The sequence below is a fragment of the Selenobaculum gibii genome (assembly GCF_030273445.1).
GTDB lineage: Bacteria > Bacillota > Negativicutes > ICN-92133 > ICN-92133 > Selenobaculum > Selenobaculum gibii.
The window spans coordinates 1,520,242-1,635,584 of record NZ_CP120678.1; the positions used below are offsets into that span (position 1 = coordinate 1,520,242).

The 115,343-nt window shown below is 36.4% G+C and carries 99 protein-coding genes, 1 tRNA gene, 3 riboswitches and 2 other annotated features (2 of these 105 only partly in view); of the genes, 14 read left to right on the forward strand and 86 right to left on the reverse strand.

Features of this window, described 5'->3' with window-relative positions:
* A protein-coding gene (locus P3F81_RS07315) for a Crp/Fnr family transcriptional regulator (RefSeq protein WP_147669949.1) crosses the window boundary here: on the forward strand, nucleotides 1-356 show its 3' portion. The gene continues 316 nt to the left of window position 1, outside the view; only the last 356 of its 672 coding nucleotides appear in the window; the start codon falls outside the window, past its left edge; the stop codon is at nucleotides 354-356.
* A 56-nt stretch (nucleotides 357-412) separates the two neighbouring features.
* On the opposite strand, the gene P3F81_RS07320 is transcribed toward P3F81_RS07315, so the two are convergent.
* The 5 genes from P3F81_RS07320 to P3F81_RS07340 form a co-directional block, all read right to left on the reverse strand.
* On the reverse strand, nucleotides 413-886 hold the full coding sequence (locus tag P3F81_RS07320; protein WP_147669948.1) for a nucleoside deaminase: 474 nt from the start codon (nucleotides 884-886) through the stop codon (nucleotides 413-415).
* A 164-nt stretch (nucleotides 887-1,050) separates the two neighbouring features.
* A complete protein-coding gene (locus tag P3F81_RS07325; RefSeq protein WP_147669947.1) occupies nucleotides 1,051-2,016 on the reverse strand; it encodes a type I phosphomannose isomerase catalytic subunit in 966 nt (321 codons plus the stop codon).
* Between the two features lie 581 nt (nucleotides 2,017-2,597).
* Nucleotides 2,598-3,047: a metallophosphoesterase family protein gene (locus P3F81_RS07330; RefSeq protein ID WP_309320230.1), complete on the reverse strand. Its 450-nt coding sequence runs from the start codon at nucleotides 3,045-3,047 to the stop codon at nucleotides 2,598-2,600.
* A gap of 155 nt (nucleotides 3,048-3,202) precedes the next feature.
* The gene (locus P3F81_RS07335; protein ID WP_309320788.1) at nucleotides 3,203-5,008 is read right to left on the reverse strand and encodes an oleate hydratase; all 1,806 of its coding nucleotides are present in this window, start codon (nucleotides 5,006-5,008) and stop codon (nucleotides 3,203-3,205) included.
* A 286-nt stretch (nucleotides 5,009-5,294) separates the two neighbouring features.
* Complete coding sequence (locus P3F81_RS07340; RefSeq protein ID WP_147669945.1) at nucleotides 5,295-5,789, reverse strand: hypothetical protein; 495 nt, start codon at nucleotides 5,787-5,789, stop codon at nucleotides 5,295-5,297.
* 573 nt (nucleotides 5,790-6,362) lie between these two features.
* Between P3F81_RS07340 and P3F81_RS07345 the strand changes: the two genes are divergently transcribed.
* The 3 genes from P3F81_RS07345 to P3F81_RS12915 are packed head-to-tail and all read left to right on the forward strand — an operon-like array spanning nucleotide 6,363 to nucleotide 7,392.
* Nucleotides 6,363-6,671 carry a transcriptional regulator gene (locus tag P3F81_RS07345; protein ID WP_309320232.1) on the forward strand — a complete coding sequence of 103 codons (309 nt, stop codon included), beginning with the start codon at nucleotides 6,363-6,365 and terminating at the stop codon, nucleotides 6,669-6,671.
* On the forward strand, nucleotides 6,661-7,227 hold the full coding sequence (locus P3F81_RS07350) for a cyclase family protein (protein WP_147669943.1): 567 nt from the start codon (nucleotides 6,661-6,663) through the stop codon (nucleotides 7,225-7,227). Before P3F81_RS07345 ends, P3F81_RS07350 begins: the two co-directional genes overlap by 11 nt.
* A 57-nt stretch (nucleotides 7,228-7,284) precedes the next feature.
* The gene (locus P3F81_RS12915; RefSeq protein WP_147669942.1) at nucleotides 7,285-7,392 is read left to right on the forward strand and encodes a cysteine-rich KTR domain-containing protein; all 108 of its coding nucleotides are present in this window, start codon (nucleotides 7,285-7,287) and stop codon (nucleotides 7,390-7,392) included.
* Nucleotides 7,393-7,581: 189 nt separating this feature from the next.
* Here the strand turns inward: P3F81_RS12915 and rlmD are convergent, their stop codons facing one another.
* The 3 genes from rlmD to P3F81_RS07370 form a co-directional block, all read right to left on the reverse strand.
* Nucleotides 7,582-8,952, reverse strand: coding sequence for a 23S rRNA (uracil(1939)-C(5))-methyltransferase RlmD (rlmD, locus tag P3F81_RS07360; RefSeq protein ID WP_309320234.1), 1,371 nt, complete (start codon nucleotides 8,950-8,952; stop codon nucleotides 7,582-7,584).
* Between the two features lie 104 nt (nucleotides 8,953-9,056).
* Nucleotides 9,057-9,941 (reverse strand): YegS/Rv2252/BmrU family lipid kinase, encoded by an 885-nt coding sequence (locus P3F81_RS07365; RefSeq protein ID WP_147669940.1) that lies wholly within the window; start codon nucleotides 9,939-9,941, stop codon nucleotides 9,057-9,059.
* A gap of 99 nt (nucleotides 9,942-10,040) precedes the next feature.
* Nucleotides 10,041-11,681 (reverse strand): putative polysaccharide biosynthesis protein, encoded by a 1,641-nt coding sequence (locus P3F81_RS07370; RefSeq protein ID WP_147669939.1) that lies wholly within the window; start codon nucleotides 11,679-11,681, stop codon nucleotides 10,041-10,043.
* Nucleotides 11,682-11,924: 243 nt separating this feature from the next.
* Here P3F81_RS07370 and P3F81_RS07375 point away from each other — a divergent pair, with 243 nt between their 5' ends.
* Nucleotides 11,925-12,692: a DUF4931 domain-containing protein gene (locus P3F81_RS07375; RefSeq protein ID WP_147669938.1), complete on the forward strand. Its 768-nt coding sequence runs from the start codon at nucleotides 11,925-11,927 to the stop codon at nucleotides 12,690-12,692.
* Nucleotides 12,693-12,747: 55 nt separating this feature from the next.
* Here P3F81_RS07375 and P3F81_RS07380 read toward each other — a convergent pair whose 3' ends face one another.
* The 11 genes from P3F81_RS07380 to leuS all read right to left on the reverse strand — a co-directional run bounded on the left by P3F81_RS07380 (nucleotide 12,748) and on the right by leuS (nucleotide 27,320).
* Nucleotides 12,748-14,364 carry a peptide chain release factor 3 gene (locus tag P3F81_RS07380; protein WP_147669937.1) on the reverse strand — a complete coding sequence of 539 codons (1,617 nt, stop codon included), beginning with the start codon at nucleotides 14,362-14,364 and terminating at the stop codon, nucleotides 12,748-12,750.
* Nucleotides 14,365-14,824: 460 nt separating this feature from the next.
* A complete protein-coding gene (locus P3F81_RS07385) occupies nucleotides 14,825-15,391 on the reverse strand; it encodes an anthranilate synthase component II (protein ID WP_147669936.1) in 567 nt (188 codons plus the stop codon).
* Nucleotides 15,375-16,874: an anthranilate synthase component I gene (gene trpE / locus P3F81_RS07390; RefSeq protein WP_147669935.1), complete on the reverse strand. Its 1,500-nt coding sequence runs from the start codon at nucleotides 16,872-16,874 to the stop codon at nucleotides 15,375-15,377. Before trpE ends, P3F81_RS07385 begins: the two co-directional genes overlap by 17 nt.
* A gap of 1 nt (nucleotide 16,875) precedes the next feature.
* Nucleotides 16,876-17,670, reverse strand: a complete 795-nt coding sequence (gene trpA, locus P3F81_RS07395; RefSeq protein WP_147669934.1) for a tryptophan synthase subunit alpha — start codon at nucleotides 17,668-17,670, stop codon at nucleotides 16,876-16,878.
* Entirely contained in the window at nucleotides 17,667-18,854 is a 1,188-nt protein-coding gene (gene trpB / locus P3F81_RS07400) for a tryptophan synthase subunit beta (protein WP_147669933.1), read from the reverse strand. The genes trpA and trpB overlap by 4 nt, the downstream gene beginning before the upstream one ends.
* Nucleotides 18,855-18,867: 13 nt before the next feature.
* On the reverse strand, nucleotides 18,868-19,638 hold the full coding sequence (gene trpC, locus P3F81_RS07405) for an indole-3-glycerol phosphate synthase TrpC (protein ID WP_147669932.1): 771 nt from the start codon (nucleotides 19,636-19,638) through the stop codon (nucleotides 18,868-18,870).
* Complete coding sequence (locus tag P3F81_RS07410) at nucleotides 19,598-20,257, reverse strand: phosphoribosylanthranilate isomerase (RefSeq protein ID WP_147669931.1); 660 nt, start codon at nucleotides 20,255-20,257, stop codon at nucleotides 19,598-19,600. The genes trpC and P3F81_RS07410 overlap by 41 nt, the downstream gene beginning before the upstream one ends.
* Nucleotides 20,247-21,272, reverse strand: a complete 1,026-nt coding sequence (trpD, locus tag P3F81_RS07415) for an anthranilate phosphoribosyltransferase (protein WP_147669930.1) — start codon at nucleotides 21,270-21,272, stop codon at nucleotides 20,247-20,249. Before trpD ends, P3F81_RS07410 begins: the two co-directional genes overlap by 11 nt.
* Nucleotides 21,273-21,406: 134 nt before the next feature.
* Nucleotides 21,407-21,679 (reverse strand) — a binding site (T-box leader).
* A 45-nt stretch (nucleotides 21,680-21,724) separates the two neighbouring features.
* Nucleotides 21,725-24,118 (reverse strand): DNA internalization-related competence protein ComEC/Rec2, encoded by a 2,394-nt coding sequence (locus P3F81_RS07420; protein WP_147669929.1) that lies wholly within the window; start codon nucleotides 24,116-24,118, stop codon nucleotides 21,725-21,727.
* Nucleotides 24,115-24,708 (reverse strand): ComEA family DNA-binding protein, encoded by a 594-nt coding sequence (locus P3F81_RS07425; protein ID WP_147669928.1) that lies wholly within the window; start codon nucleotides 24,706-24,708, stop codon nucleotides 24,115-24,117. Before P3F81_RS07425 ends, P3F81_RS07420 begins: the two co-directional genes overlap by 4 nt.
* Before the next feature lie 131 nt (nucleotides 24,709-24,839).
* The gene (gene leuS, locus P3F81_RS07430; RefSeq protein WP_147669927.1) at nucleotides 24,840-27,320 is read right to left on the reverse strand and encodes a leucine--tRNA ligase; all 2,481 of its coding nucleotides are present in this window, start codon (nucleotides 27,318-27,320) and stop codon (nucleotides 24,840-24,842) included.
* Nucleotides 27,321-27,432: 112 nt separating this feature from the next.
* Nucleotides 27,433-27,632: a binding site (T-box leader), on the reverse strand.
* A 157-nt stretch (nucleotides 27,633-27,789) separates the two neighbouring features.
* Between leuS and P3F81_RS07435 the strand changes: the two genes are divergently transcribed.
* Together P3F81_RS07435 and lgt are read left to right on the forward strand one after the other, a co-directional pair.
* Nucleotides 27,790-28,182: a hypothetical protein gene (locus tag P3F81_RS07435; RefSeq protein WP_147669926.1), complete on the forward strand. Its 393-nt coding sequence runs from the start codon at nucleotides 27,790-27,792 to the stop codon at nucleotides 28,180-28,182.
* A 175-nt stretch (nucleotides 28,183-28,357) separates the two neighbouring features.
* A complete protein-coding gene (lgt, locus tag P3F81_RS07440; protein ID WP_147669925.1) occupies nucleotides 28,358-29,143 on the forward strand; it encodes a prolipoprotein diacylglyceryl transferase in 786 nt (261 codons plus the stop codon).
* 45 nt (nucleotides 29,144-29,188) lie between these two features.
* Here lgt and P3F81_RS07445 read toward each other — a convergent pair whose 3' ends face one another.
* The 8 genes from P3F81_RS07445 to P3F81_RS07480 all read right to left on the reverse strand — a co-directional run bounded on the left by P3F81_RS07445 (nucleotide 29,189) and on the right by P3F81_RS07480 (nucleotide 37,560).
* A complete protein-coding gene (locus P3F81_RS07445; RefSeq protein ID WP_309320237.1) occupies nucleotides 29,189-29,800 on the reverse strand; it encodes a lytic transglycosylase domain-containing protein in 612 nt (203 codons plus the stop codon).
* A gap of 22 nt (nucleotides 29,801-29,822) precedes the next feature.
* The gene (coaE, locus tag P3F81_RS07450) at nucleotides 29,823-30,434 is read right to left on the reverse strand and encodes a dephospho-CoA kinase (RefSeq protein WP_147669924.1); all 612 of its coding nucleotides are present in this window, start codon (nucleotides 30,432-30,434) and stop codon (nucleotides 29,823-29,825) included.
* Between the two features lie 11 nt (nucleotides 30,435-30,445).
* Entirely contained in the window at nucleotides 30,446-31,270 is an 825-nt protein-coding gene (mutM, locus tag P3F81_RS07455; protein ID WP_147669923.1) for a DNA-formamidopyrimidine glycosylase, read from the reverse strand.
* Nucleotides 31,271-31,285: 15 nt separating this feature from the next.
* A complete protein-coding gene (polA, locus tag P3F81_RS07460) occupies nucleotides 31,286-33,910 on the reverse strand; it encodes a DNA polymerase I (RefSeq protein WP_147669922.1) in 2,625 nt (874 codons plus the stop codon).
* Nucleotides 33,911-34,054: 144 nt separating this feature from the next.
* Entirely contained in the window at nucleotides 34,055-35,035 is a 981-nt protein-coding gene (locus tag P3F81_RS07465; RefSeq protein WP_147669921.1) for a L,D-transpeptidase, read from the reverse strand.
* Between the two features lie 81 nt (nucleotides 35,036-35,116).
* Nucleotides 35,117-36,253 carry a two-component system sensor histidine kinase NtrB gene (locus tag P3F81_RS07470; protein ID WP_147669920.1) on the reverse strand — a complete coding sequence of 379 codons (1,137 nt, stop codon included), beginning with the start codon at nucleotides 36,251-36,253 and terminating at the stop codon, nucleotides 35,117-35,119.
* Between the two features lie 661 nt (nucleotides 36,254-36,914).
* Entirely contained in the window at nucleotides 36,915-37,151 is a 237-nt protein-coding gene (locus tag P3F81_RS07475) for a cyclase family protein (RefSeq protein ID WP_309320239.1), read from the reverse strand.
* Nucleotides 37,152-37,284: 133 nt separating this feature from the next.
* Nucleotides 37,285-37,560 carry a cyclase family protein gene (locus P3F81_RS07480; protein WP_147669918.1) on the reverse strand — a complete coding sequence of 92 codons (276 nt, stop codon included), beginning with the start codon at nucleotides 37,558-37,560 and terminating at the stop codon, nucleotides 37,285-37,287.
* A 193-nt stretch (nucleotides 37,561-37,753) separates the two neighbouring features.
* On the opposite strand from P3F81_RS07480, the gene nrdD reads away from it, so the two are divergent.
* The 3 genes from nrdD to P3F81_RS07495 all read left to right on the forward strand — a co-directional run bounded on the left by nrdD (nucleotide 37,754) and on the right by P3F81_RS07495 (nucleotide 39,034).
* The gene (gene nrdD, locus P3F81_RS07485; RefSeq protein ID WP_309320789.1) at nucleotides 37,754-38,032 is read left to right on the forward strand and encodes an anaerobic ribonucleoside-triphosphate reductase; all 279 of its coding nucleotides are present in this window, start codon (nucleotides 37,754-37,756) and stop codon (nucleotides 38,030-38,032) included.
* 140 nt (nucleotides 38,033-38,172) lie between these two features.
* A tRNA-Leu gene (locus P3F81_RS07490) sits at nucleotides 38,173-38,260 on the forward strand.
* A gap of 258 nt (nucleotides 38,261-38,518) precedes the next feature.
* A complete protein-coding gene (locus P3F81_RS07495) occupies nucleotides 38,519-39,034 on the forward strand; it encodes a hypothetical protein (RefSeq protein ID WP_147669916.1) in 516 nt (171 codons plus the stop codon).
* 45 nt (nucleotides 39,035-39,079) lie between these two features.
* Here the strand turns inward: P3F81_RS07495 and P3F81_RS07500 are convergent, their stop codons facing one another.
* From P3F81_RS07500 to gpr, 19 genes are all read right to left on the reverse strand, one after another.
* Nucleotides 39,080-39,523 carry a hypothetical protein gene (locus P3F81_RS07500; protein ID WP_147669915.1) on the reverse strand — a complete coding sequence of 148 codons (444 nt, stop codon included), beginning with the start codon at nucleotides 39,521-39,523 and terminating at the stop codon, nucleotides 39,080-39,082.
* A 5-nt stretch (nucleotides 39,524-39,528) separates the two neighbouring features.
* The gene (gene floA, locus P3F81_RS07505) at nucleotides 39,529-40,473 is read right to left on the reverse strand and encodes a flotillin-like protein FloA (RefSeq protein WP_434064770.1); all 945 of its coding nucleotides are present in this window, start codon (nucleotides 40,471-40,473) and stop codon (nucleotides 39,529-39,531) included.
* 79 nt (nucleotides 40,474-40,552) lie between these two features.
* Nucleotides 40,553-41,191, reverse strand: coding sequence for an NfeD family protein (locus tag P3F81_RS07510; protein ID WP_147669913.1), 639 nt, complete (start codon nucleotides 41,189-41,191; stop codon nucleotides 40,553-40,555).
* A 153-nt stretch (nucleotides 41,192-41,344) separates the two neighbouring features.
* Nucleotides 41,345-41,797 (reverse strand): GatB/YqeY domain-containing protein, encoded by a 453-nt coding sequence (locus P3F81_RS07515; RefSeq protein WP_147669912.1) that lies wholly within the window; start codon nucleotides 41,795-41,797, stop codon nucleotides 41,345-41,347.
* A gap of 23 nt (nucleotides 41,798-41,820) precedes the next feature.
* A complete protein-coding gene (rpsU, locus tag P3F81_RS07520) occupies nucleotides 41,821-42,000 on the reverse strand; it encodes a 30S ribosomal protein S21 (RefSeq protein ID WP_019553266.1) in 180 nt (59 codons plus the stop codon).
* A gap of 88 nt (nucleotides 42,001-42,088) precedes the next feature.
* Nucleotides 42,089-42,436 carry a histidine triad nucleotide-binding protein gene (locus P3F81_RS07525; protein ID WP_147669911.1) on the reverse strand — a complete coding sequence of 116 codons (348 nt, stop codon included), beginning with the start codon at nucleotides 42,434-42,436 and terminating at the stop codon, nucleotides 42,089-42,091.
* Between the two features lie 91 nt (nucleotides 42,437-42,527).
* Nucleotides 42,528-43,829 (reverse strand): tRNA (N(6)-L-threonylcarbamoyladenosine(37)-C(2))-methylthiotransferase MtaB, encoded by a 1,302-nt coding sequence (gene mtaB, locus P3F81_RS07530; RefSeq protein WP_147669910.1) that lies wholly within the window; start codon nucleotides 43,827-43,829, stop codon nucleotides 42,528-42,530.
* A 21-nt stretch (nucleotides 43,830-43,850) separates the two neighbouring features.
* Entirely contained in the window at nucleotides 43,851-44,597 is a 747-nt protein-coding gene (locus P3F81_RS07535) for a 16S rRNA (uracil(1498)-N(3))-methyltransferase (protein ID WP_147669909.1), read from the reverse strand.
* A gap of 2 nt (nucleotides 44,598-44,599) precedes the next feature.
* On the reverse strand, nucleotides 44,600-45,538 hold the full coding sequence (gene prmA, locus P3F81_RS07540; RefSeq protein ID WP_147669908.1) for a 50S ribosomal protein L11 methyltransferase: 939 nt from the start codon (nucleotides 45,536-45,538) through the stop codon (nucleotides 44,600-44,602).
* A gap of 71 nt (nucleotides 45,539-45,609) precedes the next feature.
* On the reverse strand, nucleotides 45,610-46,746 hold the full coding sequence (gene dnaJ, locus P3F81_RS07545; RefSeq protein ID WP_147669907.1) for a molecular chaperone DnaJ: 1,137 nt from the start codon (nucleotides 46,744-46,746) through the stop codon (nucleotides 45,610-45,612).
* 104 nt (nucleotides 46,747-46,850) lie between these two features.
* Nucleotides 46,851-48,692: a molecular chaperone DnaK gene (gene dnaK, locus P3F81_RS07550; RefSeq protein WP_147669906.1), complete on the reverse strand. Its 1,842-nt coding sequence runs from the start codon at nucleotides 48,690-48,692 to the stop codon at nucleotides 46,851-46,853.
* A gap of 46 nt (nucleotides 48,693-48,738) precedes the next feature.
* Entirely contained in the window at nucleotides 48,739-49,305 is a 567-nt protein-coding gene (gene grpE, locus P3F81_RS07555) for a nucleotide exchange factor GrpE (protein ID WP_147669905.1), read from the reverse strand.
* 25 nt (nucleotides 49,306-49,330) lie between these two features.
* The gene (locus P3F81_RS07560; protein ID WP_147669904.1) at nucleotides 49,331-50,887 is read right to left on the reverse strand and encodes a TCP-1/cpn60 chaperonin family protein; all 1,557 of its coding nucleotides are present in this window, start codon (nucleotides 50,885-50,887) and stop codon (nucleotides 49,331-49,333) included.
* A gap of 73 nt (nucleotides 50,888-50,960) precedes the next feature.
* A complete protein-coding gene (hrcA, locus tag P3F81_RS07565; RefSeq protein ID WP_147669903.1) occupies nucleotides 50,961-51,992 on the reverse strand; it encodes a heat-inducible transcriptional repressor HrcA in 1,032 nt (343 codons plus the stop codon).
* Between the two features lie 104 nt (nucleotides 51,993-52,096).
* Nucleotides 52,097-53,236, reverse strand: coding sequence for a radical SAM family heme chaperone HemW (gene hemW / locus P3F81_RS07570; protein WP_147669902.1), 1,140 nt, complete (start codon nucleotides 53,234-53,236; stop codon nucleotides 52,097-52,099).
* A 13-nt stretch (nucleotides 53,237-53,249) separates the two neighbouring features.
* Nucleotides 53,250-55,046 carry a translation elongation factor 4 gene (gene lepA / locus P3F81_RS07575; RefSeq protein ID WP_147669901.1) on the reverse strand — a complete coding sequence of 599 codons (1,797 nt, stop codon included), beginning with the start codon at nucleotides 55,044-55,046 and terminating at the stop codon, nucleotides 53,250-53,252.
* Between the two features lie 87 nt (nucleotides 55,047-55,133).
* Nucleotides 55,134-55,370 (reverse strand): hypothetical protein, encoded by a 237-nt coding sequence (locus P3F81_RS07580; protein ID WP_147669900.1) that lies wholly within the window; start codon nucleotides 55,368-55,370, stop codon nucleotides 55,134-55,136.
* A gap of 14 nt (nucleotides 55,371-55,384) precedes the next feature.
* On the reverse strand, nucleotides 55,385-56,404 hold the full coding sequence (gene spoIIP, locus P3F81_RS07585; RefSeq protein ID WP_309320790.1) for a stage II sporulation protein P: 1,020 nt from the start codon (nucleotides 56,402-56,404) through the stop codon (nucleotides 55,385-55,387).
* A gap of 211 nt (nucleotides 56,405-56,615) precedes the next feature.
* The gene (gene gpr / locus P3F81_RS07590) at nucleotides 56,616-57,587 is read right to left on the reverse strand and encodes a GPR endopeptidase (protein ID WP_147669898.1); all 972 of its coding nucleotides are present in this window, start codon (nucleotides 57,585-57,587) and stop codon (nucleotides 56,616-56,618) included.
* Nucleotides 57,588-57,762: 175 nt separating this feature from the next.
* Between gpr and rpsT the strand changes: the two genes are divergently transcribed.
* Nucleotides 57,763-58,029 (forward strand): 30S ribosomal protein S20, encoded by a 267-nt coding sequence (gene rpsT, locus P3F81_RS07595; protein WP_147669897.1) that lies wholly within the window; start codon nucleotides 57,763-57,765, stop codon nucleotides 58,027-58,029.
* Between the two features lie 126 nt (nucleotides 58,030-58,155).
* On the opposite strand, the gene holA is transcribed toward rpsT, so the two are convergent.
* The 24 genes from holA to P3F81_RS07715 all read right to left on the reverse strand — a co-directional run bounded on the left by holA (nucleotide 58,156) and on the right by P3F81_RS07715 (nucleotide 86,293).
* Entirely contained in the window at nucleotides 58,156-59,181 is a 1,026-nt protein-coding gene (gene holA, locus P3F81_RS07600; RefSeq protein WP_147669896.1) for a DNA polymerase III subunit delta, read from the reverse strand.
* A gap of 73 nt (nucleotides 59,182-59,254) precedes the next feature.
* A complete protein-coding gene (locus P3F81_RS07605; RefSeq protein ID WP_147669895.1) occupies nucleotides 59,255-59,659 on the reverse strand; it encodes a hypothetical protein in 405 nt (134 codons plus the stop codon).
* A 352-nt stretch (nucleotides 59,660-60,011) separates the two neighbouring features.
* Nucleotides 60,012-62,069: a glycine--tRNA ligase subunit beta gene (gene glyS, locus P3F81_RS07610; RefSeq protein ID WP_147669894.1), complete on the reverse strand. Its 2,058-nt coding sequence runs from the start codon at nucleotides 62,067-62,069 to the stop codon at nucleotides 60,012-60,014.
* Entirely contained in the window at nucleotides 62,062-62,946 is an 885-nt protein-coding gene (glyQ, locus tag P3F81_RS07615; RefSeq protein ID WP_147669893.1) for a glycine--tRNA ligase subunit alpha, read from the reverse strand. Before glyQ ends, glyS begins: the two co-directional genes overlap by 8 nt.
* A 343-nt stretch (nucleotides 62,947-63,289) precedes the next feature.
* Nucleotides 63,290-64,042, reverse strand: a complete 753-nt coding sequence (recO, locus tag P3F81_RS07620) for a DNA repair protein RecO (protein WP_147669892.1) — start codon at nucleotides 64,040-64,042, stop codon at nucleotides 63,290-63,292.
* 24 nt (nucleotides 64,043-64,066) lie between these two features.
* The gene (locus P3F81_RS07625) at nucleotides 64,067-64,210 is read right to left on the reverse strand and encodes a YqzL family protein (protein ID WP_147669891.1); all 144 of its coding nucleotides are present in this window, start codon (nucleotides 64,208-64,210) and stop codon (nucleotides 64,067-64,069) included.
* Between the two features lie 223 nt (nucleotides 64,211-64,433).
* Nucleotides 64,434-65,081, reverse strand: a complete 648-nt coding sequence (locus P3F81_RS07630) for a DUF502 domain-containing protein (RefSeq protein WP_147669890.1) — start codon at nucleotides 65,079-65,081, stop codon at nucleotides 64,434-64,436.
* A gap of 85 nt (nucleotides 65,082-65,166) precedes the next feature.
* On the reverse strand, nucleotides 65,167-66,057 hold the full coding sequence (gene era, locus P3F81_RS07635) for a GTPase Era (RefSeq protein WP_147669889.1): 891 nt from the start codon (nucleotides 66,055-66,057) through the stop codon (nucleotides 65,167-65,169).
* A 73-nt stretch (nucleotides 66,058-66,130) separates the two neighbouring features.
* Entirely contained in the window at nucleotides 66,131-66,598 is a 468-nt protein-coding gene (gene ybeY, locus P3F81_RS07640) for an rRNA maturation RNase YbeY (protein ID WP_147669888.1), read from the reverse strand.
* Entirely contained in the window at nucleotides 66,516-68,714 is a 2,199-nt protein-coding gene (locus P3F81_RS07645) for an HD family phosphohydrolase (RefSeq protein WP_309320243.1), read from the reverse strand. The genes ybeY and P3F81_RS07645 overlap by 83 nt, the downstream gene beginning before the upstream one ends.
* 27 nt (nucleotides 68,715-68,741) lie before the next feature.
* Nucleotides 68,742-69,704 (reverse strand): PhoH family protein, encoded by a 963-nt coding sequence (locus tag P3F81_RS07650; protein WP_309320245.1) that lies wholly within the window; start codon nucleotides 69,702-69,704, stop codon nucleotides 68,742-68,744.
* Nucleotides 69,705-69,719: 15 nt separating this feature from the next.
* Nucleotides 69,720-70,898 carry a sporulation protein YqfD gene (yqfD, locus tag P3F81_RS07655; RefSeq protein WP_147669887.1) on the reverse strand — a complete coding sequence of 393 codons (1,179 nt, stop codon included), beginning with the start codon at nucleotides 70,896-70,898 and terminating at the stop codon, nucleotides 69,720-69,722.
* Nucleotides 70,888-71,157 (reverse strand): sporulation protein YqfC, encoded by a 270-nt coding sequence (yqfC, locus tag P3F81_RS07660; RefSeq protein WP_147669886.1) that lies wholly within the window; start codon nucleotides 71,155-71,157, stop codon nucleotides 70,888-70,890. The genes yqfD and yqfC overlap by 11 nt, the downstream gene beginning before the upstream one ends.
* Nucleotides 71,158-71,273: 116 nt before the next feature.
* Entirely contained in the window at nucleotides 71,274-72,770 is a 1,497-nt protein-coding gene (locus tag P3F81_RS07665; protein ID WP_309320247.1) for an ATP-binding protein, read from the reverse strand.
* Between the two features lie 250 nt (nucleotides 72,771-73,020).
* The gene (locus P3F81_RS07670) at nucleotides 73,021-73,233 is read right to left on the reverse strand and encodes a cold-shock protein (protein WP_147669884.1); all 213 of its coding nucleotides are present in this window, start codon (nucleotides 73,231-73,233) and stop codon (nucleotides 73,021-73,023) included.
* A gap of 206 nt (nucleotides 73,234-73,439) precedes the next feature.
* Nucleotides 73,440-74,018, reverse strand: a complete 579-nt coding sequence (locus P3F81_RS07675; RefSeq protein ID WP_147669883.1) for a COG3650 family protein — start codon at nucleotides 74,016-74,018, stop codon at nucleotides 73,440-73,442.
* Between the two features lie 159 nt (nucleotides 74,019-74,177).
* Nucleotides 74,178-74,993, reverse strand: coding sequence for a nitrogenase iron protein (gene nifH / locus P3F81_RS07680; RefSeq protein ID WP_147669882.1), 816 nt, complete (start codon nucleotides 74,991-74,993; stop codon nucleotides 74,178-74,180).
* A 26-nt stretch (nucleotides 74,994-75,019) separates the two neighbouring features.
* Nucleotides 75,020-76,927 (reverse strand): VWA domain-containing protein, encoded by a 1,908-nt coding sequence (locus P3F81_RS07685; protein ID WP_147669881.1) that lies wholly within the window; start codon nucleotides 76,925-76,927, stop codon nucleotides 75,020-75,022.
* A gap of 24 nt (nucleotides 76,928-76,951) precedes the next feature.
* Nucleotides 76,952-77,977, reverse strand: coding sequence for a magnesium chelatase ATPase subunit I (locus tag P3F81_RS07690; protein ID WP_147669880.1), 1,026 nt, complete (start codon nucleotides 77,975-77,977; stop codon nucleotides 76,952-76,954).
* Nucleotides 77,978-78,126: 149 nt separating this feature from the next.
* Nucleotides 78,127-78,303: riboswitch (cobalamin riboswitch) on the reverse strand.
* Nucleotides 78,304-78,376: 73 nt separating this feature from the next.
* A complete protein-coding gene (locus P3F81_RS07695) occupies nucleotides 78,377-79,678 on the reverse strand; it encodes a nitrogenase component 1 (protein WP_309320250.1) in 1,302 nt (433 codons plus the stop codon).
* Entirely contained in the window at nucleotides 79,668-80,957 is a 1,290-nt protein-coding gene (locus P3F81_RS07700) for a nitrogenase component 1 (RefSeq protein ID WP_147669878.1), read from the reverse strand. The genes P3F81_RS07695 and P3F81_RS07700 overlap by 11 nt, the downstream gene beginning before the upstream one ends.
* 15 nt (nucleotides 80,958-80,972) lie before the next feature.
* The gene (gene cobN / locus P3F81_RS07705) at nucleotides 80,973-84,698 is read right to left on the reverse strand and encodes a cobaltochelatase subunit CobN (protein WP_147669877.1); all 3,726 of its coding nucleotides are present in this window, start codon (nucleotides 84,696-84,698) and stop codon (nucleotides 80,973-80,975) included.
* A complete protein-coding gene (locus tag P3F81_RS07710; RefSeq protein WP_147669876.1) occupies nucleotides 84,698-85,810 on the reverse strand; it encodes an adenosylcobinamide amidohydrolase in 1,113 nt (370 codons plus the stop codon). Before P3F81_RS07710 ends, cobN (P3F81_RS07705) begins: the two co-directional genes overlap by 1 nt.
* A 156-nt stretch (nucleotides 85,811-85,966) precedes the next feature.
* Nucleotides 85,967-86,293, reverse strand: coding sequence for a hypothetical protein (locus tag P3F81_RS07715; RefSeq protein WP_309320252.1), 327 nt, complete (start codon nucleotides 86,291-86,293; stop codon nucleotides 85,967-85,969).
* 203 nt (nucleotides 86,294-86,496) lie between these two features.
* Here P3F81_RS07715 and P3F81_RS07720 point away from each other — a divergent pair, with 203 nt between their 5' ends.
* The 3 genes from P3F81_RS07720 (at nucleotide 86,497) to P3F81_RS07730 (ending at nucleotide 89,255) form a co-directional block, all read left to right on the forward strand.
* A complete protein-coding gene (locus P3F81_RS07720) occupies nucleotides 86,497-87,333 on the forward strand; it encodes a MerR family transcriptional regulator (RefSeq protein ID WP_147669875.1) in 837 nt (278 codons plus the stop codon).
* Between the two features lie 91 nt (nucleotides 87,334-87,424).
* A riboswitch (cobalamin riboswitch) is annotated at nucleotides 87,425-87,604 on the forward strand.
* Nucleotides 87,605-87,748: 144 nt separating this feature from the next.
* Nucleotides 87,749-88,366, forward strand: a complete 618-nt coding sequence (locus P3F81_RS07725; RefSeq protein ID WP_309320253.1) for a tetratricopeptide repeat protein — start codon at nucleotides 87,749-87,751, stop codon at nucleotides 88,364-88,366.
* Nucleotides 88,367-88,493: 127 nt separating this feature from the next.
* Entirely contained in the window at nucleotides 88,494-89,255 is a 762-nt protein-coding gene (locus tag P3F81_RS07730) for an SDR family NAD(P)-dependent oxidoreductase (RefSeq protein ID WP_147669873.1), read from the forward strand.
* A gap of 74 nt (nucleotides 89,256-89,329) precedes the next feature.
* Here P3F81_RS07730 and P3F81_RS07735 read toward each other — a convergent pair whose 3' ends face one another.
* The 16 genes from P3F81_RS07735 to P3F81_RS07810 form a co-directional block, all read right to left on the reverse strand.
* Nucleotides 89,330-90,058 (reverse strand): TIGR03915 family putative DNA repair protein, encoded by a 729-nt coding sequence (locus P3F81_RS07735; RefSeq protein ID WP_147669872.1) that lies wholly within the window; start codon nucleotides 90,056-90,058, stop codon nucleotides 89,330-89,332.
* Nucleotides 90,055-91,374, reverse strand: coding sequence for a putative DNA modification/repair radical SAM protein (locus P3F81_RS07740; protein WP_147669871.1), 1,320 nt, complete (start codon nucleotides 91,372-91,374; stop codon nucleotides 90,055-90,057). Before P3F81_RS07740 ends, P3F81_RS07735 begins: the two co-directional genes overlap by 4 nt.
* A gap of 219 nt (nucleotides 91,375-91,593) precedes the next feature.
* On the reverse strand, nucleotides 91,594-92,340 hold the full coding sequence (locus P3F81_RS07745; protein WP_147669870.1) for a Sec1 family protein: 747 nt from the start codon (nucleotides 92,338-92,340) through the stop codon (nucleotides 91,594-91,596).
* Nucleotides 92,341-92,358: 18 nt separating this feature from the next.
* Entirely contained in the window at nucleotides 92,359-92,838 is a 480-nt protein-coding gene (locus P3F81_RS07750) for a hypothetical protein (RefSeq protein WP_147669869.1), read from the reverse strand.
* 448 nt (nucleotides 92,839-93,286) lie between these two features.
* On the reverse strand, nucleotides 93,287-94,030 hold the full coding sequence (locus P3F81_RS07755; protein WP_147669968.1) for an ABC transporter permease: 744 nt from the start codon (nucleotides 94,028-94,030) through the stop codon (nucleotides 93,287-93,289).
* Nucleotides 94,030-94,869 carry an ABC transporter ATP-binding protein gene (locus P3F81_RS07760; RefSeq protein ID WP_147669868.1) on the reverse strand — a complete coding sequence of 280 codons (840 nt, stop codon included), beginning with the start codon at nucleotides 94,867-94,869 and terminating at the stop codon, nucleotides 94,030-94,032. Before P3F81_RS07760 ends, P3F81_RS07755 begins: the two co-directional genes overlap by 1 nt.
* A gap of 93 nt (nucleotides 94,870-94,962) precedes the next feature.
* Nucleotides 94,963-98,094, reverse strand: coding sequence for an efflux RND transporter permease subunit (locus P3F81_RS07765; protein WP_147669867.1), 3,132 nt, complete (start codon nucleotides 98,092-98,094; stop codon nucleotides 94,963-94,965).
* Entirely contained in the window at nucleotides 98,094-99,347 is a 1,254-nt protein-coding gene (locus tag P3F81_RS07770; protein ID WP_309320256.1) for an efflux RND transporter periplasmic adaptor subunit, read from the reverse strand. Before P3F81_RS07770 ends, P3F81_RS07765 begins: the two co-directional genes overlap by 1 nt.
* Nucleotides 99,348-99,447: 100 nt before the next feature.
* Entirely contained in the window at nucleotides 99,448-101,436 is a 1,989-nt protein-coding gene (locus tag P3F81_RS07775; RefSeq protein WP_147669865.1) for a TonB-dependent receptor plug domain-containing protein, read from the reverse strand.
* A 237-nt stretch (nucleotides 101,437-101,673) separates the two neighbouring features.
* A riboswitch (cobalamin riboswitch) is annotated at nucleotides 101,674-101,850 on the reverse strand.
* Nucleotides 101,846-103,288 (reverse strand): outer membrane protein assembly factor BamB family protein, encoded by a 1,443-nt coding sequence (locus tag P3F81_RS07780; RefSeq protein ID WP_147669864.1) that lies wholly within the window; start codon nucleotides 103,286-103,288, stop codon nucleotides 101,846-101,848. It overlaps the preceding riboswitch by 5 nt.
* Nucleotides 103,289-103,298: 10 nt before the next feature.
* On the reverse strand, nucleotides 103,299-104,183 hold the full coding sequence (locus tag P3F81_RS07785) for an energy-coupling factor transporter transmembrane component T family protein (protein WP_147669863.1): 885 nt from the start codon (nucleotides 104,181-104,183) through the stop codon (nucleotides 103,299-103,301).
* Nucleotides 104,131-105,834, reverse strand: a complete 1,704-nt coding sequence (locus P3F81_RS07790) for an ABC transporter ATP-binding protein (protein WP_147669862.1) — start codon at nucleotides 105,832-105,834, stop codon at nucleotides 104,131-104,133. The genes P3F81_RS07785 and P3F81_RS07790 overlap by 53 nt, the downstream gene beginning before the upstream one ends.
* Nucleotides 105,834-107,495 (reverse strand): hypothetical protein, encoded by a 1,662-nt coding sequence (locus P3F81_RS07795; RefSeq protein ID WP_147669861.1) that lies wholly within the window; start codon nucleotides 107,493-107,495, stop codon nucleotides 105,834-105,836. The genes P3F81_RS07790 and P3F81_RS07795 overlap by 1 nt, the downstream gene beginning before the upstream one ends.
* Before the next feature lie 63 nt (nucleotides 107,496-107,558).
* Nucleotides 107,559-111,395: a cobaltochelatase subunit CobN gene (locus P3F81_RS07800; protein ID WP_147669860.1), complete on the reverse strand. Its 3,837-nt coding sequence runs from the start codon at nucleotides 111,393-111,395 to the stop codon at nucleotides 107,559-107,561.
* Nucleotides 111,396-111,413: 18 nt separating this feature from the next.
* On the reverse strand, nucleotides 111,414-115,127 hold the full coding sequence (gene cobN / locus P3F81_RS07805) for a cobaltochelatase subunit CobN (RefSeq protein ID WP_147669859.1): 3,714 nt from the start codon (nucleotides 115,125-115,127) through the stop codon (nucleotides 111,414-111,416).
* Nucleotides 115,128-115,160: 33 nt separating this feature from the next.
* Nucleotides 115,161-115,343 carry the 3' portion of a carbon-nitrogen hydrolase family protein gene (locus tag P3F81_RS07810; RefSeq protein WP_309320258.1) on the reverse strand. The gene runs 588 nt beyond the window's last position, so 183 of the gene's 771 nt are visible here — the last part of the coding sequence; the start codon falls outside the window, past its right edge; its stop codon occupies nucleotides 115,161-115,163.

The following is a 115,343-nucleotide window of genomic DNA, read 5'->3' on the forward strand; positions in this document are numbered from 1 at the left end:
CAGAAATCATGCTTATAGATTATAAGCGAATTATAAACACTTGTTCATCTTCCTGCCTTTTTCACTCATATCTCATTCAAAATATGCTAAAAATTATTGCAAATAAAAATATTTTACTTACACAAAAAATTGAACACATCACACAACGTACCACACGCGAAAAATTAATTTCTTATTTATCTGCTCAAGCAAAAATATCGAATCATCACACATTTACGATTCCTTTTAATCGTCAGGAATTAGCCGATTATTTATCGGTAGATCGCAGTGCTATGTCAAGTGAATTATCTAAATTACAAAAAGAAGGCCTCCTTAAATTCGAATGTAATACCTTCAAATTTATAGGAAGCCTATGATACATTTTCATATTTAGCAAAATTTTATAAAGTCATTTCAGATCAGATAAAACAAGTTAGTATATTGTTTTATCTGATTTTTTTTGAAATAATTCAAAAGCTTTAATTGTTTCACTTCGGGCTAACTGTTTCAACTCCAAAGTTGTAGAATCCTTGCATTTATCTTCAATGAAATTATATATAAAATCATCTCTAAATCCAATATTAGCAGCATCACTTGCGGTATTCCCATAATAAGCGATCTTTATATTTGCCCATATAATTGCACTCAGACACATTGGACAAGGGTAGCAAGAAGTATAGATGGTGCAGTCGCTAAGATCATGCGTCTTTAAATTTTCACACGCATTTCTTATTGCCTGAATTTCTGCATGACACGTAGGATCATGTTTTAGAAGCACTTGATTGTGTCCACATCCAACGACTTTATCTTTCTTAACAATAACAGCACCAAAAGGGCCGCCCTCATTCGTCAAAAGATTCTTTTGTGATTCATCTGCCGCCATTGCCATAAAACGTTCGCTACTCATCAGAAATCCTCCTTTGCCTACATCTGCATAAAATCTAAATGTTTCTTAGCTGTAAAGAATTAACTTAACAATTCATCCCCATTTATCTATCCATTGCATTCATCCTATTTTAAAATATACCCGATGAAAAACTGAATAGTTTCTTCAACTCTGATTTTATTACTTTATACCATACTTAAAATAAATTTACCTTTTCCGTTAATTTTATATTCCCCCATACTAGCCGGAATAAAAATACTGTCACCTTTACCTATTTTCATAGTTTTATCCCTATTTACCAATTCTACTCCACCATCTAGCACGAGAATGGATTGAAAAGAAGAATCATCAGCATAAAGATTGCATTGTTCTTTTACATCAAATAAATAAACTTTAAAATATTCACATTGAGCAAGTAACTTCATTGAAAAATCAGCAAAAAAGCTCATCGTGGCTTCCGCCGTACATGGTTTTGTTGGATGATTTAAATGAGTTACATCCAATGCCTTTTCTATATGTAATTGACGTGGCTTACCATCAGAACCAATCCGACCATAGTCATAAATGCGATATGTCGTATTAGAATTCTGCTGAATTTCAGCGATTACGATACCTTTGCCAATTGCATGGAGCGTTCCCGCATCAATAAAGAAAACATCGCCTTTTTTCACCGGTACACTGTTGCATACATCTAATAATGTATTATTTTCAATCTTCTTTTTAAACTCTTCTTTACTAATCTTTTCTTTAAAACCATAAAGTAAAGTTGCACCTGGCTCACAGTCAACAATATACCACATCTCTGTTTTCCCATATTCACCTTCAACTCGTAAAGCATATTCATTTTCAGGATGCACTTGTACAGATAAGTTGTCTGCAGCATCAATTAACTTGATTAAGATAGGAAAGTCAGTAAACTTTTCTGCATTTTTCCCTAATACCGCTTTACCCGCTTTTTCTATGTAATCTGAAAGTTTTAGTCCTGCATATTCACCATTGAGCACAACACTTTGCCCAGCTTTATGACAAGACAGTTCCCAGCTTTCCGCCACCTTTTCAAACTCAGTTCGCTTATGAAAATCAGTTTTAAGCTTCGTTCCTCCCCAAATATAATCTTTCATCATTGCTTGTAATTGTAATGGATATAGCAAATTCTCCGCCTCCATTTTCTAATAGAATCTCTTAAATCTCTTTATATTAAAAAGTAGTGAGCATTTATTTAGTCAAATTATTCTATATTAAAACTATTCAAACCAATCCTAAATATTAATTTACAAAATAATCTAATCAAGTCATTATATCACTTTTACTAATACCTCACAAATCTATATTCACCTTAGTTGGTATCTTACCTTTAGATAAAAATATTTCATAATCCGGTCAATTGCGATAATAAATTTACTCCATATTGCCCATCTCTCGGTACTTTCTATTACATCATAAGTCTCATCTAAATTTTCAAATTTATTTTGACCCATAATTGGCGTTGATTATAAATTAAAACCGTCCCAGCATTTAACACCATAACCATGGCTTGTGTTTCACCAAAATTATCAGCGATAACTTTCATTAATCTCACCTTATTTTTTATTTGTAAAGAAATAAAAATTTATAGCAATATCAATAAGTATATTCAAATTATACCTTGACATTGCTATGATTGTATACGCTATTTCATTTGTGTTATCCACTTGCTTAAATTAAAATTTAAGACCACAATCTATGGCTATATCTACTTTATAATAATCTTCTCATATTTGTAAGTTTCCCCACTAATCCACATTTCACACATACTAATTGGTAAATTAAATCGACGGTTTCCACAACTACCTGGATTTAGACACAATACTCCATCTATTATTTTATCATCGTATTTATGGGAATGACCATAAATAACCACATCAATATTTGTTAATTCTTTTGGTATATCTTCTTTATTATGAACAAGTAGAATCCGTACTCCTTCAATGGTTATTGCAAGGATTTTTGGTAAATTGCAAGCCCATTCTTTATCATTGTTCCCACGAATAATAAATAGTTCACTATGTTCATTTAAATATTGAAGAACCATTGGCGTATTAATATCACCAGCATGAATTACAAAATCCACAGTCGGCAGTTTCGCTTTAACTTCATCACGTAATAGTCCATGTGTATCTGATATAATCAAAACTTTCTTCAAAAGTGCCCTTCTCCCGTACATTATTTCAGCGACTTTCATTATATCATGCCTCTTTAAGCCTTGAACATCTAATTTTATTGTAAATTCCTTTAAATGAACGACACAACCCGAACACAAATTTATCCTGGAATGAATTTTGTTGTATAAAATAAGTTTTAAATTAAATGATACTCTCTAAGCAATTTTTCAATGTCAGTACCTTCAAGTTTTTTCAAAACACCTTTTAGAGCAACCTTTTGAGTAAGACTTAGTTTCATATCCGTAATTTTTTGACCATCACGAATCTTAACTGTAGCATCTAATAAATCTCGAATATCATACGTACTCCCCCATACTTCTGGAACTCCACGATCAATATTAAGAAGCGTATAAACCGCTTCCATACCCGTACGAATAGAATACTCCGTTGTAAAAATAGTATCACGTACAGTCTCTGCAAATTGACCAATGAATGCAAAATTAATACTGCCCTTTGGTACAACATCCGGTCGATCTCCAGCTGCACGCGGCATAAAGAAAGCTGTAATATACGGCATCATACATGGCACAGTATTCGCGCTATTTTCAGCCAACTCCTCAATTTCACTTTCTGGTACTCCCATATGATACAGCCATTCCATGCAAATTTCTTTCCCTGTACATTCACGCATAGGCTTTTTTACAAAATCTCCTTCTTTATCGCTAAACAGACCATAAATCCAACCAACAAGCTGATTCTTCGCTTGTTCACGAAACTGTGGCTGTCGATTAAAAGTCCAGCTTAAAAGCCAGCTCGAATCTTTCGCTGTAACAATGCCACCAGTGACTACTCCTCCACTAAAAGGATCACGCTTACATATTTTTTCAACATAAGGAGGTATACGGTCATCAAGTGTTGTTACAGTTGCAGACATCCAGTTGCTCCGCTCCGGATCATAACAAAACTTGTCGGGATTACCGAAGGATGGATCCTGTGCAGCAATTTTTCGCCACATATCCCATCCACCACCTTCCGTTGATTCCTTATTAAATGGAGCAGGATGCTCTTGATCTCCAATCGTAGAATTTTCTACACACCCCCCATTCGTAATAAAAATCAAATCATCTTCCGTTAAATCAATATTTTTTTCTTTTCCATCACAAACAGTAATTACGCGTTTTGCAATCTTCTTATCCTTTTGAATATCGAATTCAACATTGATAACCTTGATGCCATAATGAAACTGCACATTATGGGATTCTAAATATTTAATTAGCGGCAAAACCATAGATTCATACTGATTATATCTTGTAAAACGAAGTGCCCGAAAGTCTGGCAAACCACCAACATGATGGATAAACCGTTTAATATAAAGTTTCATTTCAAGTGCACTATGCCAATTTTGAAAAGCAAACATAGTGCGCCAATACATCCAAAAATTAGAATCTAATACTTCATTACTAAAAACCTCATCAATCCGTTTATCATACAGTTTCTCATCTGGAGTGAAAAATAGATGCATAATTTCCATTGCACCTTTATCACTTAAACCAAACTTACCTTCGGTTTGGGCATCTTCACCTTGATTAACTGTTGCACGCATCAATGAATAGTTAGGATCTCTCTTATTAAGCCAATAATACTCATCAAGCACACTAATCCCCTCGGTCTCAATCGAAGGAACAGAGCGATACAAATCCCACATACACTCAAAGTGATTGTCCATTTCACGTCCACCACGCATGACATAGCCAACATTTTCATAATGATAACCATCACATGCGCCCCCAGGTAAAGGTTCTTTTTCAAGAATATGAACGTTTTCACCCTTCATTTGTCCATCACGAACAAGGTAAAAAGCCGCCGCTAAAGCAGCAAGTCCTGAGCCTATGATATAAGCTGTCTTTCTATCTACGCCTTCTGGTTTTAACGGACGAGCAAAAGCTTCATAATTACCTCTAGAATAATAAATAATAAAAACTCCTTTGTTTCTAAATTTTATTTTACACCTCTATTTATATTTTCACAGATTATATAAACTATTCATCAATATACAAACATTACCTTAATTTACATTGATAAAAATTTCGTAATTGTATAATAAAAATTCGCCCAAACATAAGTCTAGGCGAATATAAAATGTATTGATTAAATTATTACATAATTGTTTCCAAAGATGCCTCGACTGATGACTTAACTCGCATTCTAACACCATTATGGTATTTTATCCTCACTAAAAAGCTGGCTGCCGCACTTTTCTCAGCACAGCAGCCTTTTTAACTTACTTTTTAAAATTTTACAGTTGCACCGACACCGAACTTGTCCTCATTTCGGCCATGATCAGGACTAAATGCATGGTAATTTACATTGAAATCAATATTAGATGCAATCGCAATGTTAGTTCCAATTTGAGTTTCTTTAAAATCGCCTCCGACCGCATAAGAAATATACCCAGTCATACTATCGCCAAGCGGCGCACTTGCAGCCAATCCGGCATAAAAATTCGAAGAATCATATGGTAAATCGCGGTTACCGACCATTGCCCGAAGATTTTCATTAATACGAAATTGTCCATAAATATCGTCCATATCACCATAATACCTGCGATCCGCATTTTGATACCCGATGGTAAACTTATCAGAAAGTTGATGTTCTACATAATATTCCGTAGTTCCGATTCCAATAGCAGTTTCCCCCTCCGAAAGATCATTTATCGGAGCAGCGAATACGGAAGTTACATTCAACGCTACTAATGCCGTTAATGCCAATAAACTTTTCTTCATTCTAGATATCCTCCTGTAAGTACTTTTCTCTAAAGCAGCAACTTTTTCAACCGCTTCAAAAAGTATCATACATGATATTGCTTTAAATGTCATTAAAAAGCGGGGTGGTAAATAACAGCAATTGTATTTCGATAAGGGCATCATTTATCCAATCATAGAATATGTTTTTACTTTGCTCAACTACACTTCCATTCCAGTTTATAATGAAGTTTGTACCCTGTTGATTTACCACGATAGTGTTCGTCTTTTGTGTAACGCTAAAATGATTTAATAGTAATCATATTCCACAATTGTCATAACTAAAAATATAATTGTTGACGTCGGAAACAATTTATTGTATAGTTTTTATTGTTTCCATCGTCAACAATAAATTTACCTTGCAATTACCCAATTAACAATCGTTAGATAGGAGGTCAAACAATTATAGAAACCGAGTTACTTAAAGAATTTGAAAAATTATATCAGCTGCAAGAAGCCATCGCAGAACTTTCAACAAAAGAACTTTATGATTCTCTTGGAACTACTGATACACACTGCATTAATTTTATTGGAAATATTCAAGAAGCTAATGGAGTGCAAATTTCTGTTAATCTAGGATTAACACGTAGTGCAATAAGCAAAATTACAACTCGTTTAGAAAAAAAAGGATATATCCAAGGTTGTAAAAAACCAAACAATAATAAGGAAATATTCTACAGTTTAACGGCAAAAGGTCAAGAAATTTATTTTAAACATGAAAAGGCTCATAATGCTTGGCTTTTACGAGATCAAGAGTTTTTAAAAACAGTTGGTGAATTAGAGAAAAAAACTGTGTTGCACTTTCTTAAAAGCTTTAACAATTATATATTAGAAAAAATGGAGATGACGAAAAATGATGATTGATTTAACGACAACTATAACCAAAGAATTTTTAGAATGGATGGAGAACTCCCCAAATAACAAACACGTAAACACTGGGCATGTTGGCACTCATTTGGACACCTATAAAAAAAGTAGTATTCCGCTTGAATACTTCAAGACAAAGGGAGTTGTAATAGATGTTGAAAAAATTGCCAATCTACGGGAGATTACGGTAAAAGATGTGATAGAAGTAGAAATTCCCCCAAATGGTTTTGTCCTTTTTTACACCGGAAGAATTAATGAATTTGAATATGGCAGTGAACAATATTTTGCAAACCACCCCCAACTGTCACATGAATTATTGGACTATTTATTAAAAAAGAAAATATGCTTTATCGGTATCGACTGTGCAGGTGTTCGCAGGGGTGAGGAACATCAAGCAGCAGATGAACTGTGTGAGTTAAATGGTTGCTATGTTATAGAAAACCTTTGTAATTTGCAGAAGCTAATTGATAAAAAATTTGAAATTTACACCATGTGGTTAGATAATCCAAGAGCTACAGGATTGCCTTGTAAAGTATTGGCGGAAATCATTTAACTTACAGAGCATTACTAATCTTTAAAACGATAAAAGTGCAGAAAAGGACTACAAAAATTGAAAACGGAATGGCTACTATGCCCAATTTGTAAAAGCAAAACTCGTATACAAACACGAGAAGACACAGGGTTAATCAACTTTCCACTGTTTTGCCCCAAATCTTAATCAATGTAAATGCATCAATTACAGACGCTAAGACGCAGAGCCAACAAATTCTATAGACAAGATGACAGTTCTTTTCATCTACAACCCTGCTCCAAATAATTCCCTATTTACTAAATTCCCCTTTTAAACAGAAAACTCCTAACAAATAACGTCATTATTTGTCAGGAGTTTTTATTTTCTCTCTATATTCTATTTCTTTTCTATCAACGCTACAGCCTCGACGTGACTTGTTGCGCCGAACATATCTACTGGTTGTATTTCTTTTGTTGTATATCCTAATTCTGCTAGGATTGCGATATCTCTTGCTAGGGAGGCTGGGTTGCAGGATACGTAGACGATTCTTGTTGGCTTCATGTTTGCGAAACTTTCTAGGACTTGTTTTTCACAACCGGCGCGTGGTGGGTCTACTACGATTACGTCGGGGCGGATGCCTTTTTCATAGAGGTTTGGCATTACCTCTACGGCATCACCGATGATAAATTCAGCATTTTTCACCTTATTATTTTCAGCATTTTTTATGGCATCCTTCACTGCTGGTTCTACGATTTCGATACCATAGACTTTTTTCGCTTTTTTCGCTAGAAATAAACTAATCGTACCGGTTCCACAATACGCATCAATGACTGTTTCTTTGCCTGTTAAATTTGCATATTCTACTGCTTTATTGTAAAGAACTTCTGCTTGTTTAGTATTAACTTGGAAGAATGATCTTGCGGATATATTAAATGAGAACTCTCCCATTTTATCAACAATCGTCGTTTTGCCCCAAAGTTTTAATGTCCGATTTCCCATGATGACATTTGTATGGTTTGGATTAATATTTTGGATAATGCTTACTACTCCAGGAATATTACGACGTAATTCTTCGACAACTTTCTCTTGCTTTGGTAAAATCTCTGTACTTGTTACCAAAACAACCATAATCTCGCCACTGGCAATACCAACACGTCCAATCACATGGCGAAGTACGCCTTGGCGTGTTTTTTCATCATATGTTGTTATATTTAATCTTCTTATTACACCGCGAACAGCATTGGCAACAAGATTATTCGCTTCATGTTGTATCACACAATTTTCTGTATTGACAATCGCATGTGTTCCTTGTGCATAACAGCCAATAATAACATCATTACCATTTCTGCCAATTGGAAATTGCATTTTATTGCGATAATGCCATGGATGATTTGCGCCAAGCGTTGGATGAATCACAACATCATTTTGCTTACCAATTCTTTGCACTGCATCTACCACTTGTTGACGCTTCACCTGTAACTGCCCTTCATAATCTAAATGCTGTAATTGGCAACCACCACACTTATAATAAATATCACATTGCGGCTTTGTACGATTTGGACTAGCCTTTATTACTTGACAAAGACGTCCTTTTGCATAATTTTTCTTTACTTCAGTAATTTGAACTTCTACCGTTTCCCCAATCAACGCATAAGGCACAAAAACCGTAAAGTCTTGATATTTTCCTACGCCTTCTCCACTGTGTCCCATGCTAACAATCTCTACATTATACTTTTTCCCTTTTATTACAGGTATTTGTACTTTCAAACTAAATCCACCTTTTCCATCTATTCTATATATTTTCATATCTTAAATAAATCATCGCAATATTATACTAAATGGGGCTGCATCAACAGCCCCATTTTCTATTGCTATTTTTCGTAAAACAATTTAATTTTCCCTGCTAAAGTCGTTATCTTTAGCGGTAATTTCGGCCCAAGCTCCCCATCTAAATCACTTTCAATTTCTTCTTCACATTCAATTTCAATATCTTTCGCCTGTAAATAAAGCACACTATTGTGACGAGTAATATTACCGCCCGCGAGCATTTCTAATGTTGATGTCATAAATTCGGGGATACTGCATTGTTTGATTAAAACCATATCCAATTTACCATCGTTAATCTTAGCATTAGCTACAACATTTTTCATACTTCCTACTGTGCCACTATTCACGATAACGAATAAAAATATTTTTTCTTCAATGATTCTTCCATCTGCTTTGATTTTCATCTTACGCGCATGGAACCCAGGAATTTCGCCTAGCCCTTTCAGATAATATGCCATTTTCCCCAATGCATTTTTTAATCCAGCATCTACTTTATGTGCAACGGAGGTAAGCACCCCTGCACTCGCAACGTTAATAAAATATTTATTGCCAATTTGCCCAATATCAATCGGCATAACCGAGCCTTTAGCAATCGTTTTAATATATCTATCTAAGTTTTTATTAATTCCTAAAAAAGATGCAAAATCATTCGACGTTCCGCTTGGAATTAAACCAATCGGTAAATCAATGTTTTCTGTAATCATTAAATTAATGATATCGTGGATGGTTCCATCTCCACCGGCAATAATTACACCATCTGCATTTAACGAACGCACAAATTTAGCAAATACGATTTCATTATTAGGTAATGTGCGATACGGAATAATAATGCAGTCATGTACACTAAATTTTTCAATAAGTTCATCTAGTTTGTATTTAAATAAAGCATCTCCAGAGACAGGATTATAGACTAAAATTAACTTTTTCATTTTCATCTCACCCCACAAATAAACGAGGCTGTTTCAGCAGACAAACTCCTACTGAAATCAGACAAGAAACAATAATATACGATGATAAACATTTTAGGTTTACGCTTTAAATGCACCTACACGTTGTAATAATTTAATAATAAATTTTCCTACCATAGGAATGCGCTCTATATCTCGTTCATTCATTCCACCAAGTAAAATCAATACTAAGAAGTATACAATAGAACCTGCAAGAATTGCGCCTAGAGTGGCCAGTGTATTACTTGCTAGGCTCGAAAAAATTTCTAAATAAGCAATATACATTATACCGCTCATTGCTGCAGTTGCTAAAATGTTTTTTGTAATCTGCTTAATATCTACGCCATATCCAACATATTTATGTAGAAAATACATATTGATTACTGCTGCAATTCCAATATCAGCAACTGTCGCCCAAGCCGCACCTAGAATACCAAAGTTAGGATTTGCAACCATAATCCAGTTTAAAGCAACTTTAGCTACAGCAGCAATAATCATATTAATCATCGGAATGGTTGTATGACCAAGCCCCTGTAATACTCCCGTAGTTACTTGATGAATGCCAAGCAGTACAATGCTCATTGATAAAACACTCACTGTAGGACCTGCATTTGCTGCATTGTAAATCAATTGAGAAATTGGTGTATCAAGCATAAATACAATTGCAAATGCGGGAAAACTAATTAAATAAGTAATCCGCATTGCAGCTGACGTCTGTTGGTAAACACGAAGTTTATCACCAAGTGCTTTCGCTTCCGAAATCGCTGGAACAATACTAATTGCCAAGGAAGCTGTAAGCAACGTAGCCAAGTTAATCAGCGGCACAGCCATACCCGTTAAATATCCAAATAATTCTGTCGCTTGTCCAACTGTATATCCAGCAACTTCAAGTCTAGCTGGAACAATCATTAAATCAAGATTCGCTACAATCGGCAACATAACGCTCGATGCCGATACAGGAAGCGCTAGCGCAAAAATCCGCTTCACAATCGTAAAACTGGATTCGCGCTTACCCTTCTCCTCGAGATGATCACCATACTCACGCCGAATATCCCGTTCTAACTGCCAATGATAATATACGAGTACAATCAATCCGGTCACCGCACCAGCAAATGCACCGAAACTAGCTCCTGCTGCTGCAAATTCTAGACCTCTCGGCAAAAATAAATTTGCGAATAATACCATAGTAATTACACGAAAAATCTGTTCAACTATCTGCGATACAGCCGTCGGTGTCATGCGCTGCCATCCTTGCAAGAAACCACGTGAACTTGCAAGAATAGTAACAAAGAAAATGGCTGGAGCTAACGCAGCAACGGAGTAATATGCCCGTGGATCACGAATAAATCTATATTCAATCAACCACCCTGCACCAAAATAAGTAGCCAAACTAAAAATAGCTCCGGTCACAGCCATAACTGCCATTGAAATACGAAAGATTCTCTTCGCTCCTAATATATCTTTCAATGCAACTTTTTCTGCCGTGATAATCGAAATCGCAACTGGTACACCAGCTGTTGAAACACTAAGTGCTAATAAATAGATAGGAAAAGCCATTTGATATAAGCCAATCCCTTCTCCTCCAAGTACCCTGGATACAAATATCCAATTTAGTGATCCAATAACTTTGACAACAATCCCTGCTATCGCTAAAATAAATGTCCCTTTTAAAAATGAATCACCATGATCATTCTTTTTTACTTCACTACTAATTGATAACACCTACCTCAAAGCAAATAATTGCTTTTCTTTTCAAATCTATTTATTATAATATAAGTATGTTCTTTTTTTATAAAACAACTCTACTTCATTTGATTTTGTAATTAATGAAGTAGATTTTCATTTGATAGATTTCCCCATATAGCTAAGTAAAATATTTTTACTTAAATTAATCTTAATCAAGCCTAAATTATATCATTTATTTCCTTACTATACCAGCATTAATTTTAAAGAAGGTGACTTTCCATGCCAAATAAATATCTCGAATTCAATATCAGCATTGGACAGCAAAAACCAGAAAGCATCGTCAATACTGGGACCAAATGTCCTTTTTGCGATCGCTCAGCCTTAACAAATGTTATCGCTCAAGATGGCGATATTATTTTAATAAAAAATAAATATCCTGTACTTAAAGATACTTTTCAAACTGTACTCATCGAAACGACCGAATGCAAAAGTGAATTATCTGAATACAATAAAGATCATTTGCATCGTCTATTTAAATTTGCAATACATCATTGGCTAGAAATGCAAACATCTAAAGAATATCAATCCGTCTTATTCTTCAAAAATCACGGGCCACTTTCAGGTGGAACTATCCGTCATCCCCATATGCAAATTGTTGGCTTAAAATACGTTGATTACCATGAATATTTTGATAATTCACATTTCAACGGGCTCATCATCGATGCTAGAAACGGTGTAGAATTAAACCTTTCAACTAAACCACGTGTTGGATTTTCTGAATTTAATGTTGTAATGCTTGAAACCAACAATAATATTGAACAACTTGCCGATTATGTGCAAACTACAGTACATTTTCTTTTAAATAACTTCAACAAAAAGTGTAAAAGCTACAATCTATTTTTTTATTTTATTGATGATTTAATCCGTGCAAAAATTATTCCGCGTTTTCCTACATCACCGATTTATATGGGCTATGGTATTCCACAAATTTCAGACCAATTAATCATTACTGCTAATAAAATTAAAAGCTTATATTTTTCAAAATAAAAAAGAAATTAGGGTGTTGCAAATGCAACGCCCTAATTTCTCTTTTTATATAAACTTATGCTTTCTTTTTATCTGGCGGAACTGGATAAAATTTAATATCTGGATTATTATCAGTAATCCACCCCAACGCCCATTCATTAGAAACGAGTAAAACTGGACGTTCTTTTATATCGTAAACAAACATTCCTCTATCCGCGCCACGCAATGAACTTGGCGTAATTTTTTCTTTCCCATTTTCCATCCAACGAGCAACCTCATACGGTTGCATTTGCATTAAAAGATCTACACCATATTCATTTTTTAAACGATATTCTAAAACTTCAAATTGTAAGCTTCCTACTGTACCAATAATATAGGATTCCGTACCTGCTCCAGCTTGTTGGAATAATTGAACTGCCCCCTCTTGCGTAAGCTCAGTAATCCCTTTAACAAATTGTTTTCGTTTCATTGTATCTTTCGCCTGAACACGCGCAAATTGCTCCGGTGGGAATACCGGAAAATCTGGGAAGTGGAACTTATGACCTTGACTACATAAAGTATCGCCCATACCAAAAATTCCTGGATCAAATAGACCAACAATATCCCCTGGATAGGCTTCATCAATAATCGTTCTATCTTGTGCTAAAAATTGTTGTGGTTGTGCAAGTTTAATCATTTTACCTGTACGGTCATGATATACTGACATTCCACGCGTAAATTTACCAGAACAAATTCTCATAAAAGATAAACGATCACGATGTGCTGGATTCATATTTGCTTGAATTTTAAAAATGAACGCAGAAAATTTTTCATCCTGCGGATCAATGATCCCATCTGATGATTCTCTTGCTGCCGGAGGTGGTGCAAGTCTTAAATATTCTTCGAGAAAATTTTGCACTCCAAAGTTTGTCATCGCGCTCCCAAAGAACATCGGTGTCAATTCGCCATGCTGCACTTTTTCATCATCGAATTGTTCCCCTGCCATATCGAGCAATTCAATATCTTCACAAAGTGCTTGATGATTTTCCTTGCCAATACGCTCGGCAAATACGGGATCTTCTACACTACCAACCTCAGAGGCAATGACATTTTGTCCATGCGTTCCATCTTCGGAGAATAATTCCACTTGGTTTTTCTGGCGGTTATATACCCCTTGATAATTGCCATCGATCCCAATTGGCCAGTTCATCGGATAAGCACGAATTCCTAGTACCTGTTCAATTTCTTCCATTAAATCAATTGGCGACTTACCAAAGCGATCGAGTTTGTTGACAAAAGTGAAAATCGGTATCCCACGTTGTCTACAAACTTTAAATAATTTTTTTGTTTGTGCTTCGACACCCTTAGCAACATCAATAATCATGACAGCACTATCTACTGCCATTAAAGTGCGATATGTATCCTCACTAAAGTCCTGATGCCCAGGTGTATCTAAAATATTAATTCTATAACCATTATAATCAAATTGTAACACACTGGATGTTACTGAAATTCCACGTTGTTTTTCAATCTCCATCCAATCAGATACTGCATGACGTTGCGTTTTCCTTGATTTTACTGAACCTGCTAAATGAATTGCACCACCATATAATAGCAATTTTTCCGTTAAAGTTGTCTTTCCGGCATCCGGATGAGAAATAATCGCAAACGTACGTCGACGATTAATTTCCTTATTAAGTTCTTCTGCTGACATCTAAATCCTCCAATATAAATAAATACATAATTAAAAAACGATAACTATCGCTTATTTAAAAAATTTCATGTTTTTTTCTAACCTTGTTATTTTACCACATTTGCGAAAAAAATCGTAATTATAATTAAGAAATTTTTTAAATTCACATTTTTAATTAATAATTCATAAACTACAAGTGACAAAACCATCTATTTTGTTTTATCCAATAAGTGACGTTGTCTAAATTTCAGCTAGAAAAAAGATAACATCAGGGCTTGGATTATTACATGTCTGCTTTACTTACTTTTCTATAGGAGGGAACTTATTATGGGTTATGGATGTTCAGGATTCGGCGGCGGTAGCGCTTGGATCATCATCATTATTATTATCTTATTATTTGCTTGCTGTTGTGGAAACAATAACTGCGATTGTTCCTCTGGCTTCTGGTAATAAAAATAGGACTGCTTTTGCAGTCCTATTTTTATATAAACCCTAAAAAACCCCCCAAAATTTTTTCTCCATCGGGTGTCAATATGGATTCAGGATGAAATTGAATACCTTCTACTTTATAATCACGATGTCTAATTCCCATAATCATACCATCTTCAAGTTCTGCCGTAATTTCTAAACAGTCTGGTAAAGATTCTCTTTCAACAATAAGAGAATGGTATCGTCCTACCAAAATATCTTGTGATAACCCTTGATATGCACCTGTACCTATATGTTTGACTGGTGAGGTCTTTCCATGAACAAGCTTCCCTGCCCGAATGACTTTGCCACCAAATACTTCACCAATTACTTGATGGCCTAAACAAATACCTAATATCGGGACTTTACCCGCAAAGACTCGAACAACATCTTTACAAACCCCCGCATCATCTGGAGTCCCGGGTCCTGGCGAAATCACAATAGCTTCATATTTTGCCGAATCAATTTCAACAGTAGTGATTTTATCATTGCGAATCACTTCAACTTCTCTTCCCATATTTGCAATCATTTGATATATGTTATACGTAAAAGAATCGTAGTTGTCAATTAATAAAATCATCGCCTTCAACCTCCTCTACCACTTGAAACATCACTTTCGCTTTTTGCAGGATTTCACCATATTCTTTCTCTGGCACAGAGTCCGCTACAATTCCCGCTCCAGCCCGAATTGTAGCACGCTCACCTTCGACTTGAATCGTGCGAATTGCGATACACATATCCATGTTTCCTTGAAAATCAATATAGCCTACAGAACCCGCATAAGATTCCCTCTTTACAGCTTCCAATTCATGAATGATTTCCATTGCTCTTACCTTTGGCGCACCACTTACTGTTCCAGCAGGAAAACAAGCTTTTAATGCATCAATTGTAGAATATTTTTGTTCTAATTGCCCTGAAACTTCCGAAACCATATGCATTACATGCGAAAACTTCTCTATTTCCATCAACTTATTTACTTTTACTGTGCCAGCTTTGCTGATTCTTCCAATATCATTTCGCCCTAAATCCACTAGCATCGCATGTTCAGCACACTCTTTTTCATCTGCCTTTAAATCTTGTGCAAGGAGTTCATCTTCTTGATTTGATACACCACGCGGTCTAGTCCCGGCAATAGGATAGGTATATACAGTATCGCCACTTACTTTTACAAGCATTTCCGGCGATGCACCCACTAATTTTAAGTTGCCAAAATTCATATAAAACATATAGGGCGAAGGATTAATTTGCCGTAGTCTCCGATATAAATAAAATGATGGCTTTTTTAAATCACAAGTGAACTGCTTGGATAAAACAATCTGAAAAATATCGCCTGAAGCAATATATTCTTTTGCTTTCAACACTTTTTGGAAAAATTCTCTTTCTTCCTTTCCATATCGTTCACTAAAGCCTAACTTATGCCCTGAATGATATCGCTTTTCTTTTACTTTTTCTTTTTTTATCTCATTTTTGATTTGTTGGTTAATATAATAAATCTTTTCTAGTGCCGTTTGATATAAAAATTCAGTATCAATATTACGTTTATTTGGCGTCAAATAAACGATTTTTGATGTGTGCTTCAAATGATCCATGACTAAAATCACATGACATAAGAGGAATTGTCCAAGCACCATATCCTCAGGACTTTCCATTTGCCTTATACGTTCAATCGTCTCAATCGTTTCATAAGAAAAGTATCCAACTGCCCCACCACCTAGTAATGGCATATGAAAACTTTGCCCCGCATCACTAAAATAGCTAAGATATTCTTTCACTGCCTGCATCGGACTTTTTTCGATTGTTTGACGACCATCAAATGCATCAATAACAAGCTTGTTTTTATAACAAGTTAACGTTGCAAAAGGTTCTGCACCAATAAAAGAAAATCGCCCAAAATTCGTATGCATATCCACGCTTTCTAAAATAAATCCTATATCATCGCCAACGATTTTATAATAAAGCGAAACCGGCGTCTCCATATCGGTTGAAAGCTCCGCAGTTACCGCAAGAACTTTTTCCGTTTCCGCACGTTGACAAAACTCTTTCAAGCTCGTTTCTATCCGCATATTATTCCTTCCTTTCGTCTAATGCTTGACGAATGGATTTAATTAAGCCAATTGCACCTGCAAAATCACTCTCTAAAATTCTCTTTACAACTGCGCTTCCAACAATCGCACCATCCGCAAATTTAGTTGCTTCAACAGCCGACGCGCCATCGCCAATCCCAAAACCAACGGCAAGCGGAATATCCGTTTGCTTACGTACCATCCGAATCACTTCATGAATCGGCGTATAATCAATTTTCCGTACACCGGTAACACCATTGACCGATACACAATAAATAAAGCCATCTGCACTTTTACAGGTTTCAGTAATTCTTTCTGACGTTGTATTTGGCGTTACAAATTCAGCTAAATGAAAATGATGCAAACGGCAAAACTCAGCAATTTCTTTTGATTCTTCATGTGGTAAATCCGGAATAATTAATCCATCTAAGCCAGCAGTTTGAAAATCAGTAATAAATTTTTCAATGCCTACATTCATCATCGTATTGATATATCCCATTCCGATTAAGGGAATCTGTGTATGCTCGCGCAATTTTTTTACTAGTTCTAATACCTGTTGCATCGTAGCTCCATTTTGCAAAGCTTTTACTCCGGCCTCTTGAATAACGTGTCCATCGGCAATCGGGTCGGAAAACGGAATGCCTAATTCAACAACATCAGCCCCAGCTTTTTCGGTAGCCAAGACAAGTTCAAACGTTTTTTCAAAATCAGGAACACCTGCCATAAGATAAATGACTAACGCTTTTTTCCCTTCTTGTTTTAACCTTGCAAAAGTACTGCTTAATCTAGACATCATTCTAATTCCTCCCCTAATGCTTTCGCTACCATTTGAACATCTTTATCGCCTCGTCCTGATAAACACACAACAACCGCCTGATCCTCCGTCGTCGTTGGCATCAGTGTTTCTAAATACGCCAGAGCATGTGAGCTTTCCATCGCCGGAATAATCCCTTCTGTCCTTGACAATAACTGAAAAGCGGCTAATGCTTGTTGATCATTTACCGAAGTATACTGCACGCGATTCGTATCTTTAAAATAAGAATGTTCGGGACCAACACCAGGATAATCAAGCCCCGCTGAAATAGAATACGCTTCAATCACTTGCCCATCATCATCTTGTAAAAGATAACTATATGCACCATGTAAAACACCAGGGCGTCCTTGGCTTAAAGATTCTGCATGATCACCATTTGCTTTTCCTCTACCTGCTGCCTCCACACCAATTTTGATAATATCTCTATCATCTTTAAATGGATAAAACATTCCCATTGCATTACTACCGCCACCAACACAAGCTAAAATATGCGTAACTTTTCCACCTGCTAATGATTTCATCTGCTCTTTTACTTCCTTGCCGATGCAAGATTGAAAATCTCTCACAATCATCGGATAGGGATGCGGGCCAACTACCGAGCCGATAATATAATGCGTATCTGTAATATTCGCAGCCCAGTAACGAATCGCTTCACTGGTAGCATCTTTTAGCGTCCCTGTTCCACTTGTTACCGGAATTACTTTTGCGCCAAGCAATTTCATTCGAAAAACATTTAATGATTGCCTTTCTATATCTTCTTTTCCCATAAAAACATGACATTCTAAGCCAAACAACGCAGCAACTGTAGCACTTGCGACACCATGCTGCCCCGCTCCAGTCTCAGCAACAATACGTTTTTTCCCCATCCTTTTTGCCAAGACGGCTTGACATAAGGCATTGTTAATTTTATGTGCACCTGTATGGAGTAAATCTTCACGTTTTAAATAAATTTTTGCTTTTCCATAATGATTTGTTAACCGCTCCGCATAATAAAGTTTTGTCGGACGTCCAGCATATTCTCTTAAATACGTCCTGATTTCCTCTTGAAATTCAGCATCATTTCTATATTTTTCATAAGCTTGCTGTAATTCCATTAATACTGGCATGACGATTTCCGGTACATATTGCCCCCCATAAATTCCAAAACGCCCTTTGCTATTTGGCATAATAAACTCCTCCTTAAAATCCTTTAACTAATGATAACTCTCTTGTTTTTGCTGCTATATTAGCGGCTTTCACTAATCCTTCGCCCACTAAAACCCCACGGATAAAGTGTTTTTTTACTCTTTCTATATCCTCTCGATTTTTTATTCCGCTCTCACTGATAATTGTTCGATTTCGATCACAATACTTTACTAAATCTAATGTATTTTGTACATCCGTTGTAAAGTTTTTTAAATTCCGATTATTAATTCCGATTAGCTCCGCCCTTGTATCATTTACCGCATTTATATCTTTTTCATCATGTACCTCAACGAGACAATCCACCCCAATCTCCCAAGCCATATGCAAATATTCTTTTAATTGCGCCGGAGATAAAATACGAGCAATTAATAAAATTGCATCAGCTCCGGCGCGCCTTGATTGATAAATTTGATATTCATCAATAATAAAATCTTTTCTCAACACCGGAAGTTTTGTAATCTCTTTTACTAAAGCAATATCCGCTAAATTCCCTAAAAAATGTTCATCCGTATGAATAGATAAAGCCATTGCCCCATTTTTTTCATAAATTTTTGCCAGCTCCAGCACTGTATAATTCGTGCATAAGCGCCCTTTAGACGGCGATTGCAATTTGCATTCGGCAATTAAACTCCACGGCGAATTACGCATAACTTTTGATAAAGCAAACTTGCCAAAGGAAATGTCTTTTTGTATCTCTTTTAACGATAAATACTTTTTTTCTTGCTCAACAGTAATTTTTTTCTTTGCGACAATTGCATCTAACATTTTTCACCCTCCGTTCCAACTCATGAACCCGCTTAATGAAGTCTATAATCTTCCCCTTTGACTTTATCCCATTACTTTCAACTCCCCCAGACACATCAACTCCTGCCGGATTTAAAACATTTATCATTTCTCCGACATTCATTTTACTAATTCCACCAGCAATGAATACCGGCAAATGAAGCTTACTTAATTTTTCCTTTGCAGTTTTCCAGTCAAAACATCTCCCCGTCCCCCCTGCACTACCGGCTTGATAAGTGTCTATTAGTATCATATCGACAGAATATTGATAAAGAATTTTCGGATCAAAATCTTCTTTATATCGAAATGCTTTAATAATTGGATATTTAATTTTCTTGCAATATTCAATTGTTTCATCTCCATGTAACTGTACATAATCAAGATGACAGAAATCAGCGATTTCATTTACCCTTGCTGGTTCTTCATTCATAAAGACGCCTACTTTTGCCACAGATTTTATTTCCGCACTTATCTTTGCCGCTGCTATCGGATTTATATAGCGCCTGCTGTCTGCAAAAATAAAGCCCATTAAATCAGCCTTATTTTCTTCTACTACCTTTGCAATTTCCAGAGATTGAATTCCACAAATCTTAACAAGCATTTTCTATCCCCTCACGACTAAATGCAATCAAAGCTTCCAATTTTACTAAAGCAGCACCACTGTCAATCGTTTTTTCTGCCAACCGAATACCTTCTGTAATACTTGGTGTCTTATTTGTGATATAGAATCCTGCAGCCGCATTTAATAACACAATATCTCGTTTCGGCCCTTTTTCACCATTTAAAATTGCGCGAATAATTTTTGCATTTTCTTCAGGATTTCCCCCTTGATAATCAGCTAAAGTTCCGCGTTTAAAACCATACCTTTGCGGATCAATATGATATGTCTTCACCTTTCCATTTCGCATTTCACTTACTTTCGTTGGAAAGTTTGTTGATATTTCATCCATTCCATCCTCACTATGGACAACCATCGCTTGCTTAACCCCTATTAGGTTTAATACTTCAGCAACTTTTTCGGTTAAGCTTTCTTCATACACACCAACCAATTGATAATCTAACTGCGCCGGATTAATGATTGGTCCCAAAAGATTAAATACTGTACGGAACCCTAATTCCTTACGTGGATTTGCAACCACGCGCATAGCTTTATTCAACGCAGGTGCAAATAAAAACCCTATATCTAAATGTTCAATTTCTTCACTAACTTTATCTGCCGATTTATCAACGATAACACCCAGCTGACTAAGCACATCAGCACTGCCACAAGCGCTAGAAACACTGCGATTTCCATGTTTTGCAACAGCAACACCACCACCTGCTAAAACAAAAGCCACTGTTGTCGATACATTAAATGTCCCTTTCGTATCTCCACCTGTTCCACAAGGACAAATCACCGGTTTGCTATGCTTTACGCGATCTGCATGTTGTAGCAAGGTATGGGCAAATCCGGAAATCTCCTCGCTTATTTCACCTTTTACTTTTAAGGCTGTTAAAAATGATCCGATCTGTGCATCTGTTGCGTTTCCATTCATAATAATTTGCATAGCTTGCCTTGACTCTTCCTGGGATAAATGTTCACCCTTTATCACTTTACTCAAATATTTTTTCAACATATAAATCCCTCCCCAATAAATAAATAAAAAAAGAACCATCTCACCCTTACAAGGGGCGAAATAGCTCGCTGTACCACCCTAAATTCAAGATTTTTTCTTAAAAAACTTTAGAAAATAAAAAACACCTCATCCCCTAAAGGGACGAAGTGTATTCGTTATACCACCCTAAAATTTTTCGAAAGAAAAACTCTCCTCTTTTTCAAGTACGGGAATATCTCTAGCAATATCCGATACTCTAGCCAAATAACGGTGGCAACCGTCCCAGCCTACTCACAAAAAGCTTTTGGTGGACTCTCACAGAACCATTCGATACGCACTTTAGATCGGTCATCACACCTCTGGAAATCCAGTCACCGACTCGCTGAACAAAAGTATACCTATCTACTTTTTCCGCTCACTGATTTACAATAATCTTTAATTATTTATTATAATACTGCTAATAATGTAAACTGTCAAGGATTTTTTCGAGAATTTTTACCGTTTTTTTGAAAAGAATCTACCGATAGTTGATTTCCATTTGTCTCCATTAAAATTGCCCCCGCCTGGTCGGTACGCAAAATCTTAATATTTTCTTTATTTAATCTATTTAACACTTGCGGATTTGGATGACCAAAGCTATTCTGAAAGCCAACAGAAATAATTGCATATTGTGGATTTACCGCTTGTAAAAACTCTTCACAAGAAGAGGTACGCGAGCCATGGTGGGCAACTTTTAACACCGAACTTTTCAATCTATGTTTTCTCATTAATTCTTTCTCCCCATTACTGTCTATATCCCCTGTAATGAGTAGACTAAAATCTCCATAACTCACACGAAATACATTAGAAATTTCATTCCCTGTTCGCGACTCACTCACTTCGCCCGCCGAAAAAATTTCAATTTTAACACCATCCAAAACAAAAAACTGGCCATCTTTTACCGTAACAAAATCTTGGCATTTTTCTAAGGAATAGCCTAATGTTTTTGCATATTCACTTCGGTCTTCCCGACCGACAATCACATTTTGCACTGAAAATTCTTTTAGTAAACTCCCTGCCCCACCTGCATGATCCTCGTGTGCGTGAGTTAAACATAAATAATCAATTTCTCGTATTCCATAATGATGCAAATATGGAATAACAATTCGTTTGCCAATATCAAAATCACTAATTTCGCGTCGCATGCCTCCGGTATCAAATAGCATCGTTCTACCATGTGGTGTCGTAATCAATATAGAATCCCCCTGCCCGACATCAATGAAATGTATCCTTAACGGTTGAGCAAAGATAAATTGACTGCTCCATAAAAAAATAATGGTGACAATTGCACTACAGATAAGCTTTTTCTTTTTCCGCCAGCACAGCAAAAAATTTGGAATTTTCGGTGATGCATAACCGCAGAGCCAAAATAGCAGCAAATAATATACAATGCCACAAAGTAAACCGCCTGACGGTAAATATAAAAGCCCATAAGGAATCATCGCCATAGCTCTTGCCATAAAATAAACTAACCCAATCGTCAAACTACAAAGAATAAATAGACCTTTTCCCACAACCGAAAAAACAAGACTTAATAAAACTGCACACAAGCCACCAATCATTGCCCATTCTATAAACGGCACAATAATAAGATTTGCCAATAGTGCACTAAGCGAAACATTATTAAAATACCAGGCAATAAAGGGAATGACTGCTAATTGTGCAGCAATCGTAATCGCTAAATTTTCCGCAATAAATAGAGGAACTCCCTTTAAAATATTTTTTATTTTAGGCGCGATATACAGTAATCCGGCTGTCGTCATAAATGAAAGTTGAAAACTAATGTCAAAAATTAATCTAGGGGAAATAGCTAAAATCCCCAACCCTGTCAAAGCTAAACTATAACGCGCATCTTTCTCCCGATTCAATGCCAATGCCGAAAACGCTAAAATCCCCATAATCGCCGATCTGACTACCGGCGAAGTAAAGCCTGAAAAAATCGCATAAAAAACAATTGCTAGAATAACAAGAATTGCTGATAGGCACGCTGGAAATCGTAACATTTTCCCAATAATATGTACGGTTCCTGCCAATAGAGAAATATGCGAACCGGACACCGATAAAATATGAACGATTCCTGTCACCGTAAATGCTAGCGCTAGTTCCTCTTTTATTCCATCATATCCGCCAAATAACATTGCAAATAATGCTGCCGCATCTTCTTTGGGCATTGCTTCTTCCATCATATTCTGAACTGCTGTTCTGGATTTTTCAATCCATTTAAGAAAAGCGTTTTGTCCTGATGAAAGAATTTCCACCGTATTTTTTTCGGCTTTACAATTTGCTCGAATCCCTTGTCGTTGCATCATCGCAACTATATCTAAACTTCCCGGATTATTATATCCATGTAATTCTCTAATTTCCCCTGAAAAACGAATACAATCGCTAATATGCGCAATCGTATGCGAGCTATCCTGCAACGCAAAGACTTTTAAGTTTCCGTTTACCTGTACTTTCTCCCCCGCAAATTCTACTGTATGAACCTCTACAATATAATGCATACTTCGCTTGTTCCCCGCAAGCGTTCTTTCTTGTGGAATCTCTATAACTTCACCTTGCACTTGCAGCGTTTTATCAACAAAATTGCTAATGTCATTCGGGGCAATGCTATCTGCCTGCGCACAACGAATCATTCCCGCAATAAAAAATAGCAACAATACAAAATAAAGAAGCAATTTTTTATTTTTCCAATATAAATAAATACAACCAAATAAAGCAATACAAAAGGAACTATACAGGATAAGAAAAGGGATTTTTACCTGAGTTACTGTAAAAATCCCTAAAATAAATCCACCAATAAGAGCGTTAGTAAAAGCTAAATAATTCATATTGTAATCCGATCCGCCAGCTTTTTAAATTTAGCTTCGCCAATTCCCCTTACTTTTTTCACCTCTTCAATGCTTTGAAAACTGCCAATTTGTTTGCGATATTCTAAAATTGCCGCCGCTGTAGACGGACCAACACCCGGCAATGAATCTAATTCCGCTTGATCTGCTGTATTAATATTAACCAGCCCATAATTATTAGTTTGGCTCGATTTATTATTTACTTTTTTTGTATGCTCTGCTGTTAAGTTTTGTTCAGAAAGTGCCTCTTCTTGTATTGGAACTTGTATTTGTTCACCGTCTTTAAGTAACTTTGCCATATTAATCTTTGTTACATCTGCATTGGGTAAAGCACCACCACAAGCATTCACTGCATCAATTACTCTTGCTCCTCCATCCAAAGAAACAACACCAGAACGTACGACACCACCACAAACATAGACAGCAATTTGTTCCTTCTTTTGAGTTTCTGATAAATCACCTTTGCTTAAAGGTATACTCTCCTCTTGCTTTGTGTAACCATACATTCCTCCACCGACCATGACCAATGCTAATAAAAGAAATACAACTATGGATTTCCGATAAATTGGCATATTTATCACCCCGATATTGTTATTATCAAGGTATTTCTACATAATTTAACATTTACCTGCACAATTTATCTAAATATCCTTAAAAATAAAATAGCGAATTGCAATAATTTTGCAATTCGCTATTTTTATTTTTATTTTACTACAATATTCACAATTTTATTTGGTATACAAATTACTTTAACAACTTTTTTCCCATCAATAGCAGCTTGTACTTTATCCTGTTGCATTGCTTTTTCTTCTAAAGCTTTTGCATCAAGACCAGCAGCTACAATAATTTTATCCCGAACCTTGCCATTTATTTGCAGAACTATTTCTACCTCATCTAAAACAGTAGCTGCTGCATCATATTCAGGCCATTTTTCTTTATGAACACTGCCTTCACTGATTACTTCATTCCATAATTCTTCTGTAATATGTGGAGCAAAAGGCGCAAGTAAACGAAGTAATGATGAAATAACTTCGCGCATCAAACTATCATTTAATGCTTCGCCTTTGTCTTTTGCTGTATAAATTGCATTGACTAATTCCATGATTGAGCTAATTGCGGTATTGAAGTTAAATCGATTTCCAACATCCTCAGTTACCTTTTTAATTGTTGTATGAAGAACACGGCGCAACTCTTTTTCAACTTTTGTCAGCGTAGTTACATCATATATAGCTTCGCCCTTCGTTACAGATGCTGCAAAATGATCAACAATACGCCATACTCTGCCTAAGAAACGATGCGCTCCTTCTACCCCTTGATCGCTCCATTCCAAATCGCGTTCCGGTGGAGCAGCAAACAACATAAATACACGTGCAGTATCCGCACCATATGTGCCGATAATTTCTTCCGGAGAAACAACGTTTCCTTTAGATTTCGACATTTTTGAACCATCTTTAATTACCATTCCCTGGGTAAGTAAGTTTTTGAAAGGTTCATTAAAGTTTACTAACCCTGCATCTTTTAACACTTTGGTAAAGAAGCGTGAATAGAGTAAATGTAAAATCGCATGTTCAATTCCACCGATATATTGATCTACCGGCATCCAGTAGTTTGCTTTTTCACTATCAAATGGCATTTTCTCATTTTTCGGGTCGGTGTAGCGCATATAATACCAGGAAGAACAAATAAACGTATCCATTGTATCCGTTTCACGACGTGCTTTCCCACCACATTTTGGACAAGTACAATGTACAAATTCTTCAACTTGTGCTAATGGAGACACTGCACCAGCTTCAAAATTCACATTAGCTGGAAGCATTACTGGCAAATCTTCTTTTGGTACAGGAACAACACCACAGTCTGGACAATAAATTACAGGAATCGGCGCGCCCCAATAACGTTGACGGGAAACTAACCAATCTCGAAGACGATAGTTTACGCGACGTTTCCCAATATTATTTTTTTCTAACCAATCTAAAATGGCAACTTTTGCTTTTTCTACTGTCATTCCAGTAAATTCACCAGAGTCAACTAAAACCCCATCTTCGGTATAAGCATTTGTCATCTCATCTAATACTAAAGTTTTTCCTTCTGGAACTACTACAATTTTCTTTTGCAAATTATATTTATTTGCAAATGCCCAATCGCGCTCATCATGCGTAGGTACACCCATAACTGCACCAGTACCATATTCATATAATACGTAATTTGCAATCCAGATTGGTACACGTTCACCAGTGAACGGATTTACTGCATATTCCCCTGTAAAAATGCCTTCTTTTTCAACATCAGTAGCAGTACGATCAAGTTCACTTTGGTTGCGTACCTTCTCCATAAAAGCCCTGATTTGTGCTTCGTTTTCTTTACCTGAAATCAACTTTTCAACCATTGGATGCTCTGCAGCCAAGACGACATAGCTTACGCCAAATACCGTATGTTGACAAGTTGTATAAACGGGTATTTTCTCTTGGATTGACGGAACATCAAAACTAAATTCTGCACCCTCACTGCGACCAATCCAATTTTCCTGCATCGTTTTTACTCGATCCGGCCAACCTTTTAACTCTTTTAAATCTTCAAGCAATACATCAGCATAATCAGTAATTTTAAAGAACCATTGTTCCAGCTCTTTTTTTACAACTTCTGAATCACAACGCCAGCATTGTCCATCGATAACTTGCTCATTTGCCAATACCGTATTACATTGATTGCACCAATTCACAGCCGCTTTCTTTTTATATGCTAATCCTTTTTCATAAAACAATAAGAATAACCACTGCGTCCAACGATAATATTCCGGCGTACAAGTCGCTACTTCACGATCCCAATCGTAAGAAAGTCCAATTTCACGTTGTTGCCGACGCATATTTTCAATATTTTTAAATGTCCATTCAGCAGGCTGTACACCATGTTTAATTGCCGCATTTTCCGCCGGCATTCCAAATGCATCCCACCCCATCGGATGAAGTACATTAAACCCTTGCATTGCTTTATATCTAGCAATAACATCACCGATAGAATAGTTACGAACATGCCCCATATGTAAATTTCCTGATGGGTAAGGGAACATTTCAAGTACATAATATTCTGGTTTCTGTCTATCAAGTTCTGTTTTGAATGCACTGTTTTCTAACCATTTTTCTTGCCATTTGCGCTCAATCTCTTGCGGAGAATATTTTTCGTTCACGTTTGTGCCTCCTTGAATATTTACAAAGTAAAGTAGACTTGATTCAGCGGAGCTTTTACTCCATTCGAATTTTAGTCGTCCCTGAATAAATAAAAAAATCCCTTGGCATATTGCCAGGGACGATTATATCGCGGTACCACCCTGATTGACACCTCTCTTAGATGTCCTCTCATTTATGCTTGTAACGCGAATCAGCGTCGGCCATTAGCCGAATCTCCATAGCGAGTTCAACTTTTTTACATATTGGCTCACATCACCCGCCAACTTTCTGTGCTGCAAATAAAGTTTACTACTCTATTTCATCGAATGATAAAAAATTTTAGTAAAATACTATACATTTGTTCATTATAGCTTTTCACCTGCAGAAAGTCAACTTTCATCAATAAATAAGCACTTTACTCCATATGTGTACATAGCCAGTTCTATTCAAAAGCAAGTTGCATAAACTTTAATATTGGGAGGTGCGTTTATGTACAAATTGATTATTGGTAATGTTAGAGTAAATGTTTTAGACGATAATATTTCTCACACACAAGCCGTAAATGCAGCGAGACAAGCAATTTTAGATGCAGGCAATCAAAATAAACTGCTTAGCAGTGTAGAAATTTCCCGTTTAGGGGATGAACTAGAAGTAAATACTATAGAAAGAACAGGTGCAAAACTATTACGAAAAAGCTTAAAACAAAGTATGCTTGACGGCATTCTTACTGCAGCCTGTGAAAAACTTTCACCGTCTGATGGATTTAGTTTAAAAGATGCTTGGTTTGACAACGATACAAGTCAAGAGTGGCATGGCAGCGATGTCATCAACATTCGCGAAGAACTAATTAACAAATTAGAAGAGTGGATCAAAAATGCTTAAACCCTAATACATATTTTTAAAGTAATCCTAATGGATAAAATCCTTGGATTACTTTTTATTTTACTAAAATTGATTATTGTTATAAATTCTTCTATAATATACTTCATAAATCATTATAGATTTGACGATAACATAATTTTAAAATTCGTTAAGTCATTGAATAAACGGAGGCACTATGCATCAATATCTTTTTTTTATTGGAGATTTTCCAATTCGCTCATACGGACTAGTATTAAGCATGAGCATCATTTTAGCAACAGGCGTTGCCTACTTTCTCGCTAAACAAGATGGACGCTGGCATAATCATATCATTGATATGGGAATTTATTGTGGGTTAGGCGGAATCTTAGGTGCTAGATTATGGGATGTTTTCTTCTTTGATTGGGGTTATTATCAACACCATTTAAATGAACTTTTCTATGTTTGGCAGGGCGGAATGGCAATTCAAGGTGGAGTTGTTCTCGGCTCAATTGTAGGCATCCTGTATACAAGATACTACAAAATTGACACTTGGGCACTCGCCGATATTATTGCCCCTGCAATTATTTTAGGACAAGCTTTAGGACGAATTGCAAACTTACTTAATGGAGATGCTTTCGGGCATCCAACGGGTAGCTCCTTTGGCATCATCTATCCAACAACGACTCTTGCTTACCAAACTTATGGAAATCAACCTTTATGGCCGGCAGAAATTTGGGAGGGACAAATCGACATCGTCATTTTTGCACTTCTTCTTATTTTCCGTTCTATCAGACATGCCAAAGGTCAAGTATTTATTCTTTATACGATGCTCTACTCATTAGCCCGTTTCTTTTTAGAATATTTACGTGGAGATTACAACAATCTTATTCTCGGACTAAAATCAGCGCAATGGACAAGCTTAATCGTGTTTTGTATTGGTTTTTGTTTGTTCATTTGGTGCGGTATTCGTGAAAAGCGAGCCAAAGAAAAGAATTCATAATAAAAGGCTGAAGAACACAGCTTACGCTGTAAATTCTTCAGCCTTTTATTCTTGATACAAACTTTTATATTTGTTTTTGCTTTTTAACACTTTCGTTACATATTCACGCGTTTCTTTAAACGGAATTTGTTTCACATCTTGAAACGACATATCCCATTGATATTTTTCCATCCACTCTTTTACATTGCCACGCCCCGCATTATATGCGGCAAGCATTAAAACTTCATTTCCTTCAAACTCTTTATGCAGTGATGATAAATACCAAGTACCAAATCGAATATTAATTTCCGGGTCCTCTAGCTCTGCCAAAGTGAAATCTTCATCTTCCATTTGCTGTGCTATCCACTTTGCTGTTTCCGGCATTAATTGCATTAAACCCATCGCACCCTTGTGCGAGCGCGCTTGAAAATTAAACTTACTTTCACTTAAAATGACTCCTGCAACTAAAAAAGGATCGAGTTTTTTTTCGACAGCATAATCAATAACCAATTCACGGTACGGATATGGATAAAACACTTTCTTTTGAAACCATGCACTTTGAAAAATAGCATAACAAATAAAACTAAAACATACTAAAATCCCCAAAAATGCCTGCCACTTTATTTTTTTATAAGATGACAAACGCATCACTCCGCTTTTCTCTTGATAACGTAACACCAAATGATTATCCATGAAAAATCTAATCGTTTCCTTTCAATCCATCCCTCAAATATCTCCAGCGATTTGAAACTTGTTTTTTAGTATAATCTATATCCTTATTATTATCAATAACGAAACTTGCTCTTTTTACTTTTTCTTTTAGCGACATTTGACTGTTAATTCTCGCTTTTGCTTCTTCTTTAGACCAGTTATTTCTCTGTATCAATCGATTCAATTGATTTTTTTCATCTGCATAAACAACCCATACTTCATCCGCCATTTTATCCCAACCAACCTCAAATAAAAGAGGAATATCAAGCACAATGACTTCTATCCGCTTCTCTTCTAATACGCTTAAACAATGCTCAATTTCTGATTTAATATACTTATGCGTAATTGATTCCAGGATCTTTTTCTCATTCTCATCATTAAAGATAATATTACCTAACCGAATTCGATCAATACTTTTATTTTTAGTCAATATTTCTTCACCAAAATGTGCAACAATTTCTTTCCAAGCATCTTTTTGTGGTTCTACAATATTTCTCGCTATCTTATCAGCATCAATAATGTCTGCGCCCAACTCTTTTAGTATACGGCTTACTGTACTTTTTCCACTTGCAATGCCACCTGTTAACCCCAGTATAAACATCTTACACATCCTCATTTTTGACATTGCGGACAAAAATGCGTACCCCGCCCGCCGACTTCAATTTTTTCGATAATACTTCCACAAAATCTACATGGCAGTCCATTCCTTCCATAAACAAACAAATTCTCTTGATGACTACCTTTTTCACCATTTCCATTTCGATAATCTCTAAATGTCGTTCCACCATCATTTATTCCAGCATCAATTACTTGATTAATCGCTGCATGTAGCTGGTTAATTTCATCCACAGCCAATGAATTACCTACTCTTTCCGGATGGATTTTGGAAAGAATTAAACACTCATCCACATATATATTTCCTAAGCCACCAATATATTTCTGATTCAATAAAAAAGATTTTATTTTCCCACGATTTGATTTTAAGGCTTCTTGCAAATAAGCAATCGTAAATTCAGCAGATAACGGTTCCGGCCCCATATTCGCAAGTCCGGAAATTCGCCATAATTCATCTTTCTTTATCGCATACAAAGTCCCTAAAGTACGCGTATCAGCATAGGTCAATACATCACCATTATTTAAGTGAAATACAATTCTTGTATATGCATCACGTTCATCGCCTTCACTTACGTAACATAATCTTCCTGTCATTCGCAAGTGAATAACAAGCATATCACTATTATCTAATTCCAATAATAGATACTTCCCTCTGCGTTTAAAATCTGCGATTGTTCTACCGATTATCATCGACTCAAAGTTTTCAACCGTAGGCCACTTTACTAACCTAGACAACAAAACTTCCACATTGGTAATCATTTTACCTTTTAATCTATCTACTAAGTTTCTACGAATAATTTCAACTTCAGGCATTTCAGGCATTTTACTCGCCTCCCATCACTTTGCTTGCGCCCAATTTTCCCCCATATGAATATCAATGGTAAGCGGTACGTTAAGCTTTGCTACACCTTGCATAGAATTACGCAAAATTTCAGATACAATTTTCATTTCATCCTTTACGGTTTCAATGACTAACTCATCGTGTACCTGTAGCAAAATTCGACTACGTAAATTTCTTTTCTTTAGTTCATGAAAAGCATCAATCATCGCTTTTTTTATAATATCCGCGGCTGTTCCTTGTATTGGGGTATTCATTGCTGTACGTTCAGCAAAAGAGCGTTGATTATAATTACTACTATTAATTTCCGGCAAATACCTTTTTCGTCCAAATAAAGTTGTGACATACCCTTGTGTATGGGCATCTTTCACCATTTGATCAATAAATTCTTTTACACCTTGGCACTTTGTAAAATAACTTTCGATATAAATACCGGCTTCTTTCCTCGTCACTCCCAAATCCTTTGATAAACCATAATCACTAATCCCATATACGATTCCAAAATTTACGGCTTTTGCCCGACTTCTCAATTCACTTGTCACTTCTTCCATTGGTACACCAAATACTTCTGATGCAGTACGCGTATGAATATCTTGATTTTGTGTAAACGCTTCAACAAAATTTTTATCACCTGACATATGCGCCAATACTCTAAGTTCAATTTGTGAATAGTCAGCAGATAATAAGTAATCATAACCGACGCCTGGCACAAAAAGTTCACGAATTCTCTTTCCTGCATCCGTCCTTACAGGAATGTTTTGCAGATTCGGATCAGAGCTACTCAAACGACCGGTAGCAGTTACCATTTGATTAAACTGAGTATAAATTCTACCTGTTTTTTCATGAATTAATACACTTAGTCCATCCAAATACGTTGATTTTAATTTTGTTAATGTACGATATTCTAGAAGTTTGCGTATAATTGGATGATGATGCACTAAAGACTCTAAAACTTCAACATCCGTAGAATAACCGCGTTTTGTTTTCTTTATGATTGGCAATTCTAATTTTTCAAAAAGAATTTCACCAAGCTGTTTTGTTGAATTTACATTAAACTCCTGCTCTGCTAATTCATAAATCTCTTTCAATAAAACTTTTATTTTTTCCGCTATTTCTAGCGCCATATCCTGTAAATTATCTGCATGTACACTTATTCCCGCCCCTTCCATGGCGGCTAAAACTTCTACCAAGGGAATTTCAATTTCGTCGTACAAGCTTTCTAAATCATTCTCTTGTAATTTACTATGCAAAACTGTAGATAAATCATGAATACACAACGCCGACCAAGTTGCATAAATACATTCATTCTCAAAATCTTCTGGTTGATTATATTCTCCCAAATAACGTTCCATTAGTCTTGCTAAATCATAATTGTTATTTGTCGGTTCTAATAAGTACGCAGCTAACATTGTATCAAATAAACTACCTGCAATTGTTATATTTAAAGGATGACAAGCATGATACATAGGTTTTAAATCATGCGTAATTTTACAAATCGTCGCATCCGACAACAGTGCAAGGATATCCATCCACCCTTCAATTTTACTATCAATATAAGCACTATCACCATTTTCTGTAACGACTGCTAGCCCTTTTAAACTCATTTCCGGAATGCGACCATCTAAAACTGGTGCAAAAACGAATTTTCTTTCTGCACGAACCAATCGAATTAATCTTTCTACTTCCTCTTTATTTTTCAAATATACTGGCTCCGGCAATTCACTAACCACTGTACCAAACCCAAAGTCATCCGTTTCTCCAGGAAATAAAGTATCTAATCGCGACAAAACACTCCGAAATTCATATTGATTGCAAAAATCTCTTATTTTTTTAGTGTCAGGCTGAATTTTATATGATTCTAAATCAAATTCGATATCCATATCCCGAACGATGGTCGCTAATTTTTTCGACAGAATTGCTAATTCACGATTTTCTGTTAAACGCTCTTTTAATTTTTTGCCAGAAATATCATCAATATGCTCCAAAACATTTTCTAAAGAGTTATATTCCATCAATAGTTTTGTCGCTGTTTTTTCTCCGACACCTGGAACCCCCGGAATATTATCAGAACTATCTCCCATTAATCCTTTCAAATCAATTAATTGTAATGGTTCTAATCCATATTTTTCTTTAAATGCAATCTCATCAAAAATCTCCATTTCAGAAATGCCTTTTTTCGTCAACATCACTTTTATATTTCCACCAATAAGCTGCAAGGCGTCTTTATCGCCAGTAACTACAATAACCTCATGCCCTTCATTTGCCGCTCTTGTTGCCATTGTACCAATAATATCATCAGCCTCAAAACCAGCTTTTTCAACTAAGGCTATACCAAAAACCTCAATTAACTCATGCAATAGAGGAATCTGCGAAGATAATTCACTCGGTGTTTGCTTACGCGTAGCTTTATATTCATTAAACAATTCATTACGAAAAGTCTTTTTCCCTTTATCAAACGCAATAACTAATCGATCCGGTTGTAACTCTCCAATTAATTTCACCAGCATACTAGCAAATCCATAGACAGCATTTGTGTATTGCCCACTTGCCGTAGATAACAACGGTAATGCATAAAACGCGCGATAAAGAAAACTACTTCCATCTATTACAACAAATTTTTTCACTTTTTCCACCCCATCATTTAACCTCTTACTTTATATATTTATTTTAGCTATAACCATTATAACATTTGCTATTCACTTGAAAAGTCCTTTAAAATATGATAAAAAGGGTAAATTCACTTTGAATTTACCCTTTCTTCAATACAATTAAAATTGTTCATTACAACTTTCAATTCTCATCATATTGCGCCCAGCATCCCAATTTGCATACAATCCATAAAGCGTATGTACATCATCTTTATTTATATATAAAATATTATCTCGCACAAATCCTCTTGCATTTCCATAATAGCTAGTCAAATTTTGTGTATCTGGATTCCATTCTACATTTGTTTTTTGCTCAATTGCAATTGGAATGACTGGTAGATAGTAAATACCATTTTGTAGAACACCACGTTTATCTATCTTTTTTCCATTAACTAAAATCGAAAATGACTTACCGAGTACCATCGGCTCACCATTTGAATAAGCTAAGGCTTCATATAGCTTATCATTATCTACAAAACCGTTTAAACCATATCTAGTAAGTTGTTTATTAATCCCATCCATCGTTATCGTTTGGCAACCGTATTCATCAGGATAAATTTTTAAACTAACGTTTCCATCTAAGCCCTCACAAATAATCAATCGTTGATATGTAATTTTGACTGGAGTACCTATTTGTACTTTTTCATATAAATCTTCAACGTCAGCTTCAACCATCCGTACACAACCATTAGATACATATCCGCCAATAGATTCTGGTTTATTCGTCCCATGAATACCATATACCCCGTCAAATTCAATCCAACGATATCCTAAAGGATTATCTGGACCCGATTCTATAATGACTAATTCTTCCTTATTATCCTTTAAACTATTAACATTTTCTTGAAACGGCTTTATCCAGATAGGATTTTTTTCTTTTGCCTTTACATTAAAATCACCTATAGGTGTCTTATTTTCTTTAGTTCCAATCCCTACATTATAAACTTTTATAGCCTTTCCATCTGCAAAAATCGTTAACGTACGACTTGGAATATTAACTACAATACTTGGATTTGTAATTTCAGCAGCAGCTACAGGTAGTATCATTATAGATATCACCATAAAGCTCATTGCTAAAATCAAACCAAAAGACTTAAGCACACTACAACATCCTTCCCTATTTTAACTTTATTCACCATATATGATATTCAGGAGGTTGTCACACTATGCTTAAAAGCTTGTCTACTGTAAATTTAACACTTGCTGATGTACAACGGACAAACGCCGACTATTATCCTCGAGTACTGGTAAATAAATATGAACTTTAGTTCCTGTTGTATCTCCAGTTGCCAGAGTTAAATTAATAAACCCGCCATGCTCTGCTACAATTCGATAAGCAATCGGAAGTCCGAGCCCCATGCGATCAAGCTTTGTTGTATAAAATGGTTCAAAAACTTTCGGTAATATTTCCGTTGGAACTCCCGCTCCCGTATCAACGATGGAAATGACAAGCATATTCGTTTCATAATCGCGCCAAGTTTTAACTGCTAAAACACCTTTATCTCCCATCGCTTCTAATGCATTTTGTAAAATATTTACCAATGCTTGTTGCAACAAACTTGCATCACCCGTAATCGTCGGTAACCCTTTTATAATTTGTCTTTGTAGTTGAATCTCTTCATTTCCAAAATGATTAAATGTTAATAGTAACGCCTCATTTAAAATACGATTTATATCTACACCCGGCTTTTTTACGACTGAAGGTTTAGCAAACATGATTAATTCTTTGACAACATTATTTATATACGACACCTCGCCTAACAAACCTTCTAAGATATCTCGTTTTACAGTATATTTATCATTTTCTAATCTGCCAAGCATTAATTGTAAATACCCACTAATTGTTGTGAGCGGTGTTCTAACATGATGTGCAACACCTGCAGCAACTTCGCCAAGCGACATTAACATTTTAGTTGTGTGTATCTGCTTCAATGCCGCTCTTACGGCGGAAACATCTTGCATTATTATAATATGTCCGACAACACTACCTGTATTATCAAAAATTCGTAATGTATTTACTTGTAAATAAATCTGCTGCCCATTAATTTTTATCTTCATCGTTCCACATTTAATTTCTTCATCTTTTCCTACAGAAAAAATATTTAAAAATTCATCACCAAAATCAGCAAAAACCAATTCTGCTTTTCTGCCTATTATATCATGATGATCTAAATGACAAATTCGTTTGGCTTCATTATTTAGATTTTTAATACGATGATTTACATCTAAATAAACCACTCCCGTAGTTGCATTGTCAAAATATTCCTTATAATCATCTTCTTGTACTAACATTGATTTATTCGCAAGCGTACTATACATAATTCGCACCTCTTCATTTATCTTTTGTGCTTATAAAGATTCTTGTAAATATATGTATCTCCTGCTAAAAACGTTTAAAAAAATATCGTAAAAAACCGACATATTCTAAAAAAAAGAACCAGTAATTATCGACAAAATATAAGTAAATCTACAACTCAAAGAACTTTTTATTAAAAATAATGGTACCAGCGTCGATAAGGCACCTTAATATAATACATTTTTTACCATACTATCCATTTATTTTTGTGAGTTTCTTACATATTCTATATTATAATTCATTAATACTTCAAAATTATTCCATTTTCTTCTTTTTATGGATTTGACGATTTTCTTTTTGAATAAAATTTTTCTATACAAAAACTATTTAACAATGGTCAATCGTTTTCCTTATATAGAATTTTGATAATTTAAGAGTCTATCGAAAGAAATAATTCCATCGCGTATTGCCTCTTGTACAGCGCAACCTGCTTCATCAAGATGCCCACAATCATAAAATTTACACGTAGATGCAAGTTCTTTAATATCTAAAAATGTTTTAGATAACTTGGCATTATTATTTTAATCTATAATTTTACTCTTCCATTTCAAATCTACTTATTCGCTAAGCTTACTGAAATAAACATAAGCATTAACTAAAAAGCTAATGCTTATTATTCTAATATTATTCATCTGTTAGTCGTGCAATTGCACGAACTGGCGCCCCATCTGCGCCTTTTATATTTAATGGCAAAACATAAAACTCAAAGTATTTGTGTCTCACACCATTAAGGTTCTTTAAATTTTCAATTAAGATAATATTATTCTTCAAAAATTTTCGATGATTCATAAAATCCGTCGAATCTACTGAATCAACAGAAATTGTATCTATGCCAAATCCTTTCAGATTAAAATTTATCAACCAATCTGCAGCGTCTTTGCTTAATATCGGATATCCATAATAGCATGCTTCAATACCCCACTACTTGCACCAATCTGTTTTTAACAGGAAAAAATCCGTCTGCTTTATCATTGATTCGTATTGTTTTAAATCCTCAATCAAAATTTTTCCCAGCTAAGTGACTCACATCTATAATTATTGCACACCCACAAAATAAATCGACCGGCAACCTATCTACTGTCAATCCATCTGAAATCATATGATATGGAACATCTATATGTGTGCCAAGATGATAATCCATTGTTATTTTAGTACTATTATACCCATCTTTGTCAGCAATAGCTACGGTCTCAAAACGAGGTTCATCATCCTCTGGATAAACTATCATATTCGCTTCTAATAAATGAGATAAATCAACTATTTTCATCATAAAAATCCTTCATTTTTTATTTAGTGAAGCTATTCATCTTTTATCTATTTCATTTTTTAAATATATAATTCGATGATATTGTATACTCTCCTTTTAAACCTATTATTTAATTTTCAGCAATAAATTAATAACAATTTTCTAATGACAATCATTATTAAAATGTGATAAACTAAAAACAGAAAACTTTAGGGGGATTTATATGAATTATAAAGATATCAAAATTAATGTTATAGGAAATCTTGAAGACAAAGAAATTCAAGCATATGTAAACTATATCCACGAAAATAATCCAAATAGATTAATAGAGGAACTAGATATTAAAGTCGACGGAGACTATGTAGATTTGAACTATCGTTTAAAGCCTCTTTCTTTCGAGCGAATTCGCCGTATAACAGGTTATTTAGTTGGCAGCGTAGATCGTTGGAATAATGCAAAAGCAGCTGAAGAAAAAGATCGAGTAAAACATGGATAAATAGTCTTTTTACGAAAAATAAAAATATTTATTGCAGCCCAACAAGATAAATTTACAATAAATATTTTTATTTTTTTATTGACTTAATATGATTAAAATGATATTATATTAAATGTTCCCGATAGGAACGCTAAACAAATGCCGAAGTGGCGGAATTGGCAGACGCACTTGACTCAAAATCAAGCGTAGTTACCCTACGTGCCGGTTCGAGTCCGGCCTTCGGCACCAGTAAATTCAAGTCTTTGCAGATTGCAAGGGCTTTTTTTATTATGTTTTAACAGTATGGCGACATTATTCCATATGTACATTTAGCAGAATTATCGCTATCTTAATCATCTTTACTATTATTACTTGTTTAGCTCACGTTAAGCAGTTTTTTATCTATATCATCAAAATCAAATAAAAAATAATACTTATAGATTGCCTAAGTATTATTTTATGATAAACTGTAATTAAGATATATTTCTATATAGGTGGTGGTTTATCGTGAAATTTTTTTCGAAAATTTTTATTATTTTTTCCCTATTCTTTTCTGTACATTCTCCTTTTGCTTATGCTGAACTATCAACATTTGAAAGTTCTTATTCTAATGAAGAAACGAACTATTCTGTTTCATTAAAGCATTATACACGATATTTCCCTAAAGAAAATAATTCCTATCCCGTCTATGGATTACGTTTTGCTATACATAACACAGATAGCCCTTATATTTTCGAACAAGAAAATCCTCCGATATTAATTATTGATAATATAGAATATAAACAACGCGCTTCTCATCAAGACATTTTTATTTTTCACGATATAGAAGCTAATTATAACGGCACTACATATTATGACTCTATATTTATACGAACTTTAACAGAAAAAACTGTACAAGCCTTAATTACTGCAAAAAAAATTTCCATTATTATTCCCATAAAAAATCAAGCTTCCATAGAAATTGACTTACCAAAAGATATTGTAGCCGAATGGCGTAAATGCTCACTTTTATCAAAAAGTTAGATTCTAAAATACCCAGCCAAAAAATTTCTTTTGGCTGGGTATTTTTTATTTATTATTTTGCCATTCACCACGACAAGACTTGGTAGCCATATACTGATATGCTTTAGGTGGTTGTAATATCTGCGAGTAGGCAACAGCGTTCAGCAATACATCTGAATGAATATCTGCCGTCTTACGCACTACTTTATCACTTGTGGGCGTTTCAATAGACACTTGCTTTGCTTCTATTGACTTCGTCTTCGCTAATAAGTATTCTCGATATCTATTAGAGGCTGTATTAGCGATCGCTTCTTCTGCTTTAATCATAGGCTCTTCAATAGACACCTCTAATTTTTCTACCTTCTCCGCATTTGGATTTCCTTTTATCGTCGGAATTTCAAACCTCGGTTCATCTACTTCAGTAGGTTTCACATCTCTTTGTTTCTTTTTTCGCCCGCCAAAAATCCCGTAAAGAATAATTAACAGGACAAGAATATCTCCAAAATCCATATCAACTACCTATTTTGAGGCAGTTCGCCTGGATTTGCTTGCGGACCAGCCTTACTGATAGCTTCACGCATTTGCGTATCAGCAGTAATATTATTCATATTATAATAATCCATCACACCAATTCTACCTTCACGAAGCGCTAGTGCCATAGCATGCGGAACCTCAGACTGCGCTTCAACTACTTTAGCTTCCATTTCTTGCGTGTAAGCCTTCATCTCTTGTTCTTTTGCTACAGCCATCGCGCGACGTTCTTCGGCTTTCGCTTGAGCTATGCGTTTGTCAGCTTCAGCTTGATCAGTCATAAGTTCTGCACCGATATTACGCCCTACATCAACATCGGCTATATCAATTGATAGGATTTCAAATGCTGTTCCAGCATCTAATCCTTTTGAAAGAACCGTTCTAGAAATATGATCCGGATTCGCTAATACATCTTTATGATCATCGGATGAACCAACTGTAGTAACAATACCTTCACCAACTCTAGCGATAATTGTTGCTTCACCAGCTCCACCCACTAATCGGTCAATGTTTGCGCGCACAGTAACACGTGCTTTGATTTTTAATTCAATACCATTTTGAGCAACCGCAGAAACAACAGGTGTTTCAATTACTTTTGGATTTACGCTCATTTGTACAGCTTCTAATACCTCACGACCAGCTAAATCAATTGCAGCTGAACGTTCAAAAGGCAATGGAATCTGCGCGCGATGTGCGGCTATAAGTGCATCAATTACTCGATCAACATTTCCCCCCGCTAAATAATGTGCTTCAAGTTGATTTACACTCACATCAAGGCCTGCTTTGTTTGCTTTTATTAGTGGCATAACAATGTATGAAGGTGGTACCCTTCTCAATCTCATTCCTACCAATGTAAAAATTCCTACTCTAACCCCTGCTGCAATTGCTGAAATCCAAAGACCTAACGGTACAAAATGCAAAAAAACCATAATTGCAACAACTGCAACCACTAAAATTAAACCTGTCCCAAGTAATACATCCAATCTTCAATTCCTCCATTTCTTTTATTTAATCGAGTTGTCTTACAACAATTCGACTACCAAATACAGCAACAACTTTAACATTTGTGCCCTTTTCAATATAGCTTCCCTCGGAAACAACATCGATTTTTTTATTTTCAATAAGCGCTGTCCCTGAAGGACGAAGTTCTGTTAAAATAACACCTGATTTTCCAACTAGAAATTGATGATCATCAGCACTAACATATCCAGCTGTAGATGTTTCCATATCCTTTAAAACAACCTTTGACCACAATTTACTTGATGGAAGCTTTTTAACAATAAAACCAAAAAGAATCAATGATGCAATTATACTTATTACTAACAAATATATTGCCGTGCTGTCTCCACCTAGAGCCATAATAAAACTATATAAAACACAAATTACTCCTATTCCTGCAAATAAACCAATACTTGGTGTTAATAATTCAATAACAACAAATATGATTCCTACTAAGAAGAGAGCAATTTCGAATAAACTAACCAATCCCGTCATAAATTGACTGGCAAAAAATACGCTGGCAGCAATAAGACCAAATAATGCACCTACTCCCATCCCCGCTGTTTTTATCTCAACAAGTAGCGAAAGAAAAATAATCGTCATTAAAAGTATTTTTATGACAGGTAATGCCATAAACTCTGTTTGCATATGACCTTCCCCCCTTTTTGCAAATAAAGTATATAAACCTTATCAATTACTTCTTTAGTATATTCCACAAGTATAATTAAATTCCTCTATCTACTAGAAAGACTATATTTAGACAAAATAAAATCCGATGCTCAATTCAGCATCGGATCAAATTTATTGATTTAAAAATTCACGCACAATGGTATTAACAAGCTTGCCATCTGCACGACCTTTTACTTTTGGCATCAATACCGCCATAACTTTACCCATTTCTTTAGCAGACACAGCACCTGTTTGCGCTACTGCATCACTGACTAAAGCACGAATTTCTTCTTCAGTTAGTTGTTGAGGAAGATATGGCAATAATATTGCAATTTCTTGTTCAAGCTGTTCAACTAAATCTTGACGATTTCCTTTCTTGAACTCTTCCATCGAATCCTTGCGCATTTTTACTTCTTTAGCGACTATATCAAGAACTTCATCATCATTTAGTTCTTTTTTACTGTCAATCTCAACTTTTTTTATCGCGGCACGAACCATGCGAATAACGGAAAGACGTTGTTTACCAGCCTCTCTCGCTTTCATAGCCTGCTTCATGTCTTCAGTCAATTGCTCTTTAAGAGACATTTCAATTACCTCCGAAACGAAATTTAAGCCTTAAATTTGCGTTTACGTGCAGCTTCGGATTTTTTCTTACGTTTTACACTAGGTTTTTCATAGTGTTCACGTTTTCTAACCTCAGCAAGAGTTCCAGCCTTTTGGCAAGTACGTTTAAATCTGCGGAGTGCACTATCGATTGTTTCGTTTTTTCCAACTTTAACTTCTGACATCTATTTCTCCCCCCCTCCACTCGACATGGGAGTGTACTGCTTAACTACACCTAAGTATTATACATGAAATATAGTTTTATTGTCAACCTTAACCTGGCGGCCAATTCATTGATCGGCCACCTAAAATATGAAAATGCAAATGATCTACAGTTTGCCCACCATCTTCTTTGGTATTAGCAACTAAACGAAATCCTTTTTCATCAATTCCTTGATCTTTTGCAATACGTGGAATGACATTTGTCATGATATTCACCATCAATTGGCTATCTTCGTTCGTTACCTCAAGGAGGCTGGCAATATGTTTTTTCGGTATAACAAGAATATGAACTGGAGCTTCAGGACTAATATCATGAAACGCCATTACCATTTCATCCTCGTATACAAATTTCGCCGGAATTTCTTTATTGGCAATTTTGCAAAAAATACAATCCATCATGCACAAGCACCTCCTTTCAAACTACACGATCAGTTATACGTTGATATAATTCGTCCTCTTTTTACATTTCCCTGCTAAAACTTATAATCTTTTATTCGACAATTCGTTTTCCCCACAAACCATCTTTATATATTTTTTCTAAATATACTTTGTATATTTCCCCCGTATGAACACTATCAGAATCTACATAGACACGAATATAATTGTCAGTTAGGCCATCTGTAACCTCGTTATGTTTCGTTTCAAATAACACCTGTACTGTTTTGCCTACAAAAGTCTTATGAAATTCCTGCGCCTTTTCATCCGCTAATAATTGCATGCGATGCACACGCTCTTTTTTTTCATGCTCATCCACTTGATTCGGGTAAGAGGCTGCTGGTGTCCCCTTTCGTTTTGAATAAGGAAATACATGCATTTTAGAAAAATTCATTGTTCGCACAAAATTTAAACTTTGTTCAAATAGTTCTTCTGTCTCACCGGGGAATCCAACAATAATGTCTGTAGATATAGCAATGTTGGGGACTTTTTCAAACACATGATTTATCAATTCACGATATTCAGCTACTGTATAATGACGATTCATTGCTTTTAAAATATCATTTTGGCCTGCCTGCAAAGGTAAATGCAAATGCGAGCAAAACCTATTATCAAGAGTAAAAAGTTCAAGCAATTCTGGCGATAATTCAATGGATTCTAAAGAACCTAACCTTAATCTTTTTAATCCTTGGATAGATAATACAGTCTTAACTGCATCTACTAAATTTATATTATCCTCTAGATCACGTCCATATGCCCCTAAATGAATTCCTGTCAAAACAATTTCCTTAAATTCACCCTCTACTAATTTTTCCGCTTCTTTTTTTATACTCTCAAGTCTTCTTGAACGTAAAGGGCCTCTAGCATAAGGAATAATACAATATGTACAAAAATTTGTACATCCTTCTTGAATCTTAAGAAACGCACGAGTTCTACCTGGAGACTGAAATAGAGGAATATCTTCAAATTCTTTTGCTTTCATAATATCTGTAATGGCATTAATAACGCCTTCTTCTTTTGCTGCTCGTTCCACTAACTCAACAATTTTATGGCGTTCTTTAGTCCCTACAATAACTTTAACACCTTCAATTTCACTCACTTGATCAGGTGCTATCTGAGAATAACATCCAGTAACCGCGATAATCGCCTGTGGATTTAAACGCATTGCACGACGAATTAATTGACGTGATTTTTTTTCGCCTAAATGCGTAACTGAACAAGTATTGATTATATAGAAATCCGCATGTTCGTCAAAATCTACGATTTCATAATTACGTTTTTTAAATAAACCTTCCATAGTTTCGGTTTCAAACTGATTTACTTTACATCCTAAAGTAGTCAACGCAACTCGTGGCAAAAAATTCACCCCTCACTTCTTTTAACCTTTCATCATTGCTCCTAAGTCACCTTTTTCATACATGACTATAGCAGATGCTGCAATTGCCGCAGTTTCTGTTCTCAAAATTCTTTTTCCTAAGGTAGCTATTTTTAATCCAGCCTTTTGGCAAATCTCAACTTCATTTTTAGTAAATCCACCTTCTGGACCGATTAAAACAAGAAATCTATTTGCCAAAGATTCTGCAAGAATTTTTTTGATTGGTTCCTCAGCTTCTCCTTCATAACACATCAAAGCTTCAAGATTACTATCGATATTTTCCAAAAAGATTTTCAATTCCGTAACGGATTCAACTGTAGGAAGAATTGTTCTCCCACATTGCTTTGCGGCTTCATCTGCTATCTTTTGCCATTTTATTTGCCGTGCCATTTTCTTTTTTTCATCATATTTTACAACACAGTTTTCACTGACAATTGGATAGATTGTACTGACACCTAATTCCACAGCTTTTTGTACAACTAATTCCATCTTATCTCCTTTAGGCAGACATTGCGCTAAAATAAGTTCAATCGGCGATTCTGTATTATTATCTAAAACTTCTTTTACCTCAGCAATAACCATTTCATCGCTAATTTCAATGATAAATGCCTCCATAACTTTACCACTGCCATCTACTACAATTAATTTATCTCCTAATTTATAGCGCAATACACGTCTAATATGGTGCGCATCACTGCCGTCAATCTTTATCTTATCTTCTACGACATCGGCAACAAAAAATCTTCTCAAAATCAGTTTCCTCCATTATGGATTACCATTGCCACCCAGCCGCCTTCTTCAATAACACGATCAACTGTTAAGCCATGATCAATCACAGCTTTTGTTACATCACTGAGGCGATCAGCGATAATACCACTAGCAATCATCGTTCCACCTAGCTTTAGTCTATTTGGAATATCATCAAGCAAACGAATAATAATATCCGCAATAATATTGGCAATAATAACATCCGCCTTGCCATCTACATTTTTCAATAAATCACTCTGACCTGTCGTAATAATATCACTTACATGATTCGCTTCTATATTTTCTTTTGCAACACGTACAGCTACAGGATCAAAGTCTACTGCCGTCACTTTCATCGCTCCAAGTTTTGCAGCTGTAATTGCTAAGACCCCTGAACCTGTCCCAACATCAAATACTTCCTGCCCACCTTTGATAATCTCTTCTAAAAGGCGAATGCACATAGAAGTTGTATGGTGCGTTCCCGTACCAAAAGCCATTCCGGGATCAAGTTCAATAATAATATCATCTGGACTAGCATTATACTCTTCCCAAGATGGTTTGATTACAATGAGATCCCCAACTTTAATCGGATGAAAATACTCTTTCCACGTTGTTGACCAATCTTCATCTTGAATCTCTGTGCAGTTAATATCACCAAGACCTTTATCAATATTATGCCCAGCCAATTCATCTACCCGATTTTTAAACACCGCTAATTTATCATCGAGTTGCTCATCCACAGGCAAGTAAGCTTTCACTGTAACGATTTCTGTATTAGTTGCTTCTGGTATATCGGTATAATCCCAAGCACCTGAGGCACGATACTCGTTTACAAGTGCCGGATCTTCAATTACAACACCACTTGCTCCTACCTCATGAAAAATCTCTGCAATCACTTCCGTTGCTTCATGGGTTGTTTTAATACTAATTTCTGCCCATTTCATGAAAATCTCTCCCTTAACATCATTTGCCTTAGACGAGCAATGCCGAGGTTATCTGCCTCGGCTAACTGCTACTAAATATTAAATATTTTTTTGAACCAGCTTTTTTGCTCAGGATTCACACTTTCACCTGTGGCTTTAGCGAAATCTTTCAGCATTTGTTTTTGTTGTTCATCTAATTTTTGCGGTGTCAAAACTTTAATTTTTACATGTTGATCACCACGGCCTTGCCCTCTAAGATATGGAATGCCTTTATTTTTAAGACGTAAAATTGTACCAGATTGAATCCCTTCAGGGATTTTCATCTTCACTTTTCCATCTAGTGTAGGAACTTCAATTTCATCGCCCAATGAAGCTTGAACAAAGTTAATTGGCACTTCACAAATAACTTCTGTACCTTCACGAGAGAAAATTTTATGTGGTTTTACAAAAATGTATACGTATAAGTCCCCTGCTGGACCACCACGCATACCAGCTTCACCTTCGCCTGAAATTCGAAGTCTAGAGCCATTATCTACACCAGCTGGAATTTTTACGCTGATCTTGCGTTTTGCGCGTTTCTTCCCTTTACCACCACAAGATTTGCATGGAGAGTGGACAATTTTCCCTTCCCCATTACAGCGTTCGCATGTTTTCATATTTACCATTCTGCCAAATGGTGTATTTTGTGCAAATTGCACTTGTCCAGCTCCTTTACATTGCGGACAAGTTTCTGGATGTGTTCCAGGGGCAGCACCACTACCATGACAAACTTCGCACTCTTCAGTTCTTGGTATACTGATTTCAGTTTCTTTACCAAAAGCTGCTTCTTTAAAATCAATTTCTAAATCATAGCGTAAATCAGACCCACGTTCCGGTCCTGGACGACGAGAACCGCCAAATCCACCTTGACCGCCAAAAAACATATCAAAAATATCTCCGAAACCGCCACCGCTAAAGCCTCCGAATCCACCAAATCCGCCTTGACCACCACCTGCACTGCCATCAAACGCTGCATGACCAAATTGATCGTATTGCGCTCTACGCTCTGCATTTGATAATATTTCATAAGCTTCATTTGCTTCTTTAAACTTTTCTTCTGCTTCTTTGGGATTTTCACGATTCATATCGGGATGATATTTTCTGGCTAGTTTTCTAAACGCTTTTTTGATTTCATCTTCTGATGCCGTTTTCGATACACCAAGCACCTCATAATAATCGCGTTTACTCACTTTACACCATCCTAAACTATCGTTCTGTAGTCATTTGACTCCGACCAAATAAATAAGTCGGAGTCAAATAGCTAATCTACTATCAATTTAATGTAACTTTACTATTATTTCTTTTCATCGTCAACTACTTTGTAGTCTGCATCCATAATATTTTCATCTTTTGGAGCTTGTTGAGCGTCATCCTGTGGATTTTGTCCTGGAGCTGCAGCACCTTCAGCTGCTTGATATGCAGCTGCACTCATTTCGTATAAAGGTTTTGTTAAAGCTTCTGTATCAGCTTTGATTGCGTCAATATCTGTACCTTTTAATGTTTCTTTTAATTTTGTCACAGCAGCCTCAATCTCAGATACTTTAGCTTTATCGGCTTTATCTCCTAGATCTTTAATTGTTTTCTCCGCTTGGTAAATTAAAGAATCTGCATTATTTCTTGTTTCTATTTCTTCTTTACGTTTTTTATCATCTGCAGCATGAACTTCTGCTTCTTTTACCATACGATCAATATCGTCTTTATTCATACCACCGGAAGAAGTAATCGTAATTTTTTGTTCTTTTCCTGTTCCAAGATCTTTTGCAGATACATGAACAATACCATTCGCATCAATATCAAATGTAACTTCAATACGAGGTACTCCTCTTGGAGCTGGTGGAATGTCGGACAATTCAAAGCGCCCAAGTGTTTTATTACCAGCTGCCATTTCACGTTCCCCTTGCAATACATGGATATCAACAGATGGTTGATTATCCGCAGCAGTTGAGAATGTTTGACTCTTAGATGTAGGAATTGTTGTATTTCTTTCAATAATTTTTGTACAAACGCCACCCAATGTTTCAATACCTAAAGAAAGTGGAGTTACATCTAATAGCAATACGTCTTTAACTTCCCCAACAAGTACACCAGCTTGAATAGCAGCACCAATAGCTACACATTCATCAGGATTTACACCACGATGAGGTTCTTTTCCTAAGTTTTTCTTAATCGCCTCTTGAACAGCTGGAATACGGCTGGAACCGCCAACTAAAATAACTTTATCAATTCCACTTGCTGAAATACCCGCATCTTGAAGTGCTTGACGAGTTGGTCCCATGGTAGCTTCAACAAGGCTAGCTGTTAATTCATCAAATTTTGCACGAGTTAATGTTAAATCTAAATGCTTTGGACCTGTCGCATCAGCTGTGATAAACGGTAGATTAATATTGGTAGATAATACACCTGACAATTCAATTTTTGCTTTTTCAGCAGCTTCAATTAAGCGTTGTGCAGACATCTTATCTTGAGATAAATCAATACCAGTTTCTTTTTTGAATTCGGCAACCATCCAATCCATTACACGTTGATCAAAGTCATCACCACCAAGACGGTTGTTACCGTTCGTAGCTTTTACTTCAAATACGCCATCACCAAGTTCAAGAATAGATACATCGAAAGTACCGCCACCCAAGTCAAATACTAAAATTGTATGCTCTTCACCTTTATCTAAACCATAAGCAAGTGAAGCAGCTGTTGGTTCATTAATAATACGAAGAACTTCAAGACCAGCAATTGTACCAGCATCTTTCGTCGCTTGACGTTGGCTATCATTAAAATATGCAGGAACTGTGATAACAGCTTGAGTTACAGTCTCCCCTAAGTAAGCTTCCGCATCAGCCTTTAATTTTTGTAAAATCATTGCTGAAATTTCTTGTGGTGAATATTTTTTATCATCAACAGATACTTTATAATCAGTACCCATATGTCGTTTAATAGAACTAAATGTATGGTCTGGATTTGAAACAGCTTGACGTTTTGCTAGTTGACCAACTAAACGTTCGCCCGTTTTCGAGAATCCTACAACAGATGGGGTTAAACGACTTCCTTCTGTATTCGTAATAACGGTAGGTTCTCCACCTTCCATAACTGCAACTACCGAGTTTGTTGTACCTAAGTCAATACCTATTACTTTTGCCATAATCAAAAATCCCCCTTGCAAAATATATCAATTTTTTATTTGAATATTAATTACCTATTACCTTAACCATACTTGGCCTAATTACGCGACCTCGTACACTATAGCCACGTTGCAACTCTTCAGCAATTGTATCATCTTCCTTAGTTTCATCAGCAATACGCATAATAGCTTCATGAAAGTTAGGATCAAACTTTTCACCAACAGCTTTAATCGGTTCTAGACCATTTTTTTCAAGAGTCGCTATAAATTGTTTTAAGATCATATCTACTCCTGCTTTAAAATTTTCTCCATCTGCACTTTCTACCGCCAAAGCTCTTTCAAAATTATCAAGTAAAGGTAGCAATTCTTTTATCAAATTTTGTGATACAATTGCTGATAGCTCTTCTTTTTCCTGACGAGTACGCCGTCTAAAGTTATCAAAATCGGCCTGCATACGTTTTAGTCTGTCAGTACTTTCCTGAACAAGCTTATCTTTTACATCTAATTCTTGTTTTAAACGTGTAACTTCTGCATTTTGTTCTGTTTCTTCTGGTTGAATTTGTTCTGTAGACTCATTTACTTCAGCTTTTCTCGCTAAATTTTCATCTACAGGGTTCTTTATTTCTTCAGCCATTAAAAATTTTCACCTCTTTAAATTATCAGTCAAGTAACTCTCCCTGACCTTTGCATTTCTTTTTTCTTATAATCGTGCCTATTCTTAAAATTGAAATTGCAATTTCACCAGCACTCTTTATAGCATAGTATTTTACTAATGCTGGATCAACTATTCCCTTGGAAATCATATCAGTAATCTTACCATTATCACAATCAACTCCCAATGCTCCATTTTGTTTGTCAAATTGAGCACCGATGACTTCCTCCACTTTTTCTAATGGATGATATCCAGCATTTTTTATTATTTGAGACAATGGAGCCTTTAACGCTTGCACAACGCATTCAACTCCATAGTCAATCATCCCTGCAAATTCCTTTTTACGGCTTTTTAAGTTGCGTGCTAACATAATTTCAGCAGCACCGCCCCCCGCAACATATCCACCTTTTACAGCAGCCTGAACACTTGAAGCAGCATCTTTCGCAATTCGCTCTTTTTCACCAGCAATTTGTTTCGTCGCTGCACCAACTAATATTGCCGCTGTCGGTATTCCTTTGCCGCCAAGAACGCGAACTTGCTGTAATTTTTCATCTTCAATTACAGATTCGGCATAACCTAAATATTTTTCTAACTCACTGAGTGATTTTTTTAACCCAGTTCTTTTTAGCTTGCGGGCACCAACATGCTCTGCTACCCGATTTAGGATTTCGTTTTCCACACGTCTTAATATCATAACGCCTGCATCTGTTAAAACTTCTTCAGCATCAGAATTTACTCCACGGTCAACTAAAACGAATTTAACACCTAAATCAATAATTTTTTGTAAATTCTCTTTAAATTCAGCTTGCTGTTTCATGTATTGCTGAAATCCACTTTCAGTTCCCAAAGCTTCACTGCTCATTGTTTCAATCTCTAAAGCATCATCAATCACTAAAATCTTAACCGATTCTAATGTATGCGGCATCTCAGTATTCATTCGCTTTTGATGAATCAATACACCACCAAAAACTTCATTTTCTACACCATTTTGTGAATACACGATATCTGACAGTTTAAACTTTGCATCACAAAGCTTATCTTTTCCTATAAGCTTTGCCGCTTTTATGACCATATCCGCAACATCATTATATTTGCGCCCAGCAATTATAGCAATATTGTATAAATATGGATCATCTAAGGAGACCACTTTATGACTACAGCTTTCTATTAACTCTAAGGATGATTGAATTCCATAGGCAATTCCATCAATTAATTTGGCTACAGGAACACCCCGAATAACTTTATCTAAGCCTTCTGAAACTAAACTGCTTGCAACAATCGTCGCTGTCGTCGTTCCATCGCCAACTTTCTCCTGCTGATTTTTAGCGATAGCAATCATCATTTGCGCGGCTGGATGATCTACTTCCATTTGCTCTAAAATCGTCACGCCATCATTCGTAACGATTACACCACCATCACGATCCACAAGCATTGTATCAAGTCCTTTAGGACCAATTGTGCCCTCTACTGCACTTTTTACAGCCCGAATTGCACTTACATTAGTCGTCAATGCCGCTAGTTTGTCTTCAACTTCAGCACTGCTTTCCGCTTGCTTCAACGCCATTAATTATAACCTCCAAAATCATCAGAGTTTCATCATTTCTACACTAGAAATTATTATGTACTATAGGCAATGCCTATAGTTTGTATTGTGTTAATATCTTTTCTAAATTGTTGTGCATAAATTCTAATAGTGACATTACTTTGCCATATTCCATCCTCGTTGGTCCAAGAACAGCAATCGAGCCAATGACTTGCCCCTCTAATTTATACGTTGCACGAATGATGCTACAATCCTTAATTCCACTATACTTATTCTCTTGACCAATTGTCACGATAATCCCCTGCTCATTTTCATGAGAGTTTAATAAATCGCATAAGAGCTGCTCCTCTTCAAGCATATTAAGAAGATTTTGCATTTTTTCGACATCACGAAACTCTGGCTGGTTTATTAACTGTGTAGTTCCGCCCATATAAAGGCGTTCCTTTTTTTCAACTGTCAGCGCACGAGCAATCATATCAATCGCACACTCAAATAAATCAGTATCAGCCATAACTTCCGCTTTAATTTTTCTTAATACGGATGGCTTAATAGATTCCAATGAACGACCTGCTAAATGTTTGTTAATAACACCAGCAATCAATTGTAAATCTTCTACTGCCGCACCTTTCGGTATCGTCATCAATTTATTTTCAACGAAACCAGCATCAGTCATAATAACAACAATCACACGTTTTTCATCAAGTGGTAAAAATTGCAGATACCTAAAATTTGCCTGTGATAACTGTGGCGCTAAAACTAAAGAAATATTTTTTGTCAGCCTTGATATAATCTTAGCTGTTTCTTGAAATACTTCTTCAGCACGCTTGGCTTTTGCCTTATACCAGTTACTGATTAAATTCATTTCATTTTCTGTAATAGCCTCAGGAGCTAACAAGTCATCAACATAGAGCCGATACCCTTTTACCGAAGGAATACGCCCAGACGACGTATGAAGCTGTTCCAGATAACCAAGCAATTCTAAATCAGCCATTTCATTGCGAATTGTCGCCGAACTTACCCCCAAGTCATATTTACGGGCAATCGTTCTTGATCCAATAGGCTCTGCGGTGGAAATATAGTCATTAATAATCGCACGAAGAATTTTCTGCTTTCGTTCATCAAGCATCTTCCCACCTCCTATTGTTAGCACTCTACACCAGTGAGTGCTAATGTCTAATTAGAAAATACCACTCATTCATACGATTGTCAAGGCGTTATTATTTATTTTCTTTAGGAATCTAATAAAAATTCACAAAAAACCTGGTTACCATATTTCATTCCTAAGGAAGTTAAAAAAATTTGTCCATTCAATTCGGATAGTAATTTTTTTCTTTTTAAATTTTCAATAGTATCTCCATACAAATCTTTTAATTCATATCCAAAGGTATCCATAAATTCTCGGCAACTAATTCCCGTTTTTTTTCTTAACCCTAAAAAACAAAACTCTTCCACTTTATCTTTATGACTAAGAAGTTCTTCGTGCGCCACTGCATTACGTTCCCATTTTATTTTTTGTATATATTTTTCAACCTGCTGTTCATTATAAAACCTTTTATTTTGAAAACAAGAATGTGCTGCTGCTCCCAGTCCTATATACGGCAAACACTGCCAATATTTCAAATTATGACGACTTTCAAAACCAGCTTTTGCAAAGTTAGAAATTTCGTAGCGCTCAAATCCAAATTCCGGCAACTGCTTCATTACAAATTCATACATTTTATCTTCCAATGTTTCATCTGGCAAAAAAAGTTTATTTTGTTCTTCTAATTTTGCAAAGACTGTTCCCTCTTCCACTTTTAACCCATACACAGAAATATGCTGAATTGGCAACTTTATAGCCTCTCTAACACTGTATTCCACCTCATCCAGCGTTTGCTTCGGCAACCCATACATCAAGTCTAAACTAATATTTTTAAATCCAACACTTGCCGCGTCACAAACAATCTGCCGTGCCTCATCTGCCGTATGAATACGCCCGATTCTTTTTAAAAGAGGATCTTGAAAGCTTTGCACACCAAAACTTATCCTATTTACACCAAATTCATATAGCCTGTATAATCCTTCTCGGTTTATCGTTTGTGGATTTACTTCTATCGTAAATTCGACATCATTTGTTAGCTTAAATTTTTTTTGTATCGTTTGTATCAAATTCGTCAGCAGGTGTATCGGCAATACCGTTGGTGTCCCACCGCCAATATAAACTGTATTTATTGAATAGGCAGATAAAAGACCGCCCTGTAAAGCAATCTCGCTAGACAAGGCGGTTATATATTCATCTTGGAGTCCTTCCTTATTTGCATAGGAAGGAAAATCACAATAAAAACATTTTTGCTGACAAAATGGAATATGCAAATATAAACCTAATTGCATCTTCTCACCTTCATCAATCAATTTTTAAAATAGCCATAAATGCTTCTTGTGGTATTTCCACGCTACCTACAGACTTCATGCGTTTTTTACCCTCTTTTTGCTTTTCAAGCAATTTACGTTTACGTGAAATATCTCCACCATAACATTTTGCCAGTACATCTTTACGCATCGCTTTGACCGTTTCGCGTGCAATTACTTTATTTCCTATTGCCGCCTGAATCGGAATTTCAAACATTTGCTTCGGAATAATCCCTTTTAATTTTTCAGCCAATTGACGTCCTCGATATGCAGCCTTGTCTTTGTGTACAATCACTGACAATGCATCAACAGGTTCACCGTTTAATAAAATGTCCAGTTTCACTAATATAGAAGTCTGGTAATCCGTTAACTCGTAATCAAGTGAAGCATAACCTCTAGTGGAGGATTTTAAGCGATCAAAATAATCGTAAATAATCTCACTTAAAGGGATATGATACGTAATCATTACGCGATCGACATCAAGATATTTCATATCTTTAAATTCGCCACGTTTTTCTTGCGACAATTCCATCACGGCACCAACAAAATCATTAGGAACAATAACTGTTGCTTTAACATACGGCTCATCAATATGATCAATTTCTGTTGCCGGTGGTAGATTCGCTGGATTATCAATTTTAAGTATTTCACCATTTGTTTTATATACTTGATAAATTACGCTTGGAGCTGTTGTAATGAGCCCTAAATTATATTCGCGTTCCAACCTCTCTTGGATAACATCCATATGAAGCAATCCCAAGAATCCACAACGGAAACCAAAACCTAAAGCAATCGACGTCTCTGGTTCAAACAATAAAGATGCATCATTTAATTGCAGTTTTTCTAACGCATCTTTTAAGTTGTCATAATCAGAGCTATCCATTGGATAAAGACCACAATATACCATAGGGTTTATTCCACGGTAACCCGGTAAAGGCTCTTTTGCGGGTTTTAGTGCATCGGTAATCGTATCACCAACACGAACATCTTTTACATTTTTAATACTTCCTACTACAAATCCAACTTCGCCGGTACTAAGTTCACCGATATTCGCTAAAGCGGGACGGAAAATTCCCACTTCAGTAACTTCAAACTCTTTATTGGTCACCATCATTCTAAGTTTCATCCCAGGCTTTATTTTTCCATTCATTACCCGTACATAAGCAATAACACCTTTATATGCATCAAAATGAGAATCAAAAATCAACGCGCTTAGCGGTGCATTTTCATCGCCTGTCGGTGCTGGTACCTTTTCAACTATTGCATCAAGAATCTCTTTGATACCAATACCAGCTTTTGCACTGGCAAGTACAGCCTCAGATGCATCAAGTCCAATCACTTCTTCTATTTCATGTTTTACTTTATCCGGATCTGCACTTGGCAAATCAATTTTATTTACAACAGGGATAATTTCCAAATTATGTTCCAATGCTAAATATACATTGGCTAAAGTTTGTGCTTCAATTCCTTGCGCCGCATCAACAACTAAAAGAGCCCCTTCACAGGCAGCTAAACTACGTGAAACTTCATAAGTAAAATCAACATGTCCTGGTGTATCAATTAAATTAATTTGATATGTTTCTCCATCTTTGCCCACATACTCTAAACGAACTGCTTGTGCTTTAATTGTAATCCCACGTTCTCGTTCTAAATCCATCTGATCTAAGACTTGTGCTTCCATTTCTCGTTTTGATAATGTTCCTGTATATTCAATAAGACGATCGGCAATCGTTGATTTTCCATGATCAATATGAGCAATAATAGAAAAATTGCGGATATTTTTTATATTCATTTTTTCCTCCTGTACCTAAAACTGCAAACACTTCTTTAAATTATAGCATCTGCAAGATACCAACTGCAAGTATCACATCTATTCCTCTTAATACGGTTTTACCTTTTCTATAATTTGTTCCATATAGCGATTGCCCTCAAGATAGATATCTAAAGTATTTTCTTCGACTAAATCATAATACTTTTTGGCTTCTTCCTCAATAATTGGTTGATTTAATGTTAACTTATTTAATTGCATTTCAGCTGTTAAAATACCAACACTTACAAAAATAATAAAAATCACCATTCCTAAAACTATTTTAAAATCAAATGTGTTCTTTAACATCAAATCGACCTCAATTATTTGTTTTCTTGAATAATTTCGCTTAGAATATCTCCTAGTAAAAACATTGCTTGTTCGCCTTCCTCCAAACTCGTTTCCTGACTACCAACTTCTAACAATAAAGCATGCGGATGTAAATGCTGATTATAACGCCAATCAACCAGTTGTATACTTTTTATCAAATCGGGATACTTTGCATCGCATTTAGTTTTTATTAATTTTGCAAAGGCGTAGTTTTCTTCCCAATGTGGTTGTGGTAAATCTGCCTGTCCTTGCGCCACAATAATCATAATTTGAGCTACATTTTTTCCTTGAATTGTCGTTACCACATTTGCCCTTTTATCAGCATCACGATGCACATCAAAAATCATTTCAATAGATGGATTTTCTTTAACAATTCTCGTTACTGTCTCCTCAGATTTACCATACGCTTTCATAAAGCTTGGATAATCATGAATCGTTTTATCATGTAAAGTAACAATATTTTTTTGTGCTAATGCTTGTACCAAAGCATCTCCAACTTCAACAATCTCACCAGTTTGCCCTCCAGGTGCATGAGCCACCCCAGAACTCGGAATAAATGATTCTGCTGTATGTGTATGATATAAAGCAACAATTGGCTTACCTTTAGGAATTGTTTTTATCTTATCAAAATTCGGCAAAGCTGACGTATTTGAAGCAATCGCCGTCGTTGTCTTCACCGTAGCTAACACTGGAATTTCAGCCCTTATTAAAGATCGAATATCTTGTCTATCAATATTCGTAACAAGTCTTATCATATTAAATACACTTTGTCCCATTCCATTTTCCGATTTAGCCCCGTCTTTATTTACGGTTTCAATTCCAGGGATACCATAAGATAAAACTTCATACCATTTTGTATGTGTAGAGACAAACTGATTTCCATAAGCCGAAGCACTAGCAGGTACAGAATCCTCAATATAGTTTTGATATAATGTAGCAATTAAAAGAAACACTGCAAATACATTTATAAAAATTCGTCGTTTACTGGCCCATAATAGTTTTCGCCTTTGCATCCTAGTCACAAAAACAGCCTCCTACTTAAAGAATCTCTTGTCCATTGACTAACGTGTCATTTAGTTAAACACTATCTGCCAGCCTGTAGATTCCTTCTCTCTTTAGTGCCAAGTAATGCCTTCCACTAAATAGATTTATCATTTTTGTCCACATAAGATATATATGCAAAAGCCATCATAATATAACTAATAATATTCATTAATAAATTACCTAAAATTTCAAATATTGCGAAATGTTTTCTTCATTAATCACAGGATGCAACACTTCATTAATTGCACTAGCAATTATTTTAGAAATATCATCCATTAACCGATCAATCTCTTTTGGAGTCACCATTAAATCCCCCAAACTTTCAGGTAAAATCTGCCTAACAATAACCTGTTGTTCCGTTGGGGACAATTTTTCTAAACTTTTAAAATATCGTGCAAATTCAGCATATTCTTTTAATGTATTTATTGTATCCATGGCAATTGTGGAAGCGTGAATAACTGTTGGAACACCTATTGCAATCACAGGTCTGCCTAATGATTCTTCATTTAATCCAAATCTTTTATTACCAACACCAGACCCTGGATGAATTCCTGTATTAGCAATTTGAATCGTTGTATTAATTCTTTTGCTTGAAGCAGCAGCCAAAGCATCTATTGCTATGATAAGATCAGGTTTAACTTTTTCAACAACACCTTGAATAATTTCTGCCGTTTCCATTCCTGTAATTCCTAAAACACCAGGAGCTATCGCACATACTAAGCATACATCATTTTTTATCTCCTCAGTCAACATATCACCTAAATGACGGGTAACAAATAGTTTCTCTATAGCTTTAGGCCCTAATGCATCAGGCGTTACATGACGATTTCCTAACCCAACAACTAACACAGTTTTATGTTGATTAGCATCTACGATTATTTTTAATTCATCGGCTAATAAACGAGTAATTTTTTCGTGTAAGACTGGTATATTCTCTTTAATTCCCTGTGCTTCTATCGTAATATATTTTCCTTTAGGTTTTCCTAACGCTTTCTCAGCTTCATGATTCGTTACATCTACGCGAGTGATTAAAACATCCTCGTCTGTGCTTGTCACCATTTCCACTCCTGGAATATCATGAGAAATGCGTTTCGAAAGCATTTCTCTCGCCTCAATGGCTAAATCTGTTCTAAAATCTAAAAATTCCTGCATAAAAATCCTCCTTTATAAAAACTTTTCGACATTTTCAAAGTTTTAATTGACCAAATTTAAAAATTTCGCTATACTATTTTTTAGTTTGTGTGTTTATTTAACAAATCATGCTTGCTTTTTAGATAAGTACATGCTAGAATATCTAGGTAAACAAACCCTTAAGGAGGTGAACCACTTGCCAAATATTATTTCATCCGTACGTAGCGTAAAAACTGACGCTGAACGTCGTGCAAAAAACTTCGCTGTGAAATCAGCTGTTAGAACTGCTTCCCGTAAATTAATTGAAGCTGTTGAAGCTGGTAAAGCTGATGAAGCTAAAGCCCTCCTTATTGAAGCTACTAAAACGATTGATAAAGCTGCTGCTAAAGGTGTTTTCCATAAAAATGCTGCTGCTCGCAGAAAATCCCGTTTAGCTCGTAAACTTAACGCTTTAGCTAAATAATTTACATTGTGTAATTAAAAGCCTATTCACTTTAGTGAATAGGCTTTCTTACTTTATCTTTCCTAAAAAATCAATACATATACATATATACTTAATGGCAGACAGAAATATTTCCGTCTGCCATTTTTATTCACTGCACAAATTAATAATAATTCTTTCTAATGCTATACAATCAGCTTGACTGGATTTTAATTGATAATCCACTTCGGCTAAATCTATCAACACTTGTTGCAGCACTTCCTGTTTAAAAGATCTGCTTTTCTTCATTAATCTTTCCGCAATAAAAGGTACCACACCAAGGCTTTCCGCAATCTGTCTACTCGTAGCGCCTTGTCTTAACAACACATTTACTTGCAATAATTGTCTAGTATGTCGGCTTAACATCGTAATTAATCTCAACGGATGTTCTCCTGCAATTAATTGTTCCTCCAACAAAACCAATGCTTGCTTTAACTTCTTTTCACTAATTGCATCAAGCATTGCAAAAATAGAAACCTCTGGGATGCTACTAAATACTTTGATTAAATCCTCTTTTTCAATTCGCGTTTTATCAGTATATAGCGTTAACTTTTCAAATTCCTGTTCGAGATATCCCAATGAAATTTGTGCCATCACACTAGTTGCTTCTATAAAGTATTCATAAGCTTCACGAGAGAATTCCCGGTGAATCTCATATAATTTATTTTGCAGCCAATCTTTAATATCACGAGCTTTTATCGGCAATGCTTCCACATGTATTCCATGCTTATCAATGGCTTTATAAAGCTTTCTTCGCTTATCTATTTTGTCTACGGTCACCAATAGCAATATGCTATATGTCGGCATATCACTAAATAGCTGTATCAATTTTTCTTCATTTCTATTTGCTTGTTTCTCATTTGCATTTTTTCGCTCTTTAAATAAAGTACTATTACGCACGATAATTAAGTTTTTTTCACTAAAAAACGGCATTGACTCCACTGAATTTACAATTTCATCAACACTTGCTTCAGTGCTTAATATTTGTACCCCATCAGTGTTATTTCCTGGAAATGTTTTTTTTATCACAGCTTTTTCAAACTTATTCGCTAGATATGATTCTTCGCCACTAATTAAATAAAGCGATGAAAGCTCTTTTTTCTTTAAATTTGCGATTGCTTCAAAATAATTCATTATAACTCTCCATATTAATCAATATTAATAGCATACCATAAAATAATAGCAGGTAAACTAAAAAGTTCACCTGCTATTTTTTTATTTTTTTATTTGAAAGCTGCGCTATTAGCTCATCTATTACTATCTCATTAATCCGATTAAATTCTTGTGAATCATTATAATCTACATTCAATTTTTCAGCTTTTTCAATAATTAATTTTTGAAGATTATCTTTAGCAAAAATATTTCCTAACCGTCCCGATCCCTGTTTCGCAACACTATATGTATTTTCAAAATCATTTTTCTTGACTTTATAAATTTCTGTACACACCCTATTAGCTAAATCACTTTTAATGCCATGTTCCTTAACTAATAGCTCTTGAAGCAATACTGAAGCCACAGCTTTGTAATTGTACTTCATTCCCTGATACTTAATAACCGCAATAACAATAACACCTATAATACATATTCCTAATCCCATTACTGTAGTATCCACAAATCTACCTCTTTTCTCATAGTATTGTATCGAAATAATTATACAACATTTTACAACAAGCAACAACCCTAAGTTATAAAATACATTATATATTCCACTACTGTTTTATTGGCATAGAGCAGCATCTAAAGCATATAACTAAACTTCTCTGTATTCCACTTAAAATTAAACACTATTTAGAATGTTAAATTTTAATTTATTTTTCTTTTGAATTTTTAGATATCAAGTAAAAAACAGCTGCTCTAAAACTCTCAAATTTTATATGAGAGCTAAGAGCAGCTCAATCTCTAAGCAAGGGGATTAGGGTTCAGATAGAGTAAAAAAACTATCTGAATCAAATCAACTTGATAGCTTATACAATTTTACTAAAATCAGCAACTTGATTTACCATATTTGTGATACTGCTTAATAAAGCCAAACGATTTGTTTTGATTGCTTCCTCTTTATCCATAACCATAACGTTGTCAAAGAAGGTATCGATTGGTTCGATTAAATCCATCATTGCATCAATTGCACCAGCATAATCTTTTCCTTCGATTAGACTTTCAACCGCACTATTAACGGATACATATGCTTGATAAAGATTTTTTTCTTCATCTGTAATAAACAATTCTGCTTTTACAATTGCAGCTTCTGCTTTTTTCGCAAGATTTCCCACGCGAACAAAGGCTTGAATTGCTTTTGTCATATCGCGTTTTTCAATTTCAGCAGTCACAGCAATTGCCTTTAAATACACATCATATATATTATCCATTCCCGTAGCAAGAACTGCATCAATAATATCATAACGAATATTTTCATCCGTTAATACATTTTTGATTCGTAAACGGAAGAACTCTTGAACATCCGCAATTAATTTATCTCGTTTTTCTATATCAGCAATCGATAATAAATTCATAGTTTCTTCAACAAGCCCCGCTAAAGAGACATCATATTTACCATCAATCAAAATATTTACAATTCCTAATGCTTGCCGACGTAATGCATACGGATCTTGAGAACCGGTTGGAATCAATCCGCGGCTGAACGTTGCCACAATATTGTCAATTTTATCCGCAATACTAATAAATTGACCAGCTACGCTTGCAGGCAATTCATCACCAGCAAAACGGGGCAAATAATGTTCATAAATCGCTTGTGCTACTTCTTTAGTTTCACCGTTTAATAACGCATATTCTCTCCCCATAATGCCTTGTAATTCTGTGAATTCACAGACCATACCTGTAACTAAATCCGTTTTTGCTAATTTCGCACCACGTTCAATCGTTACTAGTGCAGATTGATCCGCACCTGTATGTTTGACAAGAAAAGCAGATAATTTAGCTAAGCGTTCAGCTTTATCATAAATCGTTCCAAGACCTTCTTGGAACACTATTGTCTTTAATTTTTCCAGTCGATCAATCAACTTAACTTTGCAATCTTCTTCAAAGAAAAATTGTGCGTCAGCAAGTCTAGCTCTAAGTACACGCTCATTCCCATGTTGTACAATTTCTAAATGTTCTTTTCCACCATTTCTTACGGTAATAAACATCGGCATAAGAGATCCATCCGCTGCTTTCACAGGGAAGTAACGTTGATGTTCACGCATCGGTGTGATTACTGTTTCAGGTGGCAATTTTAAATATTTGTCCTCAAAATTACCACATAAAGCTGTTGGATATTCAACTAAGAAAACAACTTCTTCTAATAAATCTTCGGAAATTTCAGCATTTCCGCCTTTACTTTCTGCCAATTCCAGAATTTGTTTTTGAATCATATCACGACGTTTATCTTGATCAACAATTACAAATTCTTTTTCTAATGTTTCCACATAAGAATCTGCATTTTTGATTACAATATCTCCTTGGCTAAGGAAACGATGCCCACGAGATACATTACCAGTTTTTACTTCCGCAACTGAAAAGTCAACAACCTCATTGCCAAATAGTGCAACAATCCATTTGATTGGACGAACAAACTTCATATCTAAGTCAGCCCAGTGCATATTTTTCGAAAAGTTTAAGCTATGAATAATCTCTGGTAAAACAGTTGCCATCATCCCTGAAGTTTCTTGTCCAACTTCATGTACCATCGCATAAACATAACCATCTTTGACAACTAAATCTTTGACATCAACTTTTTGTCCTCTAGCAAAACCCATACCAGCCTTTGTCGGATTTCCTTCCGCATCAAAAGCAACCTTTATTGACGGCCCTTTGTTTTCACTTGAGATGTCTTCTTGCTTATCTGCAACATTTTTTACAATCAAAGCAATCCGACGAGGCGTTCCATAAGCTTGCACTTCATCAAACGCAATACGAAGTTCTGCAAATTTATTTTTTGCTATTGTTTCTATTTGATTTAAAATTCCTGTCATAAATCTTGCGGGAATTTCTTCTGTACCAATTTCTAATAATAAATCTTTACTCACTTGCTTTACCTCCTTTTAACAAAGGATAACCTAACTCTTCACGTTGTTTTAGATATCCCTGCGCACATAATCTAGCCATATTACGAACTCTACCGATAAACGCTGTACGTTCGCTTACGCTAATCGCTCCACGTGCGTCTAGAAGGTTAAATGTATGTGAACATTTCAATACATAATCATAAGCTGGTAATACAAAACCCGCTTCAATAACACGAATTGCTTCTTTTTCATATTTATCAAATAACTCAAATAATAAATCAGTGTCAGCAAGCTCAAAATTATAAGTAGATTGCTCTACTTCATTACGATGGAATACATCTCCATAAGTAACACCATTTACCCATTCTAAATCGTATACATTTTCTTTTCCTTGAATATACATAGCAAGACGTTCCAAGCCGTATGTAATTTCCACAGATACTGGTTTTACATCTACGCTACCTACTTGTTGAAAATACGTAAATTGAGTAATTTCCATACCATCAAGCCAAACTTCCCAACCAAGTCCCCATGCACCAAGTGTCGGAGATTCCCAGTTATCTTCAACAAAGCGAATATCATGTTCTTCTGGTTTGATTCCAAGCTTTCTAAGACTTTCTAAATATAATTCTTGAATATTATCTGGTGATGGTTTCATAATGACTTGGAATTGATGATGTTGAAATAAACGATTCGGATTTTCTCCATAACGTCCATCCGCTGGACGACGAGAAGGCTCTACATAGGCAACATGCCAAGGCTCAGGCCCTAATGCACGCAAAAATGTAGAAGGGTTCATCGTCCCTGCACCTTTTTCCACATCGTATGGTTGCGATAAAATACAATTTTGCTTCGCCCAAAAATTTTGTAAAGTCAGGATAATGTCCTGAAATGTCATAAGAAAAATTCCTCCTTTAAATTAAAGCCTCGTTTTGACCTTTGCTACAAAAACAAAAATCTCGTCCCTGTAACATACATTGTTACAGGGACGAGATATACATTCCCGCGGTTCCACCCTGATTGGCATATTGCCCACCTTATAAATATTGTGAGGTTTACTCGCTTACGCTTTCCTCTCACGGCTTGGGAACGCCTTCACCTAAATTGTCAAGCTTTCACTATCCTCGACTCGCTAAGATTAGGATACTACTTTCCTTCATTGCCTTCATCAAAACTAAGACTAAATCTACTATATACCCATTGAGTTTAACAAATTGCACATACTTTGTCAATTCTTAACCCTATGTATGAACTTTTGGCAACTCTGCCAACTGCTGAATAAATTCAAGTGATTTTAACGGCTTTTCCAGAATAAAATGCAAATAATCAATCAATAATTTCTCCACTTGCATTAGTACCGCTCCAGACACACTAAAAGATTGCGGCTCTTCCCAATTTAAAGCTAATAGCTGGTTGATAAAGTCACGCATTTTTAACGAAAAAGAAATCTGTGGCAATTCCTTACATGCTTCACATACGATACCACCCTTACTCAATGAAAAAAATGAATCAGTTGCTATATGCTTTCCACATACCACACATTGTTCGTAATTCGGCTGGTAGCCTGTATATTCTAAAATCCGATATCCTGCTGCTAAGGCAACTAATCGAGGATTTCGTTTAGAAAACAATTGAAAAGCATTAAGTAGTAAATCATAAATATGCGGCTCCGGATGACGCTCTGGACAAACTTCATTTACCACTTCCGTCAAGAAAGCCGCATATGCCATACAATCTAAATTTTCCCTTAGCTGCTTAAACGTTTGCTTAGTTTCACATTGTTTTATTGTATCTAAACTATTGCCCCCCATCACCTGCAATTGCAGATGACTAAATACTTGCATGCCACCTGCAAGCGGACTTCTTGGTCGACGGCAACCATAAGCAACAGCTGCTATTTTCCCGAATTCTTTTGAAAAAAAATTTACCATTTTATCTGCTTCACCCCAATTGCGAACAGATAAAATCAAAGCTTCAGTTGCATATTGCGCCATTTTTACCTCAACCCATAAAACTAATTACTTATTTGGTATTTGTTCTAAATCATCTTTTTCTTTAGGCTGGTTATCAGCGAAATTAGTTGCACAATTCCGATACATTAAATACGCTTCTATTTGTCCAGTATTTTGAAAAATATCCCACATGACATTTCTAAGTAACACTAAACAACACCCCCGCCAAAGTTTATAGTTTCTCTCTCTCTCTACTACTCTACCAACGGAAACAAATTTAAAATTCGCCTAAACAAAGCGCCTATGAAAAATTATGATTCTATAAATCCCTACTAATAGCATAGCCTATTTTGATAAAAATATAAAGAGGATTTTAGCAAAAATTTTCCCAATTTCCATACAAAAATCTCCTATAAGTATAAAAGACGAATATTCATGAAAAATACTTTGCATTTTTAATCGCATCTTTTATATATTGATTATAATTACCTGCATCACTAATATTTTCCATTTCTTTTGTTGGCATTACCGAACCGGCTGTTAAAGTGTATTGTAATGCACTTTCTACACTTACATCAAGATAGATGACATCCTTTTTAGGAATAAGAATATTGCTTCCTGATGTTACATTTAAGCTCCAAGGAATAAATACGCATACATATTCATCATCAAGCTTCTCTGTAATTGCTTCAGATAAATCTGCCATAATAAAACCAACAGCTTTTACTCCTTGATGCGGATACGGAACAAGCACTGCCTGTTTAAATAAATTCTTTGATTCAAAAACAGCACTGGATAGATGCTTAACACTATTATAAATAAATTTCACAAACGGAATCTTACCAACAATAAATTCACCAAAATGAATAAATTGCTTCATAATCCAGCATGAAGACAACCATCCAATACATAAAATAAGACCTATAACTGTAACAAAGCCAATGCCAGGCACATCAATTGGGATATATTTTCCCAAGACACCTTCTGTAAATTGAAAAACTTCAACAATAACTAAAATTGTAATTGCAATTGGTACGATTACTAATAATCCATTAATAAAATATCGCGATAAAAATTTCATTTATTCTTCTCGTCCTCCTATACGATCATTCTACCATAAGGAAATTCAGATAGCAAAAAGAAAAGGGTGGCAATATCGCCGCCCTTTATTCATATCCTAAACCACGTAATATCCCATCACGATTACGCCAATCTTTTTTCACTTTCACCCATAAATCAAGATATACTTTCGACCCTAACAGATGCTCAATATCAGTTCTGGCAAGAGCCCCAATTTCTTTTAGTAATGCACCACGCGCTCCAATAACAATTCCCTTTTGAGAATCACGTTCAACATAAATCGTCGCCCGAATATAAACATCATCGTTTTCACGTCGTGACATTTCCTCTAAATCTACAGCTATTGCATGTGGAATTTCTTCACGAGTCAAATGTAATACTTTCTCGCGAATAAGTTCTGCTGCTATTAAACGTTCTGGCTGATCCGTAACCATATCATTTGGATAGTATTGCGGGCCTTCTTCTAAATGTTTTTTTATTTCATCCACTAAATAGTCTAAATTTGTATTTTGCTTAGCCGAAATTGGTACAACACCAATAAAATTATACCGATCTGCATATCGAGAAATCGTTGGCAAAATTTGTTGTTTATCTATTTTATCTATTTTGTTCACAACAAGCACAACAGGCTTTTTGGTATTTCTTAATCTTTCCAAAATATACATTTCACCTGCACCTAAATCTTCACTTGCATCCACAACAAATAAAATAACGTCTACTTCTTTTAATGTATTTTCCGCCGCACTCACCATATATTCCCCTAGTTTATGTTTAGGTTTATGAATCCCAGGTGTATCTATAAAAATAATTTGCGCATCTGGCTGTGAAAGTACACAAAGAATTTTATTTCTCGTCGTTTGTGGCTTATCTGACATAATTGCAATTTTCTGCCCAATCAAACTATTAATCAATGTAGATTTTCCTACATTCGGTCTTCCTATTACTGCAACAAATCCTGATTTGTAACCTTTTTCCATAACTCTCTCTCCTTGAACTTCTTGATAAAAAAAACATTTCGAATATTTTTAAATCAATTCTTAATTTATTAAATTATTTGCGTGGTATTCCTAATTCTCCCAACACATACTCTTCTTCTTTTCTCATTTCAATTCTATCTTCTTCTTCAATATGGTCATACCCTAGCAAATGCATCATACCATGCACTGTAAGAAAAGCTAATTCCCGCTCTAAACTATGTCCATATTCCTCAGCTTGCATTTGTGCTGTTTCAACTGAAATAATAATGTCACCAATTAAATTAACTGAAGGACCATCGACAATCTCAGGCTCTTCTCCCTCATTTAATGCAAAAGATAATACATCTGTCGAACATTCTTTATTTCTATATTTTGTATTTAATTCTTTGATATACTCATTGTCCGTTAAAGTAACTCCAACTTCCGCATCTTCTTCAAGTCCGTATAATTCTGCAACTTTATTTAAGACTTTCTTCACGATTTCCTCCATTGCTGCCGTCACTTGAACTTCCTGCGGAAAGTTCTCTAATACTATTTCCATCTTTATCTTTTTTCCTTTCTATCTCCTTAACACTATCCGGATACTCTATTCTAGAATGAAACATACCTGATAAAATTCTAATATATACATCACCAATTATCGTTAAATTCTTTAATGTCAAATCACACTCATCAAATTGTCCATCATTTAAACGCTCGCGGATTACTTTTCGTACCATTGCTTCTACTCTACTTACATTCGGTTTACCAATAGATCGAACAGCTGCCTCACAAGCATCAGCAATCATAATAAGGGCGGCTTCCTTCGTCTGCGGCTTTGGCCCTTCATAACGGAAATCCTTTTCCAACACACACTCGCCATGCTCCGTCTCAGATGCTTTTTTATAAAAAAATGATGCTAACAATGTTCCATGATGCTGTGCTACTATATCAGAAATTACTTTGGGTAGCTTATATTCATGACATAAATCTAGTCCATCTTTAACATGCGAAGTAATAATCAACGTACTTAAAGTAGGCGATAATTTGCTATGCGGATTATCCACACCAAATTGATTTTCCACAAAAAAATAAGGTCTTTTTATTTTTCCTATATCATGATAATATGCTCCAACTCGTACAACCACAGGATCTGCACCAATTTTATCAGCCGCAGCCTCTGCTAAATTTCCGATCAAAACACTGTGATGATATGTACCTGGAGCTTCCAATAGCAGCCTTTGCATCAACGGTTGATTAGATTGCCCAAGTTCTAAAAGTTTAATCGGCGTTGTTATACTAAAAGCATGCTCTAGATAAGGCAATAACCCAGTTGTAATAATCGCTGCAGCAAGCCCGCCAATCGCACCAGTAATACCTTGAGTTAATAATTGATAATCATCAATTTGCATTAACATTCCCATTGAATAGATAATAATAAAATTCGCAGCACCAATCAAAAGTCCTGTTTTTGTTAGGCTATATCCATGTGCCATTTTCGTTACACTATATACTCCTGCCATACTTCCAACTAAAGTAAAAGCTACAGCGCGCAAATCATATTCGACAATTATACCATAAAGCATCGCTAAAACTACACTTACAATCAGCCCAACTCTAGGATTAACCAAGATAGCTGCCAATAAAGCTCCAGCAGCCACTGGTCCAGCTAGATAATAAGAATAATAAGCAAGTTTACCTAAAGATAATGCAATTAATATAATAAGCGCAAGTAAAATTATTTTTTTATCATCTCTATATACATTTTTCTCTAACTTATATAAATAAGCAGCCATAATTGCCACAACAATTAAAATAAAAATCAGCAATCCTACAAATCGACTAACGCTAACTTGCCCACGATATAAGCCAACTTTCTCCATCATGACGATTTGTTGATTTGTAATTACGTCCCCATGTCTTGCAAGAACTTGTCCCTTGCGAATAGTTTCGCGCACGGGCTCAACATTTGCAATCGCAGCTTGCTTTCTATTCTCAGTTTCTTTTTCATTTAAAATCATATTGGGCTTTAATGCATTTTTTAGTAAATCTTCAGCAGCCTCTTTCTCCTCTTGATTCAAAGGAGCAGATTCTAAATCAATTGCTAAATGTTTCTTTACTAAACTAATTTCATCTGCATGAATCCCTCGTTGTAGATATTTGCGTAAAAAGGTAATCGTACTCACTCTTACATTTTCCACGCTATTCATGTCTGCATAAATTAAAAAATTTACAGTATTCTTGTTAACTCCTATACTAATAGCATCCGATAAAGCTTTATGCTTTAAAACTGCTTGTTCATCCGGAAGCATCGTAGAAAAATCTTTTGTATTTACGACGTTTTGCAAAGCATTGAAAATTCCATTTACTTGATCTTCTGATTTTAGAAGTACAGCAACATCCATATCATAGACATCAGCAACACCTTCTAGAACTTCTGATTCGAGCTTCTTGGTCTTTTCTTCGTTTACATAGGATACCGTACGCGGTGCAATAATATCTCGATCGCTTACCGCTCCTTCTTCAACAGCGATTCTTTCCGGGATAACATCTGCAACAACAATAACTAATACTAAGAATAAAAAAGCACCTGCTAGCCAAATACGTTTAAGCATTGGATAAGAATGTAAATCCCCTAATTTATATAGAATCCATTTGAAAGGTTCTTTTATATTCACATCTCCACCGCCTTATTGCTGCGTTTCCTATCTTCTTGCATATTGATCATATGCTCTTATAATCCTTGCAACAACCTCATGCCGAATAACATCACTGTCATCTAACACAACACTTCTGATTCCCTTTACATCCTTTAAAACCTCTTGCGCCTCAGCAAGACCAGATGTGATGTGCTGAGGTAAATCTACCTGTGATAAATCACCAGTGACAACAATTTTCGAACCAAATCCCAGACGAGTTAAAAACATTTTCATTTGCGCAGGCGTCGTATTTTGCGCTTCATCTAAAATAATAAATGCATTTTCTAATGTTCTGCCTCGCATATAAGCCAAAGGAGCAACTTCAATTATGCCTTTTACCAGAAATTTTTGAAAAGTCTCATTACCTAAAATATCATTTAATGCATCATAGATAGGCCTTAAATACGGATCTACTTTCTCTTGCAAATCGCCTGGTAAAAAGCCTAGCTTTTCTCCAGCTTCTACCGCTGGACGCGTTAATATAATTTTCTCAACTGTTTTATTCTTAAGCGCGGAAACTGCCATTGCAACTGCTAAATATGTCTTGCCTGTTCCCGCAGGTCCAATTCCAAAAGTAATCTCATTTTGTTTAATTGCACTTAAGTATACTTTTTGTCCTAATGTTTTAGGCCTGACCTGCCGTCCTTTTGCCGTGATTAGAATATTTTCATTGAATAAATTATGCAGACTATCTTCTTTTCCTTGTAGTACTAAATCAATACTATATCTTACCTCATGCATTGTAAGCGCATGCCCCTGACTAATCAAAAACATTAGCTCTTGAAATATTCTTTCAACTTTACTCACTTCATCTTCCTCACCGCGAATCACGATTTCATCACCACGACTCGTTATCTGACAAGAAAACTTTTTGCAAAATAAATCTATATATTCATCATTTCGGCCTAACAGTGCCAATGCCATCTTTTTTTCTTGAAATGTAATTTTTTTTTCTAAAATCCCCTGCAAAAAAGCAGCCTCCTATCAACTATGCTTACTATGCTTACTAATCTCTTCTTCTGTAATAAACGTAATCTCTACTTCAATCCCATCTTCTACATCCGTTACTTTCACTTCATTATCAATTAACAAAGCATCCTCGGGAATTGAATTTTTGCTCATATTTAAAGCTTCTTTTATCGCTTGTTGTTTGGCTTGATCTATTGATAAGTTTTGCCGATAAGCAATTAACTCATCATAAATATCTATAATAAATTCGACAGCAAAGCCACTATTCCTCCACCATGGAATTTTTTTAACAATTTCTTCTTTTTCAAAAGCTCCAAAAGAGTTTTCATTAAATACTTTAAGAGAATAAAAAAAATCTCCCCATTTCACTGCAAATGAAAAATCCTTTTCCCCGCTCTTTTCATATAAAACTTTGCTAAAATCCGCTTTTCCATGCCCATGATAAGATAGTTTTGCTTTTACGATCCCTTTCGCTTTCATAGTATCGTTATCTGTATGTATATTATTATACGATTCAGCACCTTTTATTAATAAATCGCCTTCTTTTACTATATCACCAACTTTGACCATAGGAACCCCTTGAAAAACTATGCATTCTGTGATGACTCCATCTTTACTAGCAATTAAATCATATGAATTCATCTCTTCTACGATTGGCATTACTTTCTCAACGACCTCAATATCAACTTTTGTTCCCTTTGTATTTATACCTACCCACGCCAGCTCAGGAAACCGAATTAATAATTCTCTTTCAATTGACTTACTTGAAAATTCATCACTATGGGCACCACGTTTCAATCCATACTCTTTTGCAATCTCTAAAATTTGTTCATCACTTACAGCTTTTGTTCCTGTAACTTCAATAAACCAAATATAATTTGACAAAATATATAGACAAACAAAAAAAAGGCATGCGCCAATCATCATCACTTTACGCTTTTTCCAGCGTTTAATTAAAAAAGGCAGTCCAAAATGCTTTAATACCACAATCTTAACACCGCTCTTTTTTACAATTGGTCTTAATTTAAAAAAATCTTCTACACAAAGCCATGCAACTAATCCATCTTCCGTATGACGAACGCCCCATAAATAAACATTATCGTTCATACAAAAATTTATGAATTTTTCTACATATCCATTTTTCACCTTTATACACACAGACCCTTTCCGATAATTCATCAGTCTATGTATCATAATGAATTTCACCAACCTTGCCTTCTACTAAAATCTGTTCTAATTGCAAATTTCCTAGGGCAAGATGCGTGCCTTTTATCACTAAAATTCCATCAACTAAATTAAGTCTTATATATGTAGACGTATATTCAATAATCCCTCGATGATTTTCAATAAGTAATTGTTTATTTCCCAGCATCGTTAAACGAGATAAATCGCCCATAACATCTTCAGGTATCTCAAATGCTTTAACCAGCTTTCGTAAATTATTTCGCCGCATAACACATACACCTGCCTTTACAGATAATCCTATGCCTTCAAAATAAAAAACATACCAACATCCTTAATGAACAAAATATGGTGCACAGTAAAAATCTTCACTGTACACCATACATATCAATGACTTAAGTGTTCTAGATAATCTTCATATTTATAAACCTTTACTGGTGCCGCAAACCTCATATAGTTTGTAGCAGCAATCATTTCTCCGCAATCAAGATTTTTAATTTCGTTGCGTTGCTTTAGAATATCCTTTCGACTCATGGACTCTAATTTGCTTCTATCTGCTTTTGATGCAAGACCCAAAATAAATAAAGTATTTAATTGTGATAAAACTTGATCTGCTAACAATCTAGGCTGCTGATCAATCACGCACATTCCTAAATTAAATTTTCGCGCTTCACTCACAAGCTGTGCAAAAATATTATTATTTGCATGTGATTTTTTCCCTAAAAATCTATGCGCTTCTTCTAATACAATCAATACCGTTTTTGTTTTTTCTCGCTCAACTTCTGTTTTACATGTATAGTAATGCAATAAAGCTTGCGATAATAATGTTGATAATGCATATTCTCCTAAATTCGATATTTCCTTCATTTCAACTAAAACGATATTTCCTGTTTCTAATTTATTGATAATTTCCTTTAAAACATCTTCTTCATAACCATTAATATTTAATTCTTGTTTTAAATTCCAACAAATACTTTTAATTTTACTAATTGTTCTCGACTGAAATTTCTGTCCAGTTTCCTCTTTTAGCGCTTCAATAATATCTTCCACTTCATAATTCAAAATATATTCTAACCATTTGTCTTGCCATACTGTACTTAATTTAAAAAGAGCATCCAGTTGTGGTTCAGTAAAATTCGCACAGGATACGATAGCTTCAATACTAAGCTGTGAATAATCAAGTTTTAATTGCTTTGCATACCCATTGCTCTCACCTGTATGATAAATAAAAACTTTTTCCTTTGCCCTTGGATGCTGAATCAAGGCATTATGATATTCATTATGCACATCAAAAATCAATACACCGTAGTTCCCATTTGTTGCGATCGAACCAGCTAAAACCTTTACTAAATTACTTTTTCCAGATCCCGTTGTTCCAAATACGCCAATATGTTCTCCAATCGTTTTATTTCCATAAATACCAACAGGTAAATCCATAATAGCTCTGCCACTTTTTAATAATCCAATCTCTAAATCACCTTTTAATTCCGCAAGCAATATTGCATCTTCTTTTCTTAAGGCACGAACTTCACAGAAAAAATCAGGGCAAGTCTTTGGATTAAACAAGTCGCCATTTGCATTAGCGTAACACAGTTGCTCTGCCATACCAACTTTAACTGTATGATTTCCGCCAAGATAAAAATCTAATTCTTCTTGATTTTCTGCCTTGCCTTCACCATCAAGCTTACTCATCAAGTAACCAACACCCTTTAAATCTGACCAACGCGACTTTACTTTAAAGTCATACACCCTAATATAGAAAATATCGTCATTCTTACCTTCAACCGCTAAAATATCACCAAAGTCAACATCCTCATCCGGTGCAACAACAAATTCTACATAAGTTCCCTTTGCCAAAGTCAACCTACCTTTATACTCTTGCATTATGCACCACCCTTTCGTAAAAATTTCAACAAAATTCTATCGAATATTTCATATCTTGCGCAAAATAAAAAATAAAATCCACGATTTCTATATTGAAAAATATAGAAATCGTGGATTTTAAAAAACCTCCAATCACAGCTGAACTGTGTCTGGAGGTTTTTTAACCGTTATTTTGAATGTTTTTTCCGTACAAAAATCTACTTAATCGTGGTTTTTCTTTGTTGCGTTCACACATCAATAACATAATGTTCTATGCACTTAGAACATTAACAGCAATAATTTTACTACTATTTTTTGCATCACTTGCAATATCATAAAAAACTTTTTGACCTTCGGCTAAAGATTTAAAGCCTTCTGTTATGATTGCTGAAAAATGTACAAATATATTTTTATTATCGGTATCATTTACAATAACACCAAACCCTTGCTCTGGGCAAAACCATCTTACTGTACCTTTATTCATAAAAACAACCTCCTAATTTTTTCAATTATTCATTCCGTATATAAAAAAACACATATACTCGCCAGCGATTGAATGATCAACAACTGACAAATATATGTGAGTTAAATTGCTACATCTGAATATTTTTATATATTACCACACGAAGCCATGCATGTCAAGCTCTTAATAATTTATTGCCCCAACTTTATACCATAGTATTGTAATTTTTATTTATCACACAAAATTGCTACACCACTTACATCTTTTAAGTCAGTGATTTCATATCCCGAATTCACATCAGTATAAGCACCGTCTTGATAAGCAAGTACTATGTAACGCCCTTTTACGCCGCCACCGAAATTTCTAACGATAATATCCCTATAACCATTTGTCATGCTTTCACTAATAACGATTGGAACATTAACCAAAGTAAATTTTTGTTTGATTGATAATCTGTGTCTTTTTTCCTCTAAAATAAAGGCTGTACTTCCTCCTGAGCCACTAGTATAAGGGCCAACTACTAAAACAAAAATTTCATTATCGCCATCATTATTTAAATCGATATAGTTATAGTAAAAATCTGTTTTTCTCATTATAGAAGGTGGTATATCCAATTCTTTTTTTATTAAATTTTCCATGCGAACATTACGGTTATATTCTGAGTCCATACATTTGATAAACGTATTGTTCCCATTATCAAAATAATGATGATAAGAATAAAAACCATTTGCATAAACATCATGGTTAATAAAATTTGATTGCATCATAAATATGGCTATAATAAAAAACAATATCTTTTTTAACATAAAATCTCCTGCTTTCTCCACTTTACTAACCAAAATTCGCGATAACAATAAAAAAACCTCTACCGTAAATAAAATGTTTTTTAACTTCATATTTTTCTACATACAAAAAGGGAATTACATTTTTATTCGTGTAATTCCCTTTTAATCTAAACTCTATTTTTATTCGTTTCCATACTTCATAACCAAATTCTCTAGCTCTGCAAAAGTTAATGGTGTAGGAACATTTAATTCGTTATTATCGGTAATTTTTTTTGCGAGATTGCGATAGACATCTGCTTGTGCAGAATCTGGTGCCCACTCAATCACCGTCTGACGATTTACCTCAGCTTGATTTACAGATCTATCACGCGGAATAAATTGAATTAACCGCGCATTCAATCTTTGTGCGAACTCTTCTAATAATTCTTTTTCCTGCATTACATTGCGACTATTTCCGATAATTCCGCCCAATCTGACCTTCCCACGCGCAGCAAATTTTTGAATTCCTTTAGCGATATTATTTGCTGCATAAAGAGACATCAATTCCCCCGAGGATACAATGTAAATATCCGTTGCATAGCCTTCACGAATCGGTACTGCGAAACCGCCACAAACAACATCACCCAAAACATCGTATAAAATGATATCCTCTTCCTCAAGTGTCGATAACGACCTAAGCAAATCAAGTGCAACGATAATCCCTCTTCCTGCGCAGCCAACTCCAGGTTCAGGACCGCCTGCCTCAATGCACTTAATTCCATGAAATCCTGTGTGGATGATATCTTCTGCCGCGACTTCTCCCGTTTCACTATCTCTTACCGCATCCAAAACAGTTTGCTTACAAATATGTCCTAATAAAAGACGCGTGGAGTCATTTTTCGGATCGCAGCCAATCTGGCATACTTTTTTTCCCATTTCACTAAAAGCTGCTGAAACATTTGATGCTGTCGTAGATTTCCCGATTCCACCTTTTCCGTAAAATGCAATTTTCTTCATTTTCTTCTCCCCAATATAATCAAAGTCTATCCCGCTGTAATATTGCGAACGATATGTACAATATTTTCCTGTGATAATTGTTTTAAACTAAAATATGTTGCGCCCATTTCACGAGCAAGATTTTTAGCGATACCTAATTTTATAAAATCAGTTTCTGTATCTATCACTACCGATGTTACATTGGATTCACGCAATCGCTCAGCCGTACGCATTGCTTCTTTTACTGCATCTTCACCTGCATTTGCTCTGCCATCAGTAAGCAATACGAGCACCGGCTCTTGTTCCTTATCTTTTTTATTCATTGCAGTCAGTGTCATCAAGGCCGTATCAAGCCCTTCTGCCAAAGGTGTTTTTCCACCTGTCGGCATTTGTTGTAGACACTTTTGCGCTAAATCAACACTGCGTGTAATCGGCAAAAGCACCTCCGCTTTATCACGACGAAATGCAATCATGCCCACTTTATCACGTTTTTGATACGCTTCTTGCAGCATATAAAAAATTGCACCTTTTACGGCTTTCATCCGCGTTCTCGCCCCCATTGAGCCGCTGGCATCAACAAGAAATAGAAAAGTATTGCCAATGCGTTTTTCACGAACTTTTTGTCTAAGGTCTTCCTGCTGAATATTTAATGCGCAGCCATTCTCACTGCGCATCCGTTGAAATGGTGCGGCGGCGCGAATCGTTGCATCAAACGCCAAGTCCTCAATCTTGCCTTTTGGCATTGACGCCCTAACGTATCGCCCTTGTTTTAAATCAGTTCGCGTAGTGCTGCGCTTGCCACTGCCACGGCGAATCATACGATCTTTGCCCATATCTAGCATCATCTTTGGTAATTGAAAAGTTTTATCAATTTCAGCTGTTTGCTCTTCTGGCGCTAGCTGATTTTCCGGATTGTCTGGTGTTTCCTCTGTTTTATCATCTTCTTGCTCAGATTCACTTTCATCATCGTCCTCTTGCCCATCCTCGTCTGCCGACGGTGGTGGTAATTCAGATTCTTCCTGCTCATCATTATTTTCTGTATCATTATTCTCTTCTTGTTCGTTTTGTTCTTGCTCTTCCTGCTCCTGGGGTTGCTGCTGAGGAAGCTGACGCATTCGATGTACCAAAACAAACATCGCTGCTTCATCCATATCCTTAGGCAAGATATACAACCGTTCTTCAAGTGCCGCAATCGCTTTTGCTGCTTCTAATAAATAGATTTCCGCTCGATGACCTGCGCAAAATGATTTTGCACACATTTGCGCTGCTAACTGCATCATCGCTTCTGATACTTCAATTTGCGAAACAATTGCTGTTGCTTTTTTTATTTTCTCTGCTAAGGTTTCTATATCTGTCGCATAACGAGCTTTAAACATTTGACGGTTTTTCTCAAAATCTAAAAGCAATTTTACAATCTGAACCCGTTCCTCAACCTCTATTGCATTTGTCGTTTCCGCATACATGCCAAAGCGATCTAAAATTTGCGCAGACAACGTGCCTTCTTCCGGATTCATTGTTCCAATTACGATATAATTTGCTTCATGCGAAAACGAAATTCCTTCGCGTTCAATTCGATTTATCCCTGCAATATTGGTATCTAAAATCGCCGTTAACAATTCACTGCGCAGTAAATTTACTTCATCAATATAAAGAATATTGTTATTTGCTTTCGCCAGAATTCCCGGTAAAAATTTTCTTTTCCCCTCTTGTATGGCATATTCCAGATCAATATTACCAAACAACATATCTTCCGTAGCATTGAGCGGTAAATCTACACATCGCTTATCACCACTGACTTCACGTATCGAACGTACAAGTGTCGATTTTGCCGTGCCCTTTGGTCCGCCAATTAATATTCCACCCGCTTTTGGATTAACCAGAGCAATCATGAGTCCTTTTTTGACCTGCTCTTGCCCAACAATTGCCGCAAACGGATATGCAGATGGTATCATCATCTTTCTTTCCTCCCACAAAACCATTTACTCTGCAAGTAAAGCTTCAACTTTATCCCAATCCAAGGCACCTTCTTCAAATGGACGACGGCGCATTCTATGCGGCAATACCAATTTTGCCGCATTTTTTATATCTTCAAGTAAGACTTCTTCTCTACCATCAAAAGCAGCCAAGGTCATCGCTGTTTTAATCGTTGTAATATCACTGCGATGGCCATCGACGCCTAATTCTATCGCCATTTTAGCAACTGCAACTAAAAGTTCATCAGAAATCGTTACGTTTGTTAAAATTTTTCTTGCTTGAATAATTTTTGTTGCTAAAGCTTCTTGCTCCTCTTGACAATCTGCAATAAAAGTTTCCGGGGCAGCTTCATAAGCAAGACGTCTTTTGATGACTTCCACCCTTTTTTCCGGTTCATGTTCACCAGTAACAACTACAGATAGTCCAAATCGATCTAACAATTGTGGACGAATATCGCCTTCTTCCGGATTCATTGTCCCAACAAGGACAAATCTCGCCGGATGGGAGTAGGACACCCCTTCACGTTCAACCGTATTAATTCCCATTGCTGCCGCATCTAAAAGAACATCAACGACATGATCATCAAGTAGATTAATTTCATCAACATAAAGAATATTGCGATTCGCTTGGGCAAGAATCCCGGCTTCAAATTTCTTTTCTCCATGTTTAATCGCATGTTCAATGTCAAGTGTCCCAACCACGCGATCTTCCGTTGCACTTACCGGCAATTCCACCACGCGCATTTTTACCGCATGATGACTTGCTAATTTATGTTCTTGCTGTTTCTTCTGGCAAGCTTCACAAAGCAAATTCGCTTCACTTGGATCACAGTGGAATTGACATCCATCAACAACTTCCATCGCCGGTAAAAGTTCTGCCAAAGCTCTGACCGCAGTTGATTTTGCCGTTCCTTTTTCCCCTTTAATTAAAACACCACCCAATGATGGATTAATGACATTTAAAATTAAAGATAATTTCATTTCTTCCTGTCCAACGATAGCTGTAAACGGATATACTACTTTTCTTTTCATGTTTTTACTCCTTCAATTTAAACTATGCTCATACAAAAAAGCCTTTTCGCAAAAGCAAAAAGGCGTTAAATTCCATATCTATACCTACAAATGCATATAGCATTGTATAGTTACAGTATCTTTCACCTTCCTATCGCTCGTAGGATTTCATGGCAAAATGAAGCTAGGCAGTTCTTCTGACTCTGTATCATCGCTTCTCCACGCCTTCCCAGAATATATCCAGTGACATCTTTGTGGAGTTACTCCCCATTACAGCGGCGGGACCGTACCGGTTTTTCACCGATTTCCCTATTAAGCCTTTCGGCACCTATCTTCTCAATATGAATTTGTCGAAATGATTGCATCGTTTTCCACCATACACTATATAGTGGTCATACAGTCAAGATTTTTTAATGTTTTTTATTTTTCAACTTTTGCCGGATGTAAGTAAGCAATCACATGAAACACTTCTATCACTTCCGCCATAAAGTGCTTCCATCCCAAAACACCTGCATAGGGACGTTCTGCAACAGGAACACCTTGCATTGGCATAAGAAAATTTTTAAAAATCATCCGATCATATTGCCCAACTTCCAGTCTAGTTTGCCAGTCCCCAAGGACAAGCGAAATACCTGCTTCTTCAACAGATAAAGTATCTTGTTTTACCTGCCATGCCCTAACGCCTTGAATCATTGGATATTCTGCTTTATTCGGGCCTTCTATTTTGAGATAAATATCATTAAATTCAGGGAACTCTGTTTTTAGTGCTTCTACGATTCCATAAGCAACTCCGTAAGGAAGCGTTAAATATACGTCGCCAAAGCCAAAGTTTTTATAATCCGCTTTGAGCTGAAAAATTGCTTGATCCAGCTTTTCTTGATTGATGTCGATTTCTGTTTCTAGTTTTTCTGTACAGATATTGATCTGTAATTTTTCTGCAATCCGATTTAACCAGGCAATGGAACATTGCATTCCATAAGGTGTAGGCGCAATAAGGTAATCTTGCCCCCATTCTTCTGCTAACCGTTTTGCCGCTTCAACTCCAAGTTCCGGAGATAAAACAATATTGCAAGCAGCCAATGGCAATTGCATCATCTCAGCTAGAGAAGTTTCATCTGCACCAAGGCAAACACCAACTTCAATCCCACAGGATATAAGCATTCGCTTGATTTCAGCTAAATCCCCTTGCCAATTTGGATAGTTATTGCACCAGCCAAAAAGATTTACGCGATTTTTCCGCACAACTTCTTTTTTAACTTTTACCTTTGCAGTAACTAAGTCAAGAATTTTATCTAATGCTTCCTGATACCCTTCCCAAAATTCTCCCTTAAGTCCGCCTGCATCAACCGCAATAATCTCACAAGCTAAATTAGCTCTATGACAAATCCCCTGAATGTCATCACCGATTAAGCTGACTGAGCAGCTGTTGATGACTGCAATCATTTTAGGATTACATTCTTTTTTTACTTCTTCTAACCCCAGCAAAAGCGCATCATCTGCGCCGTACAACAAATCGATTTCCTTTACTTCACTACAAAAGATTCTTCGCTCATATTTTTTCTCGACTCTTGCCATCTCGCGTTCGGCAATCGTTGCACACCAACGAGGCCCGTTTATCAAAATCGCACAATCTTTTAGACTCAAAAAAAATGAGGCTGCGCCCGCCATTTCACAACGACTTTTGCACGGCAGCCACCGCTGCAATTTCTGATTAGTATTCATATAGAATCCTCCTGCCGTGTCCATGAATTGCCATAGATACTTTATTTAGCAGATTTTCTAGACCCCAAATGCCAACTTGTTGAATTGAGATAGACAACTGATGGGGAAGATCAATTAAATCTGTCGTCGTTAAAACAAAGTCCACTTGCTCTGCCAGCGTTTTTATCTCTTCTTCTGTATAGCAGGGAATATCCGTTAGCTCCATGATTCGCTTGCGTTGCTCTGCTTTTTCTTTACTCGTTAAATCATTATGTAAAACTACCGCTTTAAGTTCTGCACCCACAGCTGATAACGTTTCTAAATGAAACTTCGGATCAAAATAACGGCTTGCATACCCAATGACAAAAATGTAACTTTTTCCCGACAAAACTTCGCGTTTTTTTTGTAAAAACTTTTCCAGACGTGTATTTTCTATTTTCCAGGCTTGTTTAGCTTCTGCTTCGCACGCTAAAACTTCTCCGATTTTTTCAAACCATACTTTCGTTTCTGCCATCCCTTTAGGATAGTTCCCCGTATAACACTTCGTTTGATAACGCTCAGCCAACACTCTTGCATATTCTTGCATCTTGGGATAATATTCACGCGCAATTCCTACCGACAAAATTAAATCCGCTTTGGGAATCATCGCAAATTCCTCTTTTGTCATCGTATTGGGCGGAAATAAAATACGTGTAAATCCAAAATACTGAAGCAGTCGTTTTATTTCACGAACATTATTTTCATTGCCTGCTCCACTATTTTCACCAATGATAACGGCAAGCTTTTCTTTTTTCTCTCGGTCTTTCGGCTTAATTGTTGCAAAGCGTTCCAGCAAAGTTTCTAGCATCTTGATGTTATGTTCCGTATAATGCTTACTCATAAAGCCGGCACCCGACACAACAATAATCGGTAACTTTGTCTTTTCCTCGACATCCTTGCATACCGCTTCGACATCATCGCCAATTACACCGGCTGTGCATCCGGGAACAACAATGATATATTGCACATTCTCCATTTGTGAAATATCCAGCAAGCATTGGCGAAGAATCCTTTCTCCGCCAAAGATAGCTTCTTTATCCGATATGCCAGTTACAAACAGATTGTTTTTCTCCGGCAGCATTGCTAAAGGATCACGCAGCAGTCCGCGCCGTTTTATACTCCAATAATTACGCAAAGCTAAATGAGAGCAAGCTTTTGGTGTATGAAACACTACCACTGCACCAGGATTACAAGAAACAGATATGTAGGCATTTCCCAAATTACAGTAAACGAGATTTTTTCGTTCTGATTGCCGAATCATTCCTTCGCCTCCCCGTTAAGCATTCGCTTCACTGCGCTCTTCCAGTTCACCTTCAAGCGATAAGTAAAGCTTTTGCAATTCTTCCTTCGTCTCCGCTTTCGCATTCCACAATCCGCGTTGCTCCGCTTCGAGCAATACTTCAGTCAACCGTTGCAATGCCCATGGATTTACTTCCTTCATCCATTCCTGCATTTCTTTATCAAATGCATATTTCTCTGCATATTTCTCATACATCCAGTCTTCCATCACATTACTGGTTGCATCCCATTGATAACTGTGTGCAACATAATTTGCTAAATCCTGTGCACCTTTATAGCCATGTTTTTTCATGCCTTGGATGAACTTAGGGTTGATCGCTTCGCCTCTAAATAATCGTTTTGTTTCTTCTTCTAAACTGCGCATTTCCACTTTACTGCGATCACTGCTGTCACCGCAATACGAACGCGGTTGTTTGCCGCTTAAGGCGCGAACCGTCGCAATCATCCCACCATGATAAGCATTAAAATCATCCGAACTGAGCATATGACTTTCACGGTTATCTTCATTTTTTATCGTCACATTCAAACTCGCCATGCGTTTTTTAAACAATTCCGGACGGTATTCCCCCTTGCCCTTTGCGCCATACGCATGTCCGCCAAAACGAACATATACATTTGCCAAATCCTCAATCGTTTCCCAATTTTTCGATTCGAGCAAATCGCCAATTCCCGCGCCATATGCACCCGGCGGATCGCCAAAAATACGATAAGATGCCTGTTGCCAAGCACTCTCCTTGTCAACACCTTCTGCTTCCAATTGCGCTGCGTCTTCTAAAACATGCTTTCTGATATAATTCATATCAATCGGTTCATCAAGCTCGGCAATTTTCTCTACCGCTTTATCAAGCCACAAAATTGCATCCGGCATACTATCGCGAAACAGTCCGCTGATTCGTCCCGTCACGTCGATGCGTGGACGTTTTAATTCTTCTAATGGGACAACATCCACATCAATTACGCGCATACTGCCGCGTTGCCAAACCGGTTTTAACCCCATTAAATACAAAAATTCAGCAATGCATTGTCCATGGCTGCGCATATTTGCCCCTGCCCATAATACAATGCCGACACATTCCGGGTATCTGCCTTCTTCGTGAATATAACGCTCAATCACTTCATCGCCCATTTTCTTGCCGATTTCCCAAGCAGCCGGCGTTGGCAGAGTTCGTGGATCTACGCCATAAAAATTACGTCCCGTAGGCAGTAAATCCGCTCCGCCGCTTGTCGGCGCGCCAGCGGCACTAGGTTCAATATATTCCCCTTGCAAAGCAGCCAACGTATTTGAAATCTCCTGCGTAGTTTTTTGTAAATTCGGTACAATGGTCGTACAAATATATTCCGCAACACAACTTACTTTTGCATAGGCTTCTTCATTTAATTCACCTAACCATGCGATTTCTTTTAATTGCTCTACAGCCATTGAGCTAAAATCTTTATTTGCTAATAAAAGAACGATTTCTTTACTCTTTTCGTTTAATTCATCAACAAATGCGCCATAAGTCTTCGTATTGCCCGCCATCATCGTTGCACTGTTTTCTAAAAGCTCATAATAATCAAAACCATATGCATGTGCCAACGTTTGTCTAAGCGAAGGTTTATCTCCATTTTCTAGGCGAGTCAACGCTAAGATGTATTCAATCATGTCATCGCCTTGCGGCGGGCGACCTAAAATATGAAGTCCCGTACGAATCTGCATATTTTTTATATCTGTTACATACGCATGAATTTTTCCGATATAATCATCAAACGTTTCCGCTTCTGCCTCTTTAATATCTTCCTCTAAATTGGCGGCTTTTACTTTTTCTCTGACGAGTGCTTGTATTGTTTTCATTGAATCCGGTTGCGTCGTTTTAAAATGACAATATTCATCTAAGACTTTTTCTAATTCCTCCAGCTCATCATATGTGCCAGCCTGACTCATCGGTGGCGTCAAATAACTGATCAAACAGGCGGCACTGCGCCTTTTCGCTTGTATTCCTTCACCGACAATCGTAATCCAGTACGGATAAATGTTTGGCATATCACCGATTGAAATATCCGGATAACACTTTCCCGACATGCCGGCACCTTTACCCGGTAACCATTCCAAAGATCCATGCGTCCCGACATGAATTAAAACATCCGCTTGCCAAATGTCCCGCAGCCAATGATAAAATCCAATGTAGTGGTGCGTTGGCGCACAGTCTGGCGAGTGAAGAAGTTTTCCCGGATCTTCACCAAAACCACGCGGCGGTTGTACCGTGATGAACACATTTCCTTTTAACGTCCCGGGAATCAACAGTTCTCCATCATAGTTAAATACTTCTCCCGGTGCTTTTCCCCAATCATTTTGGAGTTGGTCTTTCGTCTTTTCATCCAAAGGTTTAAAAAAATCTAAATACTGCTGGGCGGATAAGTGTTCGGCACGTTCAATTTGTTTTTCCGTAATATAACGACGATCATTGGTCGCATTTGCCAATAGTTCCTCCATGAAGCTTTTACTGTTTTCAGGAATAGAATCCACGTTGTATCCTGCGTCTTGCATTTCGGCAAGTAAAAGCCTAACACTTTCCGGAGAGTCCAATCCTGCGGCACTGCCAATATTAGAATTTAGTGCAGGATAATTATGAAATACAATTCCTACTCTTTTCTCTTGATTCGGTTTGTAACGAAGATTTGCCCATTTTTGCGCCTTGCGTACGACTAAATCAATGCGCTCTTCAAGCGCTTGATAACTGGCAATTCCCCGCCCGGTATCCTCTTTTGTCGCAATTGGTGCGGAATGTAAAATGCCATCAAATTCAGGCAAACTCACACTAACAGAAATCTCCATCGGCGTCATGCCTTCTGTACTTTTTTCCCATTCCACTAGTGGATTAAACAAAGTATACGCTTGCAAAACAGGTACATTTAACGCTTGAATCTCAGATAAATCTAAAGCCCGCGTTGCTGTTAAAGAAAATTTAATCGTATTAATTAAAACATCAATCACTACATTTTCACCGTCATGAAAATATTTATCAAACGCATCTTTTAATCCTGGAGCTCCAATTAATGGATTCGCTTGACCGTTGGTAAACACAACAATTGCATTCATCCCGCGCCGCTCTATTTCTCGAATGATCGCATTTTGATACGACAAGTCCTGCAAAATCCATTCATCACGATAGAAAATCATACCAATTGTTGGACGATTGGGGCGAATAAATTTATTTTTATATTCAGATAAATCCTGATAAGTTTTTTCACTATCCGGATGATAAATTCCGTTCCAAGGTAAAAGGTACGGCTCTTCAAATTCACAGGTTTGTTGACAAAAATGTGCAAGCAGCCATAACATACAGTTGGCAATATTATCAGCACCACCATAATTAAAGTACTGATAAATGCGCTTTTCCTCTTCATCAGAAACCCCATATTTAAGTAAGTCATTTCCAGCATCCGCAACTAAAAAAAGATGGCGGATTTTTCTTTCTTGCAAAAAGGAAGAAGTGTTTTGTAAAAAGCGACAATCTAGCCCCGTTCCCATCCAACGGACTAAAATAATATCTTGCGCCTCTAACTTCGTTTGCCATTCTCTCCCCCATGGCGTAGATTCAGCGATTGTTTTACTTTCGCAACGTGCTTTAATGCCCTTCTGGTTTATTGATTCACTCGCTTGATTCCAAAAATAAATCTGTCGTTCAATATTTGTTAAAAATAATATTTTCCCCTGAACGTCCATCAGTTTTCACTTTCTCCTTCTTCATTTCTCCGATGTAAACAATTTTGTAACAGCGTTGCCAATACTCTTACCACGCCTTTTGAAAAACATTCCACCGAACTTTCTTCTATTTCAATAATTTCAGTCTGATAACTCTCGCCTAAAATACGAAGAAGCTGATTTGCCGCAGGTAGTATCTCCTCTTTTGTAAGCAACCCCCATAAGAGTTGGTCTAGTAAGTGAATATAAAGGGATAGATATGTCACCATTACACTCTCTTTTACTACCTTGTCTAGCCTTTCTAAAAAAGCGGGTTTAATCACCGGATTTTTTTCTAAAGTGCAATACATTTCCCATACTAAATCTGAAGTTACTCCGAATCGCTTCATCCTCTTTAATACATCATGCTGATATTTAGGATTTAGACCAGTTTGCCTCTCAAGTGCCTCTTTTACCGCACCCATAACAACTTTCCCAATCAGCTCACCCATTTTTGAATGTTTGCCTGCACTTTCTAAATAAAGTGACGAATCAGCATTTGCAATGACAATTGTTTGATCTGTTCCCGAACCAGTCGCCAACCCCGTTGAATAATTGCTTCCCGCCATGAGCTCTTGAATGGCCGCCGTTTTTGCCTCCGTACAAGTGACTAACGCACGCGCTAAAGTTCCCGGCGGCATATCGCTATCAAGCACCAGCATAATGTTAATCGTCCCCAAGCGGTTTGGTTTTTCGAGTGGTTTATAATACGTAGCAGGATCACCGACTCTACCACCATTTACTTCTATTCCACCCGTAACAATTGCCGTTACTGTTAACTCTTCATGAGATAAAGAGTGAATTGCTACATTTTCCATATCTGCGGCTGTTCCCATACCTGATACAGTTTCCGGATCTAATCCTATTCGTTTGGCGATGATTTTCATATGCTCTTCATAAGTTTCCGCCAGCATCTCACATGCCATTCCTGCACCACATTTACCATCATGATTAAACACAGCAGTCAAATCTTCATGATATCCCCCATGATAAACGGAAGTACTAAGTACTTTGCGTTTTCCATCAAAAAACATTACAATACTTCTTTCATAACGATAGACTTTATCACCCGTAGAAACTTCATGTATTTTCATTTTGCTTTTCCTCTCATATAAAAACTTTAAAGAAAAACGAAAAACCGTCCGCAAAGGGACGGTTTTATCATATTTCCTCATTGCAAGGAGATGTACTTACAAAAATTCTTTACTTTATGAATTTTTGTCCTTTTAATTTACGCCAGTAAAATCAACTTAGGAATGTTTCGTATGCCCTTTTGCATTTCCTGTCACGATATTTTGAAAAATTTGATGTACTTCTTCGGAACTTTTTCCATTTTCCATCGCTTTTTTCGCGTGAATTACTGCCAAGCGATAATTTTTATGCGCCTCATCCGTAGGAATTGAATCAATATCCATTGGATCAAACTCCATAATTTTATGAAAAATTGCATGAATTTCTTCCGAAGACTTTCCTGCTTTTTTTGCATGGTCTACATGTTTCATTGCACTTTCATAACGATGTTTTGCATGTGGATTATCTGGTATTTTATACTCTGGATGTTTTTTCTCCATTGTCATATCCTGTCACCTCATAATAACTAAATTTCGAGATTTATTATATGCTATATAGTGGTCATACAGTCAATCATTAAATTTAAGGTTACGTAAATTTTGTCTAAAATAAGCGAAGCGCCTCACTTGACATAAAATTTTCTTTTGATAATAATAAAACTAAATAAATTTGAACGGAATAAATTCATTTGTATAATGAGGAGTGCACTATGGAAAACGAAAAAAATTATTTTACTGCTGGCGAATTGGCTTCCTTATATGGAATTCCCAAACAAACATTATTGTATTATGATAAAAACGAATTACTCATCCCCGCTTTTGTCAATAAAAATGGCTATCGTTATTATTCCGTTTCACAATATCTAGTCCTTGAAATCATTCTAAATATGCGCAAATTAAATATATCTGTACATGATATTAAGCTATATCTTGAAAACCGTAGCGATGAAAATTTCGGGAAAATATTGCAAGACAAAATAAAAGAATGTAATGAACTTATCGATGATACACAAAAAGTAAAAAATAGCCTTGAATTATCTTTAGCCACTTTAGAAAAGATTCCAAAAATTCGACTTAATCAAATAGAATTAAGCTTTCAACAGTCAAAAATTTTGCTACTCAGTCCCCCAATTACCAAAACTACACAAATAAAAGACCGCGTAAAAACTCTTGCCCATCATAACCAAGCTGCTTTTTCCAAAAAACATTTTAAAGAATTTACGACCGGTTGGATTATTGATAAAGATGATTTTTTTGCTAAAAAATTTAATCGGTCAATTCAATATTTCACCCCTGTATCTCATTCCTTTTCAAAAAAACATTGTTATACCCGTCCTGAAGGCTTTTATATTTCAATTTTTTTTGAAGGAACTTATTATCAAAAAGCATCTTCGATCTATTTGCGCTTAGAGGATTTTATCAAACGAAATCATTTAATAGTGGTTGGAGATATCTACGTATTTCCAATCAAAAATCATTGGCTCACAGAAGATACTAAAAGTTATATTAATCAGATTTCTTTTCAAGTAGAGTATCAAAATGAGTGATAGAAACGTAATGAGTCATACTTTTGAATCAAATTATCGCCTTATTGTTTGACAAAATTTTACCTAACGTGCTATGATTAGTGTTGGAAAATTATATTGCCTTGGAATAGGTGCCCGAAAGGGCTTAATAGGGAAATCGGTACAATGCCGATGCGGTCCCGCCACTGTATTAGGGAGCAAATCCATAGAATGCCACTGAAGCTTAGCTTTGGGAAGGTTTGGATACGCAATGAACTAGAGCCAGGAGAACTGCCTATTTATCAATCACCGTATTTTACCTACGAGAGATAGGGAGGGGATTTTAATACATTATTTTTGTATAAAGTCCTGACAGATTGTCAGGTTTTTATACCTTTTTATTAAATCTTCTATGCATGTAGAAGATTTTTATTTTTTTAAGAAAGAAGCGAAAAAAATGAAAAAATTTTTATTATGTAGTTTACTTTTTTTATTAATGCAAATTTTAATCATTCCAAATGTTTTAGCTAAACAAGCAAATTATGAAGCTGATAAGGATGCACTTTTAAATTCAGGATTACATATGGGAGAAAACCAATTGGATCTTTATTGGTTTGAAAAAGGTGAAAAACTGTTTGAAATTGCTGAGTTTGAAAAAGCAATTGACGCTTATACAAAGGCTCTGGCAATCAATGAGAATTATACAGATGCTTACTTTAAACGCGCTGAAGCGAATTTAGAACTTAAGAATTATGAGCTAGCAAAAGAAGATTACAGCCATACTTTAGAAACAAGAAGTACATATCTTGAAGCTTATTTCAAACGTGCAGTTTGTTCTTATTATCTTAAAGAATATCAAAATGCAATAGACGATTCTTCTGTTGTTATTACTTTGAATCCGGAACATGGAGGCTCTTATTTAATCAAAGCAGTTTGTCAACAAAGATTAAATCAACCCGACGATGCAATCATTACTTATCAAACTCTACTCAAACAAGTACCAAAAAATCAAAAACAAATTATTCAAACTGCAAAAGATATGTTAAAACGTCTCGGCATAGAGCCTGAAAAATAATTTTAAAATTTGCATTTTTATTCAGATTATAATAGCTTTGTTCATTTTAAAATTCATAAACTCTTCTTATATAGACCATACTAATATAAAATAAAAATTTACATTTGCTATATTTAGGAGGCTATCTATGTCTGAGTTTACGAATAAAACAGTATTAATTACAGGTGGTGCACGTGGCCTTGGGTTTGGTATTGCAAGTGCATTTGCCGCCGAAGGAGCAAATCTTGTATTAACAGATATTATCCAAGATACTTTGGAAACTGCACAAAAAAACCTTATACAAAAATACAATGTCAAAGTATTCACAGCAAAGGCTGATGGCAGTGATGAAACTGCAGTAAAAACTACCATTGATAAAACAATTCAAGAATTTGGTTCCCTTCATGTCCTCGTTAATAACGCCCAAGCTTCAAAGTCCGGCTTAAGCTTTGTCGATCACAGTAAAGAAGATTTTGATTTAGCTATTTATTCTGGACTTTATGCAACTTTTTTTTATATGAAATATGCATTTCCATATTTAAAAGAGACAAAAGGAGCTATTATCAATATGGCCTCTGGTGCCGGAATGCATGGAAGCCCTGGACAAACCTCTTATGCGGCAGCCAAAGAAGGTATTCGTGCATTATCACGCGTTGCAGCGAATGAATGGGGCGAATATGGAATTAACGTAAATGTCGTTTGTCCTTTAGCCATGACTGAACAACTGGCAAAATGGAAGGAAGAATTCCCTGAAGCCTATAATAAAAACATTAAAAATATCCCGATGAAAAGATTTGGTGATCCTCAAGAGGATATTGGAAGAACCTGTGTATTTCTTGCTAGTTCTGCCGCCAGTTATATCAGCGGCGAAACAATTTCTGTCCAAGGAGGTTCTGGACTTAGACCATAACAACCTTCCCTATACGCGAATAAACCCCATGTATTCAAGGTTAAAAGTTAACCTTGAATACATGGGGTTATTTTTTATTTAAACTCTGTCATTGAGTTCCAATACCGTTTGGGCATCATTGTCATCTGACACCGCAGATTATGCCGCCCTTCAATTTCAATCGTTTTAAAAAACAGTTTCCACAACTCACGCATTTTTTCTTCCAGCTCATCAATTTTAGGTAAATCCAATCTCTCAATCGGAATAATTTCTACTTCATAAGGTTCATAAATCAATCCCATTTTATGAACTTTATCATAAATCAAAAATTTTTCTTCTGGATAACGTTCACAGAAGTGATTCGCTAACATGGGCAAAACAAAATTTTTCGGTTCAATTTCACTAACTAAAACATTTCCATAAACTGAAAAACGAATAAAACCTTTAAATAAATGGCTTTCTCTCTCCAGATGCCGAACTGCTTTAAATAGCGTATGGACAATCTCATTTGTTAACATCTTCATCACACTGGCACCATAACGATATCCCAAGCGAAGAAACAACAAAATATAGCGTTCTTTGTGTGGCAAACAAGTAAGAAATGCTTGCCTGATGAACTCATTTGCCGCGTTGCCTAACTTTGCCGGAATGGATTTTTCAACACGTTTTGCCTTCTCCATTTCAGTTTCTACATAAGTCATTGGCAATAAAGGGATACAGGATGCATCGGCTAAAATTATATCTTCCGGGATTTCTTTTTCCTGATAGCTTTTAAATACACAACATAAAAGTCCATCATAGCTACCGTCATAACTATAAATCATAGGAGTAAGCCCGCCCCTTCAAATCCACTCGGTAAAACTGGTAACGATTCAAACAAGGACAACTGCACTCGATCTCCTTGCAAAGGAAATTGTTGACGGTACTGCTGTAATACTTTTGTAGAAACTAAAGATTTCATCATCAGCTGAGGAGAAATCTTCACCTCTTCCGCTTTTTTCCCTTTATACGAAATAAAATACTTTGCTCGTTTCAGCAAAACTCCGAGTTTTTTTAATCCCTCAAAGGTAATTGCCGTCGTCTTACGTGCGATAATAATTCGCTTCGCACTTACTACGCCAATTCCAGGAACTCTGATTAAATCATCAATCGACGCACGATTGATATCCACAGGAAAATGATCGAAATGCTGCAATGCCCAATGACTTTTCGGATCAAGATATGGATTAAAGTTCGGCTGCTCAACCGTTAATAATTCTTTTGCTGAAAATCCATAAAAACGCAATAACCAATCTGCCTGATACAAACGATGTTCTCGCCAAAGCGGTGGCTGACGCTCCACCGTAGGAAGAAGCCCGTTATCATTTACCGCTCGATAAGCAGAAAAATATACTCGTTTTAATTGATACGATTTATATAAATTCTCTGTTAATTGGACAATCTTCCAATCGGTATCTTTCGTTGCGCCAATTACCATTTGTGTGCTTTGCCCCGCCGGTACAAACTGCGGCACATGCCGATATTTTACCAGTTCTCGTTTATGCTCATTGAGTCGTCCTGCAATATACCCCATCGGCTTTAAAATCGATTGCTTCGTTTTATCCGGCGCCATCAAGGCTAGACTAGCTTGCGACGGCATTTCAATATTTACACTGACACGATCTGCTAGCAATCCTAGCTCTGCTAACAAAATTTCATCCGCACCAGGAATTGCTTTGGCATGAATATAACCAGAAAATCGATATTCTTTTCGCAAAATTTTAAGCGTCTCAATCAAGCGTTCACACGTATAATCGGGATTTTTTAATATTCCAGAACTTAAAAATAAACCTTCAATATAATTCCGCCGATAAAACTGAATCGTTAAATCAGCCAATTCCCGCGGAGTAAAAGTTGCCCTTGCTACGTCATTGCTTCGCCGATTGATACAATATTGACAGTTGTAAATGCAGGCATTTGTCATCAATACTTTAAGTAATGATATACACCGTCCATCACCAGAAAAACTGTGACAAATTCCACAAGCAGCCGCACTGCCAATTTGTCCTCGCCCCGCCTTTCGATTAACACCGCTTGAAGTACAAGACGCATCATATTTTGCCGCATCCGATAATATTTTCAACTTTTCAAAAACGTCCAAAGCAACCACTCCTTCTTTTTTTATTATAAGATAGAACATATGTTCTTGTAAAGATGAAAAAAATAATGTCACAGCTAATGGCTTATGACATTATTTTTTTCATCTTTGAACATAATGCATCATTAAATTCCAAGCTACCCCTGACATAGAAGAAAACTGTTTCATTAATAGTTTTTCTCTAACTACAACCAGATAATCAATCGAGAGGCTTCAGTACCTTTAGTCCTCTTTTTCTAAATTATCCTTAAAATCTATACTTTGTCTTTCTTTTTCTTTATTTACATTTTTAATAGTAGATGAATCACTATTTTCCGCCTCATTATTCATTGATGTTAGAATTTTTCCCATCATATTTTCAGACTCTTCATTTATTATTGCTATATTTTGGACACCCGATATTTGGTTTTCAACTTCATATTTTGTTTTATCAGCCTCCTTCATTTCAGCTACATATGCATCTGCTTTTTCCTGCCTAGAAACGCTCATTAAATCCATCTTATTTTTTTGATGTTCTTTTTCTTTCTGTTCTAAATCATCAATTAATTTAACATATCCCACTACGCTACAAGACGGTCTTTCTTCTTGCATTTTATACATTTCACTTTTTAAATCATTAATTCGATCTCTATTAGTTTTTGTTTCTTGCGTTAATTTTTCTATATCATCTTCTATACATTTTCGATCCGCATCTGTTAAATCCTCGTTTTCTAATTCTTTTTTTAATGAGTTTATTTTTTCTAGTTTTTCTTTACGAACTTTTTCATTTTCATCCATAGCATTTAATTTTTCAGTCGCATTTCCTATATTCTTTTGACTATCATTTAATTTTTTAGCCTTTTCACTAATATCCATAATTACAGCTGGATTTTCCTTATTTGACCTTTTTATCTTATGTATGACATTACAATTTACTAATTTTAAACCACTTTCTCCGCTTTTAAGACTACTATTATCTTGAATAATCATTTTTTCATCTCCATATATTTATTTATACGCAGAAATGCAATTTAAAACTCTTTCGAGCAATCCTTTATACTTTTGTGCACTATTTTTTGTATATAAATCAGCAGGGTCATTAAAAAACTCAGTCATCGTCTTATTTATGGAATCATTTCCACCTGTAATAACTTTCTTTCCATTAACAATCATTCCAAACTGATCCCATTCAGCTGAAGTATACCACTGTGAATTAGTTCCATACCACAAATCATCACGTTCAGTTTTTAAGTCACTAGAAGTATTATATTTATCATTTCCAGTACGTTGATCATATTTAGAAACAAAATCACTAACTTGAATATACATTCCTCTTATAAGATCGTATGAATTATGAATAACCTGTTGCATAGTATAACTTGGCGAGTATCTTGCATTAATCATTGTTGCATTTTGCAAATTTTTAGCTTCACTACTCAACGATACATTAACTGAATCATTGATTTCTTCTGTAGTAATAGGATTCACAGTTTCATATCTAGTAGCAACTTTAGCACTTTCTGAATAATCAGTTATACTATTAGAATTTGATTCTCCCCCGGTATGCGATTGTTTTTTTCTCCATTAATATTTAGCCCACCATAACTGTTTTGCATAACTTCCTGTGTTGCATTAATCATACTTACAATTCCTCCTTGAATTAAGTAATAAACTGTATTTAAAAACACATTTTCCTTTATTATGCTTTTAAATATTTAACTTTTTTCCAAACAAGTTCATTATACACCTTAATTATACTTTAAATCAATATTTTGTAAGTATGTATTTGTAAATAATATACAACGAAATTTACCAACTTCAATAACTCTTATACATCAAAAAAGTTCTATAATAAACAGCTTTTCCTACTTACATTAAAATACAACACATAGCAAAAATCCATTATTTTAACTTCTATATTTTCCTTACTGAATCATTATTTTCGTATTCTATAAATTGTCCATATTCCAATTCCTAATAAAACAATCATATACAAAAACAATACAAGAATCGAGGTTTCCGACACTTGTCCTTGCATTGCTAAACTACGCAATGCTGAACTTGTATGTGTAAGCGGTAATAGCATTAAGAAGTAATGAATCGCTTCCGGCAGCTTATCCGTTGCAAAAAAAGTTCCACATAAAAATGACATTGGCAGCAATACATACGTATTGAAACTTCCCATATCTTCGTGTGAATCAATGAGCATTGCCGCAACAAAACCAAGGGCTGAAAAAATAATACAATTGAGGGTAAGTACAGCAAGGAACATCCCTGTAATCTGAAAATGCGCACCAAAAAGATAGGCTAAAGCAATAATAATTACGGAAGAAATAAGTCCGCGTACTACTCCTGAAAGTACTTTCCCAATAACAAAAGCAATTGGCCGAATTGGCGCAACAAGATATTCTTCTAAACTTTTATGAAAAACACGGCTCGTATGGAGCGGCGCGCCTACGCCATTAAAACTGATATTCATAGAGTTTAATGCCAATATCCCAGGCACAAGAAAATCTAAATAGCTCGCCCCTTGTGCAACTTGAATACTTCTCCCCAGCCCCCAGCCAAAAGCAACTAAATAAAGCATAGGTGCAATCATGCGTGAAAGAATAAATTTTCCTAAACGCCTTCTTAATACTACCCATTCGCGCCAAAATACAGTCACAATATCATATAACATCAACCGCTTACCTTCCTTCCTGTAAGTTCTACAAACACATCTTCTAAATTGGACTTTCGAATAACTGCTGTCTCCGTTAAGCCCCCTGCAAAAGCAGCTGCTTCTTCCCGCGAATTAAAAAATTTATAGGTGCGTTCAAAAGCTTCTTCCCATTCCACTACATACGAACCAATCGTTTGGCAAAGCGAAGCTGGCTTATCCAGCGCAATTAATTTTCCCTTTTCCATAATCGCTACTCGATTACATAGATTTTCAGCTTCTTCGATGTAATGCGTCGTAACGATAACCGTAATATCGTCATGATGCATACGGCGAATCAAATCCCATAATCTACGTCTCACTTGCGGATCAAGACCTACGGTAGGTTCATCTAAAAGAAGTACCTTCGGTTGATGCATCAACGCCCGTGCAATCATCAAACGCCTTTTCATCCCGCCAGATAATGTCTTTATATAATCATTTTTTCGATCACTTAACTCAACGTATTCTAATAAATCCGCACTTCTTTGCTCACGTGCATTTTTTTGCATATGATGCAATCTGCCATGCAAATCTAAATTTTCTTGAATCGTTAAATCAGGATCAAGATTAAAATGTTGCGGTACAATCCCAATAAATTGTTTTATCGCCTGCTCATTTTGAGTTGTATCCAATCCATTAATTAAAATTTTTCCACTCGTCGGCATAGCTAACATCGTTACCATGCGAATAAACGTTGTTTTTCCGGCGCCATTCGGTCCTAATAAACCAAAAACTTCCCCTTTTCCAATAGATAAATTCAATTTATGTATTGCAACGCGTTCACCAAATTTTTTCCCTAAATCAAGCGTTTTTATCATCTTTAACTACCTTTCTCTATTATCTGCAAACTTAATAGGTAAAACCAATATTCAGCCATTTTACACTATTTCGCAAATCCTTGTCAAAAATAATTAACATTTTTTCGCTTTACCAAATTCTTTTCTTACATAATTGAACCACGCACTCACTGGATATCGATCAAAAAACACAAAGATAATCGGGATAACAATCAAGGTGAAAATCGTCGAAGACAATAATCCGCCAATGATTACCCAAGCCATACTTACTCTCGTTTCTGAACCTTCCGTCATCGCTAATGCCGTAGGCAACATCCCGACAACCATGGTAAGCGTCGTCATAAAAATCGGCTTCATTCTGATTTTCCCAGCTTCGATAATTGCTTCATAAGCATTCTTACCATTTTGTTGCAACGTAATCGCATAATCTAAAAGCAACGTTCCATTTTTTGCAACAAGCCCATCCATAACCAAGATACCGATTAGGGAATAAATATTAATGGTTTGATTCATCATCAACAAAAATAAGAGTGAACCAATCATTCCCAAAGGTAAAGAAAACATGCGAATAAATGGTGTAAGCAAAGATTCATAAAGAAATGCTAAAATCATATACACTAAAATCAGTGCCAAACCTAATGCTTGTAAAATTTCAATGAAAGCTTCATTTATACTGTCAGCTTGTCCCGTGAAACGATAATGCACTTGATTTCCCAAATCTTTTTTATCTAATAGCGCCTTTACTTCCTGTATAGCTTCAACCAATGGACGATCCGTCAAATTAGCTTGGATATTGATTGACCGTTCTCTGTCCACTCTACGTATCGTTACCGGTCCAACGCCTTCTTTTATATTAACAACATCACCGAGAAAAACGATACGATTGTTTGCTGTAATCGGAATTTTTGCTATATCAGATACTTTATATCCATCACTGCCTGCAAAACGAACTTTGATACTCGTATCCTGTCCATCATTGAAAGGATTATTGACAAAATCGCCAGCTTTTTTACCGGCAATCGCAGCGGAAAAGGCATTTGTTATATCGTTAACCGTAATATGATAAAAATTCAATTTATCGCGATTGATTTCAAGCTGCACTTCCGGCATCCCTTCACTATAAGAAGAACTGATATCCTTTACCCCTTCTACCTGTTTAAGTAAATCTTGTATATCATAAGAAGCAGCGACCAAAGCTTCATTGTCCGTTCCTTTTAACTCTAATTCCAGTGCTGATTTCACCGGTTTTTTCCCCATGCCTAAGCCGCCTCCGCCAGAAACACCAGCTACAGAAGATTGCGTTTCATTTACGCGTACAGATTGCGCGGTAAGAATATTTTTCTTTGCAAACTTACGAACAGCTTCAGTAATTTCCCAAATATCACGGGATCGTTCGCTTCGGTCACAAAGCGTAACTGAGATGGATCCACTATTGCTAAAATGGCGTCCAACACCTGATAAATAGTAAGAAACCTCCGGAATCTCTTTTACATACTCCTCTAGCTCTCTGATGACCGCATCCGTTTGATCAATCGTTTGACCTACCGGCATTTGAACACTAACCGTAAAACTTCCTTCATCGGTTTTCGGCATGTATTCCATTCCAATCCAACCTAATGGAACAAACGATACCGTCAAAATAAAGAGCAAGAGCATTGATCCCAATATTTTTTTTGGCTTGGCTAAACAATGCGTTAAAATTGCTTCATATCGTTCTGCTGCTTTTTTCTCTACAGCATCAATTTTTGTCCAAATTTTTCCCTTGGGCGTTTTTAACCCCTTTGAAAAAAACTTTGCACTCAGCATCGGCGTCAGCGTAAACGATACAAAAAGTGAAAAAAGTGTTGCAAAAACAATCGTCATCCCAAATTGACAAAAGAAACGTCCTGTAAATCCCGACATAAAAGCAATTGGCATAAAAACAACAATATCACATAACGTAATCGCAACCGCTGCCATACCAATTTCAGTTCGCCCTTCTTCAGCTGCAACCTCCGCCTTTTTTCCCATCATCATATGGCGATGAATATTTTCCAAAACGACAATGGAATCATCGACTAAGATCCCTATACACAATGCCATTCCCATTAAAGACATCATATTAAAGGTAAAGCCTGCAATATACATCATAAAAAAAGTAGAAATTAACGACGTAGGAATTGCAATCATAACCGCAACCATCGAACGCCAACCACGCAAAAAGAAATAAAGAACCAGACTCGTCGTCAGTAATCCCTCAAATAATGTACCTAAAGTATTATGTAACGATTCCTTTACATATTTCCCTGAATTTACAACTGTAACAAAGCGATATTGTGGATAATCCAATTCTATATCTTTTATTTTTTCTAATACACCATCTGCCGTAGCTACGACATTGGCATCACTATTTTTGTAAATAGTCAGGGTAACGGCATCTTCGCCATTTACTCTCGCATAACGCGCCACTCTGGCATCCTGCTCTTTTATTGTCGCAAAAGCAGTAAGTGGAATTTCTATGCCATCCAAGTTTTTAAGTTTCAAGCGAGTAATTTCTTCTTTTGATTGATATTGTGCCAATAAACGTACATCACTCTGCTGCACATCTGTATAAATCGTTCCGGCTGGCAACAATTTATTTTCACTTTTAAGTAAATTTGTAACTTGCTCTAAACTCAGCCGATAAAAGGCCAATTTATCTTTATTTATTTCTACAGCAATTTCTCTATCTCTTCCACCATTTAATTCAACGCCTGCTACACCATCGACTTGCTGAATTCGATCAACAAAAGTATTCTCCGTTTTTGTATAAATTTCACCTAACGACGTCGGAGCTAATACGGCAATTTCCAAAATAGGGGACGTATTCATATCCCATTTGGAGACAACAGGTTCATCAATATCATCCGGCAGCTTTTGCCGAATTGCATTTACTTTTTTAGAAGCATCAATCGCTGCATAATCTGCATTTGTCGATAGCTCCATTTCTAATAAAATCGACGCTTTTTCCGCATTCGCAGTCGAAGTCATCCGTTTAACACCTGAAACTGATGAAAGTGCATCTTCTAACGGCTTAATTACTTCTTGTTCTACTGACTCTGCACTTGCACCTGCATATTTTACATTGATAGATACATAGGGTGTGTTAATTTCTGGTAAAAGTTCAACACCAATACGCCAATAACTATACAGTCCTAAGACAACAAAAAAGGCAACCACCATACAAATTCCAATCGGACGTTGAATCGAAAATTTCGTGATATTCATTATTCACCATCCCGCTTTTGCCCATTTTCTTCTCTTTGGACTTTAATTTTATCCTTCATTCTTGCTAAATTTGTAACAACAACACTCTCACCTGCCTGTAAACCGCTACAAATTTCTACGCTTTCATCGTTACGAAAACCAATCGTAACTTTCCGTTCCCGAACTTCATCTTTTTCATTCACAACATATAGATACTGCTGGCCATTTTTTTCAACTAAACTTTCTTTCGGAACAAATAAGGTATTTGTGCGCTGAATAATTTCAAGCTCACTACTTACAAACATTCCCGATTTCAAAATCTCATCTGTTTTGTCTAGCTCAATGCGCATTGTATAAGTTTTCTTTTCTTTATCAACTGCCGGACTAACATAAATGATCGTTCCGAGATAATCCCTCTGTATCGCGTCTACATGCATGCTAATCTGCATTCCAGTCCGCACAGCTGCAATATCCCCTTCTGCTAATTCACAATCCACATAAAATTTATCATTGTTGATTACGGATAGTAATCGTTGCCCACCCTGTGCAAATGCACCTATTTCTGCATTACGAAATCCAATAATTCCGCTACAGGGAGCTCGCAAATATAAATCTTCTTTTTCCTTTGTTAATGCTTTATGTCTTTGGTTCAGCTTATTTAATGATGCCATCTTTGCCTCAACAACAGCTGGAACTTCACTATCCATCCATTGATTTTCTAATGTAGCTAAAGCCGCTTTACAATTTACCATTGCTTGCTCTTTTTCATCTAAGTTTTGCTTGGAGATCGCACCTGTTTCATATAAGGTTTGATAGCGTTCATAATCAATTTTGCTTCGCTGATAATCCGCATACACTCTGTCATAGGATGCTTGGTAAAAAGATTTCTCTTCAGTAAGCTCTGCTTGTGCTTGACGAATCTGTGCTTTGTTTTCATCAATGGAAATAGCCACGTCTTCATTATCTTGTAAAATTAAAAGTTCACCAGCTTCGACTCTTTGCCCTAAAGAAACATAAACAGCTTTGATTCTCCCAGAATATTTAGGTGCAATATCCACCTGAATATTGGCAACCGTCTCGCCATAAAAGCTTATCCGTTTTGACATATCACGCCGCTCTACTGTTTCTACAGCTACCACAGGCTTCGTCATCTCTCGGTTCATTTTTTTTTGCATAAATAAATTTTTTATAATAAAAATGCTACTGACTAGCAAAATAAAAATGATTAAAACCAACCAAGGTCGTTGCTTTAATTTTAAAAAGGTCTGCTGCATCTCATTCACCTTCTTTTTCATCTTTCCAAATGAAATGATTTCAGCGGAAGTCTTCACTTGCCGCTGAAATCCAACTTAAATTCGAATAATTTATAATAGATTAAAAAGTCCGTTTATACTTAAGCATATAATTTGCAGGCGTTGCAAACGTTTCACTTGCATGGCTGATAATATCTTTACGATTAAACAAGTTTTCAACACTTAAAGAAAGAGTACTTTCATCATCTATTTGATAATCCACATTAAGATTTGCCAATAAATATGGTTTTACTTTATAAGAATGTTCACTGCTTGGTGTAATCACACGATCGGCAAGATAATTCATCATTAAGCTCGCTGTCCATTGCTCTTTTTGATACGTAACACCACCATTTAATTGCCATCTGCCATAGTTTCTATCCCAATAAGTTTTCGCCCCCGGTTTATCTGTAGAAAATTTTGACTCTGGATTGTTATATACTACGCCATAATTATAAGACCAACCATTATTTTCTTTGACTTCTGCACTTAATTCAATCCCTGTATTTCTTAAATCTTCATTCATATAATAATACCAGGTTTCACTACCAACTTTTTGTGCGCTAGAGCTGATATTATCTTTGATTGTATAATTAAAAAGTGCAACTCGCCATTTATGATCTTCGTGATTTTTCTTCCAGCCAAGTTCATAATGCATACCTGTTTGTGGTCTTAAATCCGCATTACCAATAACAATACTACCCTCTTTAGAATACATCTGACCAAATGTAGGCATAACAAAGGATTGTCCAATGCTTGCATAAATGCTTTCATCTTCATTTATCTTATGTAAAAATTGTCCCTGTGCGCTAAAGTTATTAAAATTTTTATCTTCATCAGCACCGGTCGTCCAGCTTTCCCTACCACTCAACGTAAAAGTATCACTGTCATTTAATTCCGTTTCCCATTGTCCATAGACAGAAAAATTATTTCGTGACCGATTCTGATCTGCAGAACTACGCAAATTTGGTTTATATACCTCATTTTGATATGTTGTCCCAAAAAGAATTTTTCCATTTTCTTGTTCCCATACTTTTTGAACATCAAAGCCAGATGTTCGATTTTTTTCTAAAGTATTTGTAGAAAGTGTTGGCACTTTATTTTTCTTTCCTGCCGTCGTATAAAAGGTGTATGCCGTACTATCAAGTGAATTTGCATTATAGAAAACATTCCCCGTTACGTCATCAGATTTATAATTAAATTGCAAAAAATCTTTCGTGAATTTATGACGTCTTTGAATTTGATCCGTTCCACTTAAATCCTCCCATCCATCAGCAAAGGAGGTAGAACGACGATTTAAAGCTTCATCATGCATGTATACCATGTCCCATTTATCATCAAAAGAATAATTTAACGTAAAATTATTCTTTTCAGAATTATTACAATTTGTTTCCATTGTTCTATTTCTTGTATCTTGCGTTTGACTTACACCATTTACTTCGCCCCACTTATCATAAGTATAACTAAAGCCAACTTTATTTTCTTGCACATTTAAGTTGTAATTCTCTTGTCCATAATTCCCAAATCCTGTAGAAATAGTAGTTCTACTTATATTTTGCTTAGATTTCTTTGTAATAATATTAATAACTCCGCCAGTAGCTTCACTACCATATAAAACAGATCCACCGCCTTTTACTACTTCAATTCTCTCAATACTTTCAAGTGGAATATCTTCCAAATTATATAAACCGCGTAAATTAAGTGGTGTTCCATTAATCAATACCAGCGTCCCTTTTTCTACCCCACGAATAATAATTTTACTTGTCATCGTACTATTGGTAACTCCACCTGGCCCTTTTGCTTCATAAACCAATCCTGTCGCCATAGATAATGCCTGCTGCACATTACGTGCCCCTGTGCGATGTAAGTCCTCTGCCGTATATACATCAGTTGACGCTGCAACATCAATATCTTTCTTTTCATATCTTTGTGCAGTAACAACGACAGTATCAAGTTCATACTCATCTTCAACTCCACTCGCATATCCCAGTGAAGATACAGCTAACGTAGATAATCCTATCGCTATAATTTTCTTTAAATGATTCTTTTTCTTTTGATTTAATAAATTCATTATCTTTCTCTCCTCTTCTTTCCCTGTTACAATAATTACCCTAAAATGTCGCTACTCCATCATCTCCTAAAATGAATATCTATAGAAAAAACCTTCTCTTTATTTATATAGAGAAGGTTTTTCATAGCAAATTATATTCATAAAAACACTACTAAATTAGCTTTAATACAATAAAAACTAATGCATCTTTTGAATAGAATCATTTTCTACTATCCCCTCCCCATCACTCGTGGGTCAACGGTGATTGTCAAATAGGCAGTTCTCCTGGCTCTAGTTCATCGCTTGCTCAGTCTTCCCAGAATTTCTTCCAGTGACATTTATTGAGTTCACTCCCTAATACAGTGGCGGGACCGCGTTGGCTTTTAACCAACTTCCCTATTAAACCGCTATGGTACCTATTCCATTTTATTTAATTTTTATTTCGTAATAAATGCAAAGTGTAGGTTCCAACAATCGTACCATCATTCTTTTTTAGCGGCACTTCAACAGCTGCAACATATGTGCCATTTTTACTAATAGCCGCTGCAATATTTGGTCCTTTAGTTGGAATTTGTGCTTCAACTTCACCAGTTTCTAAATTTAATATTCTTAATCCATGAACTTCTACATTTTTTGTTTTTGTATTTTTTCCTACTGCAATTGCAGCATAGGGATAAGCAAAAGCTAAGTCTTCTACTGCACCGCCAGCTTGCCAGCGATAAAGGAACTCACCGGTTTTATTAAACACATAAACACTATTACTACCCGGATGTTCTACCGGAGTTGGTAATTGCCAGTTTGCACTGTTATAGGTATTAAGTGTAGAGAAAACTACATAATCCTTAATGACAAAAGCATCTCTTCCTACTGCGTTTAAATAAACAGCACCAAACTTTTTCGGTTCACTCAAAGCGCGTTCCCATAGCAAATTACCCTTTTCATCGTAGAGAAAAGCTCTTCCATCGCTCGCCATTGCCGACACAAAATTTCCATCTGCACTAATATTCGGACTGCCACGCATTGCAGTTTTTTCATAAGGAATGATTCCTGCAATCTGCACGCTATTTTTTATTTCTCCTGTCTTAGCATTTACATAATATAGCGAATCAGCAAATTCATACTGAATTCCTGAAACATTTGCCGTACCAAATACTAAGGTATTCATTTTTTCATCCACGCTAATCCAATCTACCCATGCATCTAGGGTACTTGCATTTGGCATTGCCCATTTTTTATCGCCCTGCTCACCAAAGCAAAAAATCTTTGCCCGATAAACGATTTTTCCCTTTTTGTCATTTTCATAGCGTTTACTCAAGAAATACACATTTTTTTCTTGATCACAAATGATTTTTACCGTTCCCGGCAAACTACTATGTTTTAAATCTACGCCAATATCTTCGACTGTTTTATAATCCCAAATCGCCTGGCCAGACTTACTGTCTAAACAAACTATCCGCCCCTCCGGACTCGTTTCTCCGACATAAACATATTTCCCGTCAGGCGAAAAAGTCAATGCTGTAATTTTCCCAATACCCACTTGCTTGCGCCAAAGAATTTTCCCATCCTCCGTTTGTAAAAGAAGAATTTCTCCACTATCCGTCCCAATCGCCAATCTTTTTTCATCCGTTGAAAACTCCATATGGGCCTTAATACTTCCCATATGATTAAAGCCCCTAATTTCAACTTCACCTAAATCTATATCTACAACCGACTCACATTTATGTTCCCAACGATCTTGCATGGATAATGTTTTTTCATCAGAAGAAAAGATTTTATGTAGATTTTCAAAATAAAGATGCATTCCAATCATAATGAAAGTAAAAACAAAAAGTCCGATAATAAACACATTACGCCATTTTTTTAAATTATTCATTGCTCCTGCCTCATAACCATATTTTCACTAAATCATAAACTGGACGAAATGAAGATAAATACAAAACCCCATTAAATTGCAGCCAATAGATAAGCTTGACACCGAAAAGAATGCAAATCAATATTCCAATTCCTGCTGCACAAATTTTTTCTTTACCAGCCCAAAGTTTTAATGTTTGTACACGCAAGCTTCTGCCAAAACCTCTTGACTCTACGGAAAGAGCTAACGTTCCCGCCCGTTTAATCGTTCGCGCTAAAATCGGATATAAAATCTGATATAACGTATGAATTAAACGATTGATTTTTAAAGACCGAAATGGTTTCGCCCCTCTTAATTTCTGTGCTGTCATGACAGTCATTGTTTCCGTTACGATATCTGGCAAAAATCTTAAGCTTGTAATGCTCATAAACGCTAATTCATAAGGCATTTTCCAGTAGATAAAGCCTTTTAATAAATCCCTTTGATCTGTTGTCCAACAAAGTAACATCCCTGCACTTACCATTGTCGCCGCCCGCAAGGCTTGCAACGCTCCATATTGAATTCCCTCTCGATATAAATAGACTCCATCACTCATCATCAAACGGCTTTCATCCATTGCTAATAAGCAAAGAATCGGTGTGCGCGGCAATTGATTATAAAACATTGCCTGACTTACAACAGAGCCCCATACACCAATCAAAATAATCAGCATTAATACCAGCCATTTTGAAAATGATGATTTTGCGATAAAGTGCATGAATAATACAAAGAGAAAGATAAAATACAAAGTCAGCGGACTGTCAATAAGTAAAACACCCATACTAACGGCTGCTGCAAATAACAATTTTGTGCGTGCATCCAGTCTATGAAACGGCGTGTTTTTTGCTGTAACTTCTAAGACTTGTTTGTTGAACATGTAAAACCACCTCCTCTACAGAGGTTATCTTCCCAATTCCAAGCTGCTGGCTCATTGCAATAATTGGCGGCTGTTTCAGCCCACTTGCAGCCAAAATATCTGCATTGCTAAAAACATCTTCCGGTTTTCCATCCGCAACAATCTTTCCTTCTGTCATTACAACAATTCTTTCGGCAAAACGCGCGGCAATTTCTGTATCATGCGTGCAAAAAATTACAGTTCCCCCTTCATTCGCATAATGATGAATTGATTCTAAAATATCTTCAATCCGAGAAATGTCCTGCCCAGTTGTTGGCTCATCAAGGAGAACAATTGCAGGCTTAAATCCTAGGATACTGGCAATCGCTACTCTAAGTCTTTGTCCACGACTAAGTGCTAAGGGGAATTCTTCCACAACTTCATTTAAAGCCAAGGCACTGCACAAACTTTCACAATAGTTTTGATTTACTTCATCATTTTTACCAAACTGCTCTGCTGCATAAAAAATTTCCTGCTTAACCGTTGGATTAAATAACATTAAATCTGGATTTTGCATAACCATTCCCACTGTGCCAATCGGCGAGCCTTTTACTTCATCAATGGAAATTCTACCTGCTTGCGGTGTAAAAATTCCCGCAATCAACTGAAGCAAAGTAGATTTCCCCGCCCCATTGGTTCCCATCAGTGCAATAATCTCACCGCGATATACCGTTAAATTAAAATCATTCAAAATTGTCTTCGGCTGATTTTCATAGCCAAATCCAAGATTTTCTACTGTGATTAATACTTTTTTCTTTAAAGAATCCGTTATGTTCATTTCTTTTTTACGCGTATTTATTTCAGGATATTTTTTCAAAATTCCCTTTACTGCATCTGCAATATAATCTTTATGTATTGCAATTCCTAACTGAGAACACAGATCTATTGTTTGTGGTAATCTTAGCCCGTGTCCGCTAAATATTTGCGGATTTTCTAGTGCTTCCTTCATCGAACCATCCCAAACAATTTTCCCAGTTTCCATAATCAACATGCGATTGCAAACTCGAATCACTTCATGCAGCCTATGTTCAATTAAGATAATCGTGATTCCATGTTCTTTATTTAATTTTGTAAGTACCTGTAATAAGTTTTCTGCATTCACCGGATCAAGCTGACTAATCGGTTCATCTAGTGCTAAAACTCTTGGTTTTGCCGCTAAAACTGATGCCACAGCCAGACGTTGTTTCTGTCCGCCAGATAATGCATGAATGCTATCCTTTTCCTTGCCTGATAGACCAACCTCCCGCAATACCTCTTGCACACGCAGCTTAATTTGCTCCGTTTCTAACCCCATATTTTCTAAAACAAATGCAACTTCATCAAAAATCGTCGCCGAGAAAATTTGATCCTCTGGACTCTGAAAAACTAACCCAATCATCGAGCTCAAATCGGCAATAGAAAAATCACGGGTATTTTTCCCATCAATATAGATATCACCGCTAAAGCTACCACCACTTTCATGGGGAATTAGACCATTGAGCATTTTTAAAATTGTACTTTTCCCACAACCTGATTGCCCTGTAATTAAGATAAAGTCGCCCTTATGAATTGAAAAATTAAGCTTGCATACTGTAGGCACTATTTTATTTCCATAGGTAAAGGAAACATTTTTTACCTCAACAATTCCTTGCATCAATCACCACCTACCTTTTTTAACTCTTTTCCTAAGTAAAATCCACAAACTGCTCCAATTCCAGAATAGAAGAAACCACTAATAAACGTGCACAAGAAAATGTACCATTGAGCGTAATACAATCTATATAAGAACGCCATGGCTTGCAAATTCACATAAGTTGAGATTGCATCGGCTATTCCGCAAGCCAAAAAGAGTGAACACACAATCCGCTTTTCAGCGGAAGGATTTGCTCTTTCGCCCGTCGTTTTTTTTGTAATTCCCATTCCATAGAGAAAGCCTTCTAATAATACTGCCTGTACACCAACAAGCAATATCGAAATCGGTGAAATATGACCAAAAATAATCATATTAATTAACATCTTTACAAACAGCATCAAGGAAACAATCCCCATATAAGGAATCAATATTACTAAACTACAAAGTAGCATATACATTAAAATTCCGCTAAACATTCCAGTAATCAAGAAACTAAATGGGCCTAAAATAATATGAAAAAAGTCACTAATAAACGTCGTCGGCAAGCTGACTACCGCAAAAGCAGTAGCACCGAATAAAGCAGCTGTAATTAACCAACGGCTCTTCATTTGCTTTAATCGTTTTTTTGATATGATAAATGGCAAAAGAAGAAGAACGAAAATAAACATAACTGACGTAATCCACGCAGCTGTTTCATCCCGATGAATAATTTGAATTGGCATTGCGTATTCAACAATTTTATTCTCCCCGTCATATCCTTCTACTTTTAATATCACTTCGCCACTTTTAATCTCGTCTTCGTCTACATAAACAGGCATTCTCAATTTTTGTTCTTTTTCCCCATCTAATGCAACAAACGCCGATAATCCATGAATTTTATCGTATTCTTCATTAAGTTCCATATTATCTTCATCGGCAGTACTTTGGGGGCTGATTAACCCAGGAATCCGCTCACCTGTTTTCTTATCAAGTAAATGAGCCCTTAAGAGCAGCAATTTCTGCTGCTGGGCTGGATTATCAAAGGAAATTAGCATATTCGTCACTGGATGTACGCGTTCTGCTGCCGTATTTGTTGCACCTTTTCCAGTAAATAAATTTTTATAATAATCTAAGGTAGTATCACGAAGCAATAGAGTTGCTTGATCCATACGGTCATCATATTTTCCCTCTTCGTCAAAGGGTACAATAATTCTACTGATTTTCAAGTCCCCCGCTGTGATGGCTAAATTATTTCTTACCGTTAAAACTTTCTTTACCTCGAAAGTTTTTTCTTCAGAAATAACTTTTATCGTAAAAGAATACTCGCCCTCTGCCTGCGCTTGAAATCGCAAAAAATCAAACCAGTTTCCATACCCTTCAGAAAACTCCACTTCCTTTTGATAAATTTGCTCCTGATGCCTTTCTTCGTGCGTCCATATTTCATTGGCATCTACAAACTCAATTCCTTGCGGAACCTCAATCTGAACAGTCACGCGTTCCCGATTCATTTGTGGATGAAATACCGTCGTCCTCATCATAAATATTTCTTCCGGCATAACCGTCTGTTTTGCGATGCCCAGAGAATATGGAAGGTCCACTTGTAAGTTGGTTGCTTGATTTGCCGCAAAGCTACTCCCCTGAGAAAAGAGCAAAGCTAAAACGACAGCTATACATAAAATTATGTTTTTCCCTTTTATTTTCATTCTCCGCCTTTCTTACCTAACTAGAAATATTATTATTTCGTCACAAATCCACTTTGTCTGCATCTACTTTAATAACCTAGCTTTCCACGCCGGAACATCCTCTGGTGTATAAAGATTCACTGCACTGCCTTGAAAATCCCCATCAATTTCACCAACGGACTCTTCCATCCAGCCTTCTACTTCTAAATGTGATTTTTTCAACGCTTCTAAAACCTCGTTTTCAGGCTTCCATAAATTTCTCTGCACAGCTTCAAGCATACGACGATTGATATCTTCCATTGCCCATGGATTATGCTCTTTAAACCACGCCTGCATATCTTTATCCATAATGTAAGTTTGGGCAATCGCATCAAATATCCAATCCCCTACTGCTCCACTTGTTGCATCCCATCCATAAACATTGGCAATGCGTTTCGCGATTTCCCCAGCACCCTTATAACCATTCTCTTTCATGCCTTCCATCCATTGAGGATTGAATAACCTCGTCTGCACTGTTTCGGCGATTTCTTCATCTAAACTAGCAATTCTTACTTTTCGCTCATTGCGCGTATCGCCATAATACATTTTGATTTCACGATTTTTTTGCAAGAGCTTTGCTGTCGTTGCAAGACCGCCCATATAGCTAAAATGTGAAGCCGAACCTAATAAATCATGTGCATCATTCGACGATTTATTATAGATAAGGTCAACGGTTGCCAGCTGGTTTTTTAATTGTTGTAAGGAAGTTTTTGCACTACCATTGCTTCCATAGAGATGAGCGCTCCATGTTAAAAAAACATCTGCTAAATCTTGCTCATTTTGCCAAGCTGAAGCTAAAATTGCAAGGTTAATCCCCGTTCCATAGGTATTTTCCTGCCCGCCAAAAATTCTCGTCGCTGCAATTTCCCAACTCTCTGGCGTATCTTCTGCTAAATTTTCTAAGGTATGCTTTCTTACAAAATTTTCATGTATAGGTTCCGGTAGTCGTGCAACAGTCTGAATCACTTCATTGAGATATTCGGGAATATTGGGATAAGCATCCCGTAATACCCCACTGATTCTAAGCGTAACATCAATGCGCGGACGTTTTAGCTCATCAATTGCTTGCACCGTAAAGCCTTGAATTTTCCCACTTTCATTCCACTTTGGCACAACGCCAAGCAATGCGAGAATTTGCGCAACGACTTCCCCATCTGACCACATGCAATCCGAAGCCCATAAAACAATCGCACAATTTTCCGGATATCTTCCGGATTCTTTTTGATAACGCAGAATTAATTCTTCGGCTAAGTTTTGACCTATTTTCCAGGCTGCCTTCGTTGGAATCCCCGTAGGATCTACACTATAGAAATTTCTTCCCGTCGGTAAAACATTACTGCGCCCACGAATAATAAGGCCTGCTGGCCCCGTTGGTAAATACCCACCCGTTAATCCCTGCAAAATGCCCTGAATTTCATCAGATGCATCTATGTCCAAAGACATTTTTTTAATTCGCTGTTGCCAGCAATCTAATTTTGAAATTTTTTCATAAGATTTTATTTGCTCCCCAAGAATAAACCGCGCCACTAATTCGCTATGTTCATTGCCTATGATGAACATAGCAATAAATTCTTTTTCATATTCTGCAATTGCGTCGAGCAGTTCGTCATAGGTCTTAGCAAAAGCTTGACTATAACTGTATGGTTTTTCTAACAATTCATCGTAATCTAAGCCTATAATTTCAGCAATAAGCCTACTTAGATTACCTTCTGCCCCGCCATCGTAAGCCAATACCATTCGTATGTACTCCATTTTTTCTTTGCCTTCCGGCATCTTGCCTAAGGTATGCATTCCTTTTGGACACATGCGATGTTTTAATCGCACTATTTTTTGATGCAAGTGGCAGATTGTCTGCTCTTCATCTTTTTCATTTTTCTCTTCTGCCAGATATTTTTCAGCAATTGCAAGGGAAAGAATCTTTTGTCTGAGCGTATCAGCTCGGCATTTTTGCTCATGATTTAATCGTGCATACGCATTAAGTAACACCGCTAATTTTTCCATCGCACCATAGGGCGCAACATTTTGCATCATCACTTGCATATGTCCAATTAACGTTGCATAACTTTTGCGCTTTGCAATTGCCCCCTCCGCAGGGTTGTCTGTATTATAAAGATAAAAATTGGGCATCGTTCCCAAAGTAAGTTCAGGATAACAACTTTCTGTTAAACCAATTGATTTTCCCGGTAAGAACTCCAAGCTTCCATGCGTTCCTACATGAACAACTGCGTCAGCTCCCCACATTTCTTCAAAACAACGATACGTTGCTACATATTGATGCGTTGGTGGACAAAGTGGATTATGTAAAATCTTGCAGACCTTTCCATCACATCTCGCCCCCGCACAGCCACGCTTTGGCTGTACACACACTAAAACATTGCCAAATTGAACACCTGTAACTAAAATCTTCTGATCATATACCATCGCTGGCGGAACTTCCTCCTGCTCTTCACCCGGAGGATTTCCCCATGTTTCCGTCATCTCTTTCTGGACTGATTTCGGGAAATGATTAAACCAACTAAGATACTCATCAACGCTGATACTTTTCCATACGCCACCCTTTTTCACAATCTCTTCTACCGGCGTCCAGCGAAAATCTGAGATTGCTTTACGGTCCATAATCAGTTCAATCAATTTTTCTCCTGAATCAGGAATGGAGCCTACCTGATACCCAGCCAATTTCATTTTTTTCATCAACCGGACTAAACTTTCCAATGCATTTAATCCGGTTGCCGCTCCGACAGTGAGTTCCACACCATGACAAACACTATTATGTAAGATAAAAACGATTTTCTTTTCTCCATTATTTTTTCCGCGAAGCACCATCCACTTTTTAATTCTCCGACACAAAAACTGAATGCGTTCCAGTATAGGCACATGTGATGGAATTTCATCCCCATCCGCCTGTGTAGTCTCTTTTAAAGCGCCAATGACGATGGGCTCAATTACACCGCTACATTCTGGCATGGTAATCGAAGTCACAATAGATGTCGTTGGTATTCCAAACGGATTTTTTCGCCATTCCCCTTCTGTCTGGCTATTCATAATCACACCTTTAAAAATCGGTACATTCAGCTCTTGTAACAGCGTATAGCCGGGATGTTCTTCAATTTTTTCTTTGCGATTACGAGAAATCAGAAACAATACTTGTAAATCAATGCATACATCAATCACCGGGCGCTTATTTTTCATAAAGTAATTTTCAATGATGGCAATATTATCTTGCCGCCCATTTTTAGGATCATGACGATCAACGCTAAACACCGGCAAAGCATTATAGCCATTCGCGTGAATTTCTTTTATTAATGCATCTACAATCCCAGTATCATGATTTAGCCACATACTTCGGCTAAATAAAATTCCAATCGTTTTTCTTTCTTCCTGATAAAGAACAGGATTCGTTAAATATTCTTCTAAATTTTCTAGCACAATCGCTTTTTGCGGAACATAAATGCCTTGCCAAGCAACTGCTTGCGGTGCATTTACTTGCACTTTAGCTCCCAATATTTCCTTTAATAAAAAATACAATGCATTTTTTACGTTTTCTTTGCCGCCAATCGTTAAGTAAGCTTGTACTATCGTTGGGAATTTTTCATTCACTGTAGTAAAAATAGAAAATTCCGGGCGATGTGATGTCGACAACATTGGCTTATTCTGTCCGATTATTTTTAACTGCATTGAAACTTCTTCCCAAACGCCGTGCGTAGATGGAATCAAAAAAATTAAATCTGCTTGTTCAGCCAAATAAGTAAGATATTCTTTTCTAAATACAGGATCTGATAGTCGATCGATGATTGCTAAATTGATTTCCACTTCTTTCATTTCTTGCTTTGCTTCCAAAAAAGACATCATTTGATGACTTTCCAGCAAAATTGCCAATTTCATTGCTATGCCTCCCGCAAATTAATCCTCACTTCGCTCTTCCAGTTCACCTTCAATTGATAAGTAAAGTGATTTTAATTCCTCTAAAGTCTCCGATTTCGCCTGCCACATTTGACGTTGCTGTGCCTCTAAAAGTTTTTCCGCAATCCTCTGCAAAGCCCACGGATTCACCTTTCTCATCCAGTCCTGCATCTCTTTATTTAACGCATATTTTGCAGCAATTTTTTCATACATCCAATTTTCCATTACACAGCTAGTCGCATCCCAATCATAGCAACGAGCAATCGCCCCAGCTAAATCTGCCGCACCTTTATAGCCATGTTTTTTCATTCCTTCAATATGTTTCGGATTGATCACTTCCCCGCGAAAAATCCGTTTAAACTCTTCTCCTAAACTGCGCACAACAACTTTTTGCCGATCTGAGCTGTCTCCACAATATGAGCGCGGCGCAGACCCTTTAAAACTGCGAACAGCTGCAATTAATCCGCCATGAAATGCATTAAAATCATCTGAATCCAGCATCGTTGCCTCGCGGTTATCTTCATTTTTAATCGTAATATCCATGACCGATAATCGCTTTGTGAACAAGTTTGGCCTATACGTTCCATTTTGCTGTCCGCCATAAGCATGTGCGCCCCATTGCAAATAAATTTGCGCTAAATCGTCTACAGTTTCCCAATTTTTCGCTTCTAATGCATTACCAACCCCAGCACCATATGCACCGGGTTTACAGCCAAAAAGTCTACAGCCGACCTGTTGCCAAGCATCTTTTGGCGCAACGCCTTCTTTTTTCATTTCCTCAGCATCGCTAAGCATATGCTTGCGAACATAATTTGCTTCAATATCTTCATCAAGTTCACCGACGATACGCACTGCTTCATCTAACCATTTCATTGCCGCTGGCATTCCGTCTCTAAACAAACCGCTGATTCTTGACGTTACATCGATACGCGGACGCTTTAATTCTTCTAAAGGAATAACTTCCAAGCCTACGACACGCATACTGCCTTTTTTCCACACGGGTTTAACCCCTAATAAATATAAAAACTCCGCCACGCATTGTCCACGACTTCTTAAATTTGCCCCACACCAAAGAATCATCCCAATGTTTTCAGGGTAGCACCCTTCTTCTGCCAAATAACGCGAAATAACACTATCCGCTAAAGACTTGCCTAAAGTCCAACCAATTGGCGAAGGTAATTTACTTGGATCAACCCCATAAAAATTTCTTCCGGTTGGCAAAACTTCGATTGCTCCGCTCGTCGGTGCTCCAGCCGGGCCAGGTTCAACATATTTCCCAGATAATCCAGACAAACAGTTTTCAATTTCTTGCGTTGTCTTTTCTAAATTACCGACTAATTCCTTACAAATAAATGCAGCAACACGCTGAATCTCGCTCTTTGATTCTTCCGCCAATCCTTTATACCAGTCCAAATACTGTAACTGCCCTAACCGATCCATATCATAAGACGTATCAGCTAACACGCTGATGACTTCCTGACAATAGGTACGAATTTTATCTAAAACGATGCCATTACTCGTTATTCCATCCGCAGAAATCTGTCCACTTTTTTCTAATAATAAGTAATAATCCAGCTGGAACGCTTTTGTGATCGCTTTAGGAAGTGAAGGCAAGTCATCGTGTTCAGAGTTCGTTAATGCCAGCAGATAATCTTGTAGAAGTTGATTTGTTGGCGCATTTCCTAAAATATGTAACCCCGTCCGAATTTGCAAATTTTTAATATCCGTAATGTAGCAATGCAACTCTTGTACATAGTCATCAAAGTTTTCTGTTGGCTTCGTTTTCATATCCTCGCTTAGATTTAACGCTAAAACTTTTTCATTAATCTTTGCTTTTACCGTCTCAAGATTTGCCGGCTGATAAACTTTAAAATGTATGTACTCTTCTAAATATTTTTCCAACTCGGCCATTTCTTCATAAGCGCCCGCATGGCTCATCGGTGCTGGTAAATGCCCAATCAAACAAGCTGATCCGCGTCTTTTTGCCTGTGTTCCCTCACCGACAATCGTAATCAAATACGGATAAAGATTCGGCAAATCACCAAGTGCTAAATCCGGATAACAAGTATCTGATAATGCCGCACTTTTCCCTGGTAGCCATTCTAGTGAACCATGCGTACCAATATGCATCACTGCATCCGCTTGCCATACATCGCGAATCCAATGATAATACGCCAAATAATGATGTGGCGGCGGTGCATCAGGCGAATGTAGTATTTTCCCCGGGTCTTCACCAAATCCCCGCGGCGACTGCACACTAATAAAAATGTTCCCATTTAAAATCCCCGGGATAAGCAGTTCATCATCGTAACAAAACACATCACCAGGCGCATCTCCCCAATGCGTAGTTAGCTCCATTTGAGTCTTTTTCGGAAGCGTTGAAAAGAAATTCAAATACTCCTGTTTAGTTACTCTAGCGGGTGTATTTTCTATCTGTTTATCCGTTAAAAACCGCCGATCATTCGTTACGCCAGCTAGCAATTCTTCGATAAAGATTTGACCATCTGGCGGAACGTGGTCAACAAAGTATCCTTCTTCCTGCATTCTCTTTAATAAATTCCTAATACTTGCCGGCGAATCTAGTCCAGCAGCACTTCCAACATTTGAATTATTTGCCGGCACATTATGAAAAACTATCGCAACTTTTTTCTCTACATTTGATTTATGACGCAAGTTTGCCCATTTTTTTGCTTTCTGTACCACGCGTCGCAATCTCTCATGATTTGGCACATATGAAATCGTTCCATCTTCCGCAATTTTTTTATTGGCAACTGGCAACGAATGAATGACACCATCAAATTCACTTAGCGCAAGAACACTAGAAATCTCTACCGGATCCATTCCATCTGTACTCTTTCGCCACTCTTCATACTCCTTACGCAAAGTGTACGCTTGCAAAATAGGTACGTTCAAGCTCTGCAAAAAATCTTTTTCGATTCTTTTACCAACGGTCAACGAAAATTTAAAGGTAGTAATTACCGTATCGACAATGACTTTGCCCTGACGATAAAAAAATTGTTTTACCGTGTCATCAATTCCCGAAACATCCTCCGCTTTGTTTCCTGCCCATAAGCAGAAAACCGCTATCGCATTCATGCCCTGTGCTTTTATTTCCTCTATTAATGATGTTTGATAATCAAGATCCTGCCATATCCATTCTTCCCTAGAAAACAATATTCCGATGGTCATCTTGTCTGTTGCACAATAGTTATTCCAATAGGACTCAATATCTAAAATCGGCTCAACATGTGCTGGATGAAAAATTCCATTCCAATGCAGTTTTTTTGGTATCTGGTACGAGGTCTTCTCTTGAAAAATTTTTTCAACAACATAAAGCCATAAATTCGTATAGTTTGCAATCCCGCCAAAATTCAAGTACCGTTCAATTTCAGCTTGAATTTCTAAACAAAATGCATCTGCGTTTTTTGCCTCTTGTGTATTCGCTAAAAGGCAATACTTTATTTTTTGTTGTTTTAAAAGTTTAAGTGCTTTCTGGAAGAAAGGATGGTCATCACTCATTCCCATCCATGAGAAAATAACGAAATCCGCCTCCATAAATTCTACCTGTGTATACGTACTCCAAATGGTATCATGATTCACGCGATAGACTTCATGTACGCTGGCTAGTCTTTTTTCTGCGACTAATAGATTCAATGCCTGTTGCATCATACTCCCTTGACGTTCTTTGTTCGTTACAAAAATTATTTTCTTCATCAAAATCCCTCCAAAAAACACTTATCCAAGCTCTTATGTAAATGAAATGATATTAAATTGCGTACTAGTAAATACTTTTTCCTTTTTATTAAAGTCCATCATTAATATTGCAGCTTCCCCCTGATAGGAAAACTTCAGCTCTCCATCGATAATTGCCGCACTTTTCGCAATAAAACAATTCATTCCGCGTGTATTTCCCGTTTGGTTGCAAACAAT

Coding starts and splice junctions, on each gene's coding strand:
- P3F81_RS07320 (WP_147669948.1), bottom strand. CDS start 886: ATGAGTAGCGAACGTTTTATGGCAATGGCGGCAGATGAATCACAAAAG.
- P3F81_RS07340 (WP_147669945.1), bottom strand. CDS start 5,789: ATGAAGAAAAGTTTATTGGCATTAACGGCATTAGTAGCGTTGAATGTA.
- P3F81_RS07350 (WP_147669943.1), top strand. CDS start 6,661: ATGATGATTGATTTAACGACAACTATAACCAAAGAATTTTTAGAATGG.
- P3F81_RS07365 (WP_147669940.1), bottom strand. CDS start 9,941: ATGAAAAAGTTAATTTTAGTCTATAATCCTGTCTCTGGAGATGCTTTA.
- P3F81_RS07375 (WP_147669938.1), top strand. CDS start 11,925: ATGCCAAATAAATATCTCGAATTCAATATCAGCATTGGACAGCAAAAA.
- P3F81_RS07380 (WP_147669937.1), bottom strand. CDS start 14,364: ATGTCAGCAGAAGAACTTAATAAGGAAATTAATCGTCGACGTACGTTT.
- P3F81_RS07385 (WP_147669936.1), bottom strand. CDS start 15,391: ATGATTTTATTAATTGACAACTACGATTCTTTTACGTATAACATATAT.
- trpE (WP_147669935.1), bottom strand. CDS start 16,874: ATGCGGATAGAAACGAGCTTGAAAGAGTTTTGTCAACGTGCGGAAACG.
- trpA (WP_147669934.1), bottom strand. CDS start 17,670: ATGATGTCTAGATTAAGCAGTACTTTTGCAAGGTTAAAACAAGAAGGG.
- trpB (WP_147669933.1), bottom strand. CDS start 18,854: ATGCCAAATAGCAAAGGGCGTTTTGGAATTTATGGGGGGCAATATGTA.
- trpC (WP_147669932.1), bottom strand. CDS start 19,638: ATGTTAGATGCAATTGTCGCAAAGAAAAAAATTACTGTTGAGCAAGAA.
- P3F81_RS07410 (WP_147669931.1), bottom strand. CDS start 20,257: ATGCTTGTTAAGATTTGTGGAATTCAATCTCTGGAAATTGCAAAGGTA.
- trpD (WP_147669930.1), bottom strand. CDS start 21,272: ATGTTGAAAAAATATTTGAGTAAAGTGATAAAGGGTGAACATTTATCC.
- P3F81_RS07420 (WP_147669929.1), bottom strand. CDS start 24,118: ATGAATTATTTAGCTTTTACTAACGCTCTTATTGGTGGATTTATTTTA.
- P3F81_RS07425 (WP_147669928.1), bottom strand. CDS start 24,708: ATGCCAATTTATCGGAAATCCATAGTTGTATTTCTTTTATTAGCATTG.
- P3F81_RS07435 (WP_147669926.1), top strand. CDS start 27,790: ATGTACAAATTGATTATTGGTAATGTTAGAGTAAATGTTTTAGACGAT.
- lgt (WP_147669925.1), top strand. CDS start 28,358: ATGCATCAATATCTTTTTTTTATTGGAGATTTTCCAATTCGCTCATAC.
- coaE (WP_147669924.1), bottom strand. CDS start 30,434: ATGTTTATACTGGGGTTAACAGGTGGCATTGCAAGTGGAAAAAGTACA.
- mutM (WP_147669923.1), bottom strand. CDS start 31,270: ATGCCTGAAATGCCTGAAGTTGAAATTATTCGTAGAAACTTAGTAGAT.
- P3F81_RS07470 (WP_147669920.1), bottom strand. CDS start 36,253: ATGTATAGTACGCTTGCGAATAAATCAATGTTAGTACAAGAAGATGAT.
- P3F81_RS07480 (WP_147669918.1), bottom strand. CDS start 37,560: ATGATGAAAATAGTTGATTTATCTCATTTATTAGAAGCGAATATGATA.
- P3F81_RS07500 (WP_147669915.1), bottom strand. CDS start 39,523: ATGGATTTTGGAGATATTCTTGTCCTGTTAATTATTCTTTACGGGATT.
- floA (WP_434064770.1), bottom strand. CDS start 40,473: ATGGTTTTTTTGCATTTTGTACCGTTAGGTCTTTGGATTTCAGCAATT.
- P3F81_RS07510 (WP_147669913.1), bottom strand. CDS start 41,191: ATGCAAACAGAGTTTATGGCATTACCTGTCATAAAAATACTTTTAATG.
- P3F81_RS07515 (WP_147669912.1), bottom strand. CDS start 41,797: ATGTCTCTTAAAGAGCAATTGACTGAAGACATGAAGCAGGCTATGAAA.
- rpsU (WP_019553266.1), bottom strand. CDS start 42,000: ATGTCAGAAGTTAAAGTTGGAAAAAACGAAACAATCGATAGTGCACTC.
- P3F81_RS07525 (WP_147669911.1), bottom strand. CDS start 42,436: ATGATGGATTGTATTTTTTGCAAAATTGCCAATAAAGAAATTCCGGCG.
- prmA (WP_147669908.1), bottom strand. CDS start 45,538: ATGAAATGGGCAGAAATTAGTATTAAAACAACCCATGAAGCAACGGAA.
- dnaK (WP_147669906.1), bottom strand. CDS start 48,692: ATGGCAAAAGTAATAGGTATTGACTTAGGTACAACAAACTCGGTAGTT.
- grpE (WP_147669905.1), bottom strand. CDS start 49,305: ATGGCTGAAGAAATAAAGAACCCTGTAGATGAAAATTTAGCGAGAAAA.
- P3F81_RS07560 (WP_147669904.1), bottom strand. CDS start 50,887: ATGGCGTTGAAGCAAGCGGAAAGCAGTGCTGAAGTTGAAGACAAACTA.
- hrcA (WP_147669903.1), bottom strand. CDS start 51,992: ATGCTTGATGAACGAAAGCAGAAAATTCTTCGTGCGATTATTAATGAC.
- hemW (WP_147669902.1), bottom strand. CDS start 53,236: ATGCAATTAGGTTTATATTTGCATATTCCATTTTGTCAGCAAAAATGT.
- lepA (WP_147669901.1), bottom strand. CDS start 55,046: ATGAATATAAAAAATATCCGCAATTTTTCTATTATTGCTCATATTGAT.
- P3F81_RS07580 (WP_147669900.1), bottom strand. CDS start 55,370: ATGTTAAAGAACACATTTGATTTTAAAATAGTTTTAGGAATGGTGATT.
- spoIIP (WP_309320790.1), bottom strand. CDS start 56,404: ATGCAAAGGCGAAAACTATTATGGGCCAGTAAACGACGAATTTTTATA.
- gpr (WP_147669898.1), bottom strand. CDS start 57,587: ATGCAGGAATTTTTAGATTTTAGAACAGATTTAGCCATTGAGGCGAGA.
- holA (WP_147669896.1), bottom strand. CDS start 59,181: ATGAATTATTTTGAAGCAATCGCAAATTTAAAGAAAAAAGAGCTTTCA.
- glyQ (WP_147669893.1), bottom strand. CDS start 62,946: ATGACATTTCAGGACATTATCCTGACTTTACAAAATTTTTGGGCGAAG.
- recO (WP_147669892.1), bottom strand. CDS start 64,042: ATGGCGCAATATGCAACTGAAGCTTTGATTTTATCTGTTCGCAATTGG.
- P3F81_RS07630 (WP_147669890.1), bottom strand. CDS start 65,081: ATGAAATTTTTATCGCGATATTTTATTAATGGATTATTAGTAATCGTA.
- era (WP_147669889.1), bottom strand. CDS start 66,057: ATGGAAAAAGGTTACAAATCAGGATTTGTTGCAGTAATAGGAAGACCG.
- ybeY (WP_147669888.1), bottom strand. CDS start 66,598: ATGGAAATAGTATTAGAGAACTTTCCGCAGGAAGTTCAAGTGACGGCA.
- yqfD (WP_147669887.1), bottom strand. CDS start 70,898: ATGATACATAGACTGATGAATTATCGGAAAGGGTCTGTGTGTATAAAG.
- yqfC (WP_147669886.1), bottom strand. CDS start 71,157: ATGCGGCGAAATAATTTACGAAAGCTGGTTAAAGCATTTGAGATACCT.
- P3F81_RS07665 (WP_309320247.1), bottom strand. CDS start 72,770: ATGCAAGAGTATAAAGGTAGGTTGACTTTGGCAAAGGGAACTTATGTA.
- P3F81_RS07670 (WP_147669884.1), bottom strand. CDS start 73,233: ATGAATAAAGGTACAGTAAGATGGTTTTGCCCAGAGCAAGGGTTTGGT.
- P3F81_RS07675 (WP_147669883.1), bottom strand. CDS start 74,018: ATGTTAAAAAAGATATTGTTTTTTATTATAGCCATATTTATGATGCAA.
- nifH (WP_147669882.1), bottom strand. CDS start 74,993: ATGAAGAAAATTGCATTTTACGGAAAAGGTGGAATCGGGAAATCTACG.
- P3F81_RS07685 (WP_147669881.1), bottom strand. CDS start 76,927: ATGATGATACCATCTGCATATCCGTTTGCGGCAATTGTTGGGCAAGAG.
- P3F81_RS07690 (WP_147669880.1), bottom strand. CDS start 77,977: ATGAAAAGAAAAGTAGTATATCCGTTTACAGCTATCGTTGGACAGGAA.
- P3F81_RS07695 (WP_309320250.1), bottom strand. CDS start 79,678: ATGAATACTAATCAGAAATTGCAGCGGTGGCTGCCGTGCAAAAGTCGT.
- P3F81_RS07700 (WP_147669878.1), bottom strand. CDS start 80,957: ATGATTCGGCAATCAGAACGAAAAAATCTCGTTTACTGTAATTTGGGA.
- cobN (WP_147669877.1), bottom strand. CDS start 84,698: ATGGACGTTCAGGGGAAAATATTATTTTTAACAAATATTGAACGACAG.
- P3F81_RS07710 (WP_147669876.1), bottom strand. CDS start 85,810: ATGAAAATACATGAAGTTTCTACGGGTGATAAAGTCTATCGTTATGAA.
- P3F81_RS07715 (WP_309320252.1), bottom strand. CDS start 86,293: ATGACAATGGAGAAAAAACATCCAGAGTATAAAATACCAGATAATCCA.
- P3F81_RS07720 (WP_147669875.1), top strand. CDS start 86,497: ATGGAAAACGAAAAAAATTATTTTACTGCTGGCGAATTGGCTTCCTTA.
- P3F81_RS07725 (WP_309320253.1), top strand. CDS start 87,749: ATGAAAAAATTTTTATTATGTAGTTTACTTTTTTTATTAATGCAAATT.
- P3F81_RS07730 (WP_147669873.1), top strand. CDS start 88,494: ATGTCTGAGTTTACGAATAAAACAGTATTAATTACAGGTGGTGCACGT.
- P3F81_RS07735 (WP_147669872.1), bottom strand. CDS start 90,058: ATGATTTATAGTTATGACGGTAGCTATGATGGACTTTTATGTTGTGTA.
- P3F81_RS07745 (WP_147669870.1), bottom strand. CDS start 92,340: ATGATTATTCAAGATAATAGTAGTCTTAAAAGCGGAGAAAGTGGTTTA.
- P3F81_RS07755 (WP_147669968.1), bottom strand. CDS start 94,030: ATGTTATATGATATTGTGACTGTATTTTGGCGCGAATGGGTAGTATTA.
- P3F81_RS07760 (WP_147669868.1), bottom strand. CDS start 94,869: ATGATAAAAACGCTTGATTTAGGGAAAAAATTTGGTGAACGCGTTGCA.
- P3F81_RS07765 (WP_147669867.1), bottom strand. CDS start 98,094: ATGAATATCACGAAATTTTCGATTCAACGTCCGATTGGAATTTGTATG.
- P3F81_RS07770 (WP_309320256.1), bottom strand. CDS start 99,347: ATGCAGCAGACCTTTTTAAAATTAAAGCAACGACCTTGGTTGGTTTTA.
- P3F81_RS07775 (WP_147669865.1), bottom strand. CDS start 101,436: ATGAATTTATTAAATCAAAAGAAAAAGAATCATTTAAAGAAAATTATA.
- P3F81_RS07780 (WP_147669864.1), bottom strand. CDS start 103,288: ATGAATAATTTAAAAAAATGGCGTAATGTGTTTATTATCGGACTTTTT.
- P3F81_RS07785 (WP_147669863.1), bottom strand. CDS start 104,183: ATGTTCAACAAACAAGTCTTAGAAGTTACAGCAAAAAACACGCCGTTT.
- P3F81_RS07790 (WP_147669862.1), bottom strand. CDS start 105,834: ATGCAAGGAATTGTTGAGGTAAAAAATGTTTCCTTTACCTATGGAAAT.
- P3F81_RS07795 (WP_147669861.1), bottom strand. CDS start 107,495: ATGAAAATAAAAGGGAAAAACATAATTTTATGTATAGCTGTCGTTTTA.
- P3F81_RS07800 (WP_147669860.1), bottom strand. CDS start 111,395: ATGAAATTGGCAATTTTGCTGGAAAGTCATCAAATGATGTCTTTTTTG.
- cobN (WP_147669859.1), bottom strand. CDS start 115,127: ATGAAGAAAATAATTTTTGTAACGAACAAAGAACGTCAAGGGAGTATG.